Source organism: Rhodoferax sp. GW821-FHT09E07, assembly GCF_059416145.1.
Genome location: NZ_JBWKOP010000008.1, coordinates 57,672 through 171,474 on the forward strand (window position 1 = coordinate 57,672; position 113,803 = coordinate 171,474).

Below are 113,803 nucleotides of genomic sequence, written 5' to 3' on the forward strand. Positions count from 1 at the left end.
ACGATTCCGCTGTTCAGCAGCCGCGAACAGCTCAAGAAGCTGATTGCCGGCATCAAGACCGATTCGCGCGCGCCCGGCGAACCCAAGGACACCGAGGGCTCGGCCCTGTTCCAGATCTACCAGGCCTTTGCTTCCGACGACGAGACCGCCAAGCTGCGCCAAGCCTATGCCGACGGCATTGCCTGGGGCGACGCCAAGGCTATCCTCTTCGAACGCATTGACCAGGAAGTTGCCCCCATGCGCGCCGCCTACGAAGACTACATGGCCCACCCCGAAAAAGTGGAAGCCCTGCTGCTGGCCGGTGCGAAGAAGGCCCGCGCGATTGCCACGCCCTTCATGACCCAACTGCGCAGCGCCGTGGGCCTGCGCGGTCTGGGCTCTGCGGTACAGGCCCAGGCGGGCAAGGCTGCCAAGGTGGCCTTGGCCTGCTTCAAGCAATACCGCGAGAAAGACGGCCAGTTCTACTTCAAGCTGGTGGACACGGCCGGCGCCGTGCTGCTGCAGAGCAAGGGGTTTGAGTCTGGCAAAGCCGCCGGACAGGCCACGGCCCAGCTGCAGCGTGAGGGGGCTGCCGGCATTGCAGCGCTGCAAGCCCAGCTGGAGACTGCGGATGCGGCCACTCTGGCCAACGCCTCCCAAGCGCTGGCCGCTTTGGCCGAGGCCGCTGCCAGCAAATAGCGCTATTCTTTTGCTAGCTACTCGTCCATATTCCACGGGGGCTAGTAACCCGAAGTACTTCGAACCACAGGTGCAGTCATGAGTGACTATCCCAAAGACATCTACACCGAACCGTTCCCCCAGGACATCAACACCCTGGCCAATCTGGGCCCGCTGCGTGCCATGGCCGGTGTGTGGGAAGGTCTGCGTGGGCTGGACGTGAAGCCCAAGGCCGAGGGGCCCAAGAAGCAGGCGTTTTTTGAGCGCATCGAGCTGCAACCCATAGACCCGCAAACCAACGGCCCCCAGCTGCTGTACGGCCTGCGCTACCACACGCATATCACCAAACCCGACCAGATCAAGACCTACCACGACCAGGTGGGCTACTGGCTCTGGGAACCAGCCACGGGCACCGTCATCCACACGCTAACCATCCCGCGCGGCCAGGTGGCGATGGCCTCAGGCCAGGCCACGGCAGACGCCACCGAATTCGAACTGGTGGCCACGCAGGGGCTGGAGACATTTGGCATCTGCTCGGCGCCGTTTTTGCAGCACGCCTTCAAGACCACGGAATTCCGGATCAAGGTGAGCATCCACGCCGATGGCACCTGGAGCTACGACGAAGACACGGTGCTGCAGATTCTGGGCCGCGATGAACCCTTCCACCACACCGACCGCAACACCTTGCACAAGGTGGCGGAGCCCACGCCCAACCCGCTGGCGCGCTAGAACACTAGGGAGCCAGCACGCGGATTTGCAGCAGGCGGCGCACATCGGTGCTACCTTCGCTGCTGTAGCTGCCCTGTCTGGGCGCAGCGTTGCCGCTGGCGGCAATCGTGACCCATTGGCCCAGGGGGGCGGTCACCGTGGTGCTGATTTGTTTGCGTGACTGGCGCGGCATGTCGGCATTGCTTTCTGTCACTGCGTCGGTCTGCACCATTTCCAGTTCCACGGTAGCGTCTTTGCGGCCACCGGGCCAACGCGGCGTCACCGTGAGCGTCTGCCCCACGTCCAACCAGTGCAGCGACTGACTCACGCCCGCCCCGCTGTTGTTGGATTGCGCTTGTGCCGACGACACCCACAGCATGGGTACCAACTGGTTGGTGCGCAGGGTGGCCTTCTCACCATTGCGCACCTGGATTTTTTGCGGTGCCACCGGCGCGTTGGCCGCCGGGCCGGCGCGGTAGCTGGTGCCCTCCTCCAGGCCTTCTTCCACCTGCCGCAGCTCTACAGTCAGGTCGCGCTGAGGCAGGGCCGCCCAGGCGCCCACAGACCAGACCATGGCGACCCCGAGCACGAGCGTGTTTCTGCGTTGCATGCCCGCATTGTTCCACGCAGGCCGCCGCGGTGAAACCACCGCCAACACCGGCAAAGCCCTGTTTTTCGGGCCATAGCCACACAACGCGCTCGGCATCCGAGGCTAAGATGGCACCATCCCCGTGCCAGGAGTCACCCACCATGCGTTTCGTCTCGCTTGCCATTGCGCTGTGTATTGCTGCCGTATCCGCCTCCACTTGGGCGCAACTCAGCGAAACCGTGTCGCGGCCGGTTGGCCTGTACCGCTTCAACCCCAAGACGGAGAAGACGGATTACATGCTGGTGAACCTGTATACCGACGATCTGGCGACCTTTCGCATGGAAGACACCAGCCGCCAACCCGTGTGCAAAGGACAGCTCCAGACGCAGGGACGCGACTGGATTCTGCGCAACGTGAGCTGTTTCAGTGGCACGCTGGCGCTGAACGAAGTGGTGTTTGCGGAGCGCTACAAGTTTGGCGTTTTGCGCCATGGCCTGTCCGTGTACCCACTGCCGGATGGCAGTCAGATCGGCTTCTTCCTGCACCTGGGCAACGAAAGCACCCTCATTTCCGAAGCCCGGGTATCGGACGAGAAGATCAAGGACCTCTACGGCGAATTCCCCAACTGGAAAATTCCCAAATAGCGTCCGCCTGCCCATGACCGCTTGACTTCGAGTGCACTCGAAGTTTTACAGTGGCGGCATGAATACTTTTCTCAGCATCGCCGCTGCCTCCCAGGCCACCGGCCTGTCCACACACACCCTGCGCTACTACGAGCAGATTGGGTTGATCGCGCCGGTGGGCCGTAGCAGCGGCGCACGCCGCTACAACGCAGACGATATGCGCTGGCTGGAGTTCCTGGTGCGGCTGCGCTCCACCGGCATGCCCATGCGCGACATGCAACGCTATGCCCAGTTGCTGCGCGAAGGCCAGGCGCCCGAGAACGTGGCCGAGCGCCAGGCCATGCTGGAACAGCACGCCCTGCGCCTGGAAGAAGACCAGCGCGTGCTGGGCGAAACGCTGCAACTCATCCGCAGCAAGATCCGCCGCTATCAGGAACTGCAAGCGCCTGCCAAAGCAGCCTGAGCCCCGACCACCTTTCACCATTCTTGACACCCGGAGAACCCCTTGAAAACACGCGTACTCGGCCGCAACGGCCCCACTGTCTCTGCCATTGGCCTGGGCTGCATGGGCATGAGCGAGTTCTACAGCAACCGCGACGATGCCGAATCCCTGGCCACCCTGCACCACGCGCTGGACCAGGGGCTGAACTTTCTGGACACCGCGGATGCCTATGGGCCCCACAGCAACGAAGTGCTGATCGGTAAGGCCATTGCAAACCGACGGGCAGATGTCTGCATCGCCACCAAGTTCGGCATCGTGCGCGACCCCAACAATGAAGCCGTACGTGGCGTCAACGGCAGGCCCGACTACGTAAAGGCCTGCTGCGACGCCAGCCTGAAGCGCCTGGGCGTGGAACAGATTGATCTGTACTACCAACACCGCGTGGACAAAACCGTACCCATTGAAGACACCGTGGGTGCCATGGCGGACCTGGTGAAGGCTGGCAAGGTCCGGTACCTGGGGCTCTCCGAAGCATCGGCCGCCACCATCGACCGCGCCTGCAAAGTGCACCCCATTGCGGCGCTGCAAAGTGAATACTCGCTGTGGACGCGCGACCCGGAGGTCACCGGCACGCTGGCCGCCTGCCGACGCAATGGTGTGAGCCTGGTGGCCTATTCACCGCTGGGGCGCGGATTTCTGACAGGGGCGTTTGCCAAGCCCGAGGACATTCCGGCCGACGACTACCGCAGCCGCTTCTCTCCACGCTTCCAGGGCGACAACTTCACGCGAAATCTGGAGCTGGTGAAAAAGGTCAAACAGATGGCAAAGGCCAAAGGCACCTCAGCCGCTCAGCTGGCGCTGGCGTGGGTACTGGCCCAAGGCGACGACATCATCCCCATTCCCGGCACCAAGCGCCGCACCTACCTGGACGTGAACATCGCAGCGCTGGATGTGACACTGAGCGCGGAAGAACTGGCGGAGTTGAACGCCGTCTTCACCCCCGATGCCGCCGCAGGACTGCGCTATCCGGAGTCCTTCATCGCGTCAGTCAACGTCTGAGGCCTTAACAAGGAGTCATCACTGCCGCAGCGTGTAAATTGAAAGCTCTGATCGGCACTCTTCTAGCTAATTAGCCCAGCCATTTTTACAAGCTCGTGATATTGACGAATAGAAGGCCAGTACTCGACATCGCGCGACATTGGCGAAGGTCGTTCTGCAACCAATGGAGAAATAACGTTGTCAGGATATGTGTCCCGTTGGTTAGTCTGATCACGCTCTATCAGCTGCCTCAGCGGAGTCCTGGAAGCCTCAAAGTACTTACTCAACACTGTTCGAACAGGCACTTCAACAAGTCTTCTTTGACTGCCACCGAAACCATTGGGATCACTTTTCACTTCATAACCTCTAACCTTAAAACCCGCGTCCAGTCTGATCCGATCCATGAGCCCATGGAAGTCCTGCCCGTTGAACGAAGGACTTCCCATTGAAGAGAATTCTTGTGGATACTTGTGACGAATTGCAGAAAGGAAGAAAAGCCAAAAAACGAATAGACCTTTGCCCTGCGCGATTCCCGAACTAGCTGCGGTCGCGATAGTCCAGACCTGCTTTTGGTCCCTCAACGTTAAATCACATGCGTCCACAATGATCGAAAAGGTACGAGCCAACAAAGTGTCTTGATCGTATGCATCTTTCTCGATTCCGAAATAGACGGAGGGACCAGCAGCGAATGGATTTTCCGAAATGAGTTTTCTTGCAAACCCATAGTTGTCCGGCTTTGGGAGTTCAAAGTCGAAATCGAAGAATCGCTTTAAGTACCCGCGTCCGTTAAAGCTTCCGCCGTAAACAGCCTTCACTGATTCTGCTAACTGTCCAACATTTGTCGAAACGACAAATGCGACACCCGGGACGGCAAATAAATGTTTAATCCCCTCCAACAGTCGTAAAGCATAGTCAGGCCTACACCGATCTAATTCATCGATAAAGACGTAGAGCGGCCCGTCAATTACGCCCGCAGTCTTTAACTCAATTACAAGCGTTTCGAGAGCTTGCCTGAATTCGGCAGTGGACTTTGCGCGGGCTCGATGATCTTCCAACGCCTTCTCAACAAAGGCGTTGAGACCTTTCTCAATGCTCTTGCCCGCACCTTCAGCGAGTTTCTTCCAATCTGCGTCGGACAACACAGAGTCCGAATCACCATCGCCTCGGAAAGTGCTCATCACCTCATCGAGCGCTACGCCAGAAACCTTTGCTAGCAATCCTTTAGCAATTACTGCTGCTGCAGGGCCCGCCGCCTTCCCAAACGCTTTAACCAAAGATTTTGTCTGTGCCCTGAACGTTCCTTTTGTTTTAGCTGTTACTGGCACCATAGACCATAACTCTTTCATGCTGCCCGCAAGTTCTGCCATAAACGAAAGAACGGGCTCTGCGGAAAAGTCATGTTTCCAAGCATCAAACTCAATAACGCCAATCTTGCGCGCCTTGAGGTCTTGCTTCCAGTTGGTGACGAAAAAAGTCTTCCCGGCGCCCCATTCCGCGTCAAGCGCCACCACGAGAGACTTGCCATCAGTAGAAATTCGCGTCTCAATGTACTGCGATAGGAATTCTGAATACCGCTTTCTCGCCAACGCATCACCTGGCCACTGTGTCGGATCGTTAGTCAAAACCAATGTATTCATCCCTGGCTCCTGCTTTTAGATATTGTCATGCATCGTCGCTTCGCTAGCTGGAATTTAAAGACTGAGCTATCAGGTCTGCAGTTGCCCCAGCGTTCTGTGTCTGGTCACACGAACCACAAAATTTCACCACCAAAAAGTGGCAAATCGCGAATGGCAGCAACTGGCCCGACGCAACAAAACAGAAGCTATGGACCTAGTCCACCGCAACCAGCGTTGTTGAGGACGGCGGCGAACTAACCGCGATTAGTCACTTACGCCATCCCACCCCGTCTTAGCACCGGAGGATGGGTAAAAAAATGGCCCCCAAGGTTACCTTGGAGGCCATCATTTTTTGGAGGAGAAGGAGGGATTCGAACCCTCGGTGCCTTGCGACACGCCTGATTTCGAGTCAGGTACATTCGACCACTCTGCCACTTCTCCTGAAACTGTGTTCGTGTCGGTCGAAACGAAGCAGCGATTCTATCAGGCCTTCAGTACCTCTTTGCCGCCCAGGTAGGGCCGCAGCACTTCCGGCACGGTAATGCTGCCGTCGGCGTTCTGGTAGTTCTCCAGCACGGCGACCAGCGCGCGGCCTACGGCCAGGCCGGAGCCGTTCAGGGTGTGGACCAATTCGTTCTTGCCCTGGGCGTTCTTGAAGCGGGCCTGCAGGCGGCGGGCCTGGAAGGCTTCGCAGTTGGACACCGAGCTGATTTCACGGAAGGTGTTCTGCGCGGGCAGCCAGACTTCCAGGTCATAGGTTTTGGTGGCGCCAAAGCCCATGTCGCCTGTGCACAGGCTCATCACGCGGTAGGGCAAGCCCAGCTTTTGCAGGATGGCTTCGGCGTGGCCGGTCATGGCTTCCAACGCTTCGTAGCTCTTCTCAGGGTGCACGATCTGCACCATCTCCACCTTGTCGAACTGGTGCTGGCGGATCAGGCCGCGCGTGTCGCGCCCGGCGCTGCCAGCTTCAGAGCGGAAGCACGGGGTGTGCGCGGTGAGCTTGATGGGCAGATCGGACTCGGCGGACACCACATCGCGCACAAAGTTAGTTAATGGCACTTCGCTGGTGGGGATCAGGTACAGCGCGGTGTTGTCATCACCACCGTCTTGGCCGCCTTTTTTGGCAGCAAACAGGTCTTCCTCAAACTTGGGCAACTGGCCGGTACCGCGCAGGCTGTCGCCGTTGACGATGTAGGGCGTGTAGCACTCGGTGTAGCCGTGCTCTTCGGTTTGCACGTCCAGCATGAACTGGGCGAGCGCGCGGTGCAGGCGGGCAATCGGCCCCTTCATCACGGTGAAGCGCGAACCGGTGAGCTTGACGCCCATTTCAAAGTCCAGCCCCAAGGGTGCGCCCAGGTCCACATGGTCCTTGATCTCGAAATCGTAGGTCTTGGGTGTGCCCCAGCTGCGCACCACCACGTTGCCATGTTCGTCTTCGCCCACGGGCACGCTCTCGTGCGGCAGGTTGGGCACGGCCAACAGCATTTTTTCCATCTCGGCCTGGATGGCATCCAGACGGGTGGCGGAGGCTTCCAGCTCGGCCTTCAGGCCCGCCACTTCGGCCAGGGCCGCGTCGGCCTCGGCATGCTGGCCCTTGCCCTTGAGCATGCCGATCTGCTTGCTGACCGTGTTGCGCTTGGCCTGCATTTCCTCGGTGCGCATCTGGATGGTTTTGCGCTCGGCTTCCAGCGCGGTGAATGCATCCACATTCAGGAAGGCTTGCGGGTTCTTGCGGGTTTGCAGGCGGGCGACGACCGAATCCAGGTCTTTGCGCAGCAGGGTGATGTCTAACATGGCGTTCTCGTGTTTCTCAAAGTCAAATCGGGCGCTAGCCCTCTATTTTATTGCGCAAGCAGCTACCAAAACCATAGCACGCTGCCTGCCGTTTCATTCTTCCAGCTTCAGCCCCTTGGGCAGCGGAAACTTCACGGTTTCCTCAATACCATCCATCTTGCGCACCGATACGGCGCCCAGCGCCTTGATGCGGTCAATGACGGCCTTCACCAGAATCTCGGGGGCGCTGGCACCGGCGGTCAGGCCCACCCGGGAGCGGCCCTCAAACCACTCGGGCCTGAGCTCATCGGCGTTGTCCACCATATAGCTTTCGGTGCCCAGCTTCTTGGCCACTTCACGCAGGCGGTTGCTGTTGGAGCTGGTGGGGCTGCCCACCACGATCACGATGTCCACCTGCGGGCTCATCACCTTCACCGCGTCCTGGCGGTTCTGGGTGGCGTAGCAAATGTCTTGCATCTTGGGTTTTTTGATCAGCGGGAAGCGGGCCACTACGGCGGCGGTGATGTCGGCCGCATCGTCCACGCTCAGCGTGGTCTGCGTCACCACGGCCAGCTTGTCGGTCTGGCTGGGCCGCACCTTGGCCACATCGGCGACGTCTTCCACCAGGTGAATGCCACTCTCCAGCTGCCCCATGGTGCCTTCCACCTCGGGGTGGCCCTTGTGGCCGATCATGATGAACTCATAGCCCTCTTTGTGCAGCTTGGCCACTTCCACGTGCACCTTGGTCACCAGCGGGCAGGTAGCGTCAAAGATCTGGAAGCCGCGGCGCGCGGCCTCTTTCTGGATTGCCTGGCTCACGCCGTGGGCCGAGAACACCAGCGTGGCACCCGGCGGCACGTCGTCCAGCTCTTCGATGAAGATGGCGCCGCGTTCCTTGAGGTCATTGACCACATAGGTGTTGTGCACGATCTCGTGGCGCACATAGATGGGACGGCCGAACTTGGCCAGAGCCTTTTCCACGATCTCGATGGCGCGGTCCACACCGGCACAAAAGCCGCGTGGCTCCGCCAGCAGAATTTCTTGCGGTAGGGTGATGTTCAAGGCGCCGCTCATAACACCCCGATCAACTGGACTTCAAACGTCACCGGCTGGCCGGCCAGCGGGTGGTTGAAGTCAAACAGCACGGCACGTTCGGTGCCCTCGCCACGCAGTTGCAGCACCACACCGGCAAATTGGCCTTGGCCATCGGGCGTGGGGAACTGCACCACATCGCCCACGTTGTAAGTTTCCAGCGGGTCGCCCATCTGCGTCAGCACCTTGCGCGCCAGCCATTGCTGCATGTCGGGGTTACGTTCGCCAAAGGCGGCGCCGGCGGGCAGCTCAAACGTGGCACGCGCACCCTCTTCCATGTCCATCAGGCAGGCTTCCACCGCGGGGGACAGCTCGCCCGTGCCCAGGCTCAGCGTGGCCGGCTTGCCGGTGAAGGTGTTGATGATGTCCCCAGCCGGGCCGCCCAGGCGGTAGTGCAAGGTGAGGAAAGAGCCCGCTTGGACGCGGGGGGTCGTGGTGGTCATAAAAGTCCCGATAAACTGCCCTCTATTGTAGAAAGCTTGCCCACCATGACCTTTGTCCGCCCCCTGGCCGGAACGCTGGCGCTCGTTTCGGCCCTGTCCCTGGGGCTGTGCGCGAGCTTGGCCCAGGCCCAAACCGGCCCCGCGGCCAATGCCCCAGCCACCCTGCCTCCTGCCGCTACTGCGGCCCCTGCCCCGGCGTGGACCGAAACCCAGTGGCAGGCCCTGTGGGATGCGGCCCAGCACACGGCAGGGCTCAATACCTATGAATTCAAATGGGTGTTCTACACCGACATAAGCCGCGCCCGCATGGCCCGCGTCAGCGGTGTGCGCAGCCCCACCACGATCACGGCGCCCAACCTGATCGCCGTGCCCCGGGCCATCCGCCTGGCACTGGTGAACCTGTATGTGCCCGGCGAAAAAAGCGAGCTGATCCCCTTCAACAACCGCGGCACCAGCGGCTGGGTGGTGGTGGAACTGGTGCGCGTGAGCCGCGCCGCGCCGCTGCGCACCGGCGCCGACTTTGAAAAAGATGCCCGCGACTGGGTGGCCAAGGGCCTGCTGCCCGCGCCCGACGTGCTGCTGTCTGACCCCACCGAGCGCGCCCGCGCGGCTTACTGGCGGGCACTCACGCCCCAGGCCGTGGCCGCCATTGCGCCCGACGTGTCACCCAATGTGGAGTACGGCAACTTCTTCACCCCGTTGACGCGGGCCATCCTGACGGAGAAGCGCGAGCTGGTCGCCGCTCTGCTGGACCATGGCGCCAACATCAACCAGTGCAGCCTGCTGGGCTGCCCCCTGCACCTGGCACAAGGCATGCCGGACGAGAAAAAAGCGCAGGATTGGACCCAGTGGCTGCTGGACCGCGGTGCCAAGCCCGACACCGTGGACAGCCGCCACATGGCCGCCAACGACACCCCACTGGCCGCCGCCGTGGGCCAGGGCCGGCTGGGCAGCGCAGAAGCCCTGGTGAAAGCCGGTGCCTCGCCCGACGGCGTGCCCCAGGTGCCCCACACCCCGATCTACCAGGCCGCGGTGAACCACCGCAAGGACATGGTGAACTGGCTGATCATGCGCGGCGCCAGCGTGCTGCCCTTTGCCGACCGCGGCAACACCACGCTTGGTGCACCGGCCCACCTGTACGCTGGCGCCCAAGCCACCGAGGACAAAGACTTCATCGCCTGGGCCGAACAAACCATGGTGAGTGCGGCGCAGTCCTCGCCCGAATACCGCTTCAACGCCTTTCTGGAACAGGGCAAGCAGCGCTTTCCACTGAAAGACGGCGCTGCGCTGACGATCAAGGCTGCCCCCTTCAAACTGGTGCTGGAGCTCAAGCCCGGCGAATCCACCGCCGTGAACGTGGGCGCATCTTTCGAGAAGGCCTGGTCGGACGAGGTGCGCCGGGGCGACAGGCGCAACCCACTGTTCCACCCGTTTTCCTCGGGCGCACTGGCCGAGCCGCCGTCCGAAGATTCGTACGACCTGCTGGTGGGGCAGCCCTGCCCTGCTACGGCCAAGGCCGACGACCTGTGCCCCGGCGTGCTGTTCACGCTGCAAACCGACAGCGCCAGCCGCAAGGATTTCCATGAGCTGCGCGCCGGCAGCAACGAATACGTGCGCGAGTCCCGCCGCGTGTTCGACGTGTCGGTGGACAAGGGTACCGCGCAGCCGCTAGAGCAGTTTCAGGGGAAGACGCTGTACCTGGTGCTCAGCGCCGGGCTGAACCTGGGCGGCATTGACGGCCTGCGCCTGGTGGGACCGCGCTTTGTCAGCCTGAAGCTGCAAAAGTAGAAGAACACAACGCCATGCCGCTCAAAGACCTGCCCCTGGAAGCGCAGCCGCGCGAAAAGCTGCTGGCCCGAGGCCCCGGCGCGCTCAGCGATGCGGAGCTATTGGCTATCCTGCTGCGCACTGGCATCGCAGGCAAGGGCGTGTTGCAGATGGCAGATGAGCTGCTACAACTCAAAAACCATAGCACCCCGCGCAATGCGGACGGGGGCCAGGGCGGGTTTGGCGGCATAGCCGGTCTGCTGAATGCCACGGCAGACGACCTCCAACGCGTGAAGGGCTTGGGCCCGGCGAAGCGCGCCGAGATCGTGGCGGTGCTGGAGCTGGCCCGCCGCGCCATGGCCCAGCGCCTGCAGGAGCGCGAAGTGTTTGCCGATCCGCAGGCCGTCAAGCACTACCTGCAGCTGCACCTCGCGGCCAAAGGGCATGAAGTGTTTGCCGTGCTGTTTCTGGACACACAGAACAAGCTGCTGGCCATGGAAGAACTGTTCCGTGGAACGCTGACACAGACCTCGGTGTATCCCCGCGAAGTTGTCATCCGTGCGCTGCACCATGGCGCCGCAGCCGTGGTGCTGGCGCACAACCACCCCAGCGGCACCGTGCAACCCAGCCGTGCCGACGAGGCCCTCACCCAGACACTGAAGGCCGCGCTGGCGCTGGTGGATGTGCGTGTGCTGGACCACATCATTGTTGGGCCCGGCCAGGCACTGTCCATGGCCGAGACCGGTTTACTCTAAAGGGCTGCCATGAAAATTACCGCCCTGTCCGACCTCAAGCTGGTCAAGAAGGAAATCGAGGCCCAGGCCGCGCGGGAAGCCGCGCTAGCTGCCCAAAAGGCGCTGGAGGCCAAACGCAAAGCCGCCGCCAGCAACCTGTTCCAGGCGGCCATCGGCAAGGTCAAACCGATGGAGCCACCCCAGCGCGCCAAGCTGGCGCCGGAGCCGCCCAAACCCATCCCCAAGCAACAGATGCTGGATGACGCCGCTGCACTGCAAGAAGCGCTCAGCGATGAAGTGGATGTGACCACCCTGCTGGACACCGACGAACACCTGAGCTTTCGCCGCCCCGGCGTGGGCACCGACGTGACGCAGAAGCTGCGCAAGGGCAAGTGGAGCATCCAGAAACAGATTGACCTGCACGGCTACCGCAGCGACGAGGCACGTGAGGCGCTGGGCGCCTTTATCCGCGAGGCGCACAAACAGGGCATCCGCTGTGTGCGCGTAGTGCATGGCAAGGGCCTGGGCTCACCTGGCAAGGCGCCGGTGCTCAAGGAGAAAGTGCACAAGTGGCTGGTGCAAAAAAGCGAGGTCGTGGCCTTTGTGCAGGCCCAGCCCGCCCAGGGTGGCGCGGGTGCGCTGGTGGTGCTGCTGCAGCCGCTGAACCGCTAAGGCAGGCGCGGCTCAGACAGCGACGTTGCGCATCCAATCGGCAGTCTGAAAGAACGAGGTCTTCAGCCGCTCGCGCAGTTCGTTCGGCACACCCGTGTCGCCCATGGCCTGGTCCATGCAAGCCAGCCACTGGTCGCGCTCCAAGATGCCGATCTTGAACGGCATGTGCCGCGCACGCAGCCGCGGGTGGCCAAAGCGCTCCACAAAGTAGTCGGGGCCACCCAGCCAGCCGCACAGAAACCAGAACAGGTGGTCGCGCGCCTTGTCCAGGCTGTTGCCATGCGCAGCCCGCAGCGCCGCGTAGCCAGGCTCCAGGTCCATCAAATCGTAAAAACGGTCCACCAGGCTACGGACCACGGCCTCGCCGCCTATCCATTCAAACGGGGTGATACCGGTGGGGGCTTCGTCAGTCATGCAGATGTATAAGAAATAGGGCTCTAGCCCCTGCAGAATATGCGCGAGCAGCTATCAAAAGTATAGTACTTTCGGCCACATCAAGTGGCCGCGCGGCGCAGCGTTTCCACCACCGGGCGCGTCAGTACCTCGCGCAGGCCCCACCAGCCCGCAGCCAGCGCCAGCACGGCACCGGCCAGCGCGCCCAGCAGCGGCACCCACAGCGACACGGTCCAGTCAAACTCGAACACATAGCGCGCCAGCGCCCAGCCCACGATGGCCGCAACGATGGACGCCAGAAAGCCCGCCAGCAGGCCCACGCCGGCCAGCTCGGTGCGCTGAACCTGACGCAACAGGCTGCTGCCAGCGCCCACGGCGCGCATGATGGCGAACTCGCGCGCACGGTCCTCGCGCGTGGCGGTCACCGCGGCAAACAGCACCACCAGGCCGGCGGCCAGCGTGAAGCCGAAGAGAAACTCCACCGCGCGTATCACCTGGTCCAGCACGCGCTGCATCTGGTTGATGGTGCTGGTCATGTCCACATTGGTCACGTTGGGAAACTGGTGCACCAGCGCGTTGTCGAAGCCCTTGGTCTCTGGGGCCTTGAAGGCGCCCATGAACGTGCTGGGCACGTCCTTGAGCACCGCCACCGGGTACATCACGAAGAAGTTGGCACGCATGGAGCCCCAGTCCACCTTGCGCAATGAGGTGATCTTGGACTCGGTCTGCATGCCGCCAATGTCAAAGCGCAGGCTGTCGCCCAGCTTTAGGTTCAGCGTCTTGGCAATGCCCTCTTCCACACTCACAGCGCCTTCTTCGTTTTCCGTCCATCGGCCGCCCACGATGAGGTTGTGCGGCGGATTCTTGGCGCTGTGCGAGAGGTTGAACTCGCGGTCCACCAGGCGCTTGGCGCGGTCTTCGGTAAAGTCATCGGGCGAGATGTCCTTACCATTCACCGCCACCAGGCGGCCGCGGATCATGGGGTACCAGTCGAACTTGGTGACGCCCTGATCGGTCAGCGCCTTGCGGAAGGCATCGGACTGCTCGGGCATCACGTTGATGACAAAGCGGTTGGGCGCATCGGGCGGCGTGGCCTTGCGCCAGCTGCTGATGAGGTCTGTGCGCAGCAGCACCAGCAGCACCAGCGCCAAAAGGCCCACAGACAGCGCACTCACCTGCACCACGGTGTAGGCCGGGCGGGCCGACACCTGGCGCGTGGCCAGCACCAGCCAGCGTGGCGCGGTGGCCTCGTTCACACTCTTGCGCAGCAGCTTCACCGCCACCCAGCTCAGGCCCGCAAACACAAGCACCGCGGCGGCAAAACCGCCCACGGCGATGAGGCCCAACATGAGGTCACGGCTCACCGTCAGCAGCAGCGCCGCAAAGCCGGCCACCCCAATGGCCAGCACGCCAACGGACGCGGGGCGCAGGTTGCCCACATCGCGGCGGATCACGCGCAGCGCAGGCACCTGGGCTAGTTGCAACACGGGCGGCAGGCCAAAGGCCAGCAGCAAGGTGAGCCCCATGCCCAACCCCAACGCCACCGGCCACAGCGATGCCGCAGGCAAGGCGGAGTCCACCAGACCGGCCAACAGCGCCACAAACAGGTAGTGCACGCCAAACCCGATCAGCACGCCCAGCGCGCTGGCGAACAGGCCCACCAGCGCAAACTCAAACGCGTAGCTGCTGGCAATGGTGCGCTGGGACAGGCCCAACACGCGCAGCATGGCGCAGTCGTCCAGGTGGTTGGCCGCAAAGGCCCGCGCCGCCAGCGCCACGGCCACAGCACTCAGCAGCGCCGCCAGCAGTGCCACCAGGCTCAGAAATTTGTTGGCGCGGTCCAGCGTCTGGCTCATCTCGGGGCGACCGCTTTGCAGCGACTCCACACGCACACCGCGCACGCCACCGGTCTTCACCTGCGCATCGGCCCAGGCCACAAACTTGCGCACCGCGGGCTCATTTCCTGCCACGGCCATGCGGTAGTTCAGCCGGCTGGCGGGTTGCACCAGGCCCGTGGCAGCCAGGTCGGCCTTGGTGATCATCACGCGCGGCGCAAAGTTCATGAAGCCACCGCCCCGGTCGGGCTCGATCACGATGATCTTGTCCACGGTGAACTGGCTGTCACCCAGCAGCAGCGCGTCGCCCACTTTGAGGCCAATGGCTTCCAGCAGGGCGGCATCCACCCAGGCCTGGCCTTTGGCGGGTGTGTCTTTGGTGGGGGCGTCGGGTGCATCCGGCGCAGTGCTCAGGCGCAGGGCGCCGCGCAACGGGTAGCCGGGCTCCACCACCTTGAGCGCCACCAGCTTGGCCGCGCCGCCTTGGGCGTCGCTGGCGCGCGCCATGGTGGGAAACCCCAGCGTGTGCACCACCTGCAGGCCCAGCGTGCGGGCCTGTGCTTCAAACGCGGGGGGTGGCGGGTTGTCGCTGGAGATGACGGCGTCACCGCCCAGCAGCTGGCGCGCATCGCGCTGCAGGCCGCCTTGCAGGCGGTCCGCAAAAAAGCCTACCGCGGTGAGGGCCGCCACAGCCAGCGTGACGGCGACGATAACCAGGCGCAGATCGCCAGAGCGCACATCGCGCCACAGGGTGCGCCAGCCCAGGCGCCAGAAAGAGAGGTTCATACCGCCACCTTAGCAGCTTGGGAAAAGCCACAAACAATGCGGGTGAGGTTTGCGCGGTGCCGCTTGCGCCTGGGCACATTGAAAGTGTGAACTTTCGGATTGGGCCAGTTGCAGAAGTCGGCCAATGCCAGCTTTCTGGATGACGTTCCGTGTAACCATATTTGTACTGGTATCCTTTGCAGATGCAGTACATCCGCTCCCTCGATATGTTGTTTTTGGACGAACTGTTCAAGAGTGCAACAGGGTGCAATATCGAAGCCGCAAACGAACAGCTGCAGGCATTCGCACCTGGTGCAATTGGCTCAATTCCGCGATACTTCTCGCTTCAGCGTGAACTTGCATGGTATGCAAAAAGTTAATTGTTCGCTCCAGGATGGCGGCGGGGAGTCAAATACGGACGAACCTAAACGCCTTACGTTCATCGACGTTTTCGCCGGCTGTGGCGGTCTGAGTCTTGGCTTGATGCAGGCTGGCTGGACTGGCCTTTTTGCGGTGGAGAAGGACAAATTCGCCTTCGAGACCTTGAAGGCGAATCTGCTAGCGCGCCAAGAGGGGCATCGTTTCCAATGGCCTGGATGGCTCCCGCAACAGCCGATCTGTGCCATGGAACTACTTGCTAAGCATTCAGGAAACTTGGCATCGCTGTCCGGTCAAGTCGATCTGATGGCCGGCGGCCCGCCGTGCCAGGGTTTCTCCAGCGCCGGGCGGCGCAAGGCCGCCGACCCGCGCAACGCTTTGATGGACAGCTACTTGAAGCTAGTGCGGAAGGTTCGCCCAAGAGCAGTGCTGATCGAGAATGTGAATGGCATCACCGTGGACTTCGTCGACGAGTCCAGCGACGACGGTCGTATCAACTATGCCGAGAAGTTGGTGCGTGAGCTGTCAAAGGACTACCGCGTACGCTGGAAGATGATTAAGGTGTCAGACTACGGCGTTCCCCAGGCCAGGGTGCGCTTCTTCCTGCTGGGCCTGCGTAAGGACATCCAGGAATCCCAAGATCCCTTTGAGGCATTGGCTGGTAGCCGCAACCAATTCCTAAAGTCGAAGGGGCTCTTGACGACGACAAGCGCTTCGGCTGCTATATCCGATCTCGAGCTATCGCGCGGCAGCGTAATCGATTGCCCCGACAGCAAAGGATTCAGCGCGATCGCCTATGGACGCGCGAGGACGAATTTCCAAAAGCTTATGCGTGCAGGAAACGAAAAGACCCCCGACAGCTCCAGGCTAGCGCGCCACAGGCCGGAGATTATCAAACGCTTCGAGCGGATCATCGACATCTCGCACAAGGACGGCCGACTGAATGTGTCGATCAGTCGCGAACTCCGGGAATTGTTCGGCCTCAAGAAGATGGCGCTGCGGGTGCTCGATCCCGATCGTCCGTCGCCGACCATCACTAGTATGCCGGACGACCTGCTTCACTACCGCGAGCCTCGTACCTTGACGGTTCGGGAAAATGCACGACTGCAGAGCTTTCCAGATTGGTTCCAGTTCCGGGGCAAGTACACGACAGGTGGCGAACTTCGAAAGCAGGAGGTACCGCGGTTCACACAGGTCGCGAACGCAGTTCCCCCGTTGATGGCGGAAGCTATCGGCAAATCTGTATCCAACTGGCTGGCGACTTCGGCGCCTAATCCAGGCTGACGTCTAGCAATACCGCGATGAGCATGAAGTTGTCGCGGTGATCGATCAGCTCTCGCCGCAGGGCGGTCATCTCCTCGGCCGTCCAGTTTTGCTCCATGCCGACCATCCTCAGCTTGCCGTCTTGCCGCCTCAGCATCGCGTGCGCAAGCTTGTTCCGCCGTTGGACGACGCCGTTGATGTAGCCGTCGACCTTAGAACGCTTTCTGTCGTGCTCAGCATCCCATGTCGCGAGTCGTTTCAAGAGATTACCCAGCCTATCCGAAGCAGTAAAGATGTGCTTTTTCTTCATTAGACTGGCGAGGTCCCCTTTCAACGCCACCTTTTCGAGTTCCTCGCTCCATGTCTTGAGCTTCTCCCGCAACTCGGCGACGATCTCGGCATGCAAGGTCTCCTTTTGCGTGTCCTCCAGTGCGTCGTGAATCTTGAGCAGGCTGCGCTCCACGACGAAGTCGATGTCGCTGGAGGCTGACATCACCACGCCTCGCATGTGGTCGAGGTCCATGACCTTGCTCAAGAGCTTTTGGATCGCCTTCGTAGCATTGCCGACGAGCCCCGGCCTAGACGAGAAGTAGATGCCGTCCACACTGGCTTTGAACGCGATCTCGCGGAGTTTCTGTACGTCGGTCCCCGAGTAGAAAATCACGTCCTTGAAGGGCAGCTTCTTCCGCACTTGCAGTAGCGCCTCTTCCCCTCCAGTGCCTTTACCGGTCAAATCGTAGTCCACCAAGACCAGATCGATGGCATCGTCGTGGACATGCTCCGACACGGTCGCATCGACGGCATCCAACGTAGCGACGGGTATGACGTTGAGCTTGAAACCGAGATCGTCCAGGGAGTATCGAAGCCCTTCTTCGAAGCTGCGGATATGTTGCGGCTGGTCATCGATCCACAAGATCGTGAAGTCGAGTCTCATGCGGTCACCTTAATGTCGAACTTAGCACCGCGTCGGACGGAAATATCTACCGAGATGCTACCGCCCATCTCTCCTAGTACCTGCCGTACGTGGTACATACCGATCCCCGAGCCGGAAGTCCTGGTGAATCCTAGTTCGAAGATCTGCCCAACGTCCGTGATCGAGGGTGAGAGCCCCCGGCCATTGTCTGTGACCGTCATGGCCAATGTCTTCTTGTCCGGGTTCGAGAGATCGAAGACAACCTCGGTCGCGCCGGCTCGCTCGGCATTACTAATAAGGTTGTCGATCACGATCGAGACTTCGATCGGCCGGAATCTCTTGACCAGAATGGCTTGGTGCCGACCTACCTTGAGTTCAATGCCTGATCCGAGGAACGGCGCAGCTCCCTGATTTAGGTAATCGTCGACGTAGGCCGCCAAATCTCCCTCGATGTAGTCGGACTCTAGCCTGAAGTTCGCTTTAGTCGCGAGCCGTGAGATCGACAGTACTTTGTGGTTCAGGAACGCGATGTTCTCCAACCGGGCCACTGTCTCCTCGGGCGACAGTCCATTAACCTTCGCCGCAGCGACGCAGTTCTCAATCTGCTGCTTGGCGTCGGCGGCGTAAATGGTGATCTGGTGGTGCAGGTTCAGGATCGTGTCGTGGTCGAGGGATTTGATCGACATAAGGAAACGCGTGCGTTTTTGCTCCTCGTCGAGGTCGACCTCGAGGCGGCTGACGTCCCTCCTCGCCAGATCCGCGATGCGTTCGGCCGCCTCACGCGCACGACGCTCCTCGTCCGCGATCTTGACGGCCTCAGACTCGGCCTGCCGGAGCTCCGCGAAACGCGTCTCGGCTCGATCAAGGCTTTCGAGCATCGACCCATCGCCACTCTTGAGCGCGATGGCCCGGAGGCTGACCATCGATTCCTCAAACTGGCTTGATCGCTCGTTCAGGATGCCGATCAGCTTCTTGCTGTACTCCAGCACCTCGACATCGGCGTCGTCGATCAGCTTCGCGAATGCACCAGCAACGCGGGCCTTGCCTGAGTCGGTCAGCAAGCGCGAAAGATCTTCCGTGTTTTTCTCAGCTCGATCGACCCATGTGACGGGCACGACGTAGCGCTCAAGCCGCTTGAGGCAATGTTCCCAGAAACAGGCCTTCAGCTCGTCCACGGCAAGAGAGTTAATTAAACCCTGATTTCGGCTGGATGCCTCCTTGAACAGGTCCTCCGGTCCCGAAACGTCAATGCGGCCGATGATGTCACGCGTTCCAAGGAAGCGCGCATAGCCTTGTTGCTTTCGACGGTCGATTCCGAACGAATCGTCGCCTTCCTCGCCGATGGGATAGACCCGGAACCCGTTGCGGAAAAGGAAGGCAGAACCGAAACTGACCGACGATACGCCCATCCGGCGGGCAAATGTCATTTTTGCCGACTGGTTCAGGTAATACAGCTCGCACCTGAATCCGGATTGCTGGAGCCACGGATAAGGATTCGGCTCGCGAATCCGATATACGAGTTCTCCTCGGTCGGTCAGCGCGCTGTCGATGTAAGCGCCGTCGTCGGAAAGCGATACCTCGATGAATGTTGTCTTGTCCCTGAGAGTCGAGAAGATGAAGTTGCCGACGGGGCCGTTGACGACGTCGTTCGGGCTAAGCTCCTCAGTCCTTCGTGGAGACCGGGCCTCCGCCTCGTCGGCCGCGATCTGCTCTGGCGCAACTATGTTGATCTGGAATCCGTCGACGCCGCTGCCGAACGGATTTATGAGCTTGGCGAGCGACGCCTTAAGCTGCAATATTCGATGCCGGTCCCAAGGTAATCGGTCCCCGGGATTGACCTTGATGAAGATCGCGGTGCCATGCTCAGGAACGTCTACTTCAGGCGGCAACGTAAAGGCCTCCCGCTCCGTGTAGCGCACGGGAATCTTGTCGAACTGCTCTCTCAAGTCGGCCTCGAACAGGCTCCAGTCCACGAAGACTTCATGGACAGGCCCGTTCTCTCCCGACGAACGCGTCTGCATTAACAGCGTGCTGCCGAGCCTATCGGACGAAAACCGACCAATGCCCTTACTTCCTGCGTAGTGTTTGCGCTCGGCGATCAACTCACGGAACTGACCGGGCGCAGCCGACGCATTACCTCCGTCGCTCTTAGATGAGTACGCGACGAACAGCCACTTCTTGGTCAGATCATCGAACGTCATGCCCTTGCCATCGTCAACAATGATTAGGCCTTGCGACGAGAAGTAGAGTTGCACGTGCCGCGCGCTGGCATCGAACGAGTTCTTGACGAGCTCGAAGATGGCGACCTCGTCGTTTGTAATCAAGTCGCGCCCAATTACGCGCTTCAAGCCCGTGCTCACGTCGAAGTGGAGTTCTTTCGATGTCATAGAGTGCGAGTTCTAGTTAGATGAGCAAGATCGTCATTGGCTGCACGTTGTCGGTGTTGGCCTATTCTTAGCTGCGGGGAGCTGCAGGAATGTTCGATATTCCATGTCGAGCAGAACATTCCGAACACATGGCCAGAATTTGAAGCGCGCGACACGCGCCACGAGATCATTCTCCGAGACGTAATAATTAGCCCAAAGTGGCCAAAGTTATAACTTCCGCGACTATTTGAGCCGCCGAAGTCGTGATGGGCGTCATGCTTCGCCATGCTGGTGCCTGCCTCCCCTCAGACGTGCGTCGAAAACTAGATTATCTTTTGGACATTATTGCCGAAGTCGTTCGCGTAAGGTCTCGGACCACACGCCCAAGACTACGTAGGTGTTTAACGCAATGGATCGAGTGGTGACCAAAAGAATCCGAAACAGAAAGATTCAAGATGCCATTTTGATACTGCGGACGACAGAGGTCGGCTTTCCCTTTGTGACCCAACTCAGCACCTCGCGGAATGCCGCCCAACGAAAGAAAAGGCCGCGCTAAATCACCCCGCCAAACATCATCACATCCACGAGGTCACCTTCGGCCACCTGGCCCTGGGCGTGGTGCAGCACGATCAGGCCGTTGGCCTGCACCATGGAGCTCAGCACGCCCGAGCCCTGGTTGCCCGTGGTACGCACCTGCAAGCGGCCATCCGGTCCAGTGCTGACAATGCCGCGCTGGTATTCGGTACGGCCGGCCTTCTTGCGCAGGGGCTGCTCGCTGTGGGCCTGCAACAGCGGCAGCGGCTGGGGACGTGCGCCCATCATCTGCAGCAGCGCCGGACGTACCAGCGTCAAAAACGTGACCATCACCGCTACCGGGTTGCCAGGCATGCCAAACAGCACCGTGCTGCCAATGCGGCCCACGGCAAACGGGCGGCCGGGGCGCATGGCGATGCGCCAGAAGGCCACATCGCCCAGCTTGGCCATCATGCCCTTGGTGAAATCGGCCTCGCCCACGCTGACGCCCCCACTGCTCAAGATCACATCCGCTTGTGCGGCCGCGCTGCGAAACGCAGCCTCCAGCGCGGCGGGTTCGTCGCGCACCACGTCGAGCTCGATGACTTCGCAGCCCAGGCGGTCCAGCAGGCTGGTGACGGTGTAGCGGTTGCTGTCAAACACCGCGCCCTCGCGCAGCGGCTCGCCCACCGACAGCACCTCATCGCCGGTGGACAAATAGGCCACGCGCAGGCGCCGCGTGACCTGCAAAGTCTGCAAACCCAAACTGGCCGCCAGCCCCAGTGCAGCGGGCGTGAGCAGCTCTCCTTTTGGTAGCGCAACGCCCCCCTCCATCAAGTCTTCGCCGCGCAGGCGGCGGTTGTCGCCAGCCTTCAGGATGTCGGCGGGGATGTGCACCACGTCGCCTTCCTGGCGCGTGAACTCCTGTGGCACCACGGTGTCCAGTCCGCTGGGCAGGATAGCGCCGGTCATCACCTTCAGGCATTCGCCCGCGGCCACCGTGCCCACCCAGGCCTTGCCGGCCAAGGCGGTACCGACGCAGCGCAGGGCCAGGGCCTGGCCGGGCTGCAACAGGGCGCCGCTGAAGGTAAAGCCGTCCATGGCCGAGTTGTTGTGTGCGGGCACCGAGATGGGCGACACCACGTCCTGCGCCAGCACCCGGCCCGCGCACTGGCGCAGCGCCAATACCTCCACACCCGACACCGGGGCGACCAGGCGGGCAATGAAGGCGTTGGCGTCGTCCATCTTCAGCGCCTGCGGGTCATAGCCCTGCAGGGTGCGGGCAATCTCATCCAAAGTCATGGGGCTTCCAACTGGTATAGTTCGTCCAGGGTATTGGCATTGGCAAACGCTTGGGGGTCGTCGCCCGTCCGGTTGAAGGGCACCTGCGCCACGCGGTGCTGCGCCGTCCAGGCATCGACCTTGCGGCCACCGGCATCGAGAAACTGGCTCAGGCTGCCCAGCAGACTCGCCTTCATCAGGCAAAACACCGGCTGGCTGCGCAGGCTGGTCTGGCCGTCACGCCCGACCTCTGGCGCCTGCACCACGGCGATATCGGCCCGGGCCGCGTTCAGCGCGTCCAGCAGTCTCTGGGCCAGGTCCAGCGGGAACAGCGGGCTGTCGCACGGTACGGACAGCAACAGCGGGCTGGTGCACAGGTCCAGTCCGGCCTGAAATCCGGCCAGCGGTCCGGAGAAATCTTGTACACGGTCGGCAAACACACGCACCCGGCCGACGCCCCAGGCGGCCTCGCCCAGCGCCAGATAGTCCGCAGTGTTGCGGTTGGCGTTGATCAGCGCGCCGTGCAGCGGCCCACCCTGCTGGTTGGCCAGGCGTGTCAATGCATGTTGCGCCATGGGCAGGCTGCGAAAGGGCTGCAGGCCCTTGTCCACCCCGCCCATGCGCAGGCCGCGGCCACCGGCCAGCACCAGTGCGGTGATGTCAGTGAGCGCGAAGGCAGTGGTTGCAGCAGGTTCAGGGGTTGGCATTGGGGAAGAATAACTGCTCGCCGCCGATTTTGTAGCTGGCAATCACGCCCTGCCCTGTGGGCGATGTCACCCACTCCACGAACTTGTTGGCACCGGCCGCATTCACATGGGGGTGTTTGGCCCGGTTCACCGGCAACACGCCGTATTGGTTGAACAGCTGCTTGTCTCCCTCCACCAGCACCACGAGGTCGGCACGGTTGCGGAAGTTGAGCCAGGTGCCGCGGTCGGTCAGCACGTACGCACCCAGGGAGGCCGCCATGTTGAGCGCCGGGCCCATGCCGCAGCCGCATTCTTTGTAGTTGCCATACTTGGGTGCGTCCAGGCCCGCGAGCTTCCAGTAGCGCAGCTCGGCGGCATGGGTGCCGCTGCGGTCACCGCGTGAGATAAAGGCCGCCGGCCCCGCAGCAGCCTTCTGGAAGGCCGACACGATGTCCTTGCCGCGCACGCGGGCAGGGTCCGCTGTCGGCCCCACCAGCACGAAGTCGTTGTACATAACCGGCAGGCGCTTGGTGGCAAAGCCCTCCTGCACCAGCTTCTCCTCGGCCGCCTGGTCGTGCACAAACAGCACGTCGGCGTCGCCCCGGCGGCCCATGTCGATGGCCTGGCCGGTGCCCACGGCCACCACCTTCACGTCCAGACCCGTGGCCGCCTTGAAGGCGGGCAGCAGGTGGGCAAACAGGCCCGACTGCTCGGTGGAGGTGGTGGACGCCATGACCAGCGACTGGGCCGAGGCCAAACCGGATGCTACAAAAACAATAGCTGCTAGCGCAATGCGAACCTGGGCTAACGGCCTATTTTTCTTAAAATCTCTCATCAGACAGCCTCTCCTTTTACAAAATGCGCCGCTGCAGCCGAGTGGGCCTGCAGGCGGTCTTGGTCAAAAAATTCCGTGACGGGCAGGTCCGCCAGCACGCGCCCCTGCTCCAGGTACAAGACCCGCGTGGCCAGGCGCTTGACCTGGCCCAGGTTGTGGCTGGCGAACACGGTGGTGCCGCCATAGGCCTGCACCGCAGCCTCCACCAGGCGTTTGGAATGCGGGTCCAGACTGGCGGTGGGTTCGTCCAGCAGCAGCACCTCGGGCTCCAGCGCCAGGGCGCGTGCCAAAGCAACGCGCTGGGTCTGCCCCACGGACAGTTGCCTGCCGCTGCGCGGCGCCACGCTTTGCAGGCCCGCATGGGCCAAGGCCTGCAGCGCTGCATGGCGGGCCGCACGCCAAGGCGTGCCCCGCAGCCACAGGGCCAACGCCAGGTTGTTTTGCACCGACAGGCGCAGCAGCACGGGGCGCTGGAACAGCATGGCCTGCTTCATGCCTATCGCGAGCCGCGCCGTCCCTGCGCTAGGCGCCAGCAAACCGTGCAGCACGCGTAGCAAGGTGGATTTGCCACTGCCGTTGGCACCGACCAGGGCCACCCGTTCACCCGCCGCAATGCGCAGCGACACACCGTCCAACGCGGGTGGCGTACCCCGTGCGGTAGCCAGCACCACCTGCACACCATCGAGCTGGTAGAGCGCCGATGCCATGTCAGAGTGCCCCTTGCGCGCGCGCTGCCGCCGGCAAAGCATGGATACCCATCCACACCCGCAAGCCAGCAATCAGCATTTGCAGCACCAGCACCACGGCCAGCAGCACCAGGCCCAGGCCCATGGCCAGCGGCAGATCGCCCTTGCTGGTTTCCAGCGCAATGGCCGTGGTCATGACGCGGGTGAAGCCATCGATATTGCCGCCCACCAGCATGACCGCGCCCACCTCGGCAATGGCACGGCCAAACGCGGCCAGCGCCACGGTGAGCAAGGCACTGCGCTCATCCCAGGCCAGCAACAGGCCGGTGAGGCGCGGCCCGGCGCCCAGCGAGCGCAGTTGCTCGCCGTGCGCAGTGTGGGCGTCTTCCACCACCTGGCGCACCAGGGCCACCACAATGGGCAGCACCAATACGGTCTGCGCCAGCAGCATGGCCTTGAAGGAATACAACCAGCCCAGGGTACCCAGCGGCCCGGAGCGAGACAGCAGCAGATAGACCACCAGCCCCACCACCACCGATGGCAAGGACAACAGGGTGTTGAGCACGGCCAGCAGCACGGTGCGCCCCGCAAAGCGGCCAACCGCCAGCCAGGAACCCAGCACACAGCCAATCACAAACGCGATGCTGGTGGCACTGGCGCTAAGCGTGAGCGAACGCAACACGATGGACAGCAGCATGGGGTCCGCCGACACCACCAACAGCCAAGCCGCCTGCACGCTACCCCCCAGAGAACTCAAACGGGCGCCTCTGCGGTCTCGGACAGGGCCACGGTATCCAGCAACAGGCGCTGGGGTGCGCTGAAGCACAGAAACCGTTTGTTCAGCGCACGGCCGATGGCACACAGGCCCAGGCTCTGCGCGACGGCGTGGCCCATCTGCGTCATGCCGCTACGCGAGATGACAACCGCAATGCCCATCTGCGCCGCCTTCATGACCATCTCACTGGTCAGGCGACCGGTCGTATAAAACACCAGGCCTTCTGTGACCAACGGCGTGGTGCCAAGGGCCTGCAGCGCCATCCATCCGGCAATGGTGTCGATGGCGTTGTGTCGCCCCACGTCTTCCACAAACAGCAGTCGCTCGTCACCCCGGAACAGCGCGCAGCCGTGCACCGAGCCGGCCGACTTGTAGGTGCTGTCCTGCAGGCGGATGGTGTTGACGATGGCGTAGATCTGCGAGCGCTTCACCGTAGTGGCGGGCAACTGCACCCCCTCGATGTGCTCCATGACTTCACCAAACAGACTTCCCTGGCCGCAGCCGGTGGTGACCACGCGCTTGGCGGTTTTTTGGGCGATATCGACGATGCCCGTATGTGTCTTCACCGCAGCGGCGCCCACCTCCCAGTCCACGGTGATCGACTCCACCGCACTGGCGTCCGGCACCAGACGCTGGTTCAGCAGATAGCCCAGCACCAGCCATTCGGGGCGCTCGCCCAGCGTCATCAGCGTGACCAGTTCGCGCTTGTCCACATAGACGGTCAAGGGCCGTTCGGCCGGAATGTCCAACGCCTGGCGTTCGCCGTGCTCATTGGTCACCGCTATGCGGTGCGTCAACGGCGCACGGGCCTGGGTGAGAAAAGGTAAGGCGTGGGACATGGCGTGGTTCGCGGGGGCCAGGTTACCCTGCCACCACCGGGTTGGCACCATAACCACTGACGGCGGCGGGCACGCCACCGCGGCGGATGGCCACGGCGCAGTACTTGAACTCGGGGATCTTGCCAAACGGGTCCAGCGCGGCATTGGTCATCAGGTTGGCCGCCGCCTCGTAATAGGCGAATGGAATGAACACTGCCCCCTTGGGAGTGCCGTCATCGCGTCGCACATGGATAGCCACACGCCCGCGGCGCGACTCCACCGTGATCACGTCGCCGGGCTGCAGGCCCAGGGCCTGCAGATCGTCACCGCACATGGAGGCCGTGGCCATGGGTTCAATGGCATCCAGCACGGTGGCACGGCGCGTCATGCTGCCGGTGTGCCAATGCTCCAGCTGGCGGCCGGTAATCAGCACAAACGGGAACTCCGCATCGGGACGCTCATTGGCCGGGATGATGTCGGCCGGCACCAGGTGCACACGACCGTCGTCGGTGGCGAATTTGTCAATGAACACCGTGGGTGCGCCGGGGTCGTCCGCAGTCAGGCAGGGATAGGTGACGCTGGACTCGCGCTGCAGGCGCTCCCAGGTGATGCCCGAGATGGCGGCGTGCATGGCCTGGCGCATCTCTTCATACACCTCGGCCACGCCATCGCTATCACCCGCATAGTTCCAGTTCAACCCCATGCGCTTGGCGATCTGCTGGATGATCCACAGATCAGGCTTGGCCTGACCTGGCGGGTCAATCGCCTTCTTGCCCAGTTGCACCATGCGGTCGGTGTTGCTCACCGTGCCATCCTTCTCGGGCCAGGCCGTGGCGGGCAACACGACGTCGGCCAGCCAGGCGGTCTCGGTCATGAAGATGTCCTGTACCACCAGATGCTTCATCGATGCCAGCGCGTGGCGGGCATGGTTCAGGTCGGGGTCGCTCATGGCCGGGTTCTCACCCATGATGTACATGCCGTGCACCTTGTGCGGGTCACTGTCGTCCACCAGCGCCTTGTGCATGATTTCTACCACGGTGTAGCCGGGCTGGTCGTCCAGCTCCATGCCCCAGAAGTTCTCAAACCAGCCATGCGCGGCCTTGTTGGTCACGCGCTGGTAGTTGGGATACATCATGGGGATCAGACCCGCATCGGACGCGCCCTGCACATTGTTCTGGCCGCGTAGCGGGTGCAGGCCCGAGCCGGGCTTGCCAATCTGGCCGGTCACGGTGACCAGTGCGATCAGGCAGCGCGCGTTGTCGGTGCCGTGCACGTGCTGGCTAATGCCCATGCCCCACAGAATCATCGCTCCCTTGGCCTTCGCAAACTCCCGGGCCACCTCGCGAATCGTCTGCGCGGGGATGCCGCAAATGGGCTCCATGGCCTCGGGGCTGTAGCCCTTGACGTTCTCGCGCAGCGCCTCGTAGTTGCTGGCACGCTTGGCAATGAAGTCCTGGTCGGCCAAGCCCTCTTCAATCACCACGTGGATCAGCGCGTTGAGCATGGCCACATCGGTGTCGGCCTTGAACTGCAGCGTGCGCCAGGCGTGCTTGCCGATGTCGGTGATGCGCGGGTCGGCCAACACAATCTTCGCGCCCTTCTTGGCCGCGTTCTTCATCCAGGTGGCGGCCACGGGATGGTTGGAGGTGGGGTTGGAGCCGATCACAAAGATCAGGTCCGAGTGCTCCACGTCGTTGACCTGGTTGCTGACTGCGCCGGAACCCACGCCTTCGAGCAAAGCGGCCACGCTGGAGGCATGGCACAGGCGGGTGCAGTGGTCCACGTTGTTGCTGCCAAAGCCGGTGCGCACCAGCTTCTGGAACAGGTAGGCCTCTTCGTTGCTGCCCTTGGCTGAGCCAAAGCCGGCCAGGGCTTTTTTGCCGTAGGTGTCGCGCAGGTTTTGCAGACCACCTGCCGACAAGGCCAAGGCTTCTTCCCACGTGGCTTCGCGGAACACATCGGACCAGTCCGCAGTATCCCGGTTCAAATGGTTGAGTGCCTCGGGGTCTTTGGGCACACCGGCCTTGCGGATCAGTGGCACGGTCAGGCGCTGCGGGCTGGCCGCGTAGTCAAACCCGAAGCGTCCCTTCACGCACAGGCGGCTGTGGTTGGCCGGGCCATCGCGTCCGTCCACGCTGACAATGACGTTGTCCTTGACGTTGTAGGTCAGCAAGCAGCCCACGCCGCAGAACGGGCAGACCGAGTCCACTTTTTTGTCGACAATCTGTGAGCCCACTTGGGTCTTGGGCATCAGTGCACCCGTGGGGCAGGCCTGCACACATTCGCCGCAGGCCACGCAGGTGCTGTCGCCCATGGGGTCGTTCAGGTCGAACACGATCTCGCTGTGCGAACCACGCATCGCGTAGCCGATCACGTCGTTGACCTGTTCTTCGCGGCAGGCACGCACGCAGCGGTTGCACTGGATACAGGCGTCCAGATTGACTGCCATGGCTGGGTGCGAAATGTCAGCCTTGGGCTGTTCGCGGCGCAGTGCCTTGAGCTCGGGGCGCACCTGCACCTCCATGCGCGCAGCCCAGTCGCTCAGCTCGCCGTGTTGCTGCGATTCGTCTTTTTCGTTCCACTTGTAGCCGTTGTCGGGCATGTCGGAGAGCAGCATCTCCAGCACCATCTTCTGGCTCTTGACGGCGCGCTCGCTGGTGGCTTGCACCTCCATGCCAGCCGTGGCGCTGCGACAGCAGCTGGGGGCCAGGGTGCGCTCGCCCTTGATCTCCACCACGCAGGCGCGGCAGTTGCCGTCGGCGCGCAGGCCGTCCTTGTAGCAAAGGTGGGGAATACAGACGCCGCTGCGCTCGGCAGCTTTGAGAATGGATTCGCCTTCAAAAGCTTCAACGGGCTTGCCGTCAAGAAGGAAGGTAACCACCTGCGGCGTCACTTCAATGGGTTTGGTAGGTGCATTCATATCAGGACACCTCGTGGGCAAAGTATTTCTGCACGCAGCGCACCGGGTTGGGCGCAGCCTGGCCCAGGCCACAAATGGAGGCGTCGGTCATCACCACGTTCAAATCTTCCAGCGTGGTGTTGTCCCACACCGGGGCTTCCATCAACTTGGCCGCCTTGGCGGTGCCCACGCGGCAGGGCGTGCATTGGCCGCAGCTCTCATGGGCGAAAAACCGCATCGTGTTCAGCGCCGCATCGCGCGCTCTGTCATGCTGGCCCAGCACAATGACAGCCGCGGAGCCGATGAATCCGCCGTGCGGCTGCAGCGTGTCAAAGTCCAGCGGCACGTTGGCAAGGCTGGCCGGAAAAATTCCGCCCGATGCACCACCGGGCAGGTAGGCATACAGCGTATGGCCGTCCTGCATGCCGCCGCAGTATTCGTCAATCAATTCGGTCAGCGTAATGCCGGCGGGTGCGAGCTTCACACCGGGATACTTCACACGGCCACTGACACTGAAACTGCGCAGGCCCTTGCGGCCGTTGCGGCCAAAGCCGCTGAACCAGGCAGCGCCTTTCTCCACAATGTCGCGCACCCAGTACAGGGTTTCAAAGTTGTGCTCCAGCGTAGGGCGGCCAAACAGGCCGACCTGGGCGATGTAGGGCGGGCGCATGCGTGGCTCACCGCGCTTGCCTTCGATGCTCTCGATCATGGCGGATTCTTCGCCGCAGATATAGGCGCCGGCGCCACGGCGCAATTCAATGGTGGGCAGCGGGCATGGCGGGTCCGCCTGCAACCGGGCCAGTTCGGCTTCCAGAATGGCGCGGCAGCCGTGGTATTCATCACGCAGGTAGATGTAGCAGGCCTCAATGCCCACCACCTGGGCTGCAATCAGCAGGCCCTCCAGAAAGCGGTGCGGGTCGCGCTCCAGGTAGGTGCGGTCCTTGAACGTGCCGGGCTCGCCCTCGTCAATATTGATGGCCATCAATTTGGGGGCGGGCTGGTCGCGCACGATGCGCCACTTGCGTCCGGCCGGGAAACCTGCGCCCCCCAAACCACGCAGACCGGAGTCCTCCATCGCCTGGATGACGCTCTCAGCATCGTGCTCACCAAGGACCAGGGCCGCAGCCAAGGTATAGCCGCCGTTGGCGCGGTAGGTGTCGTAGCCGGCATAGCCGGGCGCAGCCTGCACTGCGTGCCGGGGCGGCGACACCGGTTTTTCAGCAAATTCATGCGCTACAAATTGTGTAGCGTCTTGCGCAGGTGGATGGCTGGCTGCAGCCGACTTCACCAATGCAACCACCGTCTCTGCAGTAGCCACGGGTACCGGATTCTGGTGCACCACCGCCACCGGTGCCTGCTCACACCGGCCCAGGCACGGCGCGGGAATCACCCGCACATCGGTGCTGCCCAGCAGGGAGGGCAGGCGCGCCAGCAAATCCTGGGCGCCTGCCATTTCACAACTCAGTCCATCGCAAACCCGCACAGTCAACTGCAGCACGGTCTCGCCCCCCCGCACCACCTCGAAGTGATGGTAGAAGGTGGCGACTTCGTACACCTCGGCCATGGGGATGTTCATCTCCCTGGCCAGGGCCACCAGATGCCTGTCGTGCAGGCAACGGTAGGCGTCGTTGAGCTTGTGCAGGTGTTCGATCAGCAGGTCACGCCGATGCGGCCCCGTACCCACCAGCGCCCGCACCTCGGCAATCGCCTCGTCTTCGGGCTGTCGGCCCTTGAGTTTGCTTTTGCGGCGGATGCGGTCGCGCATATCGTCCACCGTGGCCAGTGCTACGGCGGGAACATGCGGTGCGAGAACGGGTGCTGTCATGGCGCTCCTGGGATATCAAACAAACAAATCAGGCAAAGAACTTGGCGACGCTCTGCAGGGTGCGGTATACACCCCAGGCCAGCGGCAGGCCCACAGCCAGCCAGGCGAAAACCACCACCCAGCCAGGAATGATGTCTGCACCGCCAGAGCTGGCGCCGACTTCCGATGCCGCTGCACGCTCATGGGCCAGGCGCTTTTCCTCGGCCAGCTCGGCGTCGGTCATGAACCACTTATTGTCCAACGGACGCACCAGCAGGTTGCAGATCAGGCCCACCACCAGCATGCCCACCAGGATGTACATGGTCTGGTTATAGACCTGTTCACGCGGAATGCCCAGGCCCAGTTGGTACTCGCGCATGTAGTTCACCACCACGGGACCGAGCACACCTGCCGTGGCCCATGCAGTCAACAGGCGACCATGGATGGCGCCCACCATCTGGGTACCAAAGATATCGGCTAGATAAGCTGGCACGGTGGCAAAACCGCCGCCATACATGCTCAGGATCACGCAAAACGCGCCCACGAACAACACAATGCTGCCAGCCGCAGCGCTGCCGGGGACGCTGAAGTACATCAAACCGCCCAGCACAAAGAACACGATGTAGGTGATCTTGCGGCCCAGCTTGTCCGACAGGCTGGCCCAGAAGAAGCGCCCACCGATGTTGAACAGCGACAGCAGCGCGGTAAAGCCCGCGGCCACCGTGGCAATCGCGGCCAGCTGGGTCTTGTCCAGATCCACGAACTTGGCCTGCACACCAATCAGGGTGCCACCAAACACTTCCTGCAGCATGGGAGACGCCATGCCGATCACGCCAATGCCGGCGCTCACGTTCATGCACAGCACCATCCAGATGAGCCAGAACTGGGGAATGCCCCAGACTTTCTTCACATGCACATGCTTCTGCGTGATCATGGTGTTGTTGACCTGTGCGGGCGGCGGGGTCCAGCCAGCGGGCTTCCAGCCGGTTTCAGGCACGCGGTAGCCAAAGGCACCGGCCATCATGAACACGAAGTACACCAGGGCCATGACCACAAAGGTCTGCATCACCCCCACGCTGGTGGGGGTGGCAAAGTACTTCATCAGGTCTGCAGCCAGGGGGGAGCCGATCATGGCGCCACCACCAAAGCCCATGATGGCCATGCCGGTGGCCATGCCGCGGCGGTCCGGGAACCACTTGATCAGCGTGGACACGGGCGAGATGTAGCCCAGGCCCAGACCGATACCGCCGATCACGCCGGAACCCAGAATCATCATCCAGAACTGGTGCAAGTAAATGCCCAAGGCCGAGATCAACATGCCGCCACACCAGCACACGGCCGACACCACACCCGCCTTGCGCGGGCCGGCGCGCTCCAGCCAACCGCCCCAAGTGGCCGCGCTGGTGCCCAGCAGCACAAAGAACAGGGTGTACATCCACCCCAGGGTGGAAATTTGCCAGTCACAGCCAGTGGTAAACAACTGCCCCCAAAAGCCTACATCCGGTCCGCACTTGATGGCCTCCTTGATGCCCAGCGCTTTGGACAGCGGCAACCAGAACACCGAAAAGCCATAGGCCATCCCGATACAGAGGTGAATGGCCAGTGCGGCTGGCGGAACCAGCCATCGGTTGAAGCCGGGGCCAGCGATGATCCGTTCCTTGTCGAGTAATCCAGACATTGAGTCTCCTTTGCAATTGATGAAAACACCGGCTCACCGTCGTCCAAAGTGGCGGGCGCGAGTGTCACAGGTCAAGCCGGATGAATCCAATTGATTCATCACATGCATTGATTCAAAAACTAAATGCTGCATAGCGGCATTCAGTGGTGGGTCTTGAAACTGTCTACCGCAGCACCCAGCGTGTGGGTCTGGTCACGCATCTGCATGGCTGCGGCCGCCGCTTTCTCTACCAATGCAACGTTTTGCTGCGTCATCTGATCGATGGCGGAGACACTGCGGTTCACGCTCTCAATGCCGGCCCGCTGCTCCTGGCTGGCCTGGGCGATGCCATCGATGTAGCTCACAACCTCCGAAATGGCGCCGGTAATGTGCTCCATGGCCTGACGCGTCTTTTCCACCAGATCGCTGCCCGCCGCCACACTATCGACCGAAGCACTGATCAGGTCCCTGATCTCACGGGCTGCGCCGGACGAGCGCTGCGCCAAGCTGCGCACCTCAGAGGCCACCACTGCAAAGCCCCTGCCTTGTTCACCGGCACGGGCTGCTTCCACGGCAGCATTCAAAGCAAGAATATTGGTCTGGAATGCAATGCCTTCGATCAGGCCGATGATGTCGTTGATCTTGTTGGCGCTGGCCGAAATCTGCCCCATGGTGTGAACGACCTGCTGCACCACGTCACCGCCGTTGCTGGCAACACCGGAAACAGACGCGACCAGGCTGTTGAGCTGCGCGGCCTGGTCGGCCGTGTGCGCAACGGTGGAGGTCAGCTCATGCACCGCCGAGGCCGCAGCGTTCACTTCACCCGCCTGCTTTTCCGTGCGATTGGCCAAGTCCACATTGCCATCGGCAATTTCGTTGGTGCCCATGGCCACCACGGCAGTGGAGCTGCGGACCTTGCCCATCAGCAAGGTCAGACCGATATTGATGCTGTTGATGGCCAACAAAATCTGACCCGCATCGTCGCTGGAATCCACATGCACCTGCCGGGTCAAGTCACCCGATGCCATACGTTGCGAGGCCGCCCGTCCGGCGCTGAGTGGCCGGGCCACAAAGTGGTTCATCAGCAGGTAGGTGCAGCCCCACAACACCCCCACCATCACAGCACCCATGGCACAGGCCTGGAGGCTTCCCAACTGCCCCGTCAACCCCAGGAATACGGTCTGCACCAGAACATAAACGCAAGTGATGCGCCATGCCATGGCAGCCGACAGCCCCATGCCGGGCGAGGCCGTGACGTCCAGCCCCACAAACAGGATACCGATGACACTGCCCGAGGCGTCCTTGACAGGCTCATAGTGCGTCAAATACTGCTTGCCAAAAATGGTGGCATAGCCCAGGTGCGCACGGCCCTGCAGCACATCGTCATAGGCGGGCTGGGAGCGGTCCAGCGGCGTGCCAATGGCACGCTGGCCGTCCTGCTTGCGCACCGAAGTGGTGATGCGGATGAAATCATCGCCATCGCGCGCAAACACGGTAGCCACCAAGCCGGTGGACTGGCTGAAGCCATCCGGCAAGGCGAAGTCGAGGTTGAGGGTGCGCTGGCCATTGCGCAGCAGGGCCACCTGGCGGTCCTGCACTGTGACGCGCTGGCTGCGGTCCAGTGAGAAGGTATCGGGCAGCACTGCAGCGAACTTGCGGGCAGCCACTCTGACCCGCCGTGCGGGACTGGTAAAAGGAAACATCGGTGTCCAATCCAAAACGGCAGAGCCATCGCCAAATGCGAATACCCCTGCAAAACCCCGGCATGCAGAGCCCCGTTTTTACACCAGTTTTATTGACTCAAATCAAATTAAAGCGGCGTCAAAAGCCCGCTATGCGCCGCCGCATGGCGCAACCATGCACCATCTTGTGCCAGCGCCAGTGCAGCCTCCATGGCACGGGAGGGACGTACCTGCGCGTGGCGCATGAAGCCGATGGGTGTGAGCACCTGCGGGCTCACCAGTGGCAGCGCCTCCAGCTCGCGGTAGCCGCGCACTGCGGCCACCAGCGCACCGGGCATCACGCTGCACACCTGGCCCGCCGCCACGCTCAGAGCCATGGTGAGAATGGAATTGGTCTCAATAATGGCCGTCACACTGCAGTCCACACTGGCAAAGGCGGTGTTGACGATGGTGCGGTTGTGCATCTCTGGCGTCAGCAGGCACAGGGGCTGCTGCGCTGCGCTTTGCCAACTGATGGGTTCGCCTATCTGTAGCTCCTGCACATGGGGTTTGGCCGCACGGCGCAGCAAAAAATAGTGCTCGATGTACTGCGGCAGCGCCTGCAACCTGGCGCCGCCCAGTCCCATGCGGTCGGTATACCCCAGGCCCAGGTCAATGGACAGGTTGTCCAGCCGCGTCTCCAGTACCGAGGAACTCAGCGACAGCACCACCGGCATGATGGCGGGGTAGCGGGCCTGCAGCATGGCTGCAAAGCGCGCCGCAATCGGCACCGCCGTCGGTACGGCGCCAATGACCAGACCACCCGCTGGGCTGTCCACAGTACTTTTAAGGGACTGTTGCAGCACCTGGTGCTCGTGCAGCATGCGTTGCCCTGCGGCCAACACCTGTTCGCCTTCGGGTGTAAGGCCTGCAAAGGTACGGCCCCGGCGCACGATGACCACGTTGAATTCTTCTTCCAGAGCCCGCAAGGCATTGGACAGCGCGGGCTGCGTGATGTGGCAGGCTGCGGCAGCGCGTGCAAAGTGGCGATGCTCATTGAGCGCCACCAGATATTTCATGGAAGCCAGCAAATTCATGTCACTACGTCCAGCGGGTTACGGCGCGACGATTATGCGGGGCGCCCTGCTATTCTTGCCCACCATGACACAAGCCGCCGCCCTGACCACCCTGCTGCGCCGCTATTCGCTGGGCGTGAAACACCTGGTAGAGCCAGGCCCCGATGCGACACAGCTGCAGCAGATGGTGAGTGCAGCCCTGCGCGCGCCCGACCATGCAGAGCTGGTGCCCTTCCGGTTGGTGGTGGTGCAAGGCGAGGCCCGGCAGCGCTTGGCGGAGCTGTTTGCCACCCATGCCTTGAACAAGGGCAAGGACCCCGAGGGCGTGGCCATGGAGCGTGAACGCGCGCTGCGTGCCCCGGTCACCGTGGCGGTGCTGGCACGCATAGACCTGGGCCACCCGGTGGTGCCCGCGCACGAGCAGTGGATGTGTGTGGGCGGTGCGGTCACCAACTTCCTCAACGCGGCCCACGCGCTGGGCTTTGTCGGCAAGATGCTCAGCGGCGACAAGGCCCGCGCACCTCACCTGATCCATGCCTTTTGTGAACCCGGCGAGACCCTGGTGGGCTGGGTGGTGCTGGGCACCCCCACGCGCGAACCGCGCGGAGATGGCCGCAAGGACAGTATCCAGGCGCTACGCTTTTGGTAGCTGCTGGCGCATATTCCACGCGGGTTAGCGCCCTATTTCACTTAAAAGTCAGCTGTTCTTGCTGATGGTAATGGTGGGGAACTTGCTGGAAAAGTCCTTGGCCTGGGCGGCAATCTTCACCGCCACCTGGCGCGCCATGCCCTTGTAGATGTTGGCCACTTCGCCGTCAGGCTCGGCCACCACGGTGGGGCGGCCACTGTCGGCCTGTTCGCGGATGTGCAAGGCCAAGGGCAAGGCGCCCAGGTAGTCCATGCCGTAGCCCTCGGCCATCTTCTTGCCGCCGTCGGCGCCAAAAATGTGTTCCACATGGCCGCAATTCGTGCAGACGTGCACCGCCATGTTTTCCACGATGCCCAGAATGGGCACGCCCACCTTCTCGAACATCTTGATGCCCTTCTTGGCGTCCAGCAGCGCAATGTCCTGCGGCGTGGTCACCACCACGGCGCCGGTCATGGGCACGCGCTGGCTCAGCGTGAGCTGGATGTCGCCGGTGCCGGGTGGCATGTCCACGATGAGGTAGTCCAGGTCTTGCCAGTTGGTCTGGCGCAGCAGCTGCTCCAGCGCCTGGGTGGCCATGGGGCCGCGCCAGATCATGGCCTGGTCGCCATCCACCAGAAAACCGATGGACATGACCTGCACGCCGTGGTTGCGCATGGGGTCCATGGTCTTGCCGTCTGACGATTCCGGGCGGCCTTCAATGCCCATCATCATGGGCTGGCTGGGGCCGTAGATGTCGGCGTCCAGCAGGCCCACGGTGGCGCCCTCGGCGGCCAGGGCCAGGGCCAGGTTGGCCGCGGTGGTGCTCTTGCCCACACCACCCTTGCCGGATGCCACAGCCACGATGTTCTTTACACCGGGCAGCAGTTGCACACCGCGCTGCACCGCATGGGGAATGACCTTGGTGCTGGGGGTGACCTGCACGCTGGCAACGCCGGGCACCGTCTTGGCGGCGGCGCTGAGCGCCTCCACCATGGCGGGCCACTGGCTCTTGGCGGGGTAGCCCAGCTCCAGGTCCAAACGCACATCGCCGCCCTGGACGGCGATGTTCCTGAGGGCCTTGGCACTGGCAAAGGTTTGCTGGGTGTTGGGGTCGATAACGCCTTGCAAAGCGTCGTGAATGGCTTGAACGGTCACAGACATGAAAACTCCTGAATCCACCAAGTCTAGCGGCCATCGCATGCCCGCACTGGCGCAGGTGCCGTGGACAGGCGGCGTACCAAGCGCGCAACGTCTAGGGTTAACCCCGCGCATTTAAGTGTTTACAAGCGCATGGGGCTTTTCATAATGGCCCTATGCACCACGGACCGCCTCCCTTGCCCGCCAACGGCCTTCTGCTGACCGGCGGTGGTGCTCGCGCGGCCTACCAGGTGGGGGTGCTGGAGGCCATTGCCGACATTCGCCTGGCCTGCGGCGCGGGCGACCAACCCAACCCCTTTCCCATCATCGCGGGCACGTCCGCGGGCGCCATCAATGCCGCGGCCCTGGCCTGCGGTTCGGACAACTTCGACGCCACGGTACGCATGATTGCCCACACCTGGCGCAACTTCCACGCAGACCAGGTGTACCGTGCCGACCACCTGAGCATGATCCGATCAGGCGCCACCTGGCTCACGCTGCTGTCACTGGGCTGGCTGCTGGCCAAGTGGCGGCGTATCAAGCCGCGTTCGCTGCTGGACAACACGCCGCTGGGCGAGCTGCTGCAGAAGCTGGTGCCTCTGGAGCGCCTGCCGCATCTGATCCGCCGCGGCCACCTGCAGGCCTTGGCGGTCACCGCGTCCAGCTACAGCTCGGGCGACCACATCACTTTTTTTGAGGGTGACAAACGCCTCATGCCCTGGGTGCGCAGCCAGCGCCTGGCCGTGCGCAGCAAGATCACCCACGCCCACTTGCTGGCCTCTTCTGCCATTCCGTTTGTATTCCCGGCCGCCGAGCTGCACATCCAGGGCCACAGCGAATACTTTGGCGACGGCTCCATGCGGCAAAGCGCGCCGGTATCACCCGCTATTCATTTAGGAGCTGAACGTATCCTGGTGGTGGGGGCTGGACGCATGCACGAGCCCAAGAGCGAAGCCCACCTGCACACCACCAGCAGCTACCCCACCATCGCGCAGATCGCCGGGCATGCACTGTCCAACATCTTTCTGGATGCGCTGGCGGTGGATGTGGAGCGCGTGCGCCGCATCAACCAGACCATCAACCTGGTGCCCGCCGAAGCCCGCAAGGCCAGCGCGCTGCGCCCGGTGGAGCTGCTGGTGATTGCGCCCAGCCAGCGGCTGGACGCCGTGGCCGCCCGCCATGTGGGCGACCTGCCGCGCGCGGTGCGTACCATGCTGGGCGGCGTGGGCGTGTCGTCGGCCAAGGCCGATGTGAAAGGCGCCGCTCTGGCCAGCTACTTGCTGTTCGAGAGCGGCTACACCAGCGAACTGATGTCGCTGGGTTATGCCGACGCCCAGGCCCAGCGCGCCGAGGTGTGCAAGTTCTTTGGTTGGGTGGACCCCGAGGCCATCACCGAACCCGGCACGCTGGCGCCCGCACCACGCGAGGAGCGACGCCGAGACCCGCTGCGCCTGCGCCACTGAACGGCGGCGCAAGCCCCAGCCTCAGTCAATGGAAGGGCAGCCGGGCGGCAGCATGGGCATGCCTTCGCCGTTGGTGTATTCCCCCAAAAAGTCCAGAAACCGCCGCACCGCCGGCACCATGCCGCGGCGTGACGGGTACACCGCGTGGAAGATGCCGCGCGGCGGAGCCCAACCCGGCAGCACATGCACCAGACGCCCCTCTTCCACCTCGCGGCGGCACATGTAGTCGGGCAAAAAACACATACCCGTGCCCTGCAGCGCCGCGTATTTCAGGGTGAGCAGGTCGTCGGCCACATAGCGCGGCCGGTGCACCAGCGGATGGATGGCCCCACCAGGGCCTTGCAGCACCAAGGTGGCGCGGCCATCTACAGCCGACATGGCAATGGTGTCCATGCGCGCCAGATCGTCGATCGACGTGGGCCGCCCCTGGCGCTCCAGTTGCAGCGGGCTTGCCACCAGCACGGTGGCCGATTCGCCCAGCTTCTTCACCACCAGGCTGCCGCTGTCATCCAGCGTGCCACGCACACGCAGCGCCACATCGATGCCCTCCTCCACCAGATCCACCACCCGGTTGCTGATACGCATGTCCACCTTTACCTGCGGGTAGCGGGCCAGAAACAGCGCCATGATGGGCCCCACCGTGTGCTGCGCCAGGGTGACCGGGCAAGTGATACGGATGGTGCCGCGCGGTTCGGTCTGGGCCTGTTCCACGGCCTCCGCGGCGGCCTCGGCCGCATCACGCATGGCCATGCAATGGCGCAGGTAGACCTCCCCCACCTCGGTCAGCGATAGCTTGCGCGTGGTGCGCTGCAGCAGGCGCACACCCAGCCGGGTTTCCAGCTCGGCCACGCGGCGTGACAGCTTGGATTTGGGAATACCCAGTTGGCGGCCCGCGGCCGCAAAGCCACCCCGCTCCACCACCTCGGCGAAATACAGCATGTCATTGGTGTCCTGCATATCCAGCCCTTTATTGTTCCAAATTTAGGACAATCTAACGCAAATATGCAGACTTATCAAACATTCGCTCATCGAAGACACTAGTTCCATCGAACCAACCCCTTGAAGGAACTGTCATGAAACTCTTGCACATCGACTCCAGCATCTTGAGCGGCGGCTCCATTTCCCGCCAGCTGACCAAAGACACCGTGGCCCAATGGGTCACCAACCATCCCGGCACCACCGTGGACTACCTGGACCTGGCCGTGGACACCCCCACCCACTTGTCCGCTGAATCCCTGGGCTTCCGCGCCCCAGCCGGCGCCGACATGAGCGACGTGCAAAAGCGTGAAAACGCTGTGTCCGAAGCCCTGGTGAGCCAGTTCCTGGCCGCCGACGTGATCGTGGTGGGCGCTCCGCTGTACAACTTCAGCATCCCCAGCCAGTTGAAGGCCTGGATCGACCGCATCGCCCAACCCGGCCGCACCTTTGCCTACGGCGAGTCTGGTCCCAAGGGCCTGGCCGGCGGCAAGACCGTGATCGTGGCCTCCACCCGTGGCGGCGTGTACTCCACCAACGACTGGGGCCGTGCTGCGGAACACCAAGAGAGCTACCTGCAAACCGTGTTCGGCTTCCTGGGTATCACCGATGTGCGCTTTGTGCGCGCCGAAGGTGTGGCCATGGGCGACGCCAAGAAGGCAGAAGCCCTGGGCGAAGCCGCCAACAGCATCGCCAAACTGGCCGCCTGATTGGCAGATTGAGCGGCGCTGGTCCACATCAACCAGCGCTGCAAAAACAACAAAGCCCGGCTCTGCCGGGCTTTGTTGTTTGCGTGGTGTTAAATGGTCGGCTTCGAACCACGACTGCAGAGCGACCATGCTCCAAACACTCCAAAGCCTCCCCCGCACCGTCTGGCTGATTGGCCTGATCAGTCTGCTCAATGACTCCGCGTCCGAGCTGGTCTATCCGCTGATTCCGCTGTACCTCACCTCGGTGCTGATGGCCGGGCCCAAGGCCCTGGGCATCATCGAAGGCATTGCAGAGGCCACGGCCAGCCTGCTCAAACTGTTCTCCGGGGTTGTGGTGGACCGCACCCGACGTGCCAAGCCGTGGATTGTGTTTGGCTACGGCATGGCAGCGTTTGGGCGCCCCTTGATTACCTTGGTGACCAGCTGGTACGGCCTGTTGTTCATCCGCTTTGCCGACCGGCTGGGCAAGGGCTTGCGCAGCTCTCCGCGGGATGCCTTGCTGGCCGCCAGCGTGGCGCCTGGACAGCGCGGACTGGCGTTCGGCCTGCACCGCGCCATGGACAACGCAGGGGCCGTCATTGGCCCGCTGGCCGCGGCGGCCATGCTGGGTGCGGGCATGGCAATCAAGGATATTTTTCTGTGGGCTCTGCTGCCCGCCGTGGTGTGCTTTGCCTTTGCACTCATGTTGCAAGAACCCAAGGTGGAGGGACCCAGGACCCACAAGCCTTTTGACTGGCGCCTGAACGACATGCCGCCCGTTTTCAAACGCTACCTGGTCGTCGTTGCGCTGTTTACGCTGGGCAACTCGTCCAATATGTTTTTGCTGCTGCGCGCGAAGGAACTGGGCGTGCCTGAAGCGCAGATTCCCTTGCTGTGGGCCGCCGTGTCGGCCGTGGCCATGATGTTTTCCACCTACCTGTCCGGGCTGTCGGACCGTGTGGGGCGCGTGCGCCTGCTGGTCGGGGGTTACGTAGCCTATGGCATTTTCTATGTCGGACTGGGAAGCATTGCGCAGAGTGGATGGCTGCTGTTTGCCCTGTTCGGGTTCTACGGCCTGTTCATGGCCGCCACGGAAGGGGTGGAGAAAGCGCTGGTGGCGGATATGGCGCCTGCGGACCAGCGCGGCACCGCGTTTGGCTGGTTCAACCTGACGGCTGGCACCTTTCTCTTTCCGGCCTCGGTGGTGTTCGGCTGGATTTACCAAAGCGTGTCACCGCTGGCGGCCTTTGGCTTCTCCGGGGGGTGCGCGTCGTTGGCTGCCGTGCTGCTGTGGACTTGGGTCAAGGTGCAACCGGCCGACATCCTCGCGTGAGGCACGCGCGACGCGGCGTGAAACCACAGAAAATACCCCGAGACCCCTTGGACCGATGATGCACCCCACCCGCCCAGAACAACTTGCCCTGCTTCCCTACACCGTGCGCTGGCTGGTGCTGTCCACGCTGGTGGGGCTCTTGGCGGGCTCTGCATCCGCCGTTTTCCTGCTGGCGTTGGATGCCGCCACGGGCTACCGCGAAGCACACCACTGGATGGTCTGGCTACTGCCCGTGGCCGGCTTTGCGGTGGGCTGGGTGTATCTCAAGATTGGCCAACAGGTCGAAGGCGGCAACAACCTGCTGCTCGATGAGATCCACGATCCGCAAAAAACTGTGCCCCTGCGCATGGCACCTTTGATTCTGGTGAGCACCGTGGTCTCCCACCTGTTTGGCGCGTCAGTCGGACGCGAGGGCACCGCCGTGCAAATGGGGGGCGCCCTGGCCGACCAGCTGACCCGCCTGTTCAAACTCAACAAGGAAGACCGGCGCATTCTGCTGATGGCCGGTATTGCCGCAGGTTTTGCGTCGGTGTTTGGCACACCACTGGCGGGCGCCGTGTTCGCGCTGGAGGTATTGGCCATTGGCCGCTTGCGCTATGACGCACTGCTGGCTTGCACGATGGCGGCGGTGGTGGGAGACCAGACCACGGCGCTGTGGGGCGTGCACCATACGCACTACGCGGTGACGAGCATTCCCGCACTGAGCCTGTGGGGTTTGACTGCAGCCCTGATTGCAGGTGGCATTTTTGGCGTGGTAGGCATGCTCTTTGCCGGTGCTACCCACTGGCTTTCCGCCCGCTTCAAAAAGCACGTGCCCTATGGACCGGTGCGCCCGTTGATCGGTGGCTTCGTGATTGCGGCAGTGCTTTGGTTTCTGGGCGCCTGGCGCTATGCAGGCCTTGGCATTCCCGTCATCGTGGAGTCGTTCGAACAACAACTTTTGCCATGGGACTTCCTGGGCAAGATGGCACTGACCATCGCATCACTGGGTAGCGGATTCAAAGGCGGTGAAGTGACGCCCTTGTTCTACATTGGCGCCACGTTGGGCAATGCACTGGCGCCGCTGCTCCACATGCCGTTTGCCCTGTTGGCGGCCTTGGGCTTTGTGGGGGTGTTTGCGGGAGCCGCCAACACCCCATTGGCCTGCACCCTCATGGCCATGGAACTGTTTGGTGCGGATATTGGCGTCTATGCCTTGGTGGCGTGTGTGGTCAGCTACTTGTTCTCCGGGCATACCGGCATCTACAAGGCCCAACGCATAGGGCACTCCAAACACCAGCCACTGCCTGACGGCATCAAACTCGGTGACGTTGCCAGCTATCGCCAACAGAGGCAGGACAAAACTGGCACGGGCGACGACCAGGTGAAGTAAGCCGGTGGCGCCAAGAATGCCCTGCGCGCCGCTCAGGAGAGCACGTAGTAGCCACGCTGCACGGCGTAGGCGGTGATCTCGGCCGCGTTGCGCAGCGAGAATTTTTCCATCAGGTTCCTGCGGTGCGTGCGCACCGTTTCTACGCTGAGGGACAGCCGCTCCGCGATTTCGGGGTTGCTCAGCCCGCTCGCCACCAGCGACATGGTCTCGCGCTCGCGCGGGGTGGCCACCGGTTCGTGGCCCGTGGCGTCAGAACGCAGAGGACGCGGCAGGAAAGCGGCAGCAATGTTGCGGCTGACGTACTGACGCCCGGCCAGCACCGCGTGCACCGCCTGCAGCAGCTCTGCGCTGTCTTCACTCTTGTGCACATAGCCATCGGCGCCCGCCGCCAACGCCTGCCCTACGGAGTGGGGCTGCAGGTCGCCGGTCAGCACCAGCACCTTGACGGACTCCGCGAACTCGGCCTTGATAGCGGCGGCAACGTCTACGCCGTGCAGCCCCGGCAGGCCCAGATCCAGCAGCAACAGCTGGGGCCTGTACTGCCGCACCAATGCCTCGACGGCACGGCCGTCGCCGGTTTCCGCGACGACCTCGAAGCCCGGCTGGGTGGACAGCAGCATCTTCAGGCCCTCGCGCATCAGCACATGGTCTTCAGCAAGAATGATGGCGGTGTTTGCACCGGTTGGGAAATTCATGGAGTTGCTCATGGAATGCTGCGCATCAGCTCGGCAAGCACTTGCGGCTCCACCGGTTTATAGACCAAGCGCAGGCCCTGCTGCGCGGCCTCGGCAATCGGCTGCGCCGAGGTGTCGCCGGTGATGATCACCGCAGGCACTTTGCGTGCCAAGCGGCGCGTCACCGCTTCCACGGCCTGGATGCCGGTAACGTCGCTGGCCAGGCGGTAGTCCGAAAGAATCAACCGGATACTGTCCTGGTGGAGGTCGGCAAGGGCCAGCGCGTCTTCGAGCGAGGCGGCCACCAGCACAGAATGCTTCCATTCCGCCAACAGGCGTTGCATGGATTCACGCAGCTCGGGGTCATCGTCAATCACCAGCACGCTGCCCGCGAAGGGCTCCTGCGGGTCTGCTGGCAGTGAAGCCGGAAGCTCGGGCGCAGGCGCGCGCGGCAACGTGACGGAAAACACCGAGCCCTTGCCGGGTATGGACCGCACCTGAATGGACCCGCCCAGCAATTGCACCGAGCGCGAAACGATGGCCAGCCCCAGGCCCAGGCCGTGCTCGCGGTCGCGCGCCACATTGGGCACTTGGTAGAACTCGCCAAAGATCCGGTCGCATTCTTCCTGCGCAATGCCGATGCCCGTGTCCAGCACTTGCACCTCCACCTGCTGCGCATGCCGCCTGCACCCCACCAGAATGCGGCCGTGTTCGGTGTAGCGCACAGCGTTGGCCACCAGGTTGGACAACACACGCGCCAGCACCAGTGGGTCGGTCTCGACCCACAAACCGTGCGGCACCACCATCCGGAGCTCCAAGCCTTTGGCCTGTGCCGGGCCTGCAAAAGCGTTGCCGACTTCAGCCAGAAGGCTGGCCATGTCCACCGGGCGCTGGGTGATGGTGACCGTGCCACTGTCCAGGCGCGACAAATCAAACAGGCCGTTGAGCAGGTGCCCCAGGCCATTGAGCGCCATTTGCAGACGCCCGGCGATGTGCCCGACCTCGGCACCCGTCAGGTGCGCGCGCTTGGCCATGGCCTGCAGCGTGGCCACAAAAAGACTGAGCGCCTGGATGGGCTGGCGCAGGTCGTGGCTGGCCACCGCCAGGAACTGCGACTTGGCATGGCTGGCCGCCTCGGCCTGCTCCTTGGCCGTGCGCAGGTCGGCGGCGGCGCGCAGGCCCCGCATGCGGCGCATCAGCACAAACCAGGTGAGCAGCGCCGCCATCACACTGGCCACCACGCCCAGCCGCGCGACCCACTGCAGCCGGCTGATCGCAATCTCGGTAGTGAAGTTGGGCAGCGAGTGGGCCGTCAGTGTCCAGCCATAGCCACCCACTTCGACCTGCTGCGTCGTGTAGAACAGCGTGAGCGTCGACTCGCCACCCACCCGGTCACTGTAGGTATCTATCAGCTGGTCGTCGTCCTGCCCGGCGCCGTCGTAGACCTCGACGGTGATGTTGGCGCGCTCGCCCAGGATGTTGTCCATCAAGCCATCCATGCTGAAGGCCGCGTAGATCCAGCCCTTGATGTGGGCACGGCGCTCGGCCACGGTACTGTGAGGCTTGCCGTTCTGGTAGACCGGCAGGTACATGCGGTAGCCGGCCTGTACCTGGGTTGCATCCTCTTCCGGCAGCTTCACCTTGTTGGAAATCGCAATGCTGTCGCTGTCGCGCGCGGCTTCCATCGCTGGCCGGCGCGAGGGTTCCAGAAAAAAGTCCGTGCCCAGCGTACTGAGGAACGAGGAGCCACTGGGCTCGAAATACAGCGCTGACGTGCTGGCACCGGTATCGCTGGGCGGCTGCACCGTGTACGCCGGAAAACCCTGGCTGCGCACGGTGGCGATGTGCCGCTCGCGTTCGGCCGACGGCACGATGAGCGCAAAGCCCATGCCCTGCAGACCCGGATGGTTCTGGATGCGCAGGTTGGCGACAAAGGACTGGAAGTCGCCGCGCTGCACATTGTCGGACGTGGCGAACAGGCCATGGGTGGCGCGCAGCGCCTGCTCATAGGCCAGCATGCGCTCCCGAAACAGGCTGGTGGTCTCGCGCACACGTGCGTCGAATTCGCCCTGCAGAACCTGCCCGATCTCCCGGCGCTCGCGTTCCCAGAAAAACCAGGTGGCGGTCAACGCCAGGCCCAGCACCACAGCCGGCAGCAGATAGCTCAGGAAGCGCAGGCGCCCGAGTGCTGGCGGGGCTTTGCGGGGTGCGCTGGATGGCGCGGGGTTGGTGTTTGGCATGGGTGAACAGGCCCTAGCGCTGGTACGGCAGCAGGATGTGCTCGGCCTGCGCCTGCGCGTCCTTCAGGGCCTCTTGCGGCGTCTTGGCGCCGGTGAGTGCCGCAACCAGCCCCGCGTTCAGGGCCCGTGTGACGCGCTGATTCTCGTGCGTGGACAGTTCCGCCACGGCGTGTGACAACTGGTTGCGGGCGACAGCCGCCTGCGGAAAGGCCATCAGGTAGTCCTTCATGGTGGGTGTGTCCCACGCGGCCGGGCTCACGCCGATGTAGCCGGAATCGATGCTCCAGCGCGCCGTGCGCTCGGGGGCGACCATCCACTGAACGAATCGGAAGGCCGCTTTTTGTCGCGCCGGCGAGGTCTTGCGGAACACATAGAAATTGCCGCCGCCCGTGGGCGAACCGGCCTGCTTGTTGCCGGGCAGAGGGCCGACTCCGAAGGCAAACCCTGCCTTGGCCTTCAGATTGGCCAAGTTGCCGCTGGTGGTCCAGATCATGGCGGCCTTGCCACTGAGGAAATCGCTGGGCGTGTTACCCCATTCAATGACCCCGGGCGGATGGACCTTGCGCGTACGCGACAGGTTCACCCAGTACTGCAGGGCCTCGACCACGGCGGGGCGGTCGAACCAGGTCTTGGTGCCAGCCTCATTCATCAGCTGGGCGCCATTGCCGGTGACCAGCCCCTGGAACAGCCAGTACGGAAAGCCAGAAGAGGGAATCTGTAGCCCCCACTGCGTGGTGACGCCAGCGTCGTCGCGCCGCGTGAGCTTTTGCGCAAAGTCGGCCATCTGGGTCCAGTTGGCCGGTGGGAGGTCCGGGTCCAGCCCGGCTTGCCGGAAGAGCTCTTTATTCCAGTACAGCAGGATGGTGGAGCGCTGAAAGGGAATGCCCCAGGTCTGGCCAGCGGCGCGGCTATTGGCCATCAGCGCAGGGTAGAAGCTGCGCATCCAGGCCACATCGTCGGCATTGCCCACCAAATCGTCGAAAGGCACGATAGCGCCGGCATCGATCAGCGTGAACATATCTACCGCAAACAGCACGGCAACATCCGGCGGTGTACCGCTTCTATGGGCCGTCAACGCTTTGACGATGGAATCCTTGTAAGTGCCGGTATAGGTCGGCGTGACGCGGATATCAGGATTGTCTTTCTCAAAATCGGCCACCAGCGCCGAGATACTTTTGGCGACCGGTCCGCCCACGGCGATGGGAAAGTAAAAGGAAATCTCGGTGGGCTGGCCATGGCTAGGGCCGCACAGGGCCCAAGCTATCACAAGCAGCGAGGCTTTCAGAATGTTCAACATGGCGCTGGCTTTGTGTTTGATCTCTTTTGGAACGGCCCCCAATGGGCAGCACCTGAGTCCAATCGTAACTAATGGTAACGACTGGACTAGCAAACCATGTGCCGTGTGACTGCCCGAATGCACTCTCTGGCGCAAGCCCCTCACTAACTATCCTCCAGCACCCCCAGCGCCTCCCGCGCCCAGGCAATGCTCCCTTCCTCGTACATGATCCCCTTCTTCAGGATCAGGTGCTGTAACCGCTTCGCACGCGGCATGGCATCACCACGCGCAAAGTCACGCGCCTCAATCGCTCGGTAGTGGGCCAATCGCTCGGTATGGTGGGCGATGCGCTCACGCAGTTCGCCACTTAAATCCACCTCATCCAGCGCAGCATCAGCGCGCAACTTCACAATGAACTCGTCGCGCAGATCCATATGCGCCGCAGGCTCTTGAGTCCAGCGCACCAGCTCGGCGCGGCCAGCGGGCAGCACCTTGTACTCGCGCTTGCGGGTGGCGCCGGCGTCGGGGGCGGAGTCGGAGACGATCCAGCCTTTGTCTTCCATGCGGGCCAGTTCTCGGTAGATCTGCTGGTGGGTGGCGTGCCAGAAGTAGCCGATGGACTTGTCAAAGCGTCGCGCCAGCTCGTAGCCGGAGGACGGTTTTTCGATCAGGGAGGTGAGCACGGCGTGGGCAAGCGACATGCGGGCGAGTCTAAGGGCAGCCCTCTAACTATGCAACTAGTTGCATAAACCTCGCTAGACTTCTACACTGCTGCAACTGGTTGCATAGTTGCGCAGCAGCCACCCAACAACAACGGAGACCGCCCCATGACCACCGCTACTGCCACCTACCCGCACATGCTTGCCCCGCTGGACCTGGGCTTTACCACCCTCAAAAACCGCGTGCTCATGGGCTCCATGCACGTGGGCCTGGAAGAGGCACGCGATGGGTTTGCGCGCATGGCGGCTTTCTATGCCGAGCGCGCCAAGGGCGGCGTGGGCCTGATCGTGACCGGTGGCATTGCCCCCAATGACCGCGCCCGCCCCATGCCTGGCGGCGCGGCCATGACGAGCCAGAAAGAGGCCGACAAGCACAAGGTGGTGACCGAGGCCGTGCACGCCGCGGGCGGCAAGATCTGCATGCAGATCCTGCACTTTGGCCGCTACGCCTACCACCCCGAGCTGGTGGCGCCCAGCGCGCTCAAGGCGCCGATCAGCGCCTTCCGTCCGCACGCACTCACGTCTGAGGAAGTGGAGCAGACCATAGAGGACTACGCCAACGCCGCTGCGCTGGCGCAGAGCGCGGGCTACGACGGCGTGGAGATCATGGGCTCCGAGGGTTACCTGATCAACGAGTTCGTCGCCCGCCAGACCAACCACCGCGACGACGCCTGGGGCGGCAGCTATGAGAACCGCATCCGCTTTCCGCTGGAGATCGTGCGCCGCACGCGGGCGCGGGTAGGCGCTAACTTCATCATCATCTTCCGCCTGTCCATGCTGGACCTGGTGGAAGGCGGCTCTACCAAAGAAGAAGTGGTGCAGCTGGCGCAGGCGCTGGAAGCGGCAGGCGTGACGATTCTTAACACCGGCATTGGCTGGCACGAGGCGCGCATTCCCACCATTGCCACCAAGGTGCCGCGCGCGGCCTTTGCCTGGGTGACCGAGCAGCTCAAGGGCAAGGTGAAGATACCGCTGGTAGCCACCAACCGTATCAACACGCCCGAGGTGGCAGAACAAATTTTGGCGGACGGCATGGCCGACATGGTGAGCATGGCCCGCCCATTTTTAGCGGACCCTGACTTCGTGGCCAAGGCCGCCGCCGGCAAGGCCAACACCATCAACACCTGCATTGGCTGCAACCAGGCCTGCCTGGACCACACCTTTGGCGGCAAGATCACCAGCTGCCTGGTGAACCCGCGCGCCTGCCACGAGACGCTGATGGTGGCCACGCCCGCACCGCGCAAGGAACGCATAGCCGTGGTGGGCGCAGGCCCGGCCGGGCTGGCCTTCTCTACCGAAGCGGCCAAGCGCGGCTTTGAGGTGACCTTGTTTGACGCGGCCAGCGAGATTGGCGGTCAGTTCAACGTGGCCAAGCAGGTGCCGGGCAAGGAAGAGTTTTACGAGACGCTGCGCTACTTTGGCACGCAGATCGAGGCCACTGGCGTGAAGCTGCAGCTAGGCAAAAAAGTGAACGCACAAGACCTGGCCGCCGCTGGCTTCCAACACGTGGTGCTGGCCACCGGCGTGAGCCCGCGCAAACCCGAGATTGAAGGCATCAACCACCCCAAGGTGCTGGGCTACCTGGATGTGCTGCGCGACAAAAAGCCCGTGGGTAAAACCGTGGCGCTGATCGGCGCGGGCGGCATTGGTTTTGATACCGCCGAGTACCTGCTGCACGAAGGCACCAGCCCCAGCCTGGATCAAGACAAGTTTTTTGCCGAATGGGGCGTGGACACCACGTTTGCCCACGCGGGTGGCCTGAAGCCCGCGCACATCGAGAAAACGCCGCGCAAGGTCTACCTGCTGCAGCGCAAGACCAGCAAAGTGGGCGACGGCCTGGGCAAGACCACGGGCTGGATCCACCGCACATCGCTGAAAAACCGCCAGGTGGAGATGGTGAACGGCGTCACCTACCGCAAGGTGGACGACGCGGGCCTGCACATCACCGTAGGCGACAAGGACATGGTGCTGTCGGTGGACAACGTGGTCATTTGCGCGGGCCAAGACCCGCAGCGTGAACTGCAGGCCGCGCTGCAGGCCGCCGGCGTCACCGTGCACCTGATTGGCGGCGCCGATGTAGCCGCCGAGCTGGACGCCAAGCGCGCCATCAAGCAGGGCACGGAACTGGCCCTGGCATTTGGTGCCGAGAAGGCCGAAGCCCCCAAGGCCGGCGCCGCGGCCACATTGGCGGCAACGCTACCCGCACCGGTGGCCGCCAGCCTCAAGCTCTGGCACCAAATGATCGAGGACAAAAACCTGGGCGAGCTGGCCACCATCCTGCACCCCAAGGCGGTGTTTCGCTCGCCCATGGCACACACGCCCTACCCCAGCGCGCAGGCCGTGCAGCTGATTCTGGGCAATGTGATTCAGGTGTTTGAGAACTTCAAGTACCACCGCGAGCTGGCCAGCGCCGACGGGCTGAGCCTGGTGCTGGAATTCAGCGCGCAGGTGAATGGCAAAGACCTCAAGGGCATCGACATGGTGCAGTTCGACGCCGAGGGCAAGATCGTGGACTTCGAGGTGATGGTGCGCCCCATGAGCGGCCTGCAGGCCCTGGGCGACGAGATGGGCAAGCGTTTGGCGCCCTATCTGGCGATGATGAAGCCTGCCAAGGTCTGATCGACCAGACCCAAAACGCTATGATTTTGCTAGCTGCTCGCGCATATTCCACGAGGGCTAGCGGCCAAAAATACTGATAAACAGAAGACAGACATGCAATTTGAAACCCTCAGCGTCACACTGGACGCCCACATCGCCACCGTGCGCCTGAACCGGCCCGACAAGGCCAACGCCATGAACGCCACAATGTGGCAAGAAATCCGCAAGGCCTTTGAGTGGGTGGACCGCACGCCGGAGGTGCGCGTGGCCGTGCTACAGGGCGAAGGCAAGCTGTTCTGTGCGGGCATCGACCTGCAGATGATGATGGGCATGAACGCGCAGATTGCCAACGACTGCGACGGCCGCTCCCGCGAGGCCATGCGCCGCGTGATTCTGGACATGCAGGACACGCTGACCAGCCTGGAGCGCTGCCGCAAGCCGGTGCTGGCCGCCATCCACGGCGGTTGCATTGGTGGGGGCATCGACCTCGTCACCTGCGCCGACATGCGTTACGCCAGCGCCGACGCCTACTTCACCATCAAGGAAATCGACATTGGCATGACCGCCGACGTGGGCACGTTGCAGCGCCTGCCCAAGCTGGTGGGCGACGGCATCACGCGCGAGCTGGCCTACACGGGCCGCAAGATGGACGCGACTGAGGCGCGCCAAATCGGCCTGGTGAACCGCGTGTTCGAGAGCCGTGAGGCACTGTACGCCGGGGTGCAAGAGATTGCGGCCACCATCGCCGCCAAGTCACCCCTGTCCATCCGCGGCACCAAGGAAATGATCACCTACGCCCGCGACCACAGCGTGGCCGACAGCCTGAACTACATCGCCACCTGGAACGCTGCGATGCTCATGAGCCAGGATTTGACGGAGGCGATGACGGCGAACATACAGAAGCGCGCGCCGGTCTTCAAGGACTGACCCCCGTCGCTGCGCCTAGGCCTGGCACAGCCAGGTGCCCATATCGTCCAGGCCCTGGGCATAGGTGCTCTGGACATTGGGGCCGCTGGTGCAGTCCATATTGGTCGCATCCACCGCGCGGCTGGGCTGCAGGTAGGTGCGGCCCTGCAAGTCAAACGCCTGGGGCAGCTCGGGCCGGTGGCGCGTCAGCAGCACCAGCGTGCCCGCATCGTCTGCACGGTCCTGCGGTAGTGGCACGTTGTCATAGAACCCGCCGTCCAGCGCGGCGCGGCCATGGACCTTGTGCGTGGGCGTGATGGGCACCGCCGCGGCAGACGCCAGCAGCAGGCTGCGCGCGTCGTCCAGCTGCGGGCAGTCGGTCAGGTCGTGGTATTCAGGGCGCAGGCCGACCCAATGTGGCAAGCGGCCATGGAAGGTTTTGAGCCAGAACTTCTCGGTCGAGTACAAGGCCAATGCGACGGCGGTGGACAGGGTGACGGGCAGGAAGGGAATCGGTCGGGTGATGGCTACGTCCACTTTCAACGTGCCGCCTTGCAGCTTCTTCAAATCTGCCGTCTGCAGAAAGCTTTCAATCCAGTCCGGGTAGATACGCGGTAGCACAAACGGCCGTTTGCCTTTGAGCAGATCACGCCAGACAATGTTTTTCGGCGTGTTGTTGAAGCGCTCCACCGCAGCCCGCAAAGACTCTTGCAAACGCCCCGTGGCAAACGCCGTGGCAATGCCCGCCCCCGCGCTCACCCCAATCAGCCGCTTGGCCTGCCAATTGGCCTGCTCACACAGCCGCTCCACAGCCCCCGCCTGCCACCAGCAACGATTGCCGCCGCCGGCAAATACGACGGTGTGGAAAGTGCGGGTCATGAAATCAGAAGCGCTGATGGCGGCCATGGCGTGCATGGAGGTCCTTGAAGTTGAGGTGGCGGGATTGTAGGGGCGGCTTTTTTGCTGAACCCGCGGCAGGCGTGGGGTGCGTACCTCCGCTCGTGTCCCCCGCCCTTTGGGCTCCTCCTTGACCTCGCTGCGGCACGCACCCCACGCCTGCCGCTGCGAAGAGGGGGGGTTGACGTGCCTGCAAACCACGTCACTTCGGGAGCGGGGTGGCTGGCTGTTTTGCGCAGATCAAGGAGGAGCCCGCAAAGCGGGCGGGGGACACGGAGCAAAACAGCCAGCCGCCCCGCTCCAGACAAGAGGGGCGACTAAAATCCACAGTTCCTCCGTGAAAGTCGATTCCCCCATGCCCCGCCAACTCTTCGTCACCACCGCCCTGCCCTACGCCAACGGCAACTTCCATATCGGCCACATCATGGAATACATCCAGGCCGACATCTGGGTGCGGTTCCAGCGCATGCAGGGCAATGCGGTGAACTTCGTGGGTGCGGACGACACGCACGGCGCGCCCATCATGATTGCGGCCGAAAGGGCCGGCAAAACGCCCGAACAGTTCGTGGCCGACATTGCAGCCGGCCGCAAACAGTACCTGGACGGCTTTCACATCAGCTTTGACAACTGGCACAGCACGCACTCGCCGGAGAACACCGAGCTGGCACGCCAGATCTACCGCGACCTGCGCGACCGTGCCGACGGCTCGCTGATCGAGGTGCGCACCATCGAACAGTTCTTCGACCCCGAGAAGAACATGTTCCTGCCCGACCGCTACATCAAGGGCGAATGCCCCAAGTGCCACGCCAAGGACCAGTACGGGGACAATTGCGAGGTCTGCGGCTCGGTCTACGCGCCCACGGACCTCATCAACCCCTTCTCGGCCCTCTCCGGCGCCAAGCCCGAGCTGAAGAACTCCGAGCATTTCTTCTTCAAGCTCTCCGACCCGCGCTGCGTGGAGTTCCTGGAAAACTGGACGCAAGACGGCAAGTTGCAACCCGAGGTGGCCAACAAGATCAAGGAATGGTTCACCATCCGCACCAACCCGGACGGCACCACCAGCGAAGGCCTGGGCGACTGGGACATTTCGCGCGACGCGCCCTACTTCGGCATCGAGATTCCCGATGCACCGGGCAAGTACTTCTATGTGTGGCTGGACGCGCCCGTGGGCTACCTGGCCTCGCTGAAGAACTGGTTCGACAAGGGCGGCCCCAAGGCCAAGCACGGCGACACGCGCAGCTTTGAGGAGTACATCGCCGCTGCCGACACCGAACAGTACCACTTCATCGGCAAGGACATCGTGACCTTCCACACGCTGTTCTGGCCTGCGATGCTGCAGTTCAGCAACCGCAAGACGCCCAACAATGTGTTCGTGCACGGCTTCCTCACCGTCAACAACGGCGAGAAGATGAGCAAGAGCCGCGGCACCGGCCTGGACCCGCTCAAGTACCTAAGTCTGGGCATGAACGCCGAGTGGCTGCGCTACTACCTGGCGGCCAAGCTGTCGGCGCGCAACGAAGACATCGACTTCAATGCCGACGATTTCATGGCACGTGTGAACAGCGATTTGATCGGCAAGTACGTCAACATCGCCAGCCGTGCGGCAGGCTTTCTGACCAAGCGCTTTGACGGCAAGCTGACCAGTGACTTCGGCGCCACGGGCGCGGCCCTGCTGGCCGAGGTGCGCGGTGCCAGCGATGCGCTGGCCCAGATGTACGAGGCGCGCGAGTATGGCAAGGCCACGCGCGAAATTATGCTGCTGGCCGACAAGGTGAACGCCTATGTGGACCAGAACAAGCCCTGGGACCTGGCCAAGGACGTGGCCAACAACCAGGCGCTGCACCAGGTCTGCTCGGTGCTCATCAACACCTTCGCCACGCTCACACGCTACCTGTCGCCCGTGCTGCCCGGCCTGGCACAAGCCGTCCAAGGCTTTGTCGGCGTGGACATGCAGCAATGGAACGTGGCCGGCGACGTGCAGGCGATTGCCCCCTACCAGCACCTGATGCAACGCGTCACTCCCGAGCAACTCGATGCATTATTTGAGCCTCCAGCCCCCGTGGAATCTGTGCAAACAGCTCCTGAAACTGTAGCAACTGTGCCTGGCGGCGAGGAGATCGCTCCGCTGATCACCATCGACGACTTCGCCAAAATCGACCTGCGCATTGCGAAGATCGTGAACTGCGAAGCCGTGGAAGGCTCGACCAAGCTGCTGCGCCTGACGCTGGATGCGGGCGAAGGCCGCCACCGCAATGTGTTCAGCGGCATTGCCAGCATGTACAAGCCGGAAGAACTGGTAGGCCAGCTCACCGTGCTGGTGGCCAACCTGGCGCCGCGCAAGATGAAGTTTGGCGTGTCCGAGGGCATGGTCATGGCGGCGAGCCATGGCGATGAAAAGACCAATCCGGGCATCTACATCCTCAACCCCTGGCCCGGTGCGCAGCCTGGCATGCGCATCCACTAAACCCCACCACCCGACCGGACCACCGACGCATGTTCCCCTGGATCCACGGTTGGGTTGATACGGAGCGCACGCCCCAGACCAACACACGCCTGGGCATGACGCTGGCCTTTGTGGCTGGCGCCACCAACGCCGGTGGCTTTCTGGCGGTGCACGAATACACCTCGCACGTCACCGGCGTGGTCTCCACCGTGGTGGACTCTTTGGTGCTGGGCCACACCGATGTGATGCTGACCGGGCTGGCCATGTTGATCTCGTTTGTGGTGGGGGCCATGACCACGGCCATCCTCGTCAACTGGGGGCTGCGCCACCAGCTCTACACGGCCTACGGCCTGCCACTGGTGCTGGAGGCGGCGCTCTTGCTGGTGTTTGGCGTGTTTGGCGGTGCCATGAACTACGCCACCTATTTCTTTGCGCCGCTCACCGTCACGCTGCTGTGCTTCATCATGGGCCTGCAAAACGCGGTGATCACCAAAATATCGCGCGCCGAAATTCGCACCACCCACTTGACGGGTTTGGTCACCGATGTGGGCATTGAACTTGGCAAGATGGCCTATATCAATGCAGACCCGCAAGGCCACCGCGTGCAGGCCAACACCCAGAAACTGCGTCTGCACAGCCTGCTGATCGGCAGCTTTGTCAGCGGTGGTCTGGCCGGCGCCTTGGGCTTCAAGACCCTGGGCTTTATCACCACCGTGCCGCTGGCGCTGACGCTGCTGGTGCTGGTGGCCCGCCCCCTGTGGCAGGACACCGCGCGCTGGTACCAACGCACCCACGAGGGCACCCACTAGGTCGCCCGCACTCCTTTTTCTCCCCCCTTTGCATGACCACTTCTGCCTCTTCCTCTTTGCAAACCTTTGACGTGCTCATTGTGGGCAGTGGTCTGGCCGGCCTGAGTGCCGCGCTCTTGCTTGCGCCTACGCACAAGGTTGCCATCCTTACCAAACGCGCCGTGCGCGAAGGCTCCAGCGGCTGGGCCCAGGGCGGCATTGCCGCTGTGTGGGACAAGGACGACAGCTTTGCAGCCCACGTGGACGACACCCTGGTGGCTGGCGCCGGCCTGTGCGACCTGAAGGCCACGCAGTTCGTGGTGGAGAACGCGCCCCAATCCATCGCCTGGCTGCAGAAGCTGGGTGTGCCGTTTTCCGAAGAAGCCGGCCACGCTGGCCAACTTCACCTCACCCGTGAAGGCGGCCACAGCGCGCGGCGCATCGTGCACGTGACGGATGCCACGGGCGCTGCCGTGCAGCAAACGCTGATCGAGCAGGTCAAGGCCAGCCCCAACGTCACCCTGTTCGAGCACCACACGCTGGTGGACCTGATCACCACGGCCAAGCTGGGGCAGAGCGGCGAGAACCGCTGCGTAGGCCTGTACGCGCTGGACGACGACACCGACGAGGTGCTGACCTTCCAGGCGCCGCACACCATTTTGGCCACAGGCGGCGCGGGCAAGGTGTATCTCTACACCACCAACCCCGACACCGCCACGGGCGACGGCATTGCCGCCGCCTGGCGCGCGGGTTGCCGTGTGCAGAACATGGAGTTCATCCAGTTCCATCCCACCTGCCTGTTCCATCCGCATGCCAAGAGCTTTCTGATCACCGAGGCCGTGCGCGGCGAAGGCGGGCGCCTGCTGCTGCCCGACGGCACCCGCTTCATGCCCGCCCACGACCCGCGCGCTGAGCTGGCGCCGCGCGATGTGGTGGCCCGCGCCATCGACTTCGAGATGAAAAAGGGCGGCTTTGATTGCGTGTACCTGGACATCTCGCACCAGCCGCTGGCTTTCATCCAGGAGCATTTCCCCAACATCTACGCGCGTTGCCTGGAACTGGGCATTGATATGTCCCAGCAACCCATCCCCGTGGTGCCGGCCGCGCACTACACCTGCGGCGGCGTGGTGACTGATCTATCCGCCCGCACCGATGTGGCCGGCCTCTACGCCGTGGGCGAAACCGCCTGCACCGGCTTGCACGGCGCGAACCGGCTGGCATCCAACTCATTGGTGGAGTGCATGGTGTTTGCACGTTCCGCTACGGCCTTGATCGCAGAGCAACTGGCGACCCAGTCTGCGGGGGCACCGCTGCAACTGCCCGTGTGGGACGACAGCCGCGTGACCGACTCGGACGAATCCGTGGTCATCTCGCACAACTGGGACGAGCTGCGCCGCTTCATGTGGGACTACGTGGGCATCGTGCGCACCAACAAGCGCCTGGAACGCGCCGCCCACCGCATTGCACTGCTGCAGGGCGAGATCCAGGAGTTCTATGCCCACTTCCATGTCACGCGCGACCTGCTGGAGCTGCGCAACCTGGTGCAGGTGGCCGACCTGATCGTAAAAAGCGCCCAGGCCCGCCACGAGAGCCGCGGTCTGCACTTCAGCCGCGACTACCCCGACCTGCTGGCGCAAGCCATCCCCACCACCCTCACGCCCTGAGAGTCGTCGATTGCTCCTGATTCAGGAGAAAACTATGCAGTTTCCACGGGGGCTAGCGGCAAATTTTGTCCCCAACCCTGCGCCATGCCCGCCGCCATGGCCACGTAATCTGTCTCCCGCACCCCACGGTTGCGCTGCGCAATACCGGTGGCCGGTGTGTGAAAAATGCTGCGCGCCAAGCCGCGACCGGACTGGATGATGCCCGCCGTCTTGGGCTGGCGCAGCGCCACGAACTGTTGCCAGGCCCGCGGCACATCGTCCCCCTGCGCCTGCACGCACTGCGCCAGGTGCCACGCGTCTTCCAGCGCCTGGCAGGCACCCTGGCCCGAAGTGGGCAGCGGCGCATGGGCCGCATCGCCCAGCAGCAGCACATTGGCGCGCTGCCACTGCGGGGTGGGATCGTGGTCGTGCAAAAAAATCTGGTGAATGCCGCTGTCAGGTGTGCCGGCCAGCGCCTGCTGCACGGCCGCAGGCCAGTGGGCAAAGCGCTGGTTCAGCTCCGCCCGGTAGTGCGCAGGCTGCGCCTGGCCCAAGGGCGCTGCCGCGCCGCCCGCCCAGTAGGCCCGCTGTGGCGACAGGGCGACCACGCCAAAGCGCTCGCCCGTGCCCCAGTAGTCCAGCACAGCGCCGGGTTCAAACACCGGCTCCGCCGTTTCACAAACACCAATCCAGTTCACAAAGCCCTGGTACACCGGGCGCGCGGCGTCTTCCGACCCCAACACAAACGCCCGGCAGCGTGAACGCATGCGGCCCTCCGCCCCCAGCACCCAGTCGGGCTGCACCGTTGTGCCATTTTCAAAGATCAGCTGCGTGGCACCAGTTCCTGCCTCGTCCAGCGCCACCACCTCGCGCAGGCGGCGGTCAAAGTGCAGCACCACCCCCAACTCCTGCGCGCGCGCCAGTAGCGCGTGCATCAGGTCGTGGCGCAAGATCGCCATGCTGGCGTGGCCCATGGCCGCGTCTATGGCACGCACATCGATGCTGCCCAGCAACTCGCCGCCGCAGGTGTAACGCTGCATGGCGTGCACGCGTGTGCCTTGCGGGCGCAGGGCTTCCCACACGCCCAGCTTGTCGAGCACCCAGCTGGCGTTGGGCCAACTGACAATGCCCGCGCCCAGGCTGCGGATGGTGGAAGCCTGCTCGTACACGGTGACGGTGTGGCCCGCCTGGCGCAGCGCAATGGCAGTGGCCAAGCCGGCCACACCGGCGCCAATGGCAGCGAAGTGCATGGGTTCTACTGGTACACCGCGTCGGCCCAGACGATGGCTTCCATCTGGGCGACATTGATTTCACGGTACGACAGGTCCAGGCGCTGTGCCGCTTCTGCAAAGATGGTGGCATCCTCCATCTCGCAGGCAATGGCCATGGCCAGCAGATCCATGTATTTGCCCGTGCCCTTGAGCAGCGCTTCGGTGATGACGCCATCCAGCCCCAGCATCGACACCGCCTCGGCCAGCGAGCAGCCCAGCATGCGGTCCAGCAGCGAGAACAGGCCGATCAGGAAGGCCTCCTCCTGCTCTTCTTGCGACAGGGTTTTGGCACCCAGCAGCTCCATCATCTTGGCGCGTACCACGGCCATATTGCCAGCCAGTGTGGGCTTGCCATCCACCCCCGCCGTCATGAGCATGGCGGCCCAGCGCTGCAGGCGCTCGTTGCCCAGCAGCATCACGGCCTGGCGGATGGACGTGATCTTGGTGCGCAGGCCCAGGCCCGCGGAGTTGATGAGGCGCAGCAGGTTGTAGCCCAGCGCAGCGTCTTTCTTGATGGCGAGTTCAATCTCGTCCACATCGGCCTCGTTGCGCAGCTTGCTGAAGAGGTTGGCGGAACTGGCCTGGCTGGGGCTCACGACCTGGGTCTTCACCACCTCGGGGCGCGAGAACCAGTAGCCCTGGAAGAAATGGAAGCCTATGTCCTTGTAGATCTCGAACTGGGCGGCACTCTCCACCTTCTCGGCCACGGCAATGGCACCCGTGCGGGCATGGATGGCGTCCACCAGCAGTTTGAGCTTGGCGGGGTCGATGGCCCGCACATCCACCTTCACAAAGTCGGCAATCCCTTGCCAGGACTTGTAGAGCGGCGCGACGACCGTGTGGTTGAAAGCCAGCCGGAAACCCCGCTTGCGCAGCGCCTGCAGCTTGAGCCGGGACTCTTCAATGGCCGCAGGATCGTGCCCGGCCACCGGCGGCACCTCGATGATGGTGCGCTGGGGCACCAGAAAGTCCCAGTGGGAGCCAGTCAGACTCTCGTGCGTGGCGTTGAGAAACAGGTCGGCCTGGGCATTGATCAGCCGGGTGCCGCTTTGCGCCATGACATTGAGCACCAGCGACACATCGCTGGCCAAGCTATGGTCGCGCGCGCCCTGGGTGCGGTTGAACAGCTCATAGCCCACCACGGACTTGTCCGCGTCCACGATGTGCTGTCGTGCAATGGCGAAACTTGACGCTTCGGATGTCTCTGCTTCTATCGAACTCACGGCAACCTTTCCGCAGCCGGTGGATGGTCCACCGCCTCCCTGCAACGCAATGATGCCTGAGCTTGGTTAAGAAGGAATGGTCAGGCCCTTGATGACGGCCGGACGCGCCACAAAGGCCGCCAGCACGCGCGCCACGTCGGGGAAGTCGGCAAAGCCCACCAGATCGCCCGCACCGTAAAAGCCGATCAGGTTGCGCACCCAGGGGAAGGTGGCGATGTCGGCAATGCTGTAGTCGGCGCCCATGATCCAGTCACGACCCTGCAAGTGCTTGTCCAACACGCCCAAGAGGCGCTTGCTCTCGGCCACATAGCGGTCGCGCGGACGCTTGTCTTCAAAGTCCTTTCCCGCAAACTTGTGGAAGAAGCCCAACTGCCCAAACATGGGGCCAATGCCGCCCATCTGGAACATCACCCACTGGATGGTCTCGTAGCGCTGGGCGGCTTCCGTGGACATGAGCTGTCCGGTTTTCTCGGCCAGATAAATGAGGATGGCGCCGGATTCGAACAGCGCCAGTGGTTTGCCGCCGGGGCCATGGGGGTCGATGATGGCGGGGATCTTGTTGTTGGGATTCAGCGAGATGAATTCGGGTGTGAGCTGGTCGTTGGTCTGGAAGCTCACCAGGTGCGGCTCGTAAGGCAGGCCCAGCTCTTCCAGCGCAATGCTCACCTTCACACCATTGGGCGTGGGCAGCGAGTACAGCTGCAGGCGGTCCGGATGCAGGGCGGGCCATTTGGCGGTGATGGGGAATGTCGACAGGTCGGTCATGGTGCGTCCTTTTGCTCTGATTTTGATAGCTGCTCGCGCATATTCTGCGGGGGCCAGGGGCTTGAATCGCCGAGATTACCCGACTGTGAATGCCCAAGCACCGGCTGGGGGTACCGGTCTATTTTTTCTGCTCGGCGTCCACCCGGTTCAGCGGGCCGAAGCAGTCGTCCCGGGACTCGCTGTAGCAGGCCCAGTACTGGCGCCCCGACGGCGAAAAAAACAAATAGTTGGTGAAGCTCAGGCCCGTATCGTCGCTGCTGGACTGCGCACAGTCCTGGCCCCCGTAGTCCTTCACCACCTGAACGTCCACCCGGTAAAAACCACGCGCCGTGGGCTTGGCGGCGATCGTGTAGCGGTTGTCGGTCTTTTCTGCGCCACTGACAGCGCTGTAGCTGCCGTCCGCACGGTAGTCGTACACCTCGGTGCAGGCGACATCTGCGCGCGTCCAGGTCCATCGCCCGACCAGCAGCCGGCTGCCCTCGCCGTCCTGCGGTAGTGCCACACTGGCCACGGTAGCAGTCGCCAGCCCTGCCGCCAGCGCAAGGTATGGGAAACGCATGGGAAGACTCCGGGCTTATGCCGCGCCGATATTCGGAATCAGCCCGCCCACGGGTTGGCCATTCTTTAGCGCGGCAGTGAATGCAAGCATGCGGTCGATGGGCAGGCGCGCGCGTTCGATGAGTGCCGGGTTCACATGGATCTGGTTCGCGCCGTGCTCCAGCACATGGGCCACACCGGCCAGGCCGTTCATGGCCATCCAGGGGCAGTGCGCACAGCTCTTGCAGGTGGCGCTATTGCCAGCCGTGGGGGCTTCGATGAAGGTCTTGGTCGGGTTCAGCGTGCGCAGCTTGTGCAGCATGCCGTTGTCGGTGGCGACGATGAAGGTGTCGGCATCCAGCGTCTGCGCGGCCTTGAGGATGGCGCTGGTGGAGCCCACGGCATCGGCCAGGGCCACTACGTCCTTGGGCGACTCGGGGTGCACCAGCACCTTGGCTTTGGGATGTTCCTGGATCAGCGCTTCCAGCTCAAAGGCCTTGAATTCATCGTGCACGATGCAGGCGCCTTCCCAGAACACCATGTCGGCTCCGGTTTCGCGCTGGATGTATCCGCCCAAGTGCTTGTCAGGTGCCCACAAAATCTTCTGGCCCTTGTCCTTGAGCGCTTTCACGATATCCAGCGCGCAGCTGCTGGTCACCAGCCAGTCGGCACGCGCTTTCACCTCGGCACTGGTGTTGGCATAGACCACCACGGTGCGGTCCGGGTGGGCGTCGCAGAAGGCGTTGAACTCGGTGATCGGACAGCCCAGGTCCAGCGAGCAGGTGGCGTCCAGGTCGGGCATCAGCACCGTCTTGTGTGGCGACAGGATCTTGCTGGTTTCGCCCATGAACTTCACGCCCGAGACCACCAGGGTCTGCGCGCTGTGGTCACGGCCAAAACGGGCCATCTCCAGCGAGTCGCTCACGAGGCCGCCGGTCTCTTCGGCCAGGTCCTGCAGGTCGGGGTGCACGTAGTAGTGCGACACCATGACTGCGTTCTTCTCTTTCAGCAGACGTTTGATCTTGTCCTTGAGCGCCACGCGCTGGCTGGGCGTGGGCTCCACCGGCACGCGCGCCCAGGCGTGTTGGGTGGAGCAGGCGGGTTGCTCGTATTCGACGTCGATCACATCGGTTGCAGACATCACAGGTCCTCAAAACGCATGGAGAAATCGGTGGCCTTCACGTCTTTGGTCAGCCCACCGATGGAGATGCGGTCCACGCCCGTGGCGGCAATGGCGCGCACGGTGTCCAGGCTCACGCCGCCAGACACTTCCAGAATCGCACGCCCCGCGTTCAAGGCCACGGCCTGCACCAGGTGCGCCAGCGTCATGTTGTCCAGCAGCACCATCTGGGCACCACAGTCCAGCGCCTCGCGCAGCTGCTCCAGCGTTTCCACTTCCACCTCGATGAACTTGGCGGTCTGGGCCAATTGGGTGGCGCGCTGCAGGGCGGCTGTCACGCCGCCGGCGGCGGCAATGTGGTTTTCCTTGATCAGCACGGCGTCAAACAGGCCAATGCGGTGGTTGGTGCCGCCACCTGCGCGCACTGCGTACTTTTGCGCCAGCCGCAGGCCCGGCAGGGTCTTGCGCGTGTCCACAATGGCGGCGCGGTTGCCGGGTACCGACTCCACCGCGCTCACAAAAGTGGCGGTCTTGGTGGCCACGGCGCTCAGCAACTGCAGAAAGTTCAGCGCCGTGCGTTCGGCCGTCAGCAGAGCCTGGGCGTTGCCCTCAATCTCCATCACCACTTGGTCGGCATGGCAGCGCTGGCCCTCCCGCACATGCCAGACGATGGCAGCACTGGGGTCCAGGGTACGCACGGCGGCCGTGGCCCAGGCCTCGCCGCAAATGACCGCCGATTCGCGCGCCAGCACGCGGGCGCGGGCGCGACGGGTGGGGTCGATCAGGGCGGCGGTCAGGTCGCCCGCCCCCACGTCTTCCTGCAGGGCGCGGGCCACGTCGGACTGGGCCAGGGTGGCAATTTCGGCGGGGGTAAATTCAAAATACGTCATGGACGCCAAGGATAACGGCTAGGGCCGGGCCCGACGGGCGCCCGGGCAGACAACCCAGCCGCTAAAATGGGCACAACGAGGACACCCCCATGAGCTTTTTCCGCCGCCCCGATTACCAATCCGAAGCCACCCAGTTCATTGACCACCTGAAAGTGGCCAAACCCACCCTGGAAGCCGAACAACGCCGGGGCCGCGCCCTGCTGTGGGACAAGAAGATCGACCGCAACCTGGTAAAGGAATACGACGAGGCCCGCGTGGAGCAAAAGCCTTACGTCTACCAGACCAACGCCAAATAAGCGTCGTTTTGGCCTCCAGCCCTCGCCAGTATTGCGCGAGCAGCTCCTCATTCAATAGCAAACCATGAGCACCACTCCTGCGGACAGCGGCACGGACACGGGCGCCATTGCGGTCATGCCCGAAGTGGTGGACCAGGTGGCGCTGGCGCGCCTGTACGGCGAGCCGTTGTTTGCCATGCCGCAGGATTTGTACATCCCGCCCGACGCGCTGGAGGTGTTTCTGGAGGCTTTCGAGGGCCCGCTGGACCTGCTGCTCTACCTGATCCGCAAGCAGAACTTCAATATTCTGGATATTCCCATGCTCAGCGTGACCAAGCAGTACCTGGTCTACGTGGAGCAGATCCGCAAGCGCAACCTGGAGCTGGCGGCGGAGTACTTGCTGATGGCGGCCATGCTGATCGAGATCAAGTCACGCATGCTGTTGCCGCCCAAGAAGGTGGCCGAAGGCGAAGAGGCCGAAGACCCGCGTGCCGAACTGGTACGCCGCCTGCTGGAATACGAGCAGATGAAGCTGGCTGCGGCCCGGCTGAACGCGATCCCGCAGTTTGGCCGGGATTTCCTGAAGGCCAATGTCTATATCGAGCAAAGCCTGCAGCCCCGTTTTCCGGATGTGTCCATCGACGAGCTGCAAAGCGCCTGGCGCGACATCATGAAGCGGGCCAAGCTGGTGCAGCACCACAAGATCAGCCGCGAAGAACTCTCGGTGCGCGAACACATGAGCATCGTGCTCAAGCACCTGCAGGGACGCCGCTTTGTGGGCTTTGAAGACCTTTTCGACCCCAGCCAGGGCTCACCCGTGCTGGTAGTGACCTTCATCGCCCTGCTGGAGCTGGCCAAAGAGACACTGATCGAGATCACCCAGGCCGAAGCCTTTGCGCCTATCTACGTGCGCCTGGCCTATTCCCCTGCCTGAACCGGACTCTCCCCATCGCGGTGCACAACTGCGGTTAGTATTCGCCCCACTTTCGCCAAACCCTTGGTAATCCCGTTTTTTGGAGTCCTCCATGGCCCTGAACCCGACCGGTGAACAAGCCTCCAGCACCGCCAACGCGACGCCTTACGGTACGTTGCCCCCGGCGTCTCCACCGTCTACCCGCAAGCCCATCAGCCTGCCGCGTATTCAGGAGATGCACACGCGCGGCGAAAAGATCACCATGCTCACCGCTTACGACGCCACCTTTGCGGCTGTGGCCGATGCGGCGGGCGTGGAATGCATTCTGGTCGGTGATTCCCTCGGCATGGTCTGCCAGGGCTTGCACAGCACCGTGGGCGTGAGCCTGCAAGACATGGCTTACCACACCGAAAGCGTGGCCCGCGGCCTGCGCCGCGCCCAGGGCACTGCCTGGCTCATCGGCGACCTGCCGTTTGGCAGCTACCAAGAGTCCAAGGAGCAGGCCATCCGCAGCGCCAGCGTGCTCATGCAAGCCGGTGCCCACATGGTCAAACTTGAAGGCGGCGGCTGGACTACCGAGGTCGTGCACTTTCTGGTGGAACGCGGCATTCCCGTCTGCGCCCACCTGGGCCTGACGCCACAAACCGTGCATGCCCTGGGCGGCTACCGCGTGCAGGGCCGCGGTGATGTGGCCTCGGAGCAGATGAAGAAACATGCCCTGGCGCTGCAGGACGCTGGCGCCACCATGGTGGTGCTGGAGATGGTGCCCGCACCGCTGTCGGCAGAACTCACCCAAGAATTGCCCCACTGCGCCACCATTGGCATTGGTGCCGGCAAGGGCACGGCCGGCCAGGTGCTGGTGCTGCACGACATGCTGGGCGTGAACCTGGGCAAGAACCCCAAGTTCGTGCGCAACTTCATGGCCGAGTCCACCAGCATCCGTGGCGCGATGGAAGCCTACGTTGCCGCAGTGAAAAACGGCAGCTTCCCCGACGACGCCCTTCACGCCTGGTAAGTTTTACGCCGAAACGCCTATGCAACTCATCCACACCATTGCCGACCTGCGCGCGGCCCTGAGCCAGTACCGCCACCCCGCCGTGGTGCCCACCATGGGCAATCTGCATGCGGGTCACCTGGCGCTGGTGCGCCAAGCCAAGCCGCTGGGTGACGTGACCGTCAGCACCATCTTTGTGAACCGCCTGCAGTTCGCGCCCCACGAAGACTTTGACACCTACCCACGCACCTTGGAGGCCGACTGTGCCCACTTGGAGGCCGCGGGCTGCGACATCGTGTTCGCCCCCAAAGAGGCCGAGCTCTACCCCCAGCCGCAGACCTTCAAAATGCACCCGCCCACCGAGCTGGCCGACATTCTGGAAGGCCACTTCCGGCCCGGTTTCTTCATTGGCGTGTGCACGGTCGTCATGAAGCTGCTGGCCTGCACGCAGGCACGCACGGCATTGTTCGGCAAAAAGGATTACCAGCAGCTCATGGTCATCCGCAACATGGTCAAGCAGTTTGCACTGCCCATCGACGTGGTCGGCGGAGAAACCCAGCGCAACGAGGCGGGCCTGGCCCTGTCGAGCCGCAATGGCTACCTGACCCCGGCGCAGCGCGAGGAAGCGCTCCTGCTGTCTGCCACACTGAGAAGGATCGTCGCAGCCTTGCGCGCCGGCGAGAAGGATGTAGCGCGTTTGGAAGCCGAAGGCATGAACGCCCTGCGCAGCGCAGGCTGGTTGCCCGACTACGTCGCCGTGCGCCGCCAGGCCGACCTGCAAGCGCCGCTAGCCGGAGATGCGCTGGTGGTGCTGGCTGCCGCCCGGCTGGGCACCACGCGGCTCATCGACAACCTGGAGGTTTAGGGACAGGGCCGGTTTACAGAAACCGGTCCAGTACCCGCTTGCTATGCGCATCCAGCGCAAACTGGTCGCGCACCAGGTACTGGATGCCATGCGCATCGGCAATCAGCAGCGCGTGTTCCTTGCCAATGCGGCGGATGTCTTCGTCGCCGCGCAGCACAAACTCGGTATCACCGCGGTCCGTTTTCACAGCCCAGGTACAGGGAGTGGAATAGCTGGTGACCGAAACAATGCGCTCGATCACAGGCATGAACTCCCGCGTGGTCAGCTCGGCACGGATCAGGCCCTGGGCGGGCTCTGGCACATCGGCCAACTGATCCACCCAGGCCACTTCTTTTCCATCGGTATTCACCAGCGAAATGCCATCGTCCGGCGACTGGATGGGGAAGGCGCGCACGGGCACCACGCCTTCAAAGCGCTCACCGGCTTCATTGGACAGCACCAGCTTGCCAAAAGACGTGCGCTCCAGCGTAAAGCGGCTGGCTGTCACGGTTTGCAGGGCGCTCATGCGGACTCCTCCAGCAGATTGTTGTTGCGGGCTTGCGCCTGGTAGAGGTTGAAATATGCCCCTTCGGCGGCCATCAGCGCGTCGTGCGTGCCCTCCTCCACCACCTTGCCACGGTCCAGCACCACCAGGCGGTCGGCCCGGTGCAGCGTGGACAGGCGGTGCGCGATGGCAATAGTCGTGCGACCTTGCACCAGGTTTTCCAGCGCTTTCTGGATCTCTTTCTCGGTCTCGGAATCCACCGACGAGGTGGCTTCGTCCAGGATCAGGATGCGCGGGTCAATCAGCAGCGCGCGCGCGATCGAGATACGCTGGCGCTCCCCGCCCGAGAGGCCCTGGCCACGCTCACCCACCATGGAGTCGTAGCCCTGCGGCAGGCGCAGGATGAATTCGTGCGCGTGGGCTGCACGCGCAGCGGCAATGATTTGTGCCCGTGTGGCATCGGGCTTGCCGTAAGCGATGTTGTCGGCAATGGTGCCGAAGAAGAGGAAAGGCTCCTGCAGCACCAAGCCTATGTTCTGGCGATAGTCGGAGATGGCGTAGGAGCGAATGTCCACACCATCCACCAGAATCGCGCCCTCGGACACATCGTAGAAGCGGCAAATCAAATTCACCAGCGTGCTCTTGCCCGAACCGCTGTGGCCCACCAGCCCCACCATCTCGCCGGGTGCAATCTTCAGGCTGATGCCACGGTTCACCTCGCGGTTGCCGTAGCGGAAGCCCACATCGCGCACGTCGATGCTGCCCTGCACCTTGCCCATGGGTACAGGGTTCACCGGTTCGGGCACGCTGGAGACGTGGTCCAGGATGTCAAAGATGCGCTTGGCGGCAGAGGCCGACTTTTGCGTGACCGAGACAATCCGGCTCATCGAATCCAGCCGGCCGTAGAAGCGGCTGATATAGGCGATGAAGGCGGTGAGCACCCCTACGGTGATCTGCCCTTTGGACACCTGCCAAATGCCAAAGGCCCAGACGACCAGCAGACCCAGCTCAGTCAGGAACGACACGCTGGGGGAGAACAGCGACCAAATCTTGTTGATGCGGTCGTTCACCGCCAGGTTGTGCTTGTTGGCCTCGCGGAAGCGGTTGGCCTCGCGCCGCTCCTGCGCGAAGGCCTTGACCACGCGGATGCCGGGAATGGTGTCGGCCAGCACATTGGTCACCTCACCCCAGACGCGGTCGATCTTCTCGAAGCCGGTGCGCAGGCGGTCGCGCACAAAGTGGATCATCCAGGCGATAAAGGGCAGAGGCACCAGAGTGACCAGGGCCAACCAGGGGTTGATGGAAAACAGGATCACGGCTGTCATCGTCAGCATGATCACGTCGGTCGCAAAGTCCAGCAGGTGCAACGACAGGAATACGCAGATGCGGTCGCTCTCGCTGCCGATGCGCGACATCAAGTCCCCCGTGCGCTTGCCGCCAAAGTACTCCAGCGACAGGCGCAACAGGTGCTCATAGGTGGTGGTGCGCAGGTCGGCGCCAATGCGCTCGGACACCAGTGCCAGGATGTAGGTCTTGGCCCAGCTCAACACCCAGGCAGCCAGCGCGGAGCCCAGCAGCCCGGCCATGTAGGTGGTGACCAGCATGGGATCAATGGTCTGCCCGTTCTGGAACGGGATCAACACGTTGTCCATGAGCGGCATGGTCAGGTAAGGCGGCACCAGGTTGGCCGCGGTTCCCAACAGGGTCAACACAAAACCCAACAGCAATTGCCCGCGGTAGGGCTTGGCAAAGCGCCACAGGCGAAACAGCGTCCAGGTGCTGGGCGGGGTGTGAACCACCTTGGTACACACCGGGCACTCCTCCTGGTCCGGGTCCAGCGGCGCCTTGCAGCTGGGGCACACCTGCGTCAACGCCTGGGCCAAGGGGCGGCCCGACACGGTACTTTCCAGTTGCGCCTGGAATTGGTCCACCAGGCGGATGGCCTGCAGGTTCTGGCCCAGCGTAAAGCGCCAGGTGCCCAACAGACCCTCGGCGTTCAGCAGGTCCAGGTGACCCACACCCGCATGGTCGTGGTGGTGCAGGCTTTGGCCGGGCAGCAGATCCCAAGCCTGCCAGGCACCGTGGGGGCCGGTGCGGCTTAACAAGCGCTGGCTGGTGACCACCACCAGGCCCTTGACAAAGCGCAGTTGCTGGTCGAGGTCAACCTCCAGCGAGGCCAACACGTTCTCTTGGGATCGGAGCTGCAGTTGCACCTCGTCGCGCCACAGCGGGGAAATCTCGCCAAACGGCAGGGGAGCAGCCAGTGCTTCAGTGGTCATTAACAACAACGGATAGGTTTTTATTCAAATATGCGGGGAATTTCAGGCCAGAAGGCCCGCCCGACGTCAGCCTGACGATATTACGCCCTGCCACCAGTGTGCCCACCCCGCCAACGCCGGGTGAGCGAGAATACACAACGCACACAGCGTAACAATGGTGGACCGCCCCCTCCACAGCAAGCCATGACAGCCAAGAAAAACATTGAAATTCTCCGGGTGACCTACCTGCGCGGTCCCAATATCTGGACCTACCGGCCCGTCATCGAGGCCTGGGTCGACATTGGTGAACTGGAGGATTTCCCCTCCAACACCCTGCCCGGCTTCTACGAGCGCATCACCGCCTGGCTGCCGGGCCTGATTGAACACCACTGCAGCCCCGGCGTGCGCGGGGGCTTTCTGGAGCGGCTGCGTGAGGGCACCTGGGCAGCCCACATTCTGGAACACGTCTCCCTGGAAATCCAAAACCTGGCTGGCATGCAAACCGGCTTTGGCAAGGCGCGCCAAACTTCGCAACGCGGTATTTACAAGGTGGCGTTCCGCACGCGCCAGGAACAAGTCGGCCGCCAGGCGCTGGTAGTGGCCCGTGACCTGGTCATGGCGACCATCAACGACACCGCCTACGATTTGGCCGCCCAACTCTCCATTCTGCGGGACCAGGTGGACTCCTTGTGCCTGGGGCCCAGCACCTCCAACATCGTGGATGCCGCCACCGACCGGCGTATTCCCTCGATCCGCCTGACCGAGGGCAACTTGGTGCAATTGGGGTATGGCATCGCGCAGCGCCGCATCTGGACCGCCGAAACCGACCAGACCAGTGCCATTGCTGAAGAAATCGCCAGCGACAAGGACCTGACCAAAAGCCTGCTCAAGTCCTGTGGCGTGCCGGTGCCCGAAGGCGCTCTGGTCAATTCACCGGAAGCCGCCTGGGAAGCCGCGCAGGACATCGGCGTGCCCGTGGCCATCAAACCCTACGATGGCAACCATGGCCGCGGTGTCTCCCTGGAGCTGATGGACGAAGCCAGCGTGGTGGCCGCCTTTCACGTGGCCAAGCAGCAAAGCGGCGGCAGCGTCATTGTCGAAAAATTCATTCCCGGCAATGAACACCGCTTGCTCGTGGTGGGCAAACAGGTGGTGGCCGCCGCCCGTGGAGAATCGGCTTGGGTTGTCGGTGACGGTGTGTCCAGCGTGGCCACGCTTATCGACCAGCAACTCAACACTGACCCACGCCGCGGCACGGGCGAAGACGCGCCCCTGAACCTGATTGACCTGAGCGACAACCCCGAAGTGACGCTGGAATTGGAGCGCGTGGGCCTCACTGCCCAATCCATCCCTGCCAAAGACCGCCGTGTGCTGATCCAGCGCAACGGCAACGTGGCCTGCGACGTGACGGACCAGATGCACCCCAGCGTTGCGGCCACCGCCGCCCTGGCAGCCCGGGTGGTGGGCCTGGATATCGCCGGTATCGACATGGTGATGGAAGATATTTCCAAGCCCATGCGGAGCCAGCAAGGCGCGGTAATCGAAGTCAACGCCAGCCCCGGCCTCTTGGCCCACATCAAGCCCGCACAAGGCCATAGCCGCCCGGTGGGCAAAGCCATCGTGGCGCACCTGTTTGCCCCCGAAGCCGATGGCCGCATCCCAGTCATCGGTATCACCGGCACACAAAACACGGGCCGCCTGGCTCGCCTGGTGGCCTGGCTGGTGCACATCAGTGGCAAGCATGTGGGCCTGGCCTGCAGCGAGGGTCTGTACCTTGATGGCCGCCAGGTGCTGGCCACCGACTGTGCGCACTGGGAACCCAGCCAGCGACTGCTCATCAACCGTTCGGTGCAGGCAGCCGTGTTTGAAAACAGCAGCCAGATGATCCTGGGCGAAGGCCTGGCCTACGACAAATGCGCCGTGGGCGTAGTGACCGACGCCAAGTGGACGCCTGCGCTTAAAGACTTTGACATTCTGGACGCAGAGCAGGCCTTCAAGGTGGTGCGCACCCAGGTGGACGTGGTCCTGCCCAGTGGCACCGCCGTACTCAACGCCAGCGACCCACAGGTGGTGGAGATGGCCGAGCTCTGCGATGGCAAGGTCATTTTTTACGCCCTCGAAGCCACACAACCGGCCCTGGCAGCCCACCAGGCAGCCGGCGAACGCGTGGTCTTCCTGCGCAATGGCGAGATCGTGCTGGCCCAGGGCTCTGAGGAAATCGCCCTGTTGCCCTTGTCCTCGCTCAAACCCGCCAAGGCGGCCCAACCCGAGATGGTGATGGCCGCAACCGCCGCCGCCTGGGCGCTGAACATCCCCGTGGAATTGATTGGCGCAGGTTTGCGTACCTTCGACTCCAGCCCCAAGAAAACCCCCTACTGAGTGAACCCATGGAAGTAACACGCATCCGCGCGCTGCGCGGCCCCAATCTGTGGAGCCACCACACGGCCATCCAGTCGGTGGTGGAGTGCCGCCCCGAGGAATGCTCGATTGGCGACCTGCCCGGGTTTGAAGTCCGCCTGCGCGCGCGCTTCCCCGAAATCAGCCCCTTCCAGTCCACCGGCCATGACGACCACATCCCCATGGCCCGTGTGCTGGAGCTGGCGGCCCTGGGTCTGCAGGCCCAGGCCGGCTGCCCGGTCACCTTCAGCTGCACCACGCCCACGCTGGAAGCACGCATTTACCAGGTGGTGGTGGAGTACAGCGAAGAAGAGGTTGGCAAGCTGGCCATGGAATTGGCACAGCAGCTGTGCCAGGCCGCGCTGGAAGACAAGCCCTTTGACCTGCGCGCCGCGCTGGACCAGCTGCGCGAGTTGGACGAAGACGTGCGCTTGGGACCCAGCACCGGCTCCATCGTGGATGCCGCGGTGGCACGCGGGATTCCCTACAGCCGCATGACGGAGGGCAGCATGGTGCGCCTGGGATGGGGCAGCAAGCAGCGCCGCATCCAGGCCGCGGAAATGGACGCCACCAGCGCCATCGCCGAAGCCATTGCGCAAGACAAGGAACTGACCAAAAAGCTGCTGGCCGCAGCCGGCGTGCCCGTGCCTGGTGGCCGTGCGGTCACCGATGCCGATGACGCCTGGAAAGCCGCGCAAGAGATTGGCCTGCCCGTGGTCGTGAAGCCCAATGACGGCAACCAGGGCAAGGGCGTGACGGTGAACATCACCAACGAGGCGCAGTTGCGCAAAGCCTACGCCACCGCGCGCGAGTTCCGCGACGACATTCTGGTCGAGCGCTTCATGCCCGGCAACGACTTCCGCCTGCTGGTGGTGGGCGACAAGCTGGTGGCCGCCGCCCGCCGCGACCCGCCCAAGGTGTTGGGTGACGGCGTACACACCATTGCCCAGCTCGTCGAGCAGGTGAATCTGGACCCCAAGCGCGGCTCCGGCCACGCCACCTCGCTCACCAAGATCCGCTTCGACGAGATTGCCCATGCCTGCCTGGCCACGCAAGGCCTGACCGCTGATTCGGTGCCTGCCAAAGGGCAGCGCGTGAACCTGCGCAACAACGCCAACTTGTCCACTGGCGGCTCCGCCACCGACGTGACGGACGATGTGCACCCCGAAGTGGCTGCGCGCGCCATTGCCGCGGCACATATGGTGGGTCTGGACATTTGCGGTGTGGACGTGGTGAGCGACAGCATCCTGCAACCGCTGGAAGACCAGGGCGGTGGCATTGTGGAAGTGAACGCAGCCCCCGGCCTGCGCATGCACCTCTCGCCCTCGTTTGGCAAGGGCCGCGCCGTGGGCGAGGCCATCATCTCCAACATGTTCAAAAAGGGCCAGGACGGCCGCATTCCCATCGTGGCGGTGACCGGCACCAACGGCAAGACCACCACGGTGCGGCTGATCTCCCACCTGCTGACACAAAGCGGGCTGCGCGTGGGCATGACCAACACGGACGGCGTCTACGTCAACGGCGACACCATTGACACCGGCGACTGCAGTGGCCCCAAGAGCGCCCGCAGCGTGTTGCTGCACCCCGATGTGGATGCCGCCGTGCTGGAAACTGCACGCGGCGGTGTGCTACGCGAAGGACTGGCCTTTGACCGCTGCGATGTGGCCGTGGTCACCAACGTGGGCAGCGGCGACCACCTGGGCCTGAACTACATCACCACGGTGAATGAGCTGGCTGTGCTCAAGCGCGTCATCGTGCAGAACGTGGCGCCCACAGGCACAGCCGTGCTCAACGCGGCCGACCCCATCGTTGCGGCCATGGCGGCCAAGTGCAAGGGCTCAGTGACGTTCTTTGCAGCAGACAAAAACCACCCCATCATGGCCACGCACCGCGCCCAGGGCCATGCGGTGGTGTTTGTGGAAGGTGGCCATGTGATCGCCGCCAAGGGCGACTTGCTGCAGTCCATTCCGCTGGCCGACGTGCCTATCACTCTGGGCGGTGCCATCGGCTTTCAGGTGGACAACGTGATGGCCAGCGTGGCCGCGGCTTGGGCTTTGGGGCAGGACTGGGCCACCATCCGCCAGGGCCTGGCCAATTTCTCCAACGACAGCCACAACGCGGCCGGCCGCTTCAACCTGTTCAACTACCGCGGGGCCACCGTGATTGCCGACTACGGCCACAACCCCGACGCCATGCTGGCGCTGGTGCAGGCCGTGCAAGCCATGCCGGCCACACGCCGTGCCGTGGTCATCAGCGGCGCCGGTGACCGGCGTGACCAAGACATCCGCCAGCAGACCGAAATCCTGGGCGACGCCTTTGACGAGGTGGTGATGTTCGAGGACCAGTGCCAGCGTGGCCGCAAGGATGGCGAAGTGATCGCCCTGCTGCGCGAGGGCCTGGCCAATGCCAAGCGCACCGTCAAGCGCTCCGAGGTGTTTGGGGAGTTTCTGGCGATCGACACCGCCATGGACCAGCTCAAGGCCGGAGAACTGTGCCTCGTGCTGGTGGACCAGGTGGAAGAAGCCATGGCCCATATTGCGGCCAAAGTGCAGGCCAGTCAGGCCTGAACCATCACTGCGGGCTAGGCGCCTTCGGTCGCCGGCCCGCGCCCCATCAGGGCCGCGACGGCCTGGGCGGGTTGGAGCTTGCCATCCAGCAAGTCCACCACGCTGTGGGTGATGGGCATGGGCACCCCCAGGTGCTGGGCCCGCTGCAGCACGGTGCGGGCGCTGTAGACACCCTCGGCCACATGGCCCAATTCATTCACGGCGTCGGACAGGCTCTGGCCTTGGGCCAATGCCAGCCCCACCTTGCGGTTGCGTGAAAGGTCACCGGTCGCGGTCAGCACAAGGTCCCCCAAACCGCTCAGGCCCATAAAGGTATCGGCCTTGGCACCCAGCGCCAGGCCCAGACGGGAAATTTCGGCCAGTCCGCGCGTGATGAGCGCAGCACGGGCATTCAGACCGAGTTGCAGGCCGTCGCACAGGCCCGTGGCAATCGCCAGCACGTTTTTCACGGCGCCACCCACCTCCACGCCCACCACGTCGTCATTGGCATACACACGCAGGCAGGGGCTGTGAAAAGCCGCGACCAGGGAGTCACGCACCTCAGCATGCACGCTGGCAGCTACCAGGGCAGTCGGATGGCCAGACGCCACCTCCTGCGCAAAGCTGGGACCACTGAGTACGCCCGCCCGCACGTGGGGTGCCACCTGGGCCTGCACTTCATGGCCGAGCAGACCAAACTGGCCCTGAACCGAGGCTTCAAACCCCTTGCACAGCCATGCCACCGGCACGGTCGCGTTAGCCAACTGGGTCAACATGTCACGCAGACCCGCCATGGGCGTAGCGACCACCACCATGTCAAAGGCAGACAAACCCTCCACCACCGAGGAAAGTGGCTGACTGCTGAGGGACAAGCTGGCTGGCAGAGGGTGGCCGGGCAGGTAGCGCTGGTTGACCCGCGCCTGGGCCATGCCCAGTACGAGCGCTGCGTCGCGCGCCCACAAGGTCACGGCGTGGCCGGCCTGCGGATTGGCGGCGGCGCTAACGGCCAGCGCAGTACCCCAGGCACCGGCTCCAAGTACTATGATTTTCATAGCTGCTCGCGCAATATCGACGGGGGCTAGAGGCCTAAACGGCCTCAAACCCTGGCGTTACTGGGGCAGGCTGCCGGCGGGGGCGCCAGCAGCTTCCATTTGCTGCTGCTCGTACATGGCCTGGAAGTTGATTTCCGACAGGTGCACGGGCGGAAAGCCGCCGCGCTGGATCAGGTCGGCCACGTTGCCACGCAGGTAGGGGTAGACGATCTGCGGGCAGGCGATGCCCATGATCTGGCTGAGCTGCTCGGGAGCCAGGTTGCGGATTTCAAAAATGCCGGCTTGCTTGGCCTCGACCAGGAACACCGTCTTGTCCTTGATCTTGGTCTGCACGGTGGCAGTCACGCACACTTCGTAAACGCCTTCAGCCACGGGCGCGGCTTCCACCCCAAGCTGAATGTCCACAGCGGGCTGCTCCTGCTCCAGCAGGATGCCGGGGGAATTGGGCTGCTCCAGCGAAGCCTCCTTGAGGTACACGCGCTGGATTTGGAAAACGGGATCTTGGTCTGCCATGGCAATAGTCTCTCTAGATAAACACAAAGCCCGCTGGCAGAGTGCCAAACGGGCTTACGAAGCAAATTCGCAACGGGGGGAATTATGTCAGGCTGCGGCGGCCAGCAAAGGCAGCAGCTCACCGCGGCCATCCAGCGCCATCAGATCGTCACAACCACCCACATGGGTTTGGCCAATGAAAATCTGCGGTACGGTGCGGCGCCCGGTCACCTCCATCATTTTCATGCGTTCCTCGGGATGGGCATCCACCCGAATTTCCTCGATGGTCTCGACCCCTCTGGATTTGAGAATGCGCTTGGCCTGCACGCAGTAGGGGCAGACGGCGGTGGTGTACATCTTGACGGCTTGCATGGTTTCCTTGCCTTGGTTGCGGGCCCTGATCAGGCCTTTTCAACGGGAAGGTTAGCGGCTTTCCAGGCTTTCAGTCCGCCAGCCAACGATTGGGCCTGCTCGTAACCCAGTTTCTTGGCCACCGCCACGGCACGGCCCGAACGCGCACCGGTCTGGCACACCAGCACCAGCGGCAGCGCCTTGTTCTTCACGGCCGCGGCCAGCTTGGTCTCCAGCTCGCCCAGGGGGATATTCTTGGAGCCCACGATGTGGCCTTGCGCAAACTCAGGCGCGTCAGACACATCGACCACCACCGCCTTCTCGCGGTTGATCAACTGAATGGCCGTGGTAGGGGCAATGCCCGCCAGCGTGGCGCCTTGCAGTACGGGCCACAGCAGCAGGCCGCCGGAGGCCACGGCAATTGAAATCAGCATCCAGTTGTCGATAATAAATTTCACTTTGTTCCTTGTTGGTTACGCGACACTAACCCGCCATTTTAGAATGGCAAGCTGTACGCCGCCGGCGCCAGTGCCAAAACCACCCTCCGGCCCCTCCACTGCTTTTCCATCACCACCATGTACAAACTTGTTCTCGTACGCCACGGCGAATCCACCTGGAATCTTGAAAACCGCTTCACCGGCTGGACCGATGTGGACCTGACACCCCTGGGTGTGGAACAGGCCAAAAACGCCGGCAAGTTGCTGCGCGCCGAGGGTTACGAATTTGACGTGGCCTACACCAGCGTGCTAAAGCGCGCGACTCGCACCCTCTGGCACTGCCTGGACGAGATGGACCGCACCTGGCTGCCCGTGGTGCACAGCTGGCGTCTGAACGAACGCCACTACGGTGCCCTGCAGGGTCTGAACAAGGCTGAAACGGCCAAGCAATATGGCGATGACCAGGTGCTGGTATGGCGCCGCAGCTACGACACCCCCCCGCCCGCACTGGAAGCCACCGATGCCCGCAGCGAGCGCTCCGACCTGCGCTACGCCAAACTGCAGCCTGACCAGGTGCCGTTGACCGAGTGCCTGAAAGACACCGTGGCCCGTGTGCTGCCGTTCTGGAACGAATCCATGGCGCCTGCCATCAAGGCCGGCAAACGCATTGTGGTGGCGGCCCACGGCAATTCCATCCGGGCGCTGATCAAGTACCTGGACAACATTTCCGATGACGACATCGTGGGCGTGAACATCCCCAATGGCATCCCGCTGGTGTACGAGCTGGACGCCGACCTGAAACCGATCCGCCACTACTACCTGGGCGACGCTGAAGCCGCCGCCAAGGCTGCGGCAGCCGTGGCCTCCCAAGGCAAGGCCTGAGTCTGAAAACCAGCCCCACTGAAATTAGTGGGGCTGCCCGGGGAACTGGATCGAAAGAGTGACCTCCAAGGTGTATATTGGTGCGGCACAGGAATACATATGGGTCACAAACTGAAAATTACGGGCTGGATTGCCTTGGGCGCACTGGCCGGAGCACTGACCACCGTGTCACTGCAAACCGTTGCGCGCAACACGCTGGCCCCGTTGCCACTGGAAGAGCTGCAACAGCTGGCCGCGGTCTTTGGCATGGTCAAGAGTGACTATGTCGAGCCAGTGGACGAGAAAAAGCTGATCACCGACGCCATCGCTGGCATGGTGTCCAGTCTGGACCCGCATTCCCAGTATTTCGACAAGAAATCGTTCAAGGAATTCCGCGAAGGCACGTCCGGCAAATTCGTCGGCGTGGGCATTGAAATTACCCAGGAAGACGGGCTGGTCAAGGTGGTCTCGCCTATCGAAGGCTCTCCGGCTTTTCGCGCCGGCCTCAAGACCAACGACCTGATCACCAAGATCGACGACACCGTGGTCAAGGGCCTGTCGCTGAACGATGCCGTCAAGCGCATGCGTGGCGAGCCCAACACCAAGGTGCTACTGACCATTTACCGCAAGGACGAGAATCGCACCTTCCCGGTGACCATCACGCGCGAAGAAATCAAGCAGCAGTCGGTGCGCGGCAAAGTCATCGAGCCAGGCTACGCCTGGATTCGCGTGAGCCAGTTCCAGGAACGCAGCTTTGAAGATTTCGCCAAGAAAGTGGACGAGATCTACAAGCAGGACCCCAAGATCAAGGGGCTGGTGCTGGACCTGCGCAATGACCCCGGCGGCCTGCTCTCGTCTGCCGTGGCACTGTCGGCGGTATTCTTGCCTGAGAACGTGACCGTGGTCTCCACCAACGGCCAAACCCCGGACAGCAAGCAGACCCTGCGTGCCAACGCCAGCGACATCCGCGGTTTGGCAGGCTCGGAAGCCCTGAAGACACTGCCCGCTGCCTTGAAAAAAGTGCCGCTGATTGTGCTGGTCAACGAAGGCTCGGCCTCGGCCAGCGAGATCGTGGCCGGCGCCCTGCAAGACCACAAGCGTGCCACCATCATGGGCAGCCAGACCTTTGGCAAGGGCTCGGTGCAAACCTTTCGCCCCCTGGGCCCTGACACGGGCCTGAAAATCACCACATCGCGCTACTACACGCCCAGCGGCCGCTCGATCCAGGCCAAGGGTATCGTGCCCGATGTGATGGTGGATGACACCGAAGAAGGCAGCCCCTACGCCGCCCTGCGCATGCGCGAAGCCGATCTGGAGAAGCACCTGACCAGTGGCCAGGGCGAGGAAAAGAAAGACCCTGCCCGCGAAAAAGCCCGCGAGGACGCCATCAAGCGCCTGGAAGAAGAATCCCGCAAGCCAGTGGCCGAGCGCCGTCCACCCGAGTTTGGCTCCGACAAGGACTTCCAGTTGATGCAAGCCATCAACCAGTTCAAGGGCAAGCCCGTGATGGTCAGCAAAACCCTTGTGGAACGCAAGGAAGAGCCCAAGGACAACTGAACCCAGCATGCAGGACCAGGAACTGCTGCGGTACTCGCGCCACATCCTGCTCGATGAGATCGGCATCGAGGGGCAAGAAAAACTCAACACCGCACACGCCTTGGTCATCGGTGCCGGGGGCCTGGGCTCTCCGGCGGCCATGTACTTGGCCTGTGCTGGCGTCGGCCACATCACCCTGGTCGATCCCGATACCGTCGACCTGACCAATCTCCAGCGACAAATTGCCCACACCACGGCACGCGTGGGTGATGCCAAAGTGGCGTCAGCTGCGCAAACCCTGCGTGCGCTCAACCCCCACATCCGGATCACGGCGCTGCAGGCTTCCGCGGACGCAACATCCCTGAAGGCACTGGTGAGCGAGGCCGACGTCGTGCTGGACTGCTGTGATAATTTCCGCACCCGCCAGGCCGTCAATGCCGCCTGTGTGCACCTTCGCACACCCCTGGTGTCGGGCGCCGCCATCCGCTTTGACGGGCAGGTCAGCGTGTACGACCCGCGTGATCCCACCAGCCCTTGCTATGCCTGTACATTCCCACCAGACGAGCACCCCGAGGAGACCCAGTGCTCCACCATGGGGGTGTTCGCCCCCCTGGTGGGCATCATTGGTGCCGTGCAAGCCGCAGAGGCGCTCAAGCTTTTGATAGGCCTGGGCCCCAGCTTGGCAGGGCGCTTGCTGATGCTCAACGGCCGGGCCCTGGAGTGGACAGAAGTGCGGCTGCCGCGCCAGCCGCATTGCAGCGTCTGCGGCCATTGAGGCCGCATTGAAAATGCCCGCGGAAAGCAGCCTTTCTCCACAGCCCGCACCGGGTAAAACCTGCCATCGGCGTTACCGTTCCTGTTAGACTTTCGCAACACATTTCCCCTCCTGTGGTCACCCAAGTCCCCCACTCCTCCGTCGAACTGCAGCAGCTGCGGTTGGACGATGCGCGTGCCCTGCTGGACCACGACCTGAGTATCAGCCTGCCAGCGCCCGAGGCCTCGGGTACGGCCTACCTGCAAGGCATCATTGATGGCCTGTGCGAGTTGTCGCTCAAAGATCCGCTGACGGGTCTGGCCAACCGGCGACATTTCCGATCGGTGGTCGACCGCGCCATCGATGTGGTGGCCCGTTCCGGTGAGCCCGCCCTGCTGTTGATGCTGGACATCGACCATTTCAAAAACGTGAACGACACCTACGGCCACCAGGCTGGTGACCAGGTGCTGCAAGCCATTGCCAAGTGCCTGGTGGGTTGCGTGCGTCCCATGGACACCGTGGCCCGGCTGGGGGGAGAAGAGTTCTCCGTCATGCTGCCCAGTTGCCACACCTCGTTTGGCAGCGTGGTGGCAGAACGCATACGCCACAACATTGAAGCCATGCAGATTGCAATTGCACCAGGTGTGAGCATCCAGGTGACCATCAGCATAGGCGGCGCTTTCGCGCCCGAGTGGGTGCGCTCCACCGCCGCGTTGTGGACCGAGCGCGCTGATCAGCAGCTTTACCGCGCCAAATCCGAAGGACGCAACCGGGTGCTTCTGGACCAGCAACAAGAGGTTTACGTAAGCGCCGAAGAGAAGAATCTTCTTTTCGGCCATTTGTCTCTGGGCGATCCCGCCTGGATCGAGAGTGCGGCCACCGATGCTTCCGGTGGAAACGCCAATGGCACCATGCAGAGGGTTTATTGATGTCTGACGTGCTGAATCCCCCCGAGTCCGCCGAAGGCAGCACCAGCGTGCCGCTCAAGCCCTTGGGCAAGGTCGTGGCTGTCACCAGTGGCAAAGGCGGCGTGGGCAAGACCTTTGTTTCCGCCAACCTGGCGGCAGCGTTGGCCAAACGTGGGCACCGTGTGCTGGTGCTCGATGCCGATCTGGGTCTGGCCAATTTGGACGTGGTCCTGAACCTGTACCCCAAGATCACCTTGCACGACGTATTTACCGGCAAGGCCAAGCTGGAGGACGCCATCATCCGCGCACCGGGCGGCTTCTCGGTGTTGCTGGCTGGCTCGGGCATGGTGGAGTATTCGCGCCTGACACCCGAGGTCCGCGACGACTTCCTGCGCATCATGGCCGGGCTGGTCCCGCACTACGACGTGGTGCTTCTGGACACAGGTGCGGGCATTTCAGATGTGGTGCTGTTTGCCGTCTCCCTGGCCTCAGAAGTACTGGTGGTGGCCACACCTGAACCCACTTCGCTGACAGACGCCTATGCCACCATCAAGGTGTTGGCCGGGCAGCAAAAACGCAAAATCATCCGCATGGTGATCAACCAGACCGCCCGTCTGGGCGATGGCCGCGCCATCACGACCCAGCTGCAACAGGTGCTGGACCGCTTTGTGACGTCGGAAGATGGCAAGCCGCTGCGCCTTATTCATATGGGTGATATTCCGGCCGACAACTCCGTGCGCCAGGCCATCATGCGCCGGCAGTTGCTGCTGCAAAGCATGCCAGGTTGCCCTGCGGCCATGGCCATTTCGCAGCTGGCCATCAAGGTCGAAGAGACCGTCGCTCCCAAACCCGCTTGAGGCGAGGGCCCTGCCTCAGGCGGTAAGAATCCAGCCCTCCAGCGGGTCCAGATCGGCGGGCAGGCCATAGCAGGGATGGCCCAACAGCACCTGCTGCTCGGCCCAGGCCGCTTGCAGGAGGCACAGCACTGCATCCAGCGCATCCCCTGACGCATCTTCCACCAGCGCATCACGCTGAGCGTGGCTGAGCTTGAGTCGCAGCTGCAAACGCGTGCGCCCCATCTCCAACGCCGTCACCAGATCCTTGCGGGCAATCAGGCGCTCGGGGGTTTGCTTGGCCACGTCGTCACTTTTGTAGCTGCGTGCGCCCAGTACCTCGCGCGCCAGCAGCCCGGGGTAGGCCTCCAGCGCCACCCGCAGGCTCGCATGGGGCGCGACTGCAGGCTGCAGGCCTGGGAAGTGCACGCCAGCATTCATCAAGCGTGGCACACCGGCGTGCAGCATGTAGGCCACTGGTGGATTGACCCATTTCATGGAGGGACTGGAACCCGCGGGCCCGTCTGTGGCGCGGTGGGCGAACTTGCCACCAACAGGTCTTGCCGCGCAAAAGGCCGCAAACGTTTCGCGAATGTCAGCGCGCGCGAGTGACGCGAAATGGCGGATACAGGCCTCCCACTGCGGCGGCCAGCCCAGCGCGTGGACCAACTCACGCGGCAGGCCAAACGGCAGGTCGAAGCCACCAATCCATTGCCGTGGTGTCGCCAGCCAAGTGGAGAAGGCATCCAGGGATTCCAGCCGCTCCAGCGCTTGCAGCACCACGCGCCCCCGGTCTTGCTCACCCAACGCCAGCACGATCTGCTTGCGTCGCGACGGGCTGCTGGAAAAATCACACCCCACCAGGAGCGCCATGGCCATTACCCCAGGGCCAGGGCCATCACGCCCACACCAATACACGCGGCACCCGCCACGCGGGCCAGCCGGTCGCCCTCGCCCAGCAAATGCCCGCCCAGCAGTGCGGCAAACAGCATGGACACCTCGCGCGCAGGCGCAACATGGCTCATGGGCGCGACCTGCATGGCGTACAGCACCAGCACATAAGAGATAGGACTGATGATGCCCACCACGAGTGCGTACTTCCACTGCTTGGCCCACAAGGCCGCAGCGGCCGGGCGGTCCCGCAGCACCTGGGGCAGCAGGAACACCAGACGCACAAAGTTGCCAAAATAATCGAGCAGGATGGGCGAGAGCAGCAGCACTTTGACCGCATAGCCATCCACCACCGTGTAGCTGGCGATGAACACACCGGTCATCAGCCCATAGACCATGCCCTTGCGGATGCGCACCCGCTTCAGCGGGTCATGCGCCTGACGGAACAAACCCGGCCCGCCCGCCACCAGAAACACGCCCCCCACCACGGCAGCAATACCCAATCCGCCCAGGGCCGAGATGTGTTCTCCCAGAAACACAATGGCAACTAGGGACGAGAGCAAGGGCCCCGAACCACGGGCCAGTGGATAGACAACGGTGAGGTCGGCTTTGCGATAGCCGCGCAGCAGCACCACGTAATACACGACGTGCAACACACCGCTGATGGCGATAAAGGCCCATTCCGTGGCGCCCCAGCCGGGCACTTGCTGCCACCCCAGCCACAGGCCCACGGGCGCCCAGAACACCATAAGCACCAAGGCGGTGAAGCAGGCAAAGCGCGCGTCACCGCCTGCTTTCTTGGCTGCAATGTTCCAGCTTGCGTGAATCAGGCCGGCGAAAATGACAAGGGCTAAAGCGCTAACCGGCATCCGCGCAGGCTACGCTCTACCGATGATGGACGCAGTGGCCATCAGCTCTTCCAGCAAGGCCAAAGAGACCTTGCCCGACACCGAATACGGGTCGAGCTCAGGTTTTTCGGCGTACTTGAGCAGGATGTTGGTGTTGATCTTGGACATGTTCACCTGGCCCATGGTCCAGCCGCCAAAGCGGCGCTCCGTGATTTCCTCGTAATGCAGCAGCACCACATCCTTGTGGCGCACGTCTTTCTGGATGTGGCCATACAGGTCGCTCACCGCCATGCGCCCGCCCTCGATGGCCTGCAGGAAGATGCCGCCCCCATAGCAAAGAATGCCGGTGATGCCGCAGGTGGGGTTGTAGTGGCGCGACTGGGTCAGGATGGCCTCAATGGCCTCGGGGCGTGCATCGATCGCACGGCTGGCGTAGAGCAGACGGACCAACATGGCATTAGCCTTTCCGGGGAATCAGTGAAAGAAATTCGCGGCGCAGGGTGGGGTCTTTGAGGAACACGCCGCGCATGACCGAGTTGATCATCTTGCTGTCCATATCCTTCACGCCCCGCCAGGCCATGCAGTAGTGGCTGGCTTCCATCACGATGGCAAGGCCATCGGGTTGGGTTTTTTCCTGGATCAGGTCGGCCAGTTGCACCACCGCCTCCTCCTGGATCTGCGGGCGCCCCATGATCCATTCGGCCAGACGTGCGTACTTGGACAGGCCGATCACATTGGTGTGCTCATTGGGCATGACACCAATCCAGATCTTGCCGATAACGGGGCAAAAGTGGTGGCTGCAGGCGCTGCGCACGACGATGGGACCGACAATCATCAGCTCGTTGAGGTGGCCGACGTTGGGAAACTCGGTGATGCTGGGCGCGGGCACATAGCGGCCACGGAACACCTCGTTGACGTACATCTTGGCCACGCGACGCGCAGTGTTGTCGGTATTGTGGTCGTGCTCGATGTCGATGACCAGGCTGTTGAGCACGCCCCGCATCTTGTCTTCCACCTCGTCCAGCAGCAGTTCCAGCTCGCCGGGTTGGATGAAAGGGGCTATGTTGTCATTGGCGTTGAAGCGCTTGCGCGACGCCTGGATGCGCTCGCGGATCTTGACGGAAACCGGAGTTCCTTCGTCGGCATCGGTGGGGTTCATGGTGCTCTGGGTGTTCATGGTTGGAAGGATGTTACCAGCCTTTGGCCGCTCTGTATTTATAGGGTTTTTAGCTTCTAGCCCCCGTATTTATTAGGCTGCTAGCTACCAATTTAATAGCGACGCCCCGTTAGTACCAGTGTCATGCGCATCAGGCCATAGGCCAGCCAGTCCAACGCCCGCTGGCCCAGTGGCCGTCGGGCGTGCGCCACGCCATCCAGGCGGCGGCCATGTTCAGCAATCGCCTGCAGCAAGGCCTGGCGCAACGGGGCGGCAAACTCCGGGTCCTGCACCACCACATTGGCCTCGCGCGCGAGCAGCAAACTCAGTGGATCCAAATTGGAGGAGCCCACAGTGGCCCACTGCCCATCCACCACCGCCACCTTGGCATGCAGGAAGCCGGCTGCGTATTCATGGATCTCCACGCCAGCATCCAGCAATGCCCCGTAGACCGGGCGTGCACCGTGGTACTGCATGAAGTACTCGTACTGCCCGTTGAGCAACAGGCACACGCGCACCCCACGCCGTGCCGCATGCGTGAGCGCTCGGCGCAGCTTGCCGCCGGGCAGGAAATACGCGTTGGCAATGATCACCTCGTGCTGTGCGGCACCCAGGGCCTTGCGGTAGGCGCGCTCAATGCGGGCACGGTTGCGCACGTTGTCGCGCAATACCAAGGCAGCTGGTGAGCCCGTGGCATCGCCTGCGTCCGCGGGTTGCGTCTGGCCCCGCGCAGCACTGACCAGCGAGGCCTTGGCCTTCGACCACTCCAGCCGCTCCAACTGGCGCGTGGCCTGGAGTCGGCCCCACAACTGCCGCATGGTGCGGTGCACGTCGGCGACCAACGGGCCTTCGACTTGCACCGCAAAGTCAAACCTTGGTGACGTCAGCCGACCCTGGTGGTGATCGTAGAAATCGTCCAGCACGTTGATGCCACCGCAGAAAGCAACCCGCCCATCCACCACGGTGAGTTTGCGATGGAGGCGGCGCCAGCGCCCCGGAATCAGGAGGCCCAGTCGCCCCAGCGGCTTGAAGCGGTGCCACTGCACGCCTGCACTGTTCCAGCGCTGCTGCCAGGCCAGCGGCAGCTCGGGCGTACCCACGCCGTCCAGCACCACCATCACGTGCACCCCCCGCTTTGCGGCGCGCTCCAGGGCCGCTGCGACCGCATCCCCTTGGGGGTCGAAGTTAAAGATGTACGTCTCGAGCCGCACCTCTTGGGTGCTGGCATGAATGGCCGCAATCAGCGCGGGGAAGTACTCCGCGCCACCACGCAACAAGGTCAGGCGGTGGCCTGCGGTGTAGGGCACATCGTTCATGGCGCGTCAGTCCAGTCGAACTCTGCAATCAGTGGCAAATGGTCTGACATGCGCCACCAGTTGCGCCCGTGTGGCACGGCAATGCCCACCGGCTGCATACCGCGCGCCAGCACATGGTCCAGCTGCACGAGGGGCAGGCGGGAGGGAAAGGTGGGGTGCCGCCCCACGTTGTAGGCCCGCAAGCCAGCGGGGGCTAACAAGCGCGATACCAAGGCGTCGCCATCATTGAAGTCCCCGGCCACGACCAAGGGCGCGTCGTGTGGAATCTCTCGCGCAACAAACTCCACCAACTGTCCCAGCTGACGCACCCTGCTGGCCCGGATCAGCCCCAAATGCACCACCAACACGTGCACCGCACGCCCCTCGATCAGCAGCTCCACATGCAGCAGCCCCCGTTGTTCAAAACGGTGGTCTGACATGTCTTCATGCTGGTGCGCCACCACAGGCCAGCGTGAAAGTAACGCGTTGCCATGCTCGCCATGGCGGGTCACGGCATTGGTACGGTACACGGCCACATAGCCCTCAGGCGCCAGAAATTCAGCCTGCGGCAGCTCGGGCCAATGCGCAAAGTGTGCGGCCTCGCGGCGGTGCACCTTGCGCACCTCCTGCAGGCAGACCACATCGGCATCGAGCTGCTCCACACCATGGCCCAAGTTGTGGATCTCCAGCCGGCGCACCGGGCCCAGGCCCTGCACCCCCTTGTGGATGTTGTAGGTGGCAATACGCAGCCGGGTCATGCCATAGTGCCCAGGCGTTGCTTGGCGGCGTACCGGGGCAGTTGCAAAATTGCCTCTGCGTTGGATGGGGAAAAACACGCGTCCGCCGCCGCGTCGTAGGGCAGCCACTGGTAATCGGTGTGCTCGCGCGGGTTCAAGGTCACCACCGAGCCATCGGGCACCTGCAGGCCAAACACACGCTCCAGGTTGTGCGTCACACCCCGTGCATAGCGGTGGCGCCAGCGCGGGTAAATGCTGTAGATGTTCTCCAGCCCCCAGTCCTGCAAATGGGGCTCCAGCGCGCTGCCCGGCGTGCAATCCAGGCCGGTTTCCTCCAGCACCTCACGCGCAGCGGTCTCTGCCCAGGGCTCGTCCAGCGCGTCCTTGCTACCGGTGACAGACTGCCAGAACGCTGGCGCGTTGGGGTCTGCTTCGGTGCGGCGGATCAGCAGCACGTCCCAGGCCGGGGTGTAAATCACCACGAGCACGGACTGTGGAATTTTGAAGGGCTTGGGCATAGGACAAAGAAAAAGGGCGCTCACCGAGCGCCCTTTCATTGTGCACCAGCCTCGCGGCCGCGCTTGTAGGATCAGGCCGCCTTCGCAGCGTCCAGATTGCGCAGGCGGATATGCAGTTCGCGCAACTGCTTTTCGTCCACCGGGCTCGGTGCTTGCGTGAGCAAACACTGGGCGCGCTGGGTCTTGGGGAAGGCAATCACGTCGCGGATGGACTCAGCGCCCGTCATCAGCGTGACGATGCGGTCCAGGCCGAAGGCCAGGCCACCGTGCGGGGGCGCACCGTACTGCAGCGCGTCCAGCAGGAAGCCAAACTTGAGCTGGGCTTCTTCGGGCGTGATCTTCAGGGCATCGAACACCTTTTGCTGCACATCGGCGCGGTGGATACGGACAGAACCACCGCCCATTTCCCAGCCGTTCAGCACCATGTCGTAGCCTTGGGAGATGCATTTTTCGGGCGCCGACACCATCCAGTCTTCGTGACCGGCCTTGGGCGCGGTGAAGGGGTGGTGCACGGCGGTGTAGCGCTGGTTTTCTTCGTCGAATTCGAACATCGGGAAATCCACCACCCACAGAGGTTTCCAGCCGCCGGTGAACAGGCCGTTCTTCTTGCCGAATTCGCTGTGGCCGATCTTGATGCGCAGCGCGCCAATCGCGTCGTTGACGATTTTTTCCTTGTCGGCGCCGAAGAAAATCAGGTCGCCGTCCTTGGCGCCGGTGCGCTCCAGCACTGCCGCCAGCGCCGCGTCATGGATGTTCTTGACGATGGGGCTTTGCAGACCGTCACGGCCCTTGGACAGGTCGTTGACCCGGATGTAGGCCAGACCCTTGGCACCGTAGATCTTGACGAACTCGGTGTAGGCGTCAATCTCGCCACGGCTGATGCCGCCGCCTTCGACCGAACCACCGGGGACGCGCAAGGCCACCACACGGCCGCCCTTCATCGTGGCGGCGCCGGAGAAGACCTTGAAGTCCACGTCCTTCATCACGTCGGTCAGTTCGGCGAACTGCAGGTTCACGCGCAGGTCCGGCTTGTCGGAGCCATACAGGCGCGCAGCGTCCTGGTAGGTCATGACCGGGAACTCGCCCAGGTCCACACCGATGGTGTTCTTGAACACCGTGGTGATCATGCCCTGGAACATGTCACGGATGTCTTCTTCGGTCAGGAACGAAGTTTCGATATCGATCTGGGTGAATTCGGGCTGGCGGTCGGCGCGCAAGTCTTCGTCGCGGAAGCACTTGGTGATCTGGTAGTAGCGGTCAAAGCCGGCCACCATCAGCAACTGCTTGAACAACTGAGGGCTTTGGGGCAACGCGAAGAACATGCCATCGTGGACACGGCTGGGTACCAGGTAATCGCGCGCGCCTTCGGGCGTGCTCTTGGTCAACATGGGGGTTTCGATGTCCACAAAACCGTTGGCATCCAGGAACTTGCGTACTTCCATGGACACGCGGTAACGCAGCATCAGGTTGTTCTGCATGTAGGGGCGGCGCAGGTCGAGCACGCGGTGCGTCAGACGCGTGGTCTCGGACAGGTTTTCGTCGTCAATCTGGAACGGGGGGGTGACGGAGGCGTTGAGCACGATCAGCTCGTGGCACAGCACTTCGATCTTACCGCTCTTGAGGTTGTCGTTGGTGGTGCCAGCGGGGCGCGCACGCACCAGGCCCTTGATCTGCACGCAGTATTCGTTGCGGATGTCTTCGGCCACTTTGAACATGTCGGCACGGTCGGGGTCGCAGACCACCTGCACATAGCCTTCGCGGTCACGCAGGTCCACAAAGATCACGCCACCGTGGTCGCGGCGACGGTTCACCCAACCACACAGGGTTACGGTTTCGCCCAACAGGGCTTCGGTCACAAGACCGCAATAGTGGGAGCGCATGGCCATAGCTTGCTTTCAGTTCGCCGCCTTGTGGGCAGCGGGTTATTAATGGGTTGGTTGGGGCGCCACAGAACCCATGGAGATCACATAGGTCAGGGCTTCGTCCACACTCATGTCGAGTTCAATCACATCGGCCTTGGGCAGCATGAGAAAGAACCCGCTGGTGGGGTTGGGGGTGGTGGGTACGTACACGCTGACGAACTCGCCGTTCAGGTGCTTTTGTACTTCACCGCTGGGCGTTCCGGTCTGGAACGCAATCGTCCAGCTGCCCGCACGCGGGTACTGGATCAGCAAGGCCGTGCGAAAGGCATTGCCATTGCTGGAAAACAGCGTGTCCGAAACCTTCTTGACGCTGTTGTAGATGGATTTGACGATGGGGATGTTGGTAAACAGGCGGTCCCATTGGCGCACTAGCCAGCGGCCAGCCACGTTGGATACCAAAGCCCCCGTCAGCAGCAGTGCCAGCACCACCAGAATCACGCCCAGGCCGTGGATGGCCCGCAGCTTGTCGATCATGGGGCCAGCTGCCACGGGCAAGAACGCCTCAAACCCGGTGAGGACGCCGCCAAAAATGCCGTCCAGAATGCCCACCATCCACAGGATCACCCAGACGGTGATGGCCAGCGGTAGCCAGACCAGCAGGCCGGTGATCAGGTATTTTTTGATGGGCACGGTGTTTCCAGTTCTATGGACGGGTCAAGGAGTCGATTTGGGCGGGGTGGCCGCAGGTGTCGGGCTGGGACTGGCCGCGGGTGTCGCAGCGCTATCGCCAGTGGACGGGGCGACGCTGGTCGCGGGGGCACTACCGCCCTTGAAGTCGGTCACATACCAACCCGAGCCCTTGAGCTGAAAGCCGGCAGCGGTCAGCTGTTTCTTGAACGTGGCTTGCCCGCAGGTGGGACAGTCCTGCAGCGGGGCATCGGAGATTTTTTGCAATACGTCCTTGGCAAACCCGCAGGACTCGCATTTATAGGCGTAGATCGGCATGAAAGTGTGGCTCTGGCGTCAAGTTGCAAAGCCTTCAATTATAAGTGGCGCTCAGAAAATTCTGACGCGCACCATAATTTGCATGACCACCATGCCCAGCGCAAACCCGATCACCGCAGCCACCAGGGTCTGTAGCAGGCGATTCGTGCGTTTTTGCTCCAGCAGCAACTCCTGCACCAGCTGGCTGTTGTCCGTGCCACGCTGTTGCAAAAACTGGTGCAACAGCGCCGGCAGCTCCGGGATCAGCTTCGCGTAACGTGGCGCCTGGGCCTTGAGCTCGTTGATGAGCTTTTGTGGCCCCACCTGCTCCAGCATCCACTGCTCCAGAAACGGCTTGGCGGTGGCCCACAGGTCCAGCTCGGGGTCCAGCTCGCGGCCCAGCCCCTCGATATTGAGCAGGGTTTTCTGCAACAGCACCAGCTGCGGCTGGATCTCCACATGGAAGCGGCGGGAAGTCTGAAACAAGCGCATCAGCACCATGCCGAGCGAAATTTCCTTCAGCGGGCGGTCGAAATAGGGTTCGCAGACCGCGCGCACGGCGGCTTCCAGCTCGTCCACCCGGGTGGTGGCTGGCACCCAGCCCGATTCGATGTGCAGCTCGGCTACGCGTTTGTAGTCGCGCCGGAAGAAGGCTACAAAGTTTTGCGCCAGGTATTCCTTGTCCACCTCGGTCAGCGTGCCCACGATACCGAAATCCAGCGAGATGTAGCGGCCAAAGGTGGCCGGGTCCAGGCTGACCTGGATGTTGCCCGGGTGCATGTCGGCATGGAAAAATCCATCGCGAAACACCTGGGTGAAGAAAATGGTGACGCCATCTCGCGCCAGCTTGGGGATATCAACCCCCGCCGCACGCAGACGGTCCATCCGGCTGATGGGCACGCCCACCATGCGCTCCATCACCAGCACCTCGGTAGTGCAGTAGTCCCACAGCATCTCAGGGATCAGCACCAGCTGCAGACCTTCCATGTTGCGGCGTAGCTGGGCGGCGCTGGAGGCCTCGCGTACCAGGTCCAGCTCGTCATGCAGGTATTTGTCGAACTCGGCTACCACCTCGCGCGGCTTCAAGCGCTTGCCATCGGCCGACAGACCTTCCACCCAGCCGGCCATCATGCGCATCAGGTTCAGGTCTTTGTCGATGACGTCGAGCATGCCTGGACGCAGCACCTTGACCGCCACCTCGCGCTCGCGCCCTTGGCGGTCACGCAGCACGGCAAAGTGCACCTGTGCGATAGACGCGCTGGCCACGGGTGTGCGGTTAAACGAGACAAACAGCTCGTCCACTTTTTTGCCCAACGCACGCTCTACCATGGCTACGGCCGCCTCGGATGAAAACGGCGGCACGCGGTCCTGCAGCTTGGCCAGCTCGTTGGCGATGTCCAGCGGCAACAGGTCGCGCCGGGTGGACAGCACCTGGCCAAACTTCACGAAGATGGGGCCCAGGCGCTCCAGCGCCTCGCGCAGACGCTCACCGCGCGGCGCATCCAGCTTGCGGCCGACCGACACAATGCGCGCCAGCAAGTGCAGCCAGGGCTTCTGGAAGCTGGTGAGCACCAGCTCATCCAGCCCGTAGCGCAGCGCCACCCAGACGATGAAAACGCCGCGCGTCAGACGGGTCATGCGGCGGTGCCGGAAGCGGCGTCGGCCGATGGTGCAGCGCGCTTGCCGACAAACTGCTGCAAGGCCTGCGCAAAGCTGCGCACGGTTTGCATCAACAGATGGGCAGGCGCGTCACCCAAGATGCGCGAGAGGTCTTCTTCCACATCCCAGCGCACATGGTCGGCCAGCCAGTTGATCTCTGCCGCCAGCTGTACATCGCCTTCGATACGCACCTTGGGCTTGTCACCCTGCATCAGGGCTTGGGCAATCGCAAAGGGAGATTCGTCGAGGATCACCAGCGAGAGGTCTGGCACGGCGTCCGCGGGCGCCAGGTCCAGCAGCCCTGCCGGCGTGGCCTGGACCTTGAAGGTGAACTGCTGCCACTGGCTCAGCACCACCTTGCCCTTTTGGCGCGCCAGGCGCTCCATGGCCTGGGATTCTTGCTGCAGCACATGGTTGAGCAGAAGCACCACGCGGCGGTGGCTTTCTTCAACGGCCCAGGCGGGGGGAACGGGAGGGGTCGGAAGCGCTTTCAAAAAGCCTTCCAGCATGGAAAAAGGGGACTGTGTTGCCATAGTCCCCGATTATCTGCCCGAAAACGACAACGCTTACTGCAGGGCTTGCACGCCCGCCACCAGCCAGCCGCTGGTGCCGGACTTGGATTTGGTCATGTTCCAGACCTCGCGGAACGGGCTGGGGCCGGCGGACGGTTCTTCACGAATCATGCCGGAAAACTCCACGCTGGCCATGTACTCGTCGGGCAACTCTTCAATGCCCAGCAAGCGAGCGTCGATCATCACCACCTCAGTCAGGTTGGCGCCCACACCAGTGTGGGTTTCGCGCTCGGACAGCTGGGCCTGGATTTCCTTGAGCATGTCGTCGGTCATCATGGCGCGCAGTGCCGGGATGTCGGAACGGTCCCAGGCGGCCTGCAAAGTCACAAAGTTGGACTTGGCAGATTTCAGAAAGCCTTCGCTGTCAAACCCGGCGGGCACGCCCCAGGTTTGCGAACCCAGCAGGGCCGAGCCGATCATGGAGCCGCCTTGGGGAGGCGGTTGCGGTACCTCAAACGCCATACTGCTGCGTTCCCACGGGCGAGCCGAGGCGTCGTTGCCGACGTTTTCAGCGCGGTAGGGCTTGGCCAGCGGCGCTGGCGACGCGCCTGCGCCCTGAAAAGCGAAAGGAGAGGCTTGGGACGTAGCAGGCTTGCGGCTGCGCATGACCCAGCCCACCAGCATCATCACGCCCAAGGCCAGCAGGCCAAACATCAGGAGGTTGCCAAACGCAGCACCCATGCCCAACGAGTTGGCCAGCCAAGCCAGGCCCAGGCCGGCGGCCAGGCCACCCAACATGGCGCCCCAAGGGCGCTTGGGCGCCGCGGCAGGCGTGGGGGCGGCTGGGGCCGGTTTGGCCGCTGCGTTGTTCATGCCCTGCGCAGGGGCTGCCGGGGCCGCGGGCGCGGCTTCACGTTGCGTCACATTGCTGGACTGCTTGCCGAACGACTTGCCGCCGCCCAGTCGTTTGGCAGCCTCTGCATTGATGCCCGACAAGGACAACACCAGCGCCAAACCCAAAGCCCACAATTTCATGATTTCTCCAAAATGATTGTTCTCAGCACTTGATTCCAACATGCAATGCCGCAATGCCGCCAGTCAAATTGTGATAGTCCACATGTCCAAAGCCCACTTTGTGCATCATGGTCTTTAGCTCTTGCTGGCCCGGATGCATGCGGATGGATTCGGCCAGATAGCGGTAGCTCGCGTCATCGCCGGCGATCAGTTTGCCCAGGCGCGGCAGCACCTTGAACGAGTACCAGTCGTAGACTTTCTCCAGCGGTGGCGCCACCTTGGAGAACTCCAGCACCAGCAGCTTGCCACCAGGCTTGAGCACGCGGTTCATCTCGGCCAGCGCGTGGTCCTTGTGGGTCATGTTGCGCAGGCCAAAAGCCACGCTCACCACGTTGAAATGGTTGTCGGGAAAAGGCAACTTCTCGGCATCGCAGACTAGGGTGGGCAGCACGACACCGGCGTCCAGCAGGCGGTTGCGGCCCGTGGAGAGCATGGCCTCGTTGATGTCTGTATGTACCACCTGCCCGCTCTTGCCCACCTTTTTCGAGAAGGCCAGCGCCAGATCGCCCGTGCCGCCGGCAATGTCCAGCGCCTTGTCGCCTTCCTTCAGGTTGGCCACCAGCACGGTGTAGGCCTTCCAGCCGCGGTGCAGGCCCGCCGACATCAGGTCGTTCATCAGGTCGTACTTGGGCGCTACCGAATCGAACACACCGCGCACATGGCGGGCCTTTTCCGATTCATCCACGGTCTTGAAGCCGAAATGGGTGTTTGTCATGGGTTATGGATAAAAAGTGGCGCTAGCCCCCGCGAAATATGCGTGAACAGCTCCTGAAACAATAGCAATTTTAATGGCTGGCGCAGCTGTGCCCGCCCTTGGCGGCCATGGGGGCGTCGCGCTCGGTGTGGGCGGCTTTCAGTTTTTCGTCGTATTCCTGCCAGAGCCGGTCGGCCTGGGAGCCCAGGAAGTACAGGTAGTCCCACGTGTAGATACCCGTGTCGTGGCCATCGGAAAAACGGGGCTGCACCGCGTAGTTGCCCACGGGGTCCAGCGCTTCCAGCTCCACATCGCGCTTGCCGGTCTGCAGAGTTTCCTGGCCCGGGCCATGGCCCTGCACTTCGGCAGACGGCGAGTAGATGCGCATCAGCTCAAACGGGATGCGGAAGTGGGCACCGTCGGAAAAGTGAACCTCCAGCACCCGGGACTGGCCGTGCACGGTCAGCGCCTGGGGTGTCGGGGAACCTGCGGTCAGTCCTGCCATAAGTTCGCCCTACACCAGCACCCGTTCAATGCCCCCGGCATTGGCCGTCTGCACGTACTCAGGCATCCAGTCCTTGCCCAGGATCTGGTTGGCCATTTCCACCACGATGTAATCGGCCTCCAGCAGACCCGATTTGAGGTCATCCTGGTAGCGGTTCAGGCCCATCAGGCAGCTGGGGCACGAAGTCAGAATTTTCACGTTTTGCTCGGGTTGCACCGTGCCCGCGGCGCGCAGCGTGGCTTCGCCCTTGCGGATTTCCTCTTCCTTCCGGAAGCGGATCTGGGTGGACACATCAGGGCGCGAGCTGGCCAGGCCACCGCTTTCGCCGCAGCAGCGCTTGCTCTCCACCACGCCGTCGCCCACCAGCGCCTTCACGGTCTTCATGGGCTCCTGCATCTTCATGGGGGTGTGGCAGGGGTCGTGGTACAGGTAACCGCCACCCGACGCAGCGCCCAGCGTGATGTTCTTTTCAAGCAGGTACTCATGGATGTCCATGATGCGGCAGCCGGGGAATATCTTGTCGAACTCGTAACCTTGCAGCTGGTCATAGCAGGTGCCGCAGCTCACGACCACGGTCTTGATGTCCAGGTAGTTCAGGGTGTTGGCCACGCGGTGGAACAGCACGCGGTTGTCGGTGATGATCTTCTCGGCCTTGTCGAACTGGCCCGAACCCTTTTGCGGGTAACCGCAGCACAGGTAGCCCGGGGGCAACACGGTTTGCACACCGGCATGCCACAGCATGGCCTGCGTGGCCAAGCCCACCTGGCTAAACAGCCGCTCCGAACCGCATCCGGGGAAGTAGAACACCGCCTCGGTCTCCGCCGTCGTGGTCTGCGGATTGCGGATGATGGGCACATAGTCCTTGTCTTCAATGTCCAGCAAGGCGCGGGACGAGCGCTTGGGCAAACCACCCGGCATCTTCTTGTTGATGAAGTGGATCACCTGTTCTTTGGGCGTGGCAGGCCCCACCGTGGCGGGCGGCGCCTTGGTCTGCTTGCGGGCCAGCACATTCAGCACGCGGTTGCCCAGGCGCTGGGCCTTGAAGCTCAGGTCGGTGGCCGTACGCGCCATGGCAATGGCGCTGGGGCTGGTGGTACCGATGAACCAGGACTGGAAGGCGGCTGCCGGGCGGAAGCTCTGCTTGTCCATCTTGCGCAGCAGGTTGCGCATGTTCATGGTCACATCGCCAAAGTCAATCTTCACCGGGCACGGCGATTCGCACTTGTGGCACACGGTGCAGTGGTCGGCCACGTCCTCAAACTCTTCCCAGTGCTTGACGCTGATGCCGCGGCGCGTCTGCTCTTCGTAGAGGAAAGCCTCCACCAGCAGGGACGTCGCCAAAATCTTGTTGCGCGGGCTGTAGAGCAGATTGGCGCGCGGCACGTGGGTGGCGCACACGGGCTTGCACTTGCCGCAGCGCAGGCAGTCCTTCACCGAATCGGCAATGGCGCCAATGTCGCTCTGCTGCATGATGATGGACTCATGCCCCATGAGGCCGAACGACGGCGTGTAGGCGTTGGTCAGGTCGGCATAGATGGTTGAACCATCTGCAGTCAAATGCGGCGCAAACCCGCTTCCAGGCTGCGCAGGCAGCTCCTGATTTCGCAGCAGCTTGCCCTTGTTGAAGCGCCCCTCGGGGTCCACCTTGGCCTTGTAGGCGATGAAAGGTGCCAGCTCGGCCTCGCTCAAAAATTCCAGCTTGGTGATGCCAATGCCGTGCTCGCCCGAAATCACGCCGTCCAGGCTGCGCGCCAGCGCCATGATGCGTTTAACTGCGCCATGGGCTGCCTGCAGCATGTCGTAGTCGTCGCTGTTGACCGGGATGTTGGTGTGCACATTGCCGTCACCCGCATGCATGTGCAGCGCGACCCAGACGCGGCCCTTGAGCACGCGTTTGTGGATGGCCGTGCACTCCTGCAGGATGGCCTCGAACGCCGCACCGGTGAAGATGTCTTGCAGCGGTGCGCGCAGCTGGGTCTTCCAGCTGGCACGCAAGGTATGGTCCTGCAGCTGCGAGAACAATGGCTCCACGTCATTGAGCCAGCCCTGCCACTGGCCGCGCACCCGTGCGACCAGCTCCAGGGCTTGCGCCACGCGATCTTCCAGCAGCTCGGCGCTGGGAATGTCGTTGGCATCGTCGGTCTTGCCCAGGGGCAGGTCGCTACGCTCAAAGAACTCGGTCAGTGCATCGCACAGCGCCAGCTTGTTCTGCAGGCTCAGTTCGATGTTGATGCGCTCGATACCGTCGGTGTACTCGGCCATGCGTGGCAGCGGGATCACCACGTCTTCGTTGATCTTGAAGGCGTTGGTGTGCTTGCTGATGGCGGCGGTGCGCTTGCGGTCCAGCCAGAATTTTTTGCGGGCCTCGGCGCTCACCGCCACAAAGCCTTCGCCACTGCGGCTGTTGGCCAGGCGCACCACTTCGCTGGTCACGCGGGCCACGTCGTCGGCATCGTCACCAGCAATGTCGCCCACCAGCACCATCTTCGGAAAGCCGCCGCGCTTGCTCTTCGTGGCATAGCCCACGGCCTTCAGGTAGCGGTCGTCCAGATGCTCCAGGCCGGCCAGCAGCACGCCGCTGCGCTTTTGCTCGGCGAACATGAAGTCCTTGATATCCACGATGCTGGGCACCGCATCACGGGCATTGCCGAAGAACTCCAGGCACACGGTGCGCGTATGGGCCGGCATCTTGTGCACCACCCAGCGCGCGCTGGTAATCAGGCCGTCGGTGCCTTCCTTCTGGATGCCAGGCAGGCCGCTGAGGAACTTGTCCGTCACGTCCTTGCCCAGGCCTTCCTTGCGGAAGGTGGCGCCGGGAATGTCCAGGCGCTCCTCGCGGATCGGCGTCTTGCCATCGGCCTTGTAGTACTGCAGCTCGAAGCTGGCCACCCCCACATCATGGATCTTGCCCATGTTGTGGTTGATGCGGGTGACTTCCAGCCACTCGGCTTGCGGCGTCACCATGCGCCAGCTGGCCAGGTTGTCCAGCGCCGTGCCCCACAGCACAGCCTTTTTGCCACCGGCGTTCATGGCGATGTTGCCGCCTATGCACGAGGCCTCCGCCGAGGTCGGGTCCACGGCAAACACAAAGCCCGCGCGCTCGGCCGCATCGGCCACGCGCTGGGTCACCACACCGGCTTCACTCCAGACGGTGCCGACTTCACGATCCAGACCGGGCAGGACTTTCATCTCCACCTCGGTCATGGCTTCGAGTTTTTCGGTGTTGATGACCGCGCTCTTCCAGGTCAACGGAATGGCGCCGCCCGTGTAACCGGTACCGCCTCCACGCGGGATGATAGTCAGGCCCAGGTCAATACAGCCCTTCACCAGCCGCGCCATTTCCTCTTCCGAGTCGGGGCACAGCACCACAAAGGGGTATTCCACGCGCCAGTCCGTTGCGTCGGTCACATGGCTCACGCGGCTCAGGCCATCGAACTTGACGTTGTCTTTGGCAGTGAGCTTGTAGAGCAGCTTTTGCGTCTTTTTACGCAATGCAGCCACTTCCACAAACGCGGCGTCAAAGGCCTTGACGGCCGCGCGGGCGGCCACTAGCAGTTGGCCAACCATGGCGTCACGCTCGGGGTCAGTCTGCGGGGTGCGGCGTTTTTCCACCTCTGCGAGGCGGTGGTTGAGCGCGTCCACCAGCAGGCTGCGGCGCTTGGGGTTGTCCAGCAGGTCGTCCTGCAAATAGGGGTTGCGCTGCACCACCCAGACATCGCCCAGCACTTCATAGAGCATGCGGGCGGAACGGCCGGTCTGGCGCTCACCACGCAGGTGGTTCAGCAAGTCCCAACTCTGAGAACCCAAGAGGCGAATCACGATCTCACGGTCGGAGAAGGACGTGTAGTTGTACGGGATTTCGCGGATGCGTTCTTGCACATGCGCACCAGGGTTGGCGGCGCTGAGGAGGTGATTGAGCGAGGTGGGTGCGTTCATCAGGGTGGGTAGTTGCTGCCAAGGGCCCCAAAATGGGCGTTTTTTGGTAGGCCTTAGATGGTAACGCACCCTCTATTCACGGGCTTTTCTAATGGAAACCCCTGACCAAATGGTCAAGGCCTCTCGGGTTTAATCAAATTGACACGAATTTGACACGACCCGCCCCTAGCATCGCGCCATTCTTAATTCAGGAGCCCCCCCCCCATGTCGATCACCCGCAGAGCCCTTGCCATCGCCGCTGTGTCTGCAGCCGCGTTCTCCATTGCCACCCAAGCCCAGGCCCAAGTGGACATTCAATGGTGGCACTCCATGACCGCCGTGAACGGTGAGTGGGTCAACGACCTGGCCAAGGAATTCAACGCCAGCCAGAAGGAATACCGCATCATCCCCACCTTCAAGGGCACGTATGACGAATCCATGACGGCCGCCGTGGCCGCATTCCGCGCAGGCAATGCGCCGCACATCCTGCAGGTGTTTGAGGTGGGCACGGCCACCATGATGGCCAGCAAGGGCGCCATCGTGCCGGTCGGCAAAGTGATGGCCGACGCGGGCTACAAGTTCGACCCCAAGGTCTACATCCCTGCCGTGGCCGGTTACTACACCGCCCCCAATGGCCAGATGCTGAGCTTCCCGTTCAACAGCTCCACCACCGTGTTCTATTACAACAAGGACGCCTTCAAGGCCGCCGGCCTGGACCCTGAAAAGGCGCCCGCCACCTGGGGTGACGTGGCCCTGGCCGCCGCCAAGCTGAAGGCCAGCGGCCACAAGTGCCCGCTGTCCATCTCGTGGCAGAACTGGACCCAGCTTGAGAGCTTCTCCGCCTGGCACAACGTGGAATTTGCCAGCAAGCAGAACGGCCTGGGCGGCTTGGACGCGCGGCTCAAAGTGAACACCCCGCTGCACCAGCGCCACATTGAGAACCTGGCCAACATGGCCAAGCAGGGTCTGTTCGTCTACAAGGGCCGCGGCAACGTGCCCGAGGCCAGCTTTGTCTCCGGCGAGTGCGCCATGATGACGACATCCAGCGGCTTCTACGGCAACGTGAAGAAGAACGCCAAGTTCGCCTACGGCCTGGCCCCCCTGCCCTACTACCAGGACGTGCCCGGCGCGCCGCAAAACACCGTGATCGGTGGCGCCAGCCTGTGGGTCATGGCCGGCAAGAAGCCTGAGGAATACAAGGGCATCGCCAAGTTCTTCGACTTCATCTCCCAGCCTGAAGTGCAATCCGCCAGCCACAAGCGCACCGGCTACCTGCCTGTGACCACCGCCGCATACCAGCTGACCGAGAAATCGGGCTTCTACAAGGAAAATCCCGGCACCGACGTGGCCGTAACCCAAATGATTCGCAAGGTGACCGACAAGTCCCGCGGCATCCGCCTGGGCAACTACGTACAAATTCGTGCCATCGAGGACGAGGAGCTGGAACAGGTTTGGGCTGGCAAGAAAACCGCCAAGGAAGCGCTGGAAGCGATTGTCACCCGAGGCGACGAGCAGCTGGCCCGTTTCGAAAAAGCCAACAAATAGGTAGCTGCTGCGAGTGGAAAAACGCGTCTTCTTCAAGTCCGCCTGGCTGCCCTGGGTGCTGATTGCACCCCAGGTGCTGGTCATCGCGGTCTTCTTCTTTTGGCCCGCCGGCCAGGCTTTGCTGCAATCCGTGCAGCAAAGCGATGCATTTGGTACGTCGGTGGAATTTGTCGGATTGGAGAACTTTCGCAACCTCTGGAATGACGCGTCTTACCTCGCATCCTTCCAGACCACGGCGGTGTTTTCGGTATTGGTAGCGGCGCTGGGCCTGAGCCTGTCGCTGCTGCTGGCGGTGTTTGCCGACCGCGTGGTGCGCGGTTCGGGCATCTACCGCACGCTGCTGATCTGGCCCTATGCCGTGGCACCCGCCGTGGCGGGCGTGTTGTGGCTGTTCATGTTTTCACCCAGCATCGGCATCGTCTCCTATTGGCTGCGCCAGCTGGGGGTCGGCTGGGACCCGCTGCTCAACAGCACCCACGCCATGGCGCTGATCGTCATGGCGGCGGTGTGGAAGCAGATTTCCTACAACTTCCTGTTCTTCCTGGCCGGCCTGCAGTCCATCCCCAAGTCGCTGATTGAGGCGGCCGCCATGGATGGTGCACGGCCCTGGCGCCGGTTCTGGACCATCCAGTTCCCGCTGCTCTCGCCCACCACCTTCTTCCTGCTTGTCATCAACATCGTCTACGCCTTTTTTGACACCTTCGCCATCGTGGACGCAGCCACCAAGGGCGGCCCCGGCAAGGACACGGCCATTCTGGTCTACAAGGTGTATTTCGACGGCTTCAAGGCCATGGACCTGGGCGGCTCCGCCGCACAAAGCGTGGTGCTGATGGTCATTGTGGTGGCGCTGACCGTGGTGCAGTTCCGCTTTGTCGAAAAGAAAGTGAGCTACTGAATGGTCGAACGACGGCTCACCCTGGGCATCCTGGCGCACTTGATCCTCCTGCTGGGCGTGCTCATCGTGGCATTCCCCATTTACATCACCTTTGTGGCCTCCACCCACACCACGGAAGCCGTGGTGCAAGTACCCATGCCGCTGCTGCCGGGCACCCATTTTCTGGACAACTACGCCACCGCGCTGTCGGGCGAGCGCACGGGCACGGGCTCCCACGCCTCGGTGGGCCGCATGATGGTGGTGAGCTTTGTCACCGCCATGGTGATTGCGCTGGGCAAGATCGCCATCTCGTTGCTCTCGGCCTTTGCCATCGTGTACTTCCGATTTCCATTTCGCATGGCGTTTTTCTGGGCCATTTTCGTCACGCTCATGCTGCCCGTAGAGGTGCGCATCGGCCCCACCTACCAGGTGGTGGCAGACCTGGGCATGCTCAACAGCTATGCCGGCCTGACCATCCCCTTGATCGCCTCGGCCACAGCCACTTTCCTGTTCCGTCAATTCTTCCTCACCGTGCCCGATGAGCTGGCCGAGGCCGCACGCGTGGACGGTGCCGGGCCCATGCGCTTCTTCAAGGACATTCTGGTACCGCTGTCGGCCACCAGCATGGCTGCGCTGTTTGTGATCCAGTTCATCTACGGCTGGAACCAGTACCTCTGGCCGCTCTTGGTCACCACCGAAGAAAACATGTACCCCGTGGTCATCGGCATCAAGCAGATGATTTCCGGGGGCGACGCGCAAACCGAATGGAACATCGTCATGGCCACCGCCATGCTGGCCATGCTGCCGCCGGCACTGGTGGTCATGCTGATGCAGAAGTGGTTTGTCAAAGGCCTGGTTGATACGGAAAAATAAATGGCATCCATCGAACTCAAGAACGTCATCAAGCGCTACGGCAGTGGCAAGTCGGCCAACCAGGTCATCCACGGCGTCAACGCCCAGATTGCCGACGGCGAATTCATCGTCATCGTGGGCCCCAGTGGCTGCGGCAAGTCCACGCTCTTGCGCATGGTGGCCGGCCTGGAAGAAATCAGCGACGGCCAGATTTCGATTGGTGGCCGCGTGGTGAATGACCTGGAACCGTCGGACCGCGACATCGCCATGGTGTTCCAGAACTACGCGCTCTATCCGCACATGAGCGTGTTCGAGAACATGGCCTACGGTTTGAAGATTGCCAAAGTTCCGGTGGACGAGATCAAGGCACGCGTGGACAAAGCCGCCAAGATTCTGGAACTGGGCCCCTTTCTGGAGCGCAAACCCAAGGCCCTGTCGGGCGGCCAGCGCCAGCGCGTCGCCATGGGCCGCGCCATCGTGCGCCAGCCGCAAGTGTTTCTGTTTGACGAACCGCTGTCCAATCTGGACGCCAAGCTGCGAGCGCAGACCCGACTGGAAATTCAAAAGCTGCACCGCGAACTGGGCATCACCAGCCTGTTTGTGACCCACGACCAAGTCGAGGCCATGACGCTGGCCCAACGCATGATCGTGATGAACGGCGGCGTGATGGAGCAGTTCGGCACACCCGAGGAGGTCTACACCCGCCCGGCCAGCACCTTTGTGGCCACGTTCATAGGCTCCCCACCCATGAACCTGCTGAAGAATGCGCCTGATGCCCAACCCGGTCTTATTACCGGCGTAAGGCCCGAGCACCTGGACATCACGCCCACAGGCTGGGCGCTGCAGGTCGAGGCCGTTGAAATGCTGGGCGCGGAGCGCCTGATCTACGGCAAATGGGCGCACAAATTGCATGCGGCAGACGCCGACGAGCTACTCATCATCCGCACAGAGGAGTCCGCGGCCGTGCCCGCACTGGGTAGCACCCTGCATGTGACACCACGGCCCGATCGCATCCACCACTTTGACGCTGCCACAGGAAAACGCCTATGACGCCTGAGTTACCAGCTTGGCCCTACCCCCGATGGGTGGCGCACCGCGGCGCGGGCAAACTGGCACCCGAGAACACGCTGGCGGCCTTCCGACTGGGCGCCAGCCACGGCTACCGCATGTTCGAGTGCGATGTGAAACTGAGTGCCGACGGGGTGCCCTTTCTGATGCACGATGCCACACTGCAGCGCACCACCAATGCGCGCGCCAAGCTGGGCCAGGGCCTGAGCGCCGTGGGTGGCGACCACGCCTGGAGCGCACTGTCGCAGCTGGACGCCGGCAGCTGGCACAGCCGCGCCTACGCGGGCGAGCCCCTGCCCACGCTGGACGCCGTGGCCGCCTACTGCCTGCGCAACGGCTACTTTCTGAACATCGAAATCAAGCCCACACCAGGCACCGAGCGCCACACGGGCGAAGTGGTAGCGCAGCACGCCGCACGCCTGTGGCAGGGCCAAGCCGTGCCGCCCCTGCTCACCTCGTTTGACCCCGAAGCGCTGGAAGGCGCCCAGGCCACCGCACCCCACTTGCCGCGCGGGCTGCTGTTGGACACGCTGTGGAAGGGTTGGCTGGAAACCGCGCTGAGCCTGGGCTGCCAGGCGATTGTGTGCAACCACGCGCTGTGGGACAGCAGCACGGTGACCCAAGCCAAGAGCGCGGGCTTTCGCACCCTGAGCTACACGGTGAATGACGACTGGGCCATCCAGCGCCTGATGGACCTCGGCACTGACGCCATCATCACCGACCGCGTGGACCTGTTCAGCCCCGTTTGACTGCTATACAAACCATAGCTGTTTGCGCATATTCCACGGGGGCCAACGGCCATTTTCTTATAAATTCTGCGCTGGCAGCCGCATCGGTACATAGGCAATGCCGCGCGTTTGCACCTCGGGTTCTGTGGCCACAAAACCCAGGCGCTGGTAGACCGGCAGGGCGAATGGCGTGGAGTTCACGGTAAAGCCCCCCGTGTTGCCATGAACCAACGCACGCTGCTGCGCATGGGCCCACAGGCGGGCCGCAAAACCCCGGCGCTGGAACGCGGTGTCTACAAACAGATGGAACAGGTGCTGACCATCCCGCACGGCAACCACACCGGCAAGCTGCCCCTGGCATTCCCCCACGCTGTAATCGAACGCATCGGATGCGATGTAGCCTGCAATCGCCGCTGGCGACACGGTTTGCAGAAACGGCGCCGTGGCGGCCTGCGCCGGGTCCAGCAAAAAGTGGTGCGCCAGCCCCTGCACCAGGCGACTGATGGCTGGCGCGTCATCGGTCTGTGCCGGGCGAATATGCAGGTCTATGGCCCGCACCACTCAGGGTTGTGCCAGTGCCCAGCGCACGGCATCCTGCATGCTGGGCAGGGTCACCGTGGCCGCGCTGAAATCATGACCGGCCGACATCTCGGTGGGAATGGCTACACAGGCCAGGCCCGCAGCGATGGCGGCGGCCACACCGTGCTCGGTGTCCTCAAACGCCACCGCCTCGTGGGCCTGCAGGCCCATGCGCTGCAAGGCCAGCAAATAGCAGTCCGGCGCGGGCTTGCTATGCACCACGTCGTCAGCGGACACCACGGTCTCAAACGCGGCAGCCAGGTCATGCGAACGCAGCGTCGCGCTGATGGCATAGCCGCGCGCGCCGGTGACCACGCCCATACGCAAGTCCGCAGCCTGCAGCTGGGCAATCGACTCCCGCACACCTGGCATCAGCGGAAAGGCATGGGCTTGCAAATAGGCCTGGGCGCTCTCGTTCTTCAGGCGGGCTAGCACCTCGGGCAATTCTTTGACACCAAAGCGCTCCACCAGGTCCACCGCGTTGGCATCGGTCGGCACACCGGCGTAAAAATCCTTGTACTGCGCCAGCGTCAACGCAAAGCCGTAGGGCGCCAGCACCTGGTTCCACAAGGCAAAGTGTTGGCCCTCGGATTCCACCAAGGTCCCGTCGTGGTCAAACAAAACCGCTGCAAAGCGCATGAAGGTCCAATGAAAAAGAGGAAAAAAAGGATTAACGGCGCAGTGCCCACCACTGGCTGGTGGCGGCAGCCACCACCAGCGCGGCGTAGCTGGCCATCTTGCCGTCGCGCCCCAACAGCCACAAGCCCACGGCCAGCGCCAGCACGCCCGCTACTGAATTGATAGCTGCTTGCACAGTACGGCTGCGGGCTAGCGCCTGTTTTCCGTAGAAAATGGGTGCCAAAAAGGCCAACAGGCACCCTACTGCCAAGGCCGGTGCTACAAAATTCAGCAGGTGGTTGAACAGGTCGAAAAGGCCCATGGTGGTCGGCGCAAAGGCCAATTGGGGCCTCGCAAGTGGAGAGCAAGGGCTCGATTTTATAATCGGGGTCTAAACATATGGCAGTCTGGGCATTAGGCATCAACCACACCACCGCACCGCTGGATATGCGGGGCCGGTTTGCGTTCGCCATGGACCAGATCGCACCGCAGCTCCACGGCCTGCGCCAGAGCATGGCGCGCCCGCCCGAGGCCGCCATTGTCTCCACCTGCAACCGCACCGAGATCTACTGCGCCGGCGACGAGGCCGCACTGGACCATACGCTGGCCTGGCTCGCAGAAAGCGGGGGCGTCACGGCCAATGAGCTGCGTGCCCACACCTACCGCCTGGAAGACGGCCAGGCCGCGCGCCACGCCTTCCGCGTGGCCAGTGGGCTGGACTCCATGGTGCTGGGTGAGCCGCAAATCCTGGGCCAGCTCAAAGACGCCGTGCGCGCCGCGGACGAAGCCGGAGCCCTGGGCACCACGCTTTCCCAACTGTTCCAGCGCTCGTTCGCCGTCGCCAAGGAAGTGCGCACCTCCACCGAGATTGGCGCCCACAGCATCAGCATGGCAGCCGCTGCGGTGCGCCTCGCCGGCAACCTGTTCGAAGACCTGGCCCAAGTGAAGGTGCTGTTTGTGGGTGCGGGCGAGATGATCGAGCTGTGCGCCACACACTTTGCCGCCAAGAATCCCAAAGCCGTCGCGATTGCCAACCGCACGCTGGAGCGCGGCGAGAAGCTGGCAAGCCGCTTTGGCGGCGAGGTAATGCGCCTGGCCGACCTGCCCGAGCGCCTGCACGAATTTGACGCCGTCATCAGCTGCACCGCCAGCACCCTGCCGATCATCGGCCTGGGTGCCGTGGAGCGGGCCATCAAGAAACGCAAACATCGCCCGATGTTCATGGTGGACCTGGCCGTGCCGCGCGATATCGAACCCGAGGTGAAGGCGCTGGGGGATGTGTACCTCTACACCGTGGACGACCTGGCCAGCGTGGTGCAAACTGCCCAAGCCAGCCGACAGGCGGCCGTGGCCCAGGCCGAGGCGATTGTGGACGCTGGCGTGCAGAGCTTCATGCACTGGGTGGACCAGCGCCGTGCCGTGCCGCTGATCCAGCAGCTCAATGCCCAGGCCGACGAATGGCGAACCGCAGAATTGGCGCGTGCGCGCAAGCTGCTGGCCAAGGGCGAGGATGTGGACACGGTCCTCGAAGCCCTGTCCAAGGGACTGACGCAAAAAATGCTGCACGGCGCCATGGCCGAGCTGCACGCCGGCGATGCCGCCGCGCGCGAACGCGCCAGCAACGCGATCTCGCACTTCTTCCTGCGCAACAGCCGTTAGCGACGCTGCCCCAGCGCAGCCCTGCCCTTGGCGCGTGTCGGGGGCCTTCCCCAATTTTCCGTTTGAGTAGTGCCATGAAACCGTTTTTGCGCCAACAACTTGCCCGCTATGCTGACCGCCTGGGAGAGCTGGAATTTCTGCTGTCCCGCGAGGACATCATGAAAGACATGGAGCAGTTCCTCAAGCTTTCTCGCGAGCACACCGACGTGGCCGCGGTGGCAACCCGCTGGGCCCGCTACCAGCAGCGCGAGGCCGACCTGGCCAGCGCGCAGGATATGAAATCCGACCCCGACATGGCGGAGATGGCCGAGGAAGAAATCACCAGCGCGACGGCCGAACTGACCCAGCTGGAAACCGAGCTGCAACGCATGCTGCTGCCCAAGGACCCGGACGACGCACGCCCCGCGTTTGTGGAAATCCGCGCCGGCACCGGCGGGGACGAATCCGCCTTGTTTGCCGGCGACCTGCTGCGCATGTACATGCGCTACGCCGACCGCTGCGGCTGGAAAAGTGAAATCGTCAGCGAGTCGCCCAGTGAATTGGGCGGCTACAAGGAAGTGGTGGTGCGCATGGAGGGTTACCACAAAGGCACCGGCGCGTATGGCGCGCTGAAGTTTGAATCCGGCGGCCACCGTGTGCAGCGCGTGCCCGCCACCGAAACGCAAGGCCGCATCCACACCAGCGCCTGCACGATTGCCGTACTGGCCGAGCAGGACGAGGCCGAGGCCATCAAGATCAACCCCTCGGACCTGCGCATCGATACCTACCGCGCCAGCGGCGCCGGTGGCCAGCACATCAACAAGACCGACTCAGCGGTGCGCATCACCCACATCCCCACCGGCATCGTCGCCGAATGCCAGGACGGCCGCAGCCAGCACAGCAACAAGGCGCAGGCGCTGAAAGTGCTGACCGCCCGCATCCACGAAAAAGACCGCGCTGAGCGCGCAGCCAAGGACGCCGCTGAGCGCAAGAGCCTGGTGGGCAGCGGCGACCGCAGCGACCGCATTCGCACCTACAACTTCCCGCAGGGCCGCCTGACCGACCACCGCATCAACCTCACGCTGTACAAGCTGCTGACCATCATGGAAGGCGACCTGGACGACGTGGTGGAGCCCCTGCAGGCCTATGAGGCCGCAGAGCAACTGGCGGCGCTGGAGAAGGGGCTGAATTAGGCCATGGCACCGCAGACTGTGACCGGTGCTTTGGCACAGCTCCACGCTCTGGGGCTTGATCGACTCGACGCCCAGCTGCTGGTACTGCACGTGGCAGGCCGCACGGCCCACGACCGTGCCTGGCTGTTAACCCATGACACCGATACGCTAACCGCTTCCGCACAACACAATTTAGCGATGCTTGCGCAACGACGCCTGCAGGGTGAGCCTGTGGCCTATCTGACAGGCCGCAAGGCGTTTTACGGGATGGATCTGCAGGTGGATGCGCGGGTGCTGGTACCCCGGCCGGATACGGAGACACTGGTGGACTGGGCGCTGGAAGTGCTAGCGCCCACCCCCGCGGCCACCGTGATCGACCTGGGCACCGGCAGCGGCGCGATCGCACTGGCTCTGAAACACACCCGGCCTTCGCTTCGGGTACAAGCCGTGGACTACAGCCACGATGCCCTGGCAGTGGCCCAGGCCAATGCGCAAAACCTGGGCCTGGAGGTGGCTTTTACCCATGGTTCCTGGCTGTCGGGTGTGGACGGGGCATTCCACGCCATCGTGTCCAACCCCCCCTACATCCGCGAAGACGACGAGCACATGCCGGCCCTGCGCCACGAGCCACGAGCGGCGCTGACCGCCGGCGCCGATGGACTGGACGACATACGCACCATCATCGACCAGGCACGCAAGAGGCTGCATCCGGACGGTTGGCTATTGCTGGAACACGGCTACGACCAGGCGCCCGCTGTGCGGGCATTGCTGATGGCGGCCGGTTTCACCGAAGTGCAAAGCCGCCGGGATCTGGCGGGGATAGAGCGATGCAGTGGCGGAAATTGCCCCTACCCCCCGTATTAATTGCCCGAGAAGCTCTCTTTTTTATAGCAACCACAAGATTCACCCCATGTCTGCCAGCCCCGCCTGCCCCCAATGCACTTTGGAAAACACCTATCCCGACGGCAGCAATTTCGTGTGCGCCGACTGCGGCTTTGAATGGCCCCAAGCAGAGGCCGCCGGTACCGACGATGAAGCCGACACCATCGTGAAAGACGCGAACGGCCAGGTGCTGCAAGACGGCGATGCGGTGGTGCTGATCAAGGACCTCAAGGTCAAAGGCAGCTCCACCGTGTTGAAGATGGGCACCAAGGTCAAAAGCATCCGGCTGGTGGGCGGTGACCACGAGGTGGACTGCAAGATGGACGGCGGCAGCTTTATGCTGAAAGCCTGCTTCTTGAAGAAGGCCTGAAGCCGCACACCGCCAGCGCCTGATCAGGCGGCTTCAGTCTCCAGTGCACCGGCCTGCACCAGCCCCAGGCGGTTCACACCGCTGATGAGTGCCTGGACGGAGGCGGTGACGATATTGGTGTCCATGCCCACGCCAAAGCGCTCGGCGCCACCGTGGGCGGACACCAGCTCCAGGAAGGCGCAGGCCTGGGCCTCGCCACCGTCGGTGCTGGCCTTGGTGGAGCGCTCCTCGAAGCTGCGTACTTGCACCTTGACGCCCATGCCCTGCAACGCATGCACGGCAGCATCGATGGGGCCATTGCCCTCGCCGCTGAGCAGCATGGGCTGGCCGTTCACCTCCACGCCGATGCGGATGCCCTGCACGTGCTTGCCTCCGGTCTGGCCGGGGTGGTCGAACAGGTGGTGCTCCATGTAGCGCACCGCTGCGCCGGGCTTATTCAGGTAGGTCACATCAAACAGGTCCCAGATGGCCTGGGCGGTCATCTCGCCGCCGTGGGTGTCGGTGTACGTCTGGACCTCGCCCGAGAACTCCACCTGCAGGCGGCGCGGCATCACCACACCAAACTCGGCCTCCATGAGGTAGGCCACGCCGCCCTTGCCGCTCTGGCTGTTCACGCGGATGACCGAGTCATAGCTGCGGCCCAGGTCGGCCGGGTCAATCGGCATGTAGGGCACGTTCCACAACGCATCAGCACCCGCCGCGTCCTGCGCAGCAAAGCCCTTTTTGATCGCGTCCTGGTGCGAGCCGCTGAAAGCGGTGAACACGAGGTCACCCACATAGGGGTGGCGCGGGTGGATGGGTAACTGGTTGCAGTGCTCCACGGTGCGAGCCACGGCGTTGATGTCGGAAAAATCCAGCCCGGGCGCAATGCCCTGGGTGTACATATTGAGCGCCAGCGTCACCACGTCCACGTTGCCAGTGCGCTCGCCGTTGCCAAACAGGCAGCCTTCTACGCGATCGGCGCCGGCCATCAGGCCCAGCTCGGCCGCGGCCACGCCGGTGCCGCGGTCGTTGTGTGGGTGCAGGCTCAGGATCACGCTGTCACGGCGCGCCAGGTTGCGGTGCATCCACTCGATCTGGTCGGCATAGACATTGGGCGTTGCCAGTTCCACCGTGGTGGGCAGGTTGAGGATGACCTTGTTGGTCGGCGTGGCATCCCACTCAGCGGTCACGGCGTTGCAAACTTCCAGCGCAAACTCCAGCTCGGTGCCGGTGAAGGTCTCCGGGCTGTACTCCAGCACCCATTCGGTCTCGGGCTGCTGGGCGGCCAATTCCTTGACCAGGCGCACGGCGCTCACCGCCATCTCCACGACCTCGGCCTTGGTCATGCCAAACACGATGTCGCGAAAAGGTTTGGACGTGGCGTTGTAGACGTGGACGATGGCACGACGCGCACCCTTGAGCGACTCCATGGTGCGGCGCACCAGGTGCTCCCGGGCCTGGGTAAGCACCTCGATGGTCACGTCGTCGGGGATGTGCCCGTCGGTGATGAGCGTGCGCACAAAGTCAAAGTCGGTTTGCGAGGCGCTGGGGAACGCGACCTCAATTTCTTTGAACCCCACCTGGCACAGGGTGCGGAACATACGCATCTTGCGCTCGGCGTTCATGGGTTCGAAGAGCGACTGGTTGCCGTCCCGCAGGTCGGTGCTCATCCAGATGGGCGCCGCGGTGATGGTGCGGCCGGGCCACTGCCGGTCTGGCAGGTTGACCGGGGTGAAGGCGCGGTACTTGGTGGCGGGGTTGCTCAACATGGCTTACATCTCCTCTGGGACGGACACAGGTTTAAGTTCCTTGTATCGTAGGCCCGCAGGGGAAGCAGCCGATTGCGAATCTGCGCTCGCAATGCCACCAATGAAGTTGAATATGCCGAATTTATTTAAATATCAGCAATATTCAACTTACCAATGGATAAATCAGGCAATCAATGGTGATGACCGTGGGCACCGTGCACGTGACCGTGGGCGATTTCTTCTTCGCTGGCGGCGCGCACGTCCAGTACCTTCACCGCAAAGCGCAGTGTCTTGCCGGCGTGGGGGTGGTTGCCGTCCAAGTGCACCACGGGGCCTTTGATCTTCACCACCGAGAAAACAATGGTGTTGCCGTCTTCCGCGCGGCCTTCCAGCTGACCGCCCACTTTCACGCCGGGGGGGAACTGGGTTTTGGGGATGGTCTGCAGCAGGGCTTCGTTGTACTCGCCAAAGGCGTCGGCGGGTTGCAGTTCAATGGTGGCCGCAAAGCCCACGCCCTGGCCTTCCAGCGCTTCCTCGATCTTAGGGAAGGTGTTGCCATAGCCGCCGTGCAGGTAGGAAATGGGCTCCTGGCTTTGGTCCAGCAGTTTGCCGGTGGTGTCGGAGACTTTGAATTGCAGCGTGACTGCGGTGTTTTTGGTGATGTTCATGGCCCGTATTATCCGAAAAAGCCCTGCCCGCCGCGCGCCTTGTGCGCCGCCCCACGCACCAGGGCCGGTGAAGGTGAAATAATCGAGGGAATCTATTCTCAGGAAACTGCACCATGAGCGACGCACAGCAACGCATTGACGAACTCGTCAAATCCAACGACATCCTGCTCTTCATGAAGGGCACGGCCAGCTTTCCCCAATGCGGCTTCTCCGGCCGTGCCATCCAGATCCTCAAGGCCTGCGGTGTGGACACCAAGACCGTGAAGACGGTGAACGTGCTGGAAGACGACGGAATCCGCCAGGGCATCAAGGAATACAGCAGCTGGCCCACCATTCCCCAGCTCTACGTCAAGGGCGAGTTCATTGGCGGCTCGGACATCATGATGGAGATGTATGAGAACGGTGAACTGCAACAGGTCATCACAGGTTCTGCGGCCTGATTTTCTCGGCGCTGAGCAAACGAGCCACCTTCGGGTGGCTTTTTTGTTTCTTTTTTCGCCCGCTGCAGGCCCGAGGTGAGTGCCGCCGCTCATGTCCCCCGGCCTTTGGCCTCCTCCTTGACTTCGCTTTGGCACTCACCCCTGACCTGCGGCTTGATAGCTGAGCGTAAGCGAGCACTGCCCGTGTGGTTCAGGTGGGTTGGGTGTTCTGCACAGTGAGGTCAAGGAGGAGGCCCCTCACGGGCCGGGGGACACGAACGGAGCAGAGCACCCAACCCACCTGAACCCGAAAAAACCGTCCCTAATAAGGCTGTTCCAAAGCTTTGAGCTGGCACACCCCATGCTTTAATGAACACGTGGTTTGTTGATACAAGGAGTGCCCTATGGATTCCCGCAGTCTTGTTCCCCATGCCCCCGGCTTTCGCCTGCCGATCGCCAATATGCGCAACGTCTTCGCGCCCGACGACGTGGAACGCAAGCTGGCCAAACTCCCGGACCGCGAATACGAAAACCTGCGCAGCACCTACCAACGCATGCTGGAGCGTGGCCCCGAACGCTTCCAGGTCAAACCCTCCGGCATCCCTGACATGGGCGAGCTGTACGCCCAATTGCCCAACTTCGCCGAGGTGCTCGACGACGTCAAACGCCACGTCGCCCTGAGCCACGACTGCCGCGATGGCTTGGAAGTCACCCCCATCCTGCTCTTGGGCAACCCCGGCATTGGTAAAACCCACTTTGCCAAGAAGCTCGCGCACCTGCTGGGCACCGGCATGAACCTGGTGCCCATGAGCTCCATGACGGCGGGCTGGCTGCTGTCGGGCTCTTCATCCCAATGGAAAGGCGCCAAGCCCGGCAAAGTATTTGAGACCCTGGTGGACGGCCAGTACGCCAACCCCGTGATCGTGGTGGACGAAATCGACAAGGCCGCTTGCGACGCCCAATACGACCCACTGGGGGCGCTCTACAGCCTGCTGGAGCACGACACGGCGGGCAGCTTTACCGACGAATTTGCCGAAGTGCCCATCGACGCCAGCCAGGTCATCTGGATCACCACGGCCAACGATGCGCGCGCCATTCCGGACCCCATTCTGAATCGCATGAATGTGTTTGAGATTGACCCGCCCACGCCAGAGCAGGCCCGCGCGATTGCGCACAATTTGTACCAAAGCATTCGCGGTGAGCACGATTGGGGCCGCCACTTTGGCGCCGAGCCGCACAGCGATGTGCTGGACCAACTGGCCGAACTCGCGCCCCGGGAAATGCGCCGCGCATTGATGACCGGGTTTGGCAATGCGCGCCTAGCGGGTCGCGAAGAAATCCGCACGGACGATCTGCCCAAGGCCAACACGGGCAAAAGCAAGATCGGCTTTTTGCAATAGGCCGCCCGGTACTACTTAACCGGTGAACTCCCAAAGGCGTTTGGCGCCCAACACTGCGTTGGGGTAAGGCGCCTTGCCGCGCGAGCCGTTATAGCGTCCGAGCGCCATGAACACATCGCCACGCTCGCGGTCCAGGTAATGGCGCAGGATCACACAACCAAAGCGGAGGTTGGTCCCCATGTGGAACAGCTTGCCCGCGTCGCCATCGCCAATCACGCGCGTCCAGAACGGCATGACCTGCATGTAGCCCCGCGCGCCGACGCTGCTCACGGCAAATTTGCGGAAATTGCTTTCCACTTGGATCAGACCCAGCACCAGGGACACATCCAGCCCCGCGCGCTTGCTCTCGTACCAGACAGTCTGCAAAAAGTCCTTGCGGGTCTGCCAGTCGGGTTTCTTCTTCTTGAGGCGCTCGCTCATGGCGCCCAGCCAGCGCAGGTACTTGAGGCGCGCCTCGGTATCCGCAAACACAGGCTCCGGCGGCGCAGTGTTGGCAATGGCCGCGCTCAGCGCGGTGCGGACCGCATCGGCCAGGGGCTCTTCCACCTGCGCACCGGCCTGCGCCTGCTCTGCAAATGAGAGCGCACCACACAGCACCAGCAAGCGCTGCAGGCCAATTCGCCTTGAAACCCGTGGCTCGGCCTGGCCTGGCGTCATGCCTTCAGGCGTGACAGCAGCAGGCCCGCAATCTCCGCCACAGGCACCTTGGTCGCCTCGGCATCACGGCGGTGCTGGTACTCCACCACGCCTTCCTTGAGCGCACGGTCGCCAATCGTCACGCGGTGCGGCACGCCAATCAGTTCCCAGTCGGCAAACATGGCACCGGGGCGCTCGTTGCGATCGTCCAGGATCACGTCCACGCCCGCCGCCAATAGCTCGGCATACAGCGTGTCGGCCGCGGCCTTGACGTCGGCAAAACGGTCGGGGCTGATGGGGCAGAGCACCACAGTAAACGGCGCCAGCGCGTCGGGCCAGATGATGCCCTTGTCATCGTGGTTTTGTTCGATGGCTGCGGCCGGCAGGCGCGTGATGCCGATGCCGTAGCAGCCCATTTCCATGAACTGTGGCTTGCCGTTTTCGCCGAGGAAGGTGGCGTTCATGGCCTTGCTGTACTTGGTACCCAGGTAGAACACATGGCCCACCTCGATGCCGCGCTCAATCGCGAGCACGCCCTTGCCATCGGGCGATGCATCGCCCGCCACCACATTGCGGAGGTCAGCCACCAGATCGGGCTCGGGCATATCACGGTCCCAGTTGACGCCGCTCAAGTGGTAGTCCACCTCGTTGGCGCCGCAGACCATGTCCGCCATCAAGGCCACTTCGCGGTCTGCAATCACTTTGAGCGGCTTCTTCAAACCCACGGGCCCCAGATAGCCGGGCTCACAACCAAAGTGCTCATCAATTTCAGCGAGCGTGGCAAAGCGGAAGTCGGCCAAACCTGGAAGCTTGCCCACCTTGACCTCGTTCATGCTGCGGTCTCCGCGGATCAGCAGCAGCCAGACTTGGGACTTCAGCACCGCGCCCTTGTCGTCACGCACATCCGTGGCCACCACCAGCGACTTGAGCGACTGCTCCAGCGGCAGATTCAAATACACGGCCACGTCTTCGCAGGTGCTCTTGCCCGGTGTTGCTACTTTTTTCATAGCAGCTTGCGCAGCAGCTCTGGGGGCTGTAGGCGCTAAAGCCTCCGCTTTCTCCATATTGGCCGCGTATTCGCTGTCCGGGCAGTAGACAATGGCGTCTTCGCCCGTTGCGGCAATCACCTGGAACTCTTCGGAGAGATCTCCACCAATGGCGCCGCTGTCCGCCGCCACCGCGCGGTAGCGCAGGCCAAAGCGGTCAAAAATCTTGCGGTAGGCGCTGGCCATGACCTGGTAGCTGGCCTTGGCGGCGTCCTGGTCGCGGTCAAAGCTGTAGGCGTCCTTCATGATGAACTCGCGCCCGCGCATCAGGCCAAAGCGGGGGCGGCGTTCGTCGCGGAACTTGGTCTGGATCTGGTACAGGTTCTTGGGCAGCTGCTTGTAGCTCTTGATCTCCTGGCGCGCGATGTCGGTTACCACCTCTTCGCTGGTCGGCTGGATGACAAAGTCACGATCATGCCGGTCCTTGATGCGCAGCAGCTCAGGGCCCATCTTGTCAAAACGGCCGGTCTCCTGCCACAGCTCGGCGGGTTGCACCACGGGCATGGTGCACTCCACGGCGCCCGCGCGGTTCATTTCCTCGCGCACGATGGCCTCCACCTTGCGGATCACGCGCAGGCCCATGGGCATGTAGGTGTAAATGCCGGCGCCCAGCTTCTTGATCATGCC

At 62.9% G+C, this 113,803-nt stretch carries 102 protein-coding genes, 1 tRNA gene and 1 pseudogene (2 of these 104 only partly in view); 41 read left to right on the forward strand and 63 right to left on the reverse strand.

Annotated elements, in window-relative coordinates:
- Both AC07OE_RS16400 and AC07OE_RS16405 read left to right on the forward strand, forming a co-directional pair.
- A protein-coding gene (locus AC07OE_RS16400; protein WP_495071649.1) for a tryptophan--tRNA ligase crosses the window boundary here: on the forward strand, positions 1–678 show its 3' portion. 627 nt of this gene lie to the left of the window's left edge; 678 of the gene's 1,305 nt are visible here — the last part of the coding sequence; its start codon lies beyond the left edge, outside the window; the stop codon is at positions 676–678.
- Between the two features lie 78 nt (positions 679–756).
- Positions 757–1,386, forward strand: coding sequence for an FABP family protein (locus AC07OE_RS16405; protein ID WP_495071650.1), 630 nt, complete (start codon positions 757–759; stop codon positions 1,384–1,386).
- A gap of 4 nt (positions 1,387–1,390) precedes the next feature.
- On the opposite strand, the gene AC07OE_RS16410 is transcribed toward AC07OE_RS16405, so the two are convergent.
- Complete coding sequence (locus tag AC07OE_RS16410) at positions 1,391–1,975, reverse strand: secretin GspD/PilQ domain-containing protein (RefSeq protein ID WP_495071651.1); 585 nt, start codon at positions 1,973–1,975, stop codon at positions 1,391–1,393.
- 140 nt (positions 1,976–2,115) lie between these two features.
- Between AC07OE_RS16410 and AC07OE_RS16415 the strand changes: the two genes are divergently transcribed.
- The 3 genes from AC07OE_RS16415 to AC07OE_RS16425 are packed head-to-tail and all read left to right on the forward strand — an operon-like array spanning position 2,116 to position 4,078.
- On the forward strand, positions 2,116–2,598 hold the full coding sequence (locus AC07OE_RS16415) for a hypothetical protein (protein WP_495071652.1): 483 nt from the start codon (positions 2,116–2,118) through the stop codon (positions 2,596–2,598).
- Between the two features lie 58 nt (positions 2,599–2,656).
- Positions 2,657–3,040 (forward strand): MerR family transcriptional regulator, encoded by a 384-nt coding sequence (locus AC07OE_RS16420; protein WP_495071653.1) that lies wholly within the window; start codon positions 2,657–2,659, stop codon positions 3,038–3,040.
- Positions 3,041–3,082: 42 nt separating this feature from the next.
- Entirely contained in the window at positions 3,083–4,078 is a 996-nt protein-coding gene (locus tag AC07OE_RS16425; protein WP_495071654.1) for an aldo/keto reductase, read from the forward strand.
- A 62-nt stretch (positions 4,079–4,140) separates the two neighbouring features.
- Here the strand turns inward: AC07OE_RS16425 and AC07OE_RS16430 are convergent, their stop codons facing one another.
- From AC07OE_RS16430 to AC07OE_RS16450, 5 genes are all read right to left on the reverse strand, one after another.
- Entirely contained in the window at positions 4,141–5,694 is a 1,554-nt protein-coding gene (locus AC07OE_RS16430; RefSeq protein WP_495071655.1) for a KAP family P-loop NTPase fold protein, read from the reverse strand.
- Positions 5,695–6,026: 332 nt separating this feature from the next.
- Positions 6,027–6,114 (reverse strand) — tRNA-Ser (locus tag AC07OE_RS16435).
- A 42-nt stretch (positions 6,115–6,156) separates the two neighbouring features.
- Positions 6,157–7,467 (reverse strand): serine--tRNA ligase, encoded by a 1,311-nt coding sequence (gene serS / locus AC07OE_RS16440; protein ID WP_495071656.1) that lies wholly within the window; start codon positions 7,465–7,467, stop codon positions 6,157–6,159.
- 93 nt (positions 7,468–7,560) lie between these two features.
- Positions 7,561–8,502 carry a 4-hydroxy-3-methylbut-2-enyl diphosphate reductase gene (gene ispH / locus AC07OE_RS16445; protein ID WP_495071906.1) on the reverse strand — a complete coding sequence of 314 codons (942 nt, stop codon included), beginning with the start codon at positions 8,500–8,502 and terminating at the stop codon, positions 7,561–7,563.
- Between the two features lie 14 nt (positions 8,503–8,516).
- Positions 8,517–8,981 carry an FKBP-type peptidyl-prolyl cis-trans isomerase gene (locus AC07OE_RS16450; RefSeq protein ID WP_495071657.1) on the reverse strand — a complete coding sequence of 155 codons (465 nt, stop codon included), beginning with the start codon at positions 8,979–8,981 and terminating at the stop codon, positions 8,517–8,519.
- 45 nt (positions 8,982–9,026) lie between these two features.
- Between AC07OE_RS16450 and AC07OE_RS16455 the strand changes: the two genes are divergently transcribed.
- Genes AC07OE_RS16455 through AC07OE_RS16465 form a run of 3 tightly spaced genes read left to right on the forward strand, consistent with a single transcriptional unit; the run spans position 9,027 to position 12,154 of the window.
- Positions 9,027–10,769 carry an ankyrin repeat domain-containing protein gene (locus tag AC07OE_RS16455; protein WP_495071658.1) on the forward strand — a complete coding sequence of 581 codons (1,743 nt, stop codon included), beginning with the start codon at positions 9,027–9,029 and terminating at the stop codon, positions 10,767–10,769.
- Positions 10,770–10,783: 14 nt separating this feature from the next.
- Positions 10,784–11,503 carry a RadC family protein gene (radC, locus tag AC07OE_RS16460; RefSeq protein ID WP_495071659.1) on the forward strand — a complete coding sequence of 240 codons (720 nt, stop codon included), beginning with the start codon at positions 10,784–10,786 and terminating at the stop codon, positions 11,501–11,503.
- 9 nt (positions 11,504–11,512) lie between these two features.
- Positions 11,513–12,154 carry a Smr/MutS family protein gene (locus AC07OE_RS16465; RefSeq protein WP_495071660.1) on the forward strand — a complete coding sequence of 214 codons (642 nt, stop codon included), beginning with the start codon at positions 11,513–11,515 and terminating at the stop codon, positions 12,152–12,154.
- A gap of 12 nt (positions 12,155–12,166) precedes the next feature.
- Here the strand turns inward: AC07OE_RS16465 and AC07OE_RS16470 are convergent, their stop codons facing one another.
- Positions 12,167–12,568, reverse strand: a complete 402-nt coding sequence (locus tag AC07OE_RS16470; protein WP_495071661.1) for a group II truncated hemoglobin — start codon at positions 12,566–12,568, stop codon at positions 12,167–12,169.
- Positions 12,569–12,648: 80 nt separating this feature from the next.
- Complete coding sequence (locus tag AC07OE_RS16475) at positions 12,649–15,168, reverse strand: ABC transporter permease (RefSeq protein WP_495071662.1); 2,520 nt, start codon at positions 15,166–15,168, stop codon at positions 12,649–12,651.
- A 291-nt stretch (positions 15,169–15,459) separates the two neighbouring features.
- Between AC07OE_RS16475 and AC07OE_RS16480 the strand changes: the two genes are divergently transcribed.
- A complete protein-coding gene (locus AC07OE_RS16480; RefSeq protein WP_495071663.1) occupies positions 15,460–16,809 on the forward strand; it encodes a DNA cytosine methyltransferase in 1,350 nt (449 codons plus the stop codon).
- Here AC07OE_RS16480 and AC07OE_RS16485 read toward each other — a convergent pair.
- From AC07OE_RS16485 to AC07OE_RS16545, 13 genes are all read right to left on the reverse strand, one after another.
- A complete protein-coding gene (locus tag AC07OE_RS16485; RefSeq protein WP_495071664.1) occupies positions 16,796–17,722 on the reverse strand; it encodes a hypothetical protein in 927 nt (308 codons plus the stop codon). The two genes, AC07OE_RS16480 and AC07OE_RS16485, sit on opposite strands and share 14 nt — an antisense overlap.
- Positions 17,719–20,088: an ATP-binding protein gene (locus tag AC07OE_RS16490; RefSeq protein WP_495071665.1), complete on the reverse strand. Its 2,370-nt coding sequence runs from the start codon at positions 20,086–20,088 to the stop codon at positions 17,719–17,721. Before AC07OE_RS16490 ends, AC07OE_RS16485 begins: the two co-directional genes overlap by 4 nt.
- 531 nt (positions 20,089–20,619) lie before the next feature.
- Positions 20,620–21,882: a molybdopterin molybdotransferase MoeA gene (gene moeA, locus AC07OE_RS16495; RefSeq protein WP_495071666.1), complete on the reverse strand. Its 1,263-nt coding sequence runs from the start codon at positions 21,880–21,882 to the stop codon at positions 20,620–20,622.
- A complete protein-coding gene (mobA, locus tag AC07OE_RS16500) occupies positions 21,879–22,568 on the reverse strand; it encodes a molybdenum cofactor guanylyltransferase MobA (protein WP_495071667.1) in 690 nt (229 codons plus the stop codon). Before mobA ends, moeA begins: the two co-directional genes overlap by 4 nt.
- Complete coding sequence (locus AC07OE_RS16505; RefSeq protein WP_495071668.1) at positions 22,555–23,382, reverse strand: ABC transporter substrate-binding protein; 828 nt, start codon at positions 23,380–23,382, stop codon at positions 22,555–22,557. The genes mobA and AC07OE_RS16505 overlap by 14 nt, the downstream gene beginning before the upstream one ends.
- Positions 23,382–24,089 (reverse strand): ATP-binding cassette domain-containing protein, encoded by a 708-nt coding sequence (locus AC07OE_RS16510; protein ID WP_495071669.1) that lies wholly within the window; start codon positions 24,087–24,089, stop codon positions 23,382–23,384. The genes AC07OE_RS16505 and AC07OE_RS16510 overlap by 1 nt, the downstream gene beginning before the upstream one ends.
- 1 nt (position 24,090) lies before the next feature.
- Positions 24,091–24,765: an ABC transporter permease gene (locus AC07OE_RS16515; protein WP_495071907.1), complete on the reverse strand. Its 675-nt coding sequence runs from the start codon at positions 24,763–24,765 to the stop codon at positions 24,091–24,093.
- A 56-nt stretch (positions 24,766–24,821) separates the two neighbouring features.
- Positions 24,822–25,682 (reverse strand): formate dehydrogenase accessory sulfurtransferase FdhD, encoded by an 861-nt coding sequence (locus tag AC07OE_RS16520; RefSeq protein ID WP_495071670.1) that lies wholly within the window; start codon positions 25,680–25,682, stop codon positions 24,822–24,824.
- Positions 25,683–25,704: 22 nt separating this feature from the next.
- A complete protein-coding gene (fdhF, locus tag AC07OE_RS16525; RefSeq protein WP_495071671.1) occupies positions 25,705–28,581 on the reverse strand; it encodes a formate dehydrogenase subunit alpha in 2,877 nt (958 codons plus the stop codon).
- Position 28,582: 1 nt separating this feature from the next.
- Positions 28,583–30,385, reverse strand: coding sequence for an NAD(P)H-dependent oxidoreductase subunit E (locus AC07OE_RS16530; RefSeq protein WP_495071672.1), 1,803 nt, complete (start codon positions 30,383–30,385; stop codon positions 28,583–28,585).
- A 28-nt stretch (positions 30,386–30,413) separates the two neighbouring features.
- Positions 30,414–32,042, reverse strand: a complete 1,629-nt coding sequence (locus AC07OE_RS16535; protein WP_495071673.1) for an OFA family MFS transporter — start codon at positions 32,040–32,042, stop codon at positions 30,414–30,416.
- 140 nt (positions 32,043–32,182) lie between these two features.
- Positions 32,183–33,688: a methyl-accepting chemotaxis protein gene (locus AC07OE_RS16540; protein WP_495071674.1), complete on the reverse strand. Its 1,506-nt coding sequence runs from the start codon at positions 33,686–33,688 to the stop codon at positions 32,183–32,185.
- A gap of 143 nt (positions 33,689–33,831) precedes the next feature.
- Positions 33,832–34,779 (reverse strand): LysR family transcriptional regulator, encoded by a 948-nt coding sequence (locus AC07OE_RS16545; RefSeq protein ID WP_495071675.1) that lies wholly within the window; start codon positions 34,777–34,779, stop codon positions 33,832–33,834.
- A gap of 64 nt (positions 34,780–34,843) precedes the next feature.
- On the opposite strand from AC07OE_RS16545, the gene AC07OE_RS16550 reads away from it, so the two are divergent.
- Entirely contained in the window at positions 34,844–35,407 is a 564-nt protein-coding gene (locus AC07OE_RS16550; RefSeq protein WP_495071676.1) for a nitroreductase family protein, read from the forward strand.
- 48 nt (positions 35,408–35,455) lie between these two features.
- Here the strand turns inward: AC07OE_RS16550 and apbC are convergent, their stop codons facing one another.
- Positions 35,456–36,547, reverse strand: a complete 1,092-nt coding sequence (gene apbC / locus AC07OE_RS16555) for an iron-sulfur cluster carrier protein ApbC (protein ID WP_495071677.1) — start codon at positions 36,545–36,547, stop codon at positions 35,456–35,458.
- 152 nt (positions 36,548–36,699) lie between these two features.
- Between apbC and AC07OE_RS16560 the strand changes: the two genes are divergently transcribed.
- The gene (locus tag AC07OE_RS16560) at positions 36,700–37,986 is read left to right on the forward strand and encodes a patatin-like phospholipase family protein (RefSeq protein WP_495071678.1); all 1,287 of its coding nucleotides are present in this window, start codon (positions 36,700–36,702) and stop codon (positions 37,984–37,986) included.
- Positions 37,987–38,007: 21 nt separating this feature from the next.
- On the opposite strand, the gene AC07OE_RS16565 is transcribed toward AC07OE_RS16560, so the two are convergent.
- Entirely contained in the window at positions 38,008–38,943 is a 936-nt protein-coding gene (locus tag AC07OE_RS16565) for a LysR family transcriptional regulator (protein WP_495071679.1), read from the reverse strand.
- 116 nt (positions 38,944–39,059) lie between these two features.
- Here AC07OE_RS16565 and AC07OE_RS16570 point away from each other — a divergent pair, with 116 nt between their 5' ends.
- From AC07OE_RS16570 to AC07OE_RS16580, 3 genes are all read left to right on the forward strand, one after another.
- Complete coding sequence (locus AC07OE_RS16570) at positions 39,060–39,671, forward strand: FMN-dependent NADH-azoreductase (protein WP_495071680.1); 612 nt, start codon at positions 39,060–39,062, stop codon at positions 39,669–39,671.
- 127 nt (positions 39,672–39,798) lie between these two features.
- The gene (locus tag AC07OE_RS16575) at positions 39,799–40,983 is read left to right on the forward strand and encodes an MFS transporter (protein ID WP_495071681.1); all 1,185 of its coding nucleotides are present in this window, start codon (positions 39,799–39,801) and stop codon (positions 40,981–40,983) included.
- Between the two features lie 55 nt (positions 40,984–41,038).
- A complete protein-coding gene (locus tag AC07OE_RS16580; RefSeq protein WP_495071682.1) occupies positions 41,039–42,355 on the forward strand; it encodes a voltage-gated chloride channel family protein in 1,317 nt (438 codons plus the stop codon).
- Between the two features lie 32 nt (positions 42,356–42,387).
- On the opposite strand, the gene AC07OE_RS16585 is transcribed toward AC07OE_RS16580, so the two are convergent.
- From AC07OE_RS16585 to AC07OE_RS16600, 4 genes are all read right to left on the reverse strand, one after another.
- Complete coding sequence (locus AC07OE_RS16585) at positions 42,388–43,050, reverse strand: response regulator (RefSeq protein WP_495071683.1); 663 nt, start codon at positions 43,048–43,050, stop codon at positions 42,388–42,390.
- An 8-nt stretch (positions 43,051–43,058) separates the two neighbouring features.
- On the reverse strand, positions 43,059–45,269 hold the full coding sequence (locus tag AC07OE_RS16590; RefSeq protein WP_495071684.1) for a CHASE domain-containing protein: 2,211 nt from the start codon (positions 45,267–45,269) through the stop codon (positions 43,059–43,061).
- Positions 45,270–45,282: 13 nt separating this feature from the next.
- Positions 45,283–46,566, reverse strand: a complete 1,284-nt coding sequence (locus tag AC07OE_RS16595) for an ABC transporter substrate-binding protein (protein WP_495071685.1) — start codon at positions 46,564–46,566, stop codon at positions 45,283–45,285.
- A 143-nt stretch (positions 46,567–46,709) separates the two neighbouring features.
- Positions 46,710–47,246: a PadR family transcriptional regulator gene (locus AC07OE_RS16600; RefSeq protein WP_495071686.1), complete on the reverse strand. Its 537-nt coding sequence runs from the start codon at positions 47,244–47,246 to the stop codon at positions 46,710–46,712.
- Between the two features lie 126 nt (positions 47,247–47,372).
- Here AC07OE_RS16600 and AC07OE_RS16605 point away from each other — a divergent pair.
- A pseudogene (locus tag AC07OE_RS16605) lies at positions 47,373–49,394 on the forward strand (oxidoreductase); the annotation flags it as partial.
- Positions 49,395–49,976: 582 nt separating this feature from the next.
- Positions 49,977–50,789, forward strand: a complete 813-nt coding sequence (locus tag AC07OE_RS16610; RefSeq protein ID WP_495071687.1) for a crotonase/enoyl-CoA hydratase family protein — start codon at positions 49,977–49,979, stop codon at positions 50,787–50,789.
- 15 nt (positions 50,790–50,804) lie between these two features.
- Here the strand turns inward: AC07OE_RS16610 and AC07OE_RS16615 are convergent, their stop codons facing one another.
- Positions 50,805–51,674 (reverse strand): patatin-like phospholipase family protein, encoded by an 870-nt coding sequence (locus AC07OE_RS16615; protein WP_495071688.1) that lies wholly within the window; start codon positions 51,672–51,674, stop codon positions 50,805–50,807.
- A gap of 346 nt (positions 51,675–52,020) precedes the next feature.
- Here AC07OE_RS16615 and metG point away from each other — a divergent pair, with 346 nt between their 5' ends.
- Genes metG through nadB form a run of 3 tightly spaced genes read left to right on the forward strand, consistent with a single transcriptional unit; the run spans position 52,021 to position 56,560 of the window.
- Positions 52,021–54,129: a methionine--tRNA ligase gene (gene metG, locus AC07OE_RS16620; protein WP_495071689.1), complete on the forward strand. Its 2,109-nt coding sequence runs from the start codon at positions 52,021–52,023 to the stop codon at positions 54,127–54,129.
- A 29-nt stretch (positions 54,130–54,158) separates the two neighbouring features.
- Entirely contained in the window at positions 54,159–54,917 is a 759-nt protein-coding gene (locus tag AC07OE_RS16625) for a YoaK family protein (RefSeq protein ID WP_495071690.1), read from the forward strand.
- Between the two features lie 32 nt (positions 54,918–54,949).
- The gene (nadB, locus tag AC07OE_RS16630; protein ID WP_495071691.1) at positions 54,950–56,560 is read left to right on the forward strand and encodes an L-aspartate oxidase; all 1,611 of its coding nucleotides are present in this window, start codon (positions 54,950–54,952) and stop codon (positions 56,558–56,560) included.
- A gap of 32 nt (positions 56,561–56,592) precedes the next feature.
- Here the strand turns inward: nadB and AC07OE_RS16635 are convergent, their stop codons facing one another.
- The 6 genes from AC07OE_RS16635 to nadC form a co-directional block, all read right to left on the reverse strand.
- The gene (locus tag AC07OE_RS16635; protein WP_495071692.1) at positions 56,593–57,789 is read right to left on the reverse strand and encodes an FAD-dependent monooxygenase; all 1,197 of its coding nucleotides are present in this window, start codon (positions 57,787–57,789) and stop codon (positions 56,593–56,595) included.
- A 5-nt stretch (positions 57,790–57,794) separates the two neighbouring features.
- Positions 57,795–59,033 carry an EAL and HDOD domain-containing protein gene (locus AC07OE_RS16640; protein WP_495071693.1) on the reverse strand — a complete coding sequence of 413 codons (1,239 nt, stop codon included), beginning with the start codon at positions 59,031–59,033 and terminating at the stop codon, positions 57,795–57,797.
- A gap of 66 nt (positions 59,034–59,099) precedes the next feature.
- Complete coding sequence (locus tag AC07OE_RS16645; RefSeq protein ID WP_495071694.1) at positions 59,100–59,798, reverse strand: glutathione S-transferase N-terminal domain-containing protein; 699 nt, start codon at positions 59,796–59,798, stop codon at positions 59,100–59,102.
- 118 nt (positions 59,799–59,916) lie between these two features.
- On the reverse strand, positions 59,917–60,357 hold the full coding sequence (locus AC07OE_RS16650) for a hypothetical protein (protein WP_495071695.1): 441 nt from the start codon (positions 60,355–60,357) through the stop codon (positions 59,917–59,919).
- 15 nt (positions 60,358–60,372) lie between these two features.
- A complete protein-coding gene (gene nadA, locus AC07OE_RS16655; RefSeq protein WP_495071696.1) occupies positions 60,373–61,476 on the reverse strand; it encodes a quinolinate synthase NadA in 1,104 nt (367 codons plus the stop codon).
- Complete coding sequence (gene nadC, locus AC07OE_RS16660; RefSeq protein ID WP_495071697.1) at positions 61,476–62,345, reverse strand: carboxylating nicotinate-nucleotide diphosphorylase; 870 nt, start codon at positions 62,343–62,345, stop codon at positions 61,476–61,478. Before nadC ends, nadA begins: the two co-directional genes overlap by 1 nt.
- A gap of 89 nt (positions 62,346–62,434) precedes the next feature.
- On the opposite strand from nadC, the gene AC07OE_RS16665 reads away from it, so the two are divergent.
- From AC07OE_RS16665 to panC, 4 genes are all read left to right on the forward strand, one after another.
- Positions 62,435–62,641 carry a DUF3460 family protein gene (locus AC07OE_RS16665; protein ID WP_495071698.1) on the forward strand — a complete coding sequence of 69 codons (207 nt, stop codon included), beginning with the start codon at positions 62,435–62,437 and terminating at the stop codon, positions 62,639–62,641.
- Positions 62,642–62,705: 64 nt separating this feature from the next.
- Positions 62,706–63,554, forward strand: coding sequence for a segregation and condensation protein A (locus AC07OE_RS16670; protein WP_495071699.1), 849 nt, complete (start codon positions 62,706–62,708; stop codon positions 63,552–63,554).
- Positions 63,555–63,645: 91 nt separating this feature from the next.
- Complete coding sequence (gene panB / locus AC07OE_RS16675) at positions 63,646–64,548, forward strand: 3-methyl-2-oxobutanoate hydroxymethyltransferase (protein WP_495071700.1); 903 nt, start codon at positions 63,646–63,648, stop codon at positions 64,546–64,548.
- Positions 64,549–64,567: 19 nt separating this feature from the next.
- Complete coding sequence (gene panC, locus AC07OE_RS16680) at positions 64,568–65,392, forward strand: pantoate--beta-alanine ligase (protein WP_495071701.1); 825 nt, start codon at positions 64,568–64,570, stop codon at positions 65,390–65,392.
- Positions 65,393–65,405: 13 nt separating this feature from the next.
- Here panC and AC07OE_RS16685 read toward each other — a convergent pair whose 3' ends face one another.
- Positions 65,406–65,897, reverse strand: a complete 492-nt coding sequence (locus AC07OE_RS16685) for a cyanophycin metabolism-associated DUF1854 family protein (RefSeq protein ID WP_495071702.1) — start codon at positions 65,895–65,897, stop codon at positions 65,406–65,408.
- Complete coding sequence (locus AC07OE_RS16690) at positions 65,894–68,155, reverse strand: cyanophycin metabolism-associated ABC transporter (protein ID WP_495071703.1); 2,262 nt, start codon at positions 68,153–68,155, stop codon at positions 65,894–65,896. Before AC07OE_RS16690 ends, AC07OE_RS16685 begins: the two co-directional genes overlap by 4 nt.
- A 183-nt stretch (positions 68,156–68,338) precedes the next feature.
- Here AC07OE_RS16690 and AC07OE_RS16695 point away from each other — a divergent pair, with 183 nt between their 5' ends.
- Together AC07OE_RS16695 and cphA are read left to right on the forward strand one after the other, a co-directional pair.
- On the forward strand, positions 68,339–70,513 hold the full coding sequence (locus AC07OE_RS16695) for a cyanophycin synthetase (RefSeq protein WP_495071704.1): 2,175 nt from the start codon (positions 68,339–68,341) through the stop codon (positions 70,511–70,513).
- An 8-nt stretch (positions 70,514–70,521) separates the two neighbouring features.
- The gene (gene cphA / locus AC07OE_RS16700; protein WP_495071705.1) at positions 70,522–73,098 is read left to right on the forward strand and encodes a cyanophycin synthetase; all 2,577 of its coding nucleotides are present in this window, start codon (positions 70,522–70,524) and stop codon (positions 73,096–73,098) included.
- A 14-nt stretch (positions 73,099–73,112) separates the two neighbouring features.
- Here cphA and AC07OE_RS16705 read toward each other — a convergent pair whose 3' ends face one another.
- From AC07OE_RS16705 to AC07OE_RS16720, 4 genes are all read right to left on the reverse strand, one after another.
- A complete protein-coding gene (locus tag AC07OE_RS16705) occupies positions 73,113–74,129 on the reverse strand; it encodes an NAD(P)H-dependent glycerol-3-phosphate dehydrogenase (RefSeq protein ID WP_495071706.1) in 1,017 nt (338 codons plus the stop codon).
- A gap of 57 nt (positions 74,130–74,186) precedes the next feature.
- Entirely contained in the window at positions 74,187–74,642 is a 456-nt protein-coding gene (secB, locus tag AC07OE_RS16710) for a protein-export chaperone SecB (RefSeq protein WP_495071707.1), read from the reverse strand.
- An 87-nt stretch (positions 74,643–74,729) separates the two neighbouring features.
- On the reverse strand, positions 74,730–74,993 hold the full coding sequence (gene grxC / locus AC07OE_RS16715) for a glutaredoxin 3 (protein ID WP_495071708.1): 264 nt from the start codon (positions 74,991–74,993) through the stop codon (positions 74,730–74,732).
- Positions 74,994–75,022: 29 nt separating this feature from the next.
- Positions 75,023–75,430: a rhodanese-like domain-containing protein gene (locus AC07OE_RS16720; RefSeq protein ID WP_495071709.1), complete on the reverse strand. Its 408-nt coding sequence runs from the start codon at positions 75,428–75,430 to the stop codon at positions 75,023–75,025.
- A gap of 117 nt (positions 75,431–75,547) precedes the next feature.
- On the opposite strand from AC07OE_RS16720, the gene gpmA reads away from it, so the two are divergent.
- The 5 genes from gpmA to AC07OE_RS16745 all read left to right on the forward strand — a co-directional run bounded on the left by gpmA (position 75,548) and on the right by AC07OE_RS16745 (position 80,325).
- On the forward strand, positions 75,548–76,291 hold the full coding sequence (gene gpmA, locus AC07OE_RS16725) for a 2,3-diphosphoglycerate-dependent phosphoglycerate mutase (RefSeq protein WP_495071710.1): 744 nt from the start codon (positions 75,548–75,550) through the stop codon (positions 76,289–76,291).
- A 99-nt stretch (positions 76,292–76,390) separates the two neighbouring features.
- On the forward strand, positions 76,391–77,827 hold the full coding sequence (locus tag AC07OE_RS16730; protein ID WP_495071711.1) for a S41 family peptidase: 1,437 nt from the start codon (positions 76,391–76,393) through the stop codon (positions 77,825–77,827).
- Between the two features lie 7 nt (positions 77,828–77,834).
- On the forward strand, positions 77,835–78,581 hold the full coding sequence (locus tag AC07OE_RS16735) for a HesA/MoeB/ThiF family protein (protein ID WP_495071712.1): 747 nt from the start codon (positions 77,835–77,837) through the stop codon (positions 78,579–78,581).
- Positions 78,582–78,694: 113 nt separating this feature from the next.
- A complete protein-coding gene (locus AC07OE_RS16740) occupies positions 78,695–79,489 on the forward strand; it encodes a GGDEF domain-containing protein (RefSeq protein ID WP_495071713.1) in 795 nt (264 codons plus the stop codon).
- Positions 79,489–80,325 (forward strand): MinD/ParA family protein, encoded by an 837-nt coding sequence (locus tag AC07OE_RS16745; protein ID WP_495071714.1) that lies wholly within the window; start codon positions 79,489–79,491, stop codon positions 80,323–80,325. Before AC07OE_RS16740 ends, AC07OE_RS16745 begins: the two co-directional genes overlap by 1 nt.
- A gap of 15 nt (positions 80,326–80,340) precedes the next feature.
- On the opposite strand, the gene AC07OE_RS16750 is transcribed toward AC07OE_RS16745, so the two are convergent.
- From AC07OE_RS16750 to AC07OE_RS16825, 16 genes are all read right to left on the reverse strand, one after another.
- Positions 80,341–81,180 (reverse strand): DUF429 domain-containing protein, encoded by an 840-nt coding sequence (locus AC07OE_RS16750; protein ID WP_495071715.1) that lies wholly within the window; start codon positions 81,178–81,180, stop codon positions 80,341–80,343.
- Positions 81,180–82,061: an EamA family transporter gene (locus AC07OE_RS16755; protein ID WP_495071716.1), complete on the reverse strand. Its 882-nt coding sequence runs from the start codon at positions 82,059–82,061 to the stop codon at positions 81,180–81,182. The genes AC07OE_RS16750 and AC07OE_RS16755 overlap by 1 nt, the downstream gene beginning before the upstream one ends.
- Before the next feature lie 9 nt (positions 82,062–82,070).
- A complete protein-coding gene (locus AC07OE_RS16760; protein ID WP_495071717.1) occupies positions 82,071–82,493 on the reverse strand; it encodes a BLUF domain-containing protein in 423 nt (140 codons plus the stop codon).
- A gap of 4 nt (positions 82,494–82,497) precedes the next feature.
- Positions 82,498–83,217, reverse strand: coding sequence for a GTP cyclohydrolase I (gene folE / locus AC07OE_RS16765; RefSeq protein ID WP_495071718.1), 720 nt, complete (start codon positions 83,215–83,217; stop codon positions 82,498–82,500).
- Positions 83,218–83,309: 92 nt separating this feature from the next.
- Positions 83,310–84,512: a cardiolipin synthase ClsB gene (gene clsB / locus AC07OE_RS16770; RefSeq protein WP_495071719.1), complete on the reverse strand. Its 1,203-nt coding sequence runs from the start codon at positions 84,510–84,512 to the stop codon at positions 83,310–83,312.
- Entirely contained in the window at positions 84,509–85,249 is a 741-nt protein-coding gene (locus AC07OE_RS16775) for an endonuclease/exonuclease/phosphatase family protein (RefSeq protein WP_495071720.1), read from the reverse strand. Before AC07OE_RS16775 ends, clsB begins: the two co-directional genes overlap by 4 nt.
- Positions 85,246–85,746 (reverse strand): dihydroneopterin triphosphate diphosphatase, encoded by a 501-nt coding sequence (gene nudB, locus AC07OE_RS16780; protein WP_495071721.1) that lies wholly within the window; start codon positions 85,744–85,746, stop codon positions 85,246–85,248. The genes AC07OE_RS16775 and nudB overlap by 4 nt, the downstream gene beginning before the upstream one ends.
- A 71-nt stretch (positions 85,747–85,817) precedes the next feature.
- Positions 85,818–87,632, reverse strand: coding sequence for an aspartate--tRNA ligase (aspS, locus tag AC07OE_RS16785; RefSeq protein WP_495071722.1), 1,815 nt, complete (start codon positions 87,630–87,632; stop codon positions 85,818–85,820).
- Positions 87,633–87,671: 39 nt separating this feature from the next.
- Positions 87,672–88,292 carry a DUF502 domain-containing protein gene (locus tag AC07OE_RS16790; protein ID WP_495071908.1) on the reverse strand — a complete coding sequence of 207 codons (621 nt, stop codon included), beginning with the start codon at positions 88,290–88,292 and terminating at the stop codon, positions 87,672–87,674.
- A 30-nt stretch (positions 88,293–88,322) separates the two neighbouring features.
- Entirely contained in the window at positions 88,323–88,613 is a 291-nt protein-coding gene (locus tag AC07OE_RS16795) for an FmdB family zinc ribbon protein (RefSeq protein ID WP_495071723.1), read from the reverse strand.
- 51 nt (positions 88,614–88,664) lie between these two features.
- Positions 88,665–90,230 carry a ubiquinone biosynthesis regulatory protein kinase UbiB gene (ubiB, locus tag AC07OE_RS16800; protein ID WP_495071724.1) on the reverse strand — a complete coding sequence of 522 codons (1,566 nt, stop codon included), beginning with the start codon at positions 90,228–90,230 and terminating at the stop codon, positions 88,665–88,667.
- Positions 90,227–90,784, reverse strand: coding sequence for a hypothetical protein (locus AC07OE_RS16805; RefSeq protein ID WP_495071725.1), 558 nt, complete (start codon positions 90,782–90,784; stop codon positions 90,227–90,229). The genes ubiB and AC07OE_RS16805 overlap by 4 nt, the downstream gene beginning before the upstream one ends.
- Positions 90,785–90,817: 33 nt before the next feature.
- Positions 90,818–91,798, reverse strand: coding sequence for a Tim44 domain-containing protein (locus AC07OE_RS16810; protein ID WP_495071726.1), 981 nt, complete (start codon positions 91,796–91,798; stop codon positions 90,818–90,820).
- Positions 91,799–91,820: 22 nt separating this feature from the next.
- Positions 91,821–92,552: a bifunctional demethylmenaquinone methyltransferase/2-methoxy-6-polyprenyl-1,4-benzoquinol methylase UbiE gene (gene ubiE / locus AC07OE_RS16815; protein ID WP_495071727.1), complete on the reverse strand. Its 732-nt coding sequence runs from the start codon at positions 92,550–92,552 to the stop codon at positions 91,821–91,823.
- A gap of 70 nt (positions 92,553–92,622) precedes the next feature.
- A complete protein-coding gene (locus tag AC07OE_RS16820; protein WP_495071728.1) occupies positions 92,623–93,036 on the reverse strand; it encodes a gamma-butyrobetaine hydroxylase family protein in 414 nt (137 codons plus the stop codon).
- 9 nt (positions 93,037–93,045) lie between these two features.
- Positions 93,046–96,972 (reverse strand): DUF3683 domain-containing protein, encoded by a 3,927-nt coding sequence (locus AC07OE_RS16825; protein WP_495071729.1) that lies wholly within the window; start codon positions 96,970–96,972, stop codon positions 93,046–93,048.
- A gap of 204 nt (positions 96,973–97,176) precedes the next feature.
- Between AC07OE_RS16825 and ugpB the strand changes: the two genes are divergently transcribed.
- Genes ugpB through ugpQ form a run of 5 tightly spaced genes read left to right on the forward strand, consistent with a single transcriptional unit; the run spans position 97,177 to position 102,039 of the window.
- A complete protein-coding gene (gene ugpB / locus AC07OE_RS16830; RefSeq protein WP_495071730.1) occupies positions 97,177–98,496 on the forward strand; it encodes a sn-glycerol-3-phosphate ABC transporter substrate-binding protein UgpB in 1,320 nt (439 codons plus the stop codon).
- Positions 98,497–98,509: 13 nt separating this feature from the next.
- Positions 98,510–99,391: a sn-glycerol-3-phosphate ABC transporter permease UgpA gene (gene ugpA / locus AC07OE_RS16835; protein ID WP_495071731.1), complete on the forward strand. Its 882-nt coding sequence runs from the start codon at positions 98,510–98,512 to the stop codon at positions 99,389–99,391.
- Positions 99,392–100,243 (forward strand): sn-glycerol-3-phosphate ABC transporter permease UgpE, encoded by an 852-nt coding sequence (ugpE, locus tag AC07OE_RS16840; protein WP_495071732.1) that lies wholly within the window; start codon positions 99,392–99,394, stop codon positions 100,241–100,243.
- Entirely contained in the window at positions 100,244–101,272 is a 1,029-nt protein-coding gene (gene ugpC, locus AC07OE_RS16845) for a sn-glycerol-3-phosphate ABC transporter ATP-binding protein UgpC (RefSeq protein ID WP_495071733.1), read from the forward strand.
- Entirely contained in the window at positions 101,269–102,039 is a 771-nt protein-coding gene (gene ugpQ, locus AC07OE_RS16850) for a glycerophosphodiester phosphodiesterase (RefSeq protein ID WP_495071734.1), read from the forward strand. Before ugpC ends, ugpQ begins: the two co-directional genes overlap by 4 nt.
- Positions 102,040–102,096: 57 nt before the next feature.
- On the opposite strand, the gene AC07OE_RS16855 is transcribed toward ugpQ, so the two are convergent.
- The 3 genes from AC07OE_RS16855 to AC07OE_RS16865 are packed head-to-tail and all read right to left on the reverse strand — an operon-like array spanning position 102,097 to position 103,537.
- Positions 102,097–102,576: a GNAT family N-acetyltransferase gene (locus AC07OE_RS16855; RefSeq protein WP_495071735.1), complete on the reverse strand. Its 480-nt coding sequence runs from the start codon at positions 102,574–102,576 to the stop codon at positions 102,097–102,099.
- Between the two features lie 3 nt (positions 102,577–102,579).
- Positions 102,580–103,236, reverse strand: coding sequence for an HAD family hydrolase (locus AC07OE_RS16860; RefSeq protein WP_495071736.1), 657 nt, complete (start codon positions 103,234–103,236; stop codon positions 102,580–102,582).
- 31 nt (positions 103,237–103,267) lie between these two features.
- Positions 103,268–103,537, reverse strand: a complete 270-nt coding sequence (locus AC07OE_RS16865; protein ID WP_495071737.1) for a hypothetical protein — start codon at positions 103,535–103,537, stop codon at positions 103,268–103,270.
- Positions 103,538–103,614: 77 nt separating this feature from the next.
- On the opposite strand from AC07OE_RS16865, the gene hemA reads away from it, so the two are divergent.
- The 4 genes from hemA (at position 103,615) to AC07OE_RS16885 (ending at position 107,277) form a co-directional block, all read left to right on the forward strand.
- Positions 103,615–104,874, forward strand: coding sequence for a glutamyl-tRNA reductase (gene hemA / locus AC07OE_RS16870; RefSeq protein ID WP_495071738.1), 1,260 nt, complete (start codon positions 103,615–103,617; stop codon positions 104,872–104,874).
- 74 nt (positions 104,875–104,948) lie between these two features.
- Entirely contained in the window at positions 104,949–106,046 is a 1,098-nt protein-coding gene (gene prfA, locus AC07OE_RS16875; RefSeq protein WP_495071739.1) for a peptide chain release factor 1, read from the forward strand.
- 3 nt (positions 106,047–106,049) lie between these two features.
- A complete protein-coding gene (gene prmC, locus AC07OE_RS16880) occupies positions 106,050–106,889 on the forward strand; it encodes a peptide chain release factor N(5)-glutamine methyltransferase (RefSeq protein ID WP_495071740.1) in 840 nt (279 codons plus the stop codon).
- Between the two features lie 46 nt (positions 106,890–106,935).
- The gene (locus tag AC07OE_RS16885) at positions 106,936–107,277 is read left to right on the forward strand and encodes a zinc ribbon domain-containing protein YjdM (protein ID WP_495071741.1); all 342 of its coding nucleotides are present in this window, start codon (positions 106,936–106,938) and stop codon (positions 107,275–107,277) included.
- A 23-nt stretch (positions 107,278–107,300) separates the two neighbouring features.
- Here the strand turns inward: AC07OE_RS16885 and leuA are convergent, their stop codons facing one another.
- Entirely contained in the window at positions 107,301–109,028 is a 1,728-nt protein-coding gene (gene leuA, locus AC07OE_RS16890) for a 2-isopropylmalate synthase (protein ID WP_495071742.1), read from the reverse strand.
- Between the two features lie 170 nt (positions 109,029–109,198).
- The gene (locus AC07OE_RS16895; protein WP_495071743.1) at positions 109,199–109,675 is read right to left on the reverse strand and encodes an FKBP-type peptidyl-prolyl cis-trans isomerase; all 477 of its coding nucleotides are present in this window, start codon (positions 109,673–109,675) and stop codon (positions 109,199–109,201) included.
- A 113-nt stretch (positions 109,676–109,788) separates the two neighbouring features.
- Here AC07OE_RS16895 and grxD point away from each other — a divergent pair, with 113 nt between their 5' ends.
- Both grxD and AC07OE_RS16905 read left to right on the forward strand, forming a co-directional pair.
- Positions 109,789–110,115, forward strand: a complete 327-nt coding sequence (gene grxD / locus AC07OE_RS16900; RefSeq protein WP_495071744.1) for a Grx4 family monothiol glutaredoxin — start codon at positions 109,789–109,791, stop codon at positions 110,113–110,115.
- Between the two features lie 383 nt (positions 110,116–110,498).
- The gene (locus tag AC07OE_RS16905; RefSeq protein WP_495071745.1) at positions 110,499–111,494 is read left to right on the forward strand and encodes an AAA family ATPase; all 996 of its coding nucleotides are present in this window, start codon (positions 110,499–110,501) and stop codon (positions 111,492–111,494) included.
- Between the two features lie 15 nt (positions 111,495–111,509).
- Here AC07OE_RS16905 and AC07OE_RS16910 read toward each other — a convergent pair whose 3' ends face one another.
- Both AC07OE_RS16910 and AC07OE_RS16915 read right to left on the reverse strand, forming a co-directional pair.
- Entirely contained in the window at positions 111,510–112,151 is a 642-nt protein-coding gene (locus AC07OE_RS16910; RefSeq protein ID WP_495071746.1) for a lytic transglycosylase domain-containing protein, read from the reverse strand.
- Positions 112,148–113,803 carry the 3' portion of a proline--tRNA ligase gene (locus tag AC07OE_RS16915; RefSeq protein WP_495071747.1) on the reverse strand. Its footprint extends 87 nt past the window's final position, so only the last 1,656 of its 1,743 coding nucleotides appear in the window; its start codon lies off the right edge, out of view — the gene reads right to left on this strand; it ends in the stop codon at positions 112,148–112,150. Before AC07OE_RS16915 ends, AC07OE_RS16910 begins: the two co-directional genes overlap by 4 nt.

Excerpts from the sequence above, each read along its gene's own strand:
- AC07OE_RS16645 (WP_495071694.1), bottom strand. The coding sequence starts at position 59,798 with ATGACCGACCTGTCGACATTCCCCATCACCGCCAAATGGCCCGCCCTG.
- ugpE (WP_495071732.1), top strand. The coding sequence starts at position 99,392 with ATGGTCGAACGACGGCTCACCCTGGGCATCCTGGCGCACTTGATCCTC.
- AC07OE_RS16825 (WP_495071729.1), bottom strand. The coding sequence starts at position 96,972 with ATGAACGCACCCACCTCGCTCAATCACCTCCTCAGCGCCGCCAACCCT.
- AC07OE_RS16535 (WP_495071673.1), bottom strand. The coding sequence starts at position 32,042 with ATGTCTGGATTACTCGACAAGGAACGGATCATCGCTGGCCCCGGCTTC.
- AC07OE_RS16820 (WP_495071728.1), bottom strand. The coding sequence starts at position 93,036 with ATGGCAGGACTGACCGCAGGTTCCCCGACACCCCAGGCGCTGACCGTG.
- AC07OE_RS16470 (WP_495071661.1), bottom strand. The coding sequence starts at position 12,568 with ATGACTGACGAAGCCCCCACCGGTATCACCCCGTTTGAATGGATAGGC.
- aspS (WP_495071722.1), bottom strand. The coding sequence starts at position 87,632 with ATGGCCATGCGCTCCCACTATTGCGGTCTTGTGACCGAAGCCCTGTTG.
- moeA (WP_495071666.1), bottom strand. The coding sequence starts at position 21,882 with ATGACTTTGGATGAGATTGCCCGCACCCTGCAGGGCTATGACCCGCAG.
- AC07OE_RS16550 (WP_495071676.1), top strand. The coding sequence starts at position 34,844 with ATGACACAAGCCGCCGCCCTGACCACCCTGCTGCGCCGCTATTCGCTG.
- AC07OE_RS16810 (WP_495071726.1), bottom strand. The coding sequence starts at position 91,798 with ATGAAATTGTGGGCTTTGGGTTTGGCGCTGGTGTTGTCCTTGTCGGGC.
- AC07OE_RS16670 (WP_495071699.1), top strand. The coding sequence starts at position 62,706 with ATGAGCACCACTCCTGCGGACAGCGGCACGGACACGGGCGCCATTGCG.
- AC07OE_RS16795 (WP_495071723.1), bottom strand. The coding sequence starts at position 88,613 with ATGCCGATCTACGCCTATAAATGCGAGTCCTGCGGGTTTGCCAAGGAC.
- AC07OE_RS16590 (WP_495071684.1), bottom strand. The coding sequence starts at position 45,269 with ATGCCAAACACCAACCCCGCGCCATCCAGCGCACCCCGCAAAGCCCCG.
- AC07OE_RS16665 (WP_495071698.1), top strand. The coding sequence starts at position 62,435 with ATGAGCTTTTTCCGCCGCCCCGATTACCAATCCGAAGCCACCCAGTTC.
- AC07OE_RS16610 (WP_495071687.1), top strand. The coding sequence starts at position 49,977 with ATGCAATTTGAAACCCTCAGCGTCACACTGGACGCCCACATCGCCACC.
- AC07OE_RS16510 (WP_495071669.1), bottom strand. The coding sequence starts at position 24,089 with ATGGCATCGGCGCTCTACCAGCTCGATGGTGTGCAGGTGGTGCTGGCT.
- AC07OE_RS16420 (WP_495071653.1), top strand. The coding sequence starts at position 2,657 with ATGAATACTTTTCTCAGCATCGCCGCTGCCTCCCAGGCCACCGGCCTG.
- AC07OE_RS16530 (WP_495071672.1), bottom strand. The coding sequence starts at position 30,385 with ATGACAGCACCCGTTCTCGCACCGCATGTTCCCGCCGTAGCACTGGCC.
- apbC (WP_495071677.1), bottom strand. The coding sequence starts at position 36,547 with ATGTCTGTGACCGTTCAAGCCATTCACGACGCTTTGCAAGGCGTTATC.
- hemA (WP_495071738.1), top strand. The coding sequence starts at position 103,615 with ATGGCAGTCTGGGCATTAGGCATCAACCACACCACCGCACCGCTGGAT.
- AC07OE_RS16515 (WP_495071907.1), bottom strand. The coding sequence starts at position 24,765 with ATGCTGCTGTCCATCGTGTTGCGTTCGCTCACGCTTAGCGCCAGTGCC.
- AC07OE_RS16685 (WP_495071702.1), bottom strand. The coding sequence starts at position 65,897 with ATGAGCGCCCTGCAAACCGTGACAGCCAGCCGCTTTACGCTGGAGCGC.
- AC07OE_RS16905 (WP_495071745.1), top strand. The coding sequence starts at position 110,499 with ATGGATTCCCGCAGTCTTGTTCCCCATGCCCCCGGCTTTCGCCTGCCG.
- secB (WP_495071707.1), bottom strand. The coding sequence starts at position 74,642 with ATGGCAGACCAAGATCCCGTTTTCCAAATCCAGCGCGTGTACCTCAAG.
- panB (WP_495071700.1), top strand. The coding sequence starts at position 63,646 with ATGGCCCTGAACCCGACCGGTGAACAAGCCTCCAGCACCGCCAACGCG.
- leuA (WP_495071742.1), bottom strand. The coding sequence starts at position 109,028 with ATGTTGAGCAACCCCGCCACCAAGTACCGCGCCTTCACCCCGGTCAAC.
- AC07OE_RS16560 (WP_495071678.1), top strand. The coding sequence starts at position 36,700 with ATGCACCACGGACCGCCTCCCTTGCCCGCCAACGGCCTTCTGCTGACC.
- radC (WP_495071659.1), top strand. The coding sequence starts at position 10,784 with ATGCCGCTCAAAGACCTGCCCCTGGAAGCGCAGCCGCGCGAAAAGCTG.
- nadC (WP_495071697.1), bottom strand. The coding sequence starts at position 62,345 with ATGACGTATTTTGAATTTACCCCCGCCGAAATTGCCACCCTGGCCCAG.
- AC07OE_RS16730 (WP_495071711.1), top strand. The coding sequence starts at position 76,391 with ATGGGTCACAAACTGAAAATTACGGGCTGGATTGCCTTGGGCGCACTG.
- metG (WP_495071689.1), top strand. The coding sequence starts at position 52,021 with ATGCCCCGCCAACTCTTCGTCACCACCGCCCTGCCCTACGCCAACGGC.
- AC07OE_RS16650 (WP_495071695.1), bottom strand. The coding sequence starts at position 60,357 with ATGCGTTTCCCATACCTTGCGCTGGCGGCAGGGCTGGCGACTGCTACC.
- AC07OE_RS16860 (WP_495071736.1), bottom strand. The coding sequence starts at position 103,236 with ATGCGCTTTGCAGCGGTTTTGTTTGACCACGACGGGACCTTGGTGGAA.
- grxC (WP_495071708.1), bottom strand. The coding sequence starts at position 74,993 with ATGCAAGCCGTCAAGATGTACACCACCGCCGTCTGCCCCTACTGCGTG.
- AC07OE_RS16575 (WP_495071681.1), top strand. The coding sequence starts at position 39,799 with ATGCTCCAAACACTCCAAAGCCTCCCCCGCACCGTCTGGCTGATTGGC.
- AC07OE_RS16600 (WP_495071686.1), bottom strand. The coding sequence starts at position 47,246 with ATGTCGCTTGCCCACGCCGTGCTCACCTCCCTGATCGAAAAACCGTCC.
- AC07OE_RS16705 (WP_495071706.1), bottom strand. The coding sequence starts at position 74,129 with ATGAAAATCATAGTACTTGGAGCCGGTGCCTGGGGTACTGCGCTGGCC.
- ugpQ (WP_495071734.1), top strand. The coding sequence starts at position 101,269 with ATGACGCCTGAGTTACCAGCTTGGCCCTACCCCCGATGGGTGGCGCAC.
- ugpC (WP_495071733.1), top strand. The coding sequence starts at position 100,244 with ATGGCATCCATCGAACTCAAGAACGTCATCAAGCGCTACGGCAGTGGC.
- AC07OE_RS16485 (WP_495071664.1), bottom strand. The coding sequence starts at position 17,722 with ATGAGACTCGACTTCACGATCTTGTGGATCGATGACCAGCCGCAACAT.
- ubiE (WP_495071727.1), bottom strand. The coding sequence starts at position 92,552 with ATGACAAACACCCATTTCGGCTTCAAGACCGTGGATGAATCGGAAAAG.
- AC07OE_RS16760 (WP_495071717.1), bottom strand. The coding sequence starts at position 82,493 with ATGTTGGTCCGTCTGCTCTACGCCAGCCGTGCGATCGATGCACGCCCC.
- AC07OE_RS16505 (WP_495071668.1), bottom strand. The coding sequence starts at position 23,382 with ATGAGAGATTTTAAGAAAAATAGGCCGTTAGCCCAGGTTCGCATTGCG.
- AC07OE_RS16750 (WP_495071715.1), bottom strand. The coding sequence starts at position 81,180 with ATGGCCATGGCGCTCCTGGTGGGGTGTGATTTTTCCAGCAGCCCGTCG.
- AC07OE_RS16450 (WP_495071657.1), bottom strand. The coding sequence starts at position 8,981 with ATGACCACCACGACCCCCCGCGTCCAAGCGGGCTCTTTCCTCACCTTG.
- prmC (WP_495071740.1), top strand. The coding sequence starts at position 106,050 with ATGGCACCGCAGACTGTGACCGGTGCTTTGGCACAGCTCCACGCTCTG.
- AC07OE_RS16430 (WP_495071655.1), bottom strand. The coding sequence starts at position 5,694 with ATGAATACATTGGTTTTGACTAACGATCCGACACAGTGGCCAGGTGAT.
- AC07OE_RS16545 (WP_495071675.1), bottom strand. The coding sequence starts at position 34,779 with ATGAATTTGCTGGCTTCCATGAAATATCTGGTGGCGCTCAATGAGCAT.
- nadB (WP_495071691.1), top strand. The coding sequence starts at position 54,950 with ATGACCACTTCTGCCTCTTCCTCTTTGCAAACCTTTGACGTGCTCATT.
- AC07OE_RS16635 (WP_495071692.1), bottom strand. The coding sequence starts at position 57,789 with ATGCACTTCGCTGCCATTGGCGCCGGTGTGGCCGGCTTGGCCACTGCC.
- AC07OE_RS16625 (WP_495071690.1), top strand. The coding sequence starts at position 54,159 with ATGTTCCCCTGGATCCACGGTTGGGTTGATACGGAGCGCACGCCCCAG.
- AC07OE_RS16410 (WP_495071651.1), bottom strand. The coding sequence starts at position 1,975 with ATGCAACGCAGAAACACGCTCGTGCTCGGGGTCGCCATGGTCTGGTCT.
- cphA (WP_495071705.1), top strand. The coding sequence starts at position 70,522 with ATGGAAGTAACACGCATCCGCGCGCTGCGCGGCCCCAATCTGTGGAGC.
- AC07OE_RS16910 (WP_495071746.1), bottom strand. The coding sequence starts at position 112,151 with ATGACGCCAGGCCAGGCCGAGCCACGGGTTTCAAGGCGAATTGGCCTG.
- AC07OE_RS16735 (WP_495071712.1), top strand. The coding sequence starts at position 77,835 with ATGCAGGACCAGGAACTGCTGCGGTACTCGCGCCACATCCTGCTCGAT.
- ugpB (WP_495071730.1), top strand. The coding sequence starts at position 97,177 with ATGTCGATCACCCGCAGAGCCCTTGCCATCGCCGCTGTGTCTGCAGCC.
- AC07OE_RS16595 (WP_495071685.1), bottom strand. The coding sequence starts at position 46,566 with ATGTTGAACATTCTGAAAGCCTCGCTGCTTGTGATAGCTTGGGCCCTG.
- AC07OE_RS16745 (WP_495071714.1), top strand. The coding sequence starts at position 79,489 with ATGTCTGACGTGCTGAATCCCCCCGAGTCCGCCGAAGGCAGCACCAGC.
- AC07OE_RS16520 (WP_495071670.1), bottom strand. The coding sequence starts at position 25,682 with ATGTCCCACGCCTTACCTTTTCTCACCCAGGCCCGTGCGCCGTTGACG.
- gpmA (WP_495071710.1), top strand. The coding sequence starts at position 75,548 with ATGTACAAACTTGTTCTCGTACGCCACGGCGAATCCACCTGGAATCTT.
- AC07OE_RS16585 (WP_495071683.1), bottom strand. The coding sequence starts at position 43,050 with ATGAATTTCCCAACCGGTGCAAACACCGCCATCATTCTTGCTGAAGAC.
- AC07OE_RS16755 (WP_495071716.1), bottom strand. The coding sequence starts at position 82,061 with ATGCCGGTTAGCGCTTTAGCCCTTGTCATTTTCGCCGGCCTGATTCAC.
- AC07OE_RS16475 (WP_495071662.1), bottom strand. The coding sequence starts at position 15,168 with ATGAACCTCTCTTTCTGGCGCCTGGGCTGGCGCACCCTGTGGCGCGAT.
- AC07OE_RS16465 (WP_495071660.1), top strand. The coding sequence starts at position 11,513 with ATGAAAATTACCGCCCTGTCCGACCTCAAGCTGGTCAAGAAGGAAATC.
- AC07OE_RS16405 (WP_495071650.1), top strand. The coding sequence starts at position 757 with ATGAGTGACTATCCCAAAGACATCTACACCGAACCGTTCCCCCAGGAC.
- AC07OE_RS16865 (WP_495071737.1), bottom strand. The coding sequence starts at position 103,537 with ATGGGCCTTTTCGACCTGTTCAACCACCTGCTGAATTTTGTAGCACCG.
- AC07OE_RS16415 (WP_495071652.1), top strand. The coding sequence starts at position 2,116 with ATGCGTTTCGTCTCGCTTGCCATTGCGCTGTGTATTGCTGCCGTATCC.
- AC07OE_RS16885 (WP_495071741.1), top strand. The coding sequence starts at position 106,936 with ATGTCTGCCAGCCCCGCCTGCCCCCAATGCACTTTGGAAAACACCTAT.
- prfA (WP_495071739.1), top strand. The coding sequence starts at position 104,949 with ATGAAACCGTTTTTGCGCCAACAACTTGCCCGCTATGCTGACCGCCTG.
- mobA (WP_495071667.1), bottom strand. The coding sequence starts at position 22,568 with ATGCCAACCCCTGAACCTGCTGCAACCACTGCCTTCGCGCTCACTGAC.
- panC (WP_495071701.1), top strand. The coding sequence starts at position 64,568 with ATGCAACTCATCCACACCATTGCCGACCTGCGCGCGGCCCTGAGCCAG.
- AC07OE_RS16490 (WP_495071665.1), bottom strand. The coding sequence starts at position 20,088 with ATGACATCGAAAGAACTCCACTTCGACGTGAGCACGGGCTTGAAGCGC.
- AC07OE_RS16570 (WP_495071680.1), top strand. The coding sequence starts at position 39,060 with ATGAAACTCTTGCACATCGACTCCAGCATCTTGAGCGGCGGCTCCATT.
- AC07OE_RS16565 (WP_495071679.1), bottom strand. The coding sequence starts at position 38,943 with ATGCAGGACACCAATGACATGCTGTATTTCGCCGAGGTGGTGGAGCGG.
- folE (WP_495071718.1), bottom strand. The coding sequence starts at position 83,217 with ATGAACACCCAGAGCACCATGAACCCCACCGATGCCGACGAAGGAACT.
- AC07OE_RS16775 (WP_495071720.1), bottom strand. The coding sequence starts at position 85,249 with ATGACCCGGCTGCGTATTGCCACCTACAACATCCACAAGGGGGTGCAG.
- grxD (WP_495071744.1), top strand. The coding sequence starts at position 109,789 with ATGAGCGACGCACAGCAACGCATTGACGAACTCGTCAAATCCAACGAC.
- ubiB (WP_495071724.1), bottom strand. The coding sequence starts at position 90,230 with ATGACCCGTCTGACGCGCGGCGTTTTCATCGTCTGGGTGGCGCTGCGC.
- AC07OE_RS16695 (WP_495071704.1), top strand. The coding sequence starts at position 68,339 with ATGACAGCCAAGAAAAACATTGAAATTCTCCGGGTGACCTACCTGCGC.
- fdhF (WP_495071671.1), bottom strand. The coding sequence starts at position 28,581 with ATGAATGCACCTACCAAACCCATTGAAGTGACGCCGCAGGTGGTTACC.
- clsB (WP_495071719.1), bottom strand. The coding sequence starts at position 84,512 with ATGAACGATGTGCCCTACACCGCAGGCCACCGCCTGACCTTGTTGCGT.
- serS (WP_495071656.1), bottom strand. The coding sequence starts at position 7,467 with ATGTTAGACATCACCCTGCTGCGCAAAGACCTGGATTCGGTCGTCGCC.
- AC07OE_RS16805 (WP_495071725.1), bottom strand. The coding sequence starts at position 90,784 with ATGGCAACACAGTCCCCTTTTTCCATGCTGGAAGGCTTTTTGAAAGCG.
- nadA (WP_495071696.1), bottom strand. The coding sequence starts at position 61,476 with ATGTCTGCAACCGATGTGATCGACGTCGAATACGAGCAACCCGCCTGC.
- AC07OE_RS16690 (WP_495071703.1), bottom strand. The coding sequence starts at position 68,155 with ATGACCACTGAAGCACTGGCTGCTCCCCTGCCGTTTGGCGAGATTTCC.
- nudB (WP_495071721.1), bottom strand. The coding sequence starts at position 85,746 with ATGCCCAAGCCCTTCAAAATTCCACAGTCCGTGCTCGTGGTGATTTAC.
- AC07OE_RS16455 (WP_495071658.1), top strand. The coding sequence starts at position 9,027 with ATGACCTTTGTCCGCCCCCTGGCCGGAACGCTGGCGCTCGTTTCGGCC.
- AC07OE_RS16580 (WP_495071682.1), top strand. The coding sequence starts at position 41,039 with ATGATGCACCCCACCCGCCCAGAACAACTTGCCCTGCTTCCCTACACC.
- AC07OE_RS16615 (WP_495071688.1), bottom strand. The coding sequence starts at position 51,674 with ATGGCCGCCATCAGCGCTTCTGATTTCATGACCCGCACTTTCCACACC.
- AC07OE_RS16895 (WP_495071743.1), bottom strand. The coding sequence starts at position 109,675 with ATGAACATCACCAAAAACACCGCAGTCACGCTGCAATTCAAAGTCTCC.